The organism is Romboutsia sedimentorum (assembly GCF_030131845.1).
In the GTDB taxonomy this organism is placed as follows: Bacteria; Bacillota; Clostridia; order Peptostreptococcales; family Peptostreptococcaceae; genus Romboutsia_D; species Romboutsia_D sedimentorum.
In genome coordinates, this window is the sequence record NZ_JASKYM010000001.1 from 1 (window position 1) to 115,343 (window position 115,343).

General features: G+C 27.7%; 116 protein-coding genes, 2 pseudogenes, 1 riboswitch and 2 other annotated features. Of the genes and pseudogenes, 52 read left to right on the top strand and 66 right to left on the bottom strand.

Annotated features, from left to right (window positions below; genetic code table 11):
* Positions 1-763 (top strand): C40 family peptidase (locus QOZ84_RS00005; RefSeq protein ID WP_284130909.1); only part of this gene is annotated, 763 nt, incomplete at its 5' end.
* A 41-nt stretch (positions 764-804) separates the two neighbouring features.
* Here QOZ84_RS00005 and QOZ84_RS00010 read toward each other — a convergent pair.
* The gene (locus tag QOZ84_RS00010; RefSeq protein ID WP_284130910.1) at positions 805-1,974 is read right to left on the bottom strand and encodes a cation diffusion facilitator family transporter; all 1,170 of its coding nucleotides are present in this window, start codon (positions 1,972-1,974) and stop codon (positions 805-807) included.
* Positions 1,975-2,286: 312 nt separating this feature from the next.
* On the opposite strand from QOZ84_RS00010, the gene QOZ84_RS00015 reads away from it, so the two are divergent.
* The 12 genes from QOZ84_RS00015 (at position 2,287) to QOZ84_RS00070 (ending at position 13,356) form a co-directional block, all read left to right on the top strand.
* Positions 2,287-2,928, top strand: a complete 642-nt coding sequence (locus tag QOZ84_RS00015) for a histidine phosphatase family protein (protein WP_284130911.1) — start codon at positions 2,287-2,289, stop codon at positions 2,926-2,928.
* An 11-nt stretch (positions 2,929-2,939) separates the two neighbouring features.
* Positions 2,940-4,151 carry a BaiN/RdsA family NAD(P)/FAD-dependent oxidoreductase gene (locus tag QOZ84_RS00020; RefSeq protein ID WP_284130912.1) on the top strand — a complete coding sequence of 404 codons (1,212 nt, stop codon included), beginning with the start codon at positions 2,940-2,942 and terminating at the stop codon, positions 4,149-4,151.
* Between the two features lie 10 nt (positions 4,152-4,161).
* Entirely contained in the window at positions 4,162-4,527 is a 366-nt protein-coding gene (aroH, locus tag QOZ84_RS00025) for a chorismate mutase (RefSeq protein WP_284130913.1), read from the top strand.
* 40 nt (positions 4,528-4,567) lie between these two features.
* Complete coding sequence (cmk, locus tag QOZ84_RS00030; protein ID WP_284130914.1) at positions 4,568-5,218, top strand: (d)CMP kinase; 651 nt, start codon at positions 4,568-4,570, stop codon at positions 5,216-5,218.
* Between the two features lie 69 nt (positions 5,219-5,287).
* Complete coding sequence (locus QOZ84_RS00035) at positions 5,288-5,884, top strand: lysophospholipid acyltransferase family protein (protein WP_284130915.1); 597 nt, start codon at positions 5,288-5,290, stop codon at positions 5,882-5,884.
* 43 nt (positions 5,885-5,927) lie between these two features.
* Positions 5,928-6,764, top strand: coding sequence for a 4-hydroxy-3-methylbut-2-enyl diphosphate reductase (locus QOZ84_RS00040; RefSeq protein WP_284130916.1), 837 nt, complete (start codon positions 5,928-5,930; stop codon positions 6,762-6,764).
* A gap of 271 nt (positions 6,765-7,035) precedes the next feature.
* On the top strand, positions 7,036-8,172 hold the full coding sequence (locus tag QOZ84_RS00045; protein ID WP_284130917.1) for a putative manganese transporter: 1,137 nt from the start codon (positions 7,036-7,038) through the stop codon (positions 8,170-8,172).
* 695 nt (positions 8,173-8,867) lie between these two features.
* Complete coding sequence (locus QOZ84_RS00050) at positions 8,868-9,479, top strand: NUDIX hydrolase (RefSeq protein WP_284130918.1); 612 nt, start codon at positions 8,868-8,870, stop codon at positions 9,477-9,479.
* A gap of 127 nt (positions 9,480-9,606) precedes the next feature.
* Positions 9,607-9,807 carry a cold-shock protein gene (locus tag QOZ84_RS00055; RefSeq protein ID WP_026901164.1) on the top strand — a complete coding sequence of 67 codons (201 nt, stop codon included), beginning with the start codon at positions 9,607-9,609 and terminating at the stop codon, positions 9,805-9,807.
* 165 nt (positions 9,808-9,972) lie between these two features.
* Positions 9,973-11,301 carry an FAD-dependent oxidoreductase gene (locus QOZ84_RS00060; RefSeq protein ID WP_284130919.1) on the top strand — a complete coding sequence of 443 codons (1,329 nt, stop codon included), beginning with the start codon at positions 9,973-9,975 and terminating at the stop codon, positions 11,299-11,301.
* 154 nt (positions 11,302-11,455) lie between these two features.
* Positions 11,456-12,307, top strand: coding sequence for an alpha/beta hydrolase (locus QOZ84_RS00065; RefSeq protein WP_284130920.1), 852 nt, complete (start codon positions 11,456-11,458; stop codon positions 12,305-12,307).
* Positions 12,308-12,381: 74 nt separating this feature from the next.
* Entirely contained in the window at positions 12,382-13,356 is a 975-nt protein-coding gene (locus QOZ84_RS00070; protein ID WP_284130921.1) for an acyltransferase family protein, read from the top strand.
* A 53-nt stretch (positions 13,357-13,409) separates the two neighbouring features.
* Here the strand turns inward: QOZ84_RS00070 and QOZ84_RS00075 are convergent, their stop codons facing one another.
* On the bottom strand, positions 13,410-13,610 hold the full coding sequence (locus QOZ84_RS00075) for an ATPase (RefSeq protein ID WP_284130922.1): 201 nt from the start codon (positions 13,608-13,610) through the stop codon (positions 13,410-13,412).
* Positions 13,611-13,790: 180 nt separating this feature from the next.
* Here QOZ84_RS00075 and QOZ84_RS00080 point away from each other — a divergent pair, with 180 nt between their 5' ends.
* The 7 genes from QOZ84_RS00080 to QOZ84_RS00110 all read left to right on the top strand — a co-directional run bounded on the left by QOZ84_RS00080 (position 13,791) and on the right by QOZ84_RS00110 (position 21,259).
* On the top strand, positions 13,791-14,345 hold the full coding sequence (locus tag QOZ84_RS00080; protein ID WP_284130923.1) for an NUDIX hydrolase: 555 nt from the start codon (positions 13,791-13,793) through the stop codon (positions 14,343-14,345).
* Positions 14,346-14,534: 189 nt separating this feature from the next.
* Positions 14,535-15,494 carry a magnesium transporter CorA family protein gene (locus QOZ84_RS00085; RefSeq protein ID WP_284130924.1) on the top strand — a complete coding sequence of 320 codons (960 nt, stop codon included), beginning with the start codon at positions 14,535-14,537 and terminating at the stop codon, positions 15,492-15,494.
* A gap of 178 nt (positions 15,495-15,672) precedes the next feature.
* Positions 15,673-15,888: a binding site (T-box leader), on the top strand.
* 62 nt (positions 15,889-15,950) lie between these two features.
* A complete protein-coding gene (locus tag QOZ84_RS00090; RefSeq protein ID WP_284130925.1) occupies positions 15,951-17,036 on the top strand; it encodes a pyridoxal-phosphate-dependent aminotransferase family protein in 1,086 nt (361 codons plus the stop codon).
* 32 nt (positions 17,037-17,068) lie between these two features.
* A complete protein-coding gene (locus QOZ84_RS00095) occupies positions 17,069-17,986 on the top strand; it encodes a D-2-hydroxyacid dehydrogenase (RefSeq protein WP_284130926.1) in 918 nt (305 codons plus the stop codon).
* 28 nt (positions 17,987-18,014) lie between these two features.
* The gene (locus QOZ84_RS00100; protein WP_284130927.1) at positions 18,015-19,256 is read left to right on the top strand and encodes a DUF1015 domain-containing protein; all 1,242 of its coding nucleotides are present in this window, start codon (positions 18,015-18,017) and stop codon (positions 19,254-19,256) included.
* 256 nt (positions 19,257-19,512) lie between these two features.
* Entirely contained in the window at positions 19,513-20,712 is a 1,200-nt protein-coding gene (locus QOZ84_RS00105) for an alanyl-tRNA editing protein (protein WP_284130928.1), read from the top strand.
* 376 nt (positions 20,713-21,088) lie between these two features.
* A complete protein-coding gene (locus tag QOZ84_RS00110; RefSeq protein ID WP_284130929.1) occupies positions 21,089-21,259 on the top strand; it encodes a hypothetical protein in 171 nt (56 codons plus the stop codon).
* 233 nt (positions 21,260-21,492) lie between these two features.
* Here QOZ84_RS00110 and QOZ84_RS00115 read toward each other — a convergent pair whose 3' ends face one another.
* Positions 21,493-22,608, bottom strand: a complete 1,116-nt coding sequence (locus QOZ84_RS00115) for a tyrosine-type recombinase/integrase (protein WP_284130930.1) — start codon at positions 22,606-22,608, stop codon at positions 21,493-21,495.
* Positions 22,609-22,850: 242 nt separating this feature from the next.
* Here QOZ84_RS00115 and QOZ84_RS00120 point away from each other — a divergent pair, with 242 nt between their 5' ends.
* Positions 22,851-23,438, top strand: coding sequence for a GNAT family N-acetyltransferase (locus tag QOZ84_RS00120; protein ID WP_284130931.1), 588 nt, complete (start codon positions 22,851-22,853; stop codon positions 23,436-23,438).
* A gap of 24 nt (positions 23,439-23,462) precedes the next feature.
* Positions 23,463-24,557: a hypothetical protein gene (locus tag QOZ84_RS00125; protein ID WP_284130932.1), complete on the top strand. Its 1,095-nt coding sequence runs from the start codon at positions 23,463-23,465 to the stop codon at positions 24,555-24,557.
* 22 nt (positions 24,558-24,579) lie between these two features.
* Here the strand turns inward: QOZ84_RS00125 and QOZ84_RS00130 are convergent, their stop codons facing one another.
* On the bottom strand, positions 24,580-25,440 hold the full coding sequence (locus QOZ84_RS00130; protein ID WP_284130933.1) for a YitT family protein: 861 nt from the start codon (positions 25,438-25,440) through the stop codon (positions 24,580-24,582).
* A gap of 405 nt (positions 25,441-25,845) precedes the next feature.
* Between QOZ84_RS00130 and QOZ84_RS00135 the strand changes: the two genes are divergently transcribed.
* Both QOZ84_RS00135 and trmB read left to right on the top strand, forming a co-directional pair.
* Entirely contained in the window at positions 25,846-26,034 is a 189-nt protein-coding gene (locus QOZ84_RS00135) for a hypothetical protein (protein ID WP_284130934.1), read from the top strand.
* Between the two features lie 163 nt (positions 26,035-26,197).
* On the top strand, positions 26,198-26,839 hold the full coding sequence (gene trmB / locus QOZ84_RS00140) for a tRNA (guanosine(46)-N7)-methyltransferase TrmB (RefSeq protein WP_284130935.1): 642 nt from the start codon (positions 26,198-26,200) through the stop codon (positions 26,837-26,839).
* A 93-nt stretch (positions 26,840-26,932) separates the two neighbouring features.
* On the opposite strand, the gene QOZ84_RS00145 is transcribed toward trmB, so the two are convergent.
* Positions 26,933-27,211: a hypothetical protein gene (locus QOZ84_RS00145; RefSeq protein WP_284130936.1), complete on the bottom strand. Its 279-nt coding sequence runs from the start codon at positions 27,209-27,211 to the stop codon at positions 26,933-26,935.
* A 212-nt stretch (positions 27,212-27,423) separates the two neighbouring features.
* Between QOZ84_RS00145 and QOZ84_RS00150 the strand changes: the two genes are divergently transcribed.
* The 9 genes from QOZ84_RS00150 to lexA all read left to right on the top strand — a co-directional run bounded on the left by QOZ84_RS00150 (position 27,424) and on the right by lexA (position 35,286).
* Positions 27,424-27,615 carry a hypothetical protein gene (locus QOZ84_RS00150; RefSeq protein WP_284130937.1) on the top strand — a complete coding sequence of 64 codons (192 nt, stop codon included), beginning with the start codon at positions 27,424-27,426 and terminating at the stop codon, positions 27,613-27,615.
* Positions 27,616-27,736: 121 nt separating this feature from the next.
* Positions 27,737-28,339, top strand: a complete 603-nt coding sequence (locus QOZ84_RS00155) for a hypothetical protein (RefSeq protein ID WP_284130938.1) — start codon at positions 27,737-27,739, stop codon at positions 28,337-28,339.
* Positions 28,340-28,551: 212 nt separating this feature from the next.
* Positions 28,552-29,007, top strand: coding sequence for an acetyl-CoA carboxylase biotin carboxyl carrier protein (gene accB, locus QOZ84_RS00160; RefSeq protein WP_284130939.1), 456 nt, complete (start codon positions 28,552-28,554; stop codon positions 29,005-29,007).
* A 16-nt stretch (positions 29,008-29,023) separates the two neighbouring features.
* Positions 29,024-30,376 carry an acetyl-CoA carboxylase biotin carboxylase subunit gene (accC, locus tag QOZ84_RS00165; RefSeq protein ID WP_284130940.1) on the top strand — a complete coding sequence of 451 codons (1,353 nt, stop codon included), beginning with the start codon at positions 29,024-29,026 and terminating at the stop codon, positions 30,374-30,376.
* 60 nt (positions 30,377-30,436) lie between these two features.
* Positions 30,437-31,309: an acetyl-CoA carboxylase, carboxyltransferase subunit beta gene (gene accD / locus QOZ84_RS00170; protein WP_284130941.1), complete on the top strand. Its 873-nt coding sequence runs from the start codon at positions 30,437-30,439 to the stop codon at positions 31,307-31,309.
* 152 nt (positions 31,310-31,461) lie between these two features.
* Positions 31,462-32,409 (top strand): acetyl-CoA carboxylase carboxyltransferase subunit alpha, encoded by a 948-nt coding sequence (locus QOZ84_RS00175; protein WP_284130942.1) that lies wholly within the window; start codon positions 31,462-31,464, stop codon positions 32,407-32,409.
* Positions 32,410-32,542: 133 nt separating this feature from the next.
* A complete protein-coding gene (locus QOZ84_RS00180) occupies positions 32,543-32,728 on the top strand; it encodes a small, acid-soluble spore protein, H family (protein WP_026901182.1) in 186 nt (61 codons plus the stop codon).
* 665 nt (positions 32,729-33,393) lie between these two features.
* Positions 33,394-34,527, top strand: a complete 1,134-nt coding sequence (locus tag QOZ84_RS00185; RefSeq protein WP_416390339.1) for a tyrosine-type recombinase/integrase — start codon at positions 33,394-33,396, stop codon at positions 34,525-34,527.
* A gap of 126 nt (positions 34,528-34,653) precedes the next feature.
* Positions 34,654-35,286, top strand: a complete 633-nt coding sequence (gene lexA, locus QOZ84_RS00190) for a transcriptional repressor LexA (protein WP_284130943.1) — start codon at positions 34,654-34,656, stop codon at positions 35,284-35,286.
* A gap of 54 nt (positions 35,287-35,340) precedes the next feature.
* Here lexA and deoD read toward each other — a convergent pair whose 3' ends face one another.
* Positions 35,341-36,054 (bottom strand): purine-nucleoside phosphorylase, encoded by a 714-nt coding sequence (gene deoD, locus QOZ84_RS00195; protein ID WP_284130944.1) that lies wholly within the window; start codon positions 36,052-36,054, stop codon positions 35,341-35,343.
* A gap of 236 nt (positions 36,055-36,290) precedes the next feature.
* On the opposite strand from deoD, the gene QOZ84_RS00200 reads away from it, so the two are divergent.
* Positions 36,291-36,464, top strand: a complete 174-nt coding sequence (locus tag QOZ84_RS00200; protein WP_284130945.1) for a DUF4829 domain-containing protein — start codon at positions 36,291-36,293, stop codon at positions 36,462-36,464.
* 30 nt (positions 36,465-36,494) lie between these two features.
* On the opposite strand, the gene QOZ84_RS00205 is transcribed toward QOZ84_RS00200, so the two are convergent.
* Together QOZ84_RS00205 and QOZ84_RS00210 are read right to left on the bottom strand one after the other, a co-directional pair.
* On the bottom strand, positions 36,495-37,121 hold the full coding sequence (locus QOZ84_RS00205) for an OmpA family protein (protein WP_284130946.1): 627 nt from the start codon (positions 37,119-37,121) through the stop codon (positions 36,495-36,497).
* Positions 37,111-38,505 (bottom strand): MotA/TolQ/ExbB proton channel family protein, encoded by a 1,395-nt coding sequence (locus QOZ84_RS00210; RefSeq protein WP_284130947.1) that lies wholly within the window; start codon positions 38,503-38,505, stop codon positions 37,111-37,113. Before QOZ84_RS00210 ends, QOZ84_RS00205 begins: the two co-directional genes overlap by 11 nt.
* Positions 38,506-39,055: 550 nt before the next feature.
* On the opposite strand from QOZ84_RS00210, the gene nhaA reads away from it, so the two are divergent.
* The 3 genes from nhaA (at position 39,056) to ymfI (ending at position 41,934) form a co-directional block, all read left to right on the top strand.
* A complete protein-coding gene (nhaA, locus tag QOZ84_RS00215; RefSeq protein WP_284130948.1) occupies positions 39,056-40,255 on the top strand; it encodes a Na+/H+ antiporter NhaA in 1,200 nt (399 codons plus the stop codon).
* 209 nt (positions 40,256-40,464) lie between these two features.
* Entirely contained in the window at positions 40,465-41,163 is a 699-nt protein-coding gene (rluF, locus tag QOZ84_RS00220; RefSeq protein ID WP_284130949.1) for a 23S rRNA pseudouridine(2604) synthase RluF, read from the top strand.
* Positions 41,164-41,193: 30 nt separating this feature from the next.
* Positions 41,194-41,934, top strand: a complete 741-nt coding sequence (ymfI, locus tag QOZ84_RS00225) for an elongation factor P 5-aminopentanone reductase (protein ID WP_284130950.1) — start codon at positions 41,194-41,196, stop codon at positions 41,932-41,934.
* A 45-nt stretch (positions 41,935-41,979) separates the two neighbouring features.
* On the opposite strand, the gene QOZ84_RS00230 is transcribed toward ymfI, so the two are convergent.
* Entirely contained in the window at positions 41,980-43,098 is a 1,119-nt protein-coding gene (locus QOZ84_RS00230; RefSeq protein WP_284130951.1) for a sensor histidine kinase, read from the bottom strand.
* A gap of 323 nt (positions 43,099-43,421) precedes the next feature.
* On the opposite strand from QOZ84_RS00230, the gene QOZ84_RS00235 reads away from it, so the two are divergent.
* On the top strand, positions 43,422-43,775 hold the full coding sequence (locus QOZ84_RS00235; protein ID WP_284130952.1) for a hypothetical protein: 354 nt from the start codon (positions 43,422-43,424) through the stop codon (positions 43,773-43,775).
* Between the two features lie 83 nt (positions 43,776-43,858).
* Here QOZ84_RS00235 and QOZ84_RS00240 read toward each other — a convergent pair whose 3' ends face one another.
* The 12 genes from QOZ84_RS00240 to QOZ84_RS00295 all read right to left on the bottom strand — a co-directional run bounded on the left by QOZ84_RS00240 (position 43,859) and on the right by QOZ84_RS00295 (position 54,039).
* Positions 43,859-44,242 (bottom strand): DUF134 domain-containing protein, encoded by a 384-nt coding sequence (locus tag QOZ84_RS00240; protein WP_284130953.1) that lies wholly within the window; start codon positions 44,240-44,242, stop codon positions 43,859-43,861.
* An 83-nt stretch (positions 44,243-44,325) separates the two neighbouring features.
* Positions 44,326-45,060: a glucosaminidase domain-containing protein gene (locus tag QOZ84_RS00245; protein ID WP_284130954.1), complete on the bottom strand. Its 735-nt coding sequence runs from the start codon at positions 45,058-45,060 to the stop codon at positions 44,326-44,328.
* A 210-nt stretch (positions 45,061-45,270) separates the two neighbouring features.
* Positions 45,271-46,548, bottom strand: a complete 1,278-nt coding sequence (locus QOZ84_RS00250; RefSeq protein WP_284130955.1) for a Gfo/Idh/MocA family protein — start codon at positions 46,546-46,548, stop codon at positions 45,271-45,273.
* 96 nt (positions 46,549-46,644) lie between these two features.
* Positions 46,645-47,103 carry a VanZ family protein gene (locus QOZ84_RS00255; protein ID WP_284130956.1) on the bottom strand — a complete coding sequence of 153 codons (459 nt, stop codon included), beginning with the start codon at positions 47,101-47,103 and terminating at the stop codon, positions 46,645-46,647.
* Positions 47,104-47,167: 64 nt separating this feature from the next.
* On the bottom strand, positions 47,168-48,409 hold the full coding sequence (locus QOZ84_RS00260) for a peptidase U32 family protein (RefSeq protein ID WP_284130957.1): 1,242 nt from the start codon (positions 48,407-48,409) through the stop codon (positions 47,168-47,170).
* Between the two features lie 149 nt (positions 48,410-48,558).
* Positions 48,559-49,362 carry a pyrroline-5-carboxylate reductase gene (proC, locus tag QOZ84_RS00265; RefSeq protein WP_284130958.1) on the bottom strand — a complete coding sequence of 268 codons (804 nt, stop codon included), beginning with the start codon at positions 49,360-49,362 and terminating at the stop codon, positions 48,559-48,561.
* Between the two features lie 168 nt (positions 49,363-49,530).
* Complete coding sequence (locus QOZ84_RS00270) at positions 49,531-50,430, bottom strand: HD domain-containing protein (RefSeq protein WP_284130959.1); 900 nt, start codon at positions 50,428-50,430, stop codon at positions 49,531-49,533.
* 33 nt (positions 50,431-50,463) lie between these two features.
* A complete protein-coding gene (locus QOZ84_RS00275) occupies positions 50,464-52,404 on the bottom strand; it encodes a [FeFe] hydrogenase, group A (RefSeq protein ID WP_284130960.1) in 1,941 nt (646 codons plus the stop codon).
* A gap of 140 nt (positions 52,405-52,544) precedes the next feature.
* Positions 52,545-52,733: a hypothetical protein gene (locus tag QOZ84_RS00280; protein ID WP_284130961.1), complete on the bottom strand. Its 189-nt coding sequence runs from the start codon at positions 52,731-52,733 to the stop codon at positions 52,545-52,547.
* An 18-nt stretch (positions 52,734-52,751) separates the two neighbouring features.
* Positions 52,752-53,030 carry a hypothetical protein gene (locus QOZ84_RS00285; protein ID WP_284130962.1) on the bottom strand — a complete coding sequence of 93 codons (279 nt, stop codon included), beginning with the start codon at positions 53,028-53,030 and terminating at the stop codon, positions 52,752-52,754.
* 126 nt (positions 53,031-53,156) lie between these two features.
* Positions 53,157-53,552, bottom strand: coding sequence for a response regulator (locus tag QOZ84_RS00290; RefSeq protein ID WP_331496493.1), 396 nt, complete (start codon positions 53,550-53,552; stop codon positions 53,157-53,159).
* Positions 53,553-53,763: 211 nt separating this feature from the next.
* Positions 53,764-54,039 carry a hypothetical protein gene (locus tag QOZ84_RS00295; RefSeq protein WP_284130963.1) on the bottom strand — a complete coding sequence of 92 codons (276 nt, stop codon included), beginning with the start codon at positions 54,037-54,039 and terminating at the stop codon, positions 53,764-53,766.
* A 182-nt stretch (positions 54,040-54,221) separates the two neighbouring features.
* On the opposite strand from QOZ84_RS00295, the gene QOZ84_RS00300 reads away from it, so the two are divergent.
* Positions 54,222-54,761, top strand: a complete 540-nt coding sequence (locus tag QOZ84_RS00300; RefSeq protein WP_284130964.1) for a hypothetical protein — start codon at positions 54,222-54,224, stop codon at positions 54,759-54,761.
* Positions 54,762-54,817: 56 nt separating this feature from the next.
* Here QOZ84_RS00300 and QOZ84_RS00305 read toward each other — a convergent pair whose 3' ends face one another.
* The 7 genes from QOZ84_RS00305 to QOZ84_RS00335 all read right to left on the bottom strand — a co-directional run bounded on the left by QOZ84_RS00305 (position 54,818) and on the right by QOZ84_RS00335 (position 63,568).
* Positions 54,818-55,306, bottom strand: coding sequence for a hypothetical protein (locus QOZ84_RS00305; RefSeq protein WP_284130965.1), 489 nt, complete (start codon positions 55,304-55,306; stop codon positions 54,818-54,820).
* A gap of 9 nt (positions 55,307-55,315) precedes the next feature.
* Positions 55,316-57,880: a UvrD-helicase domain-containing protein gene (locus tag QOZ84_RS00310; protein ID WP_284130966.1), complete on the bottom strand. Its 2,565-nt coding sequence runs from the start codon at positions 57,878-57,880 to the stop codon at positions 55,316-55,318.
* Positions 57,881-57,992: 112 nt separating this feature from the next.
* Positions 57,993-58,931 carry a dipeptidase gene (locus tag QOZ84_RS00315; RefSeq protein ID WP_284130967.1) on the bottom strand — a complete coding sequence of 313 codons (939 nt, stop codon included), beginning with the start codon at positions 58,929-58,931 and terminating at the stop codon, positions 57,993-57,995.
* Positions 58,932-59,103: 172 nt separating this feature from the next.
* Positions 59,104-59,868, bottom strand: a complete 765-nt coding sequence (locus tag QOZ84_RS00320; RefSeq protein ID WP_284130968.1) for a DUF3226 domain-containing protein — start codon at positions 59,866-59,868, stop codon at positions 59,104-59,106.
* Entirely contained in the window at positions 59,868-60,869 is a 1,002-nt protein-coding gene (locus tag QOZ84_RS00325) for an AAA family ATPase (RefSeq protein ID WP_284130969.1), read from the bottom strand. The genes QOZ84_RS00320 and QOZ84_RS00325 overlap by 1 nt, the downstream gene beginning before the upstream one ends.
* Positions 60,870-61,153: 284 nt before the next feature.
* Positions 61,154-61,924: a DeoR/GlpR family DNA-binding transcription regulator gene (locus QOZ84_RS00330; RefSeq protein WP_284130970.1), complete on the bottom strand. Its 771-nt coding sequence runs from the start codon at positions 61,922-61,924 to the stop codon at positions 61,154-61,156.
* A 330-nt stretch (positions 61,925-62,254) separates the two neighbouring features.
* Positions 62,255-63,568 (bottom strand): Na+/H+ antiporter NhaC family protein, encoded by a 1,314-nt coding sequence (locus tag QOZ84_RS00335; protein WP_284130971.1) that lies wholly within the window; start codon positions 63,566-63,568, stop codon positions 62,255-62,257.
* Between the two features lie 162 nt (positions 63,569-63,730).
* Positions 63,731-63,985 (bottom strand) — a binding site (T-box leader).
* A gap of 169 nt (positions 63,986-64,154) precedes the next feature.
* On the opposite strand from QOZ84_RS00335, the gene QOZ84_RS00340 reads away from it, so the two are divergent.
* The 3 genes from QOZ84_RS00340 (at position 64,155) to QOZ84_RS00350 (ending at position 66,593) form a co-directional block, all read left to right on the top strand.
* Positions 64,155-64,955: an EcsC family protein gene (locus tag QOZ84_RS00340; protein WP_284130972.1), complete on the top strand. Its 801-nt coding sequence runs from the start codon at positions 64,155-64,157 to the stop codon at positions 64,953-64,955.
* Positions 64,956-65,116: 161 nt separating this feature from the next.
* Complete coding sequence (locus QOZ84_RS00345) at positions 65,117-65,506, top strand: GntR family transcriptional regulator (protein WP_284130973.1); 390 nt, start codon at positions 65,117-65,119, stop codon at positions 65,504-65,506.
* Complete coding sequence (locus QOZ84_RS00350; RefSeq protein WP_284130974.1) at positions 65,499-66,593, top strand: DUF5808 domain-containing protein; 1,095 nt, start codon at positions 65,499-65,501, stop codon at positions 66,591-66,593. The genes QOZ84_RS00345 and QOZ84_RS00350 overlap by 8 nt, the downstream gene beginning before the upstream one ends.
* A 137-nt stretch (positions 66,594-66,730) precedes the next feature.
* Here the strand turns inward: QOZ84_RS00350 and QOZ84_RS00355 are convergent, their stop codons facing one another.
* The 6 genes from QOZ84_RS00355 to ribD form a co-directional block, all read right to left on the bottom strand.
* Entirely contained in the window at positions 66,731-67,393 is a 663-nt protein-coding gene (locus QOZ84_RS00355) for a TrkA C-terminal domain-containing protein (protein ID WP_284130975.1), read from the bottom strand.
* Between the two features lie 145 nt (positions 67,394-67,538).
* On the bottom strand, positions 67,539-68,186 hold the full coding sequence (locus tag QOZ84_RS00360; RefSeq protein ID WP_284130976.1) for a Bax inhibitor-1 family protein: 648 nt from the start codon (positions 68,184-68,186) through the stop codon (positions 67,539-67,541).
* A gap of 120 nt (positions 68,187-68,306) precedes the next feature.
* Positions 68,307-68,771 (bottom strand): 6,7-dimethyl-8-ribityllumazine synthase, encoded by a 465-nt coding sequence (gene ribH / locus QOZ84_RS00365; RefSeq protein WP_284130977.1) that lies wholly within the window; start codon positions 68,769-68,771, stop codon positions 68,307-68,309.
* 37 nt (positions 68,772-68,808) lie between these two features.
* Entirely contained in the window at positions 68,809-70,008 is a 1,200-nt protein-coding gene (locus QOZ84_RS00370) for a bifunctional 3,4-dihydroxy-2-butanone-4-phosphate synthase/GTP cyclohydrolase II (RefSeq protein WP_284130978.1), read from the bottom strand.
* Positions 70,009-70,066: 58 nt separating this feature from the next.
* Complete coding sequence (gene ribE, locus QOZ84_RS00375) at positions 70,067-70,723, bottom strand: riboflavin synthase (RefSeq protein WP_284130979.1); 657 nt, start codon at positions 70,721-70,723, stop codon at positions 70,067-70,069.
* 6 nt (positions 70,724-70,729) lie between these two features.
* A complete protein-coding gene (ribD, locus tag QOZ84_RS00380) occupies positions 70,730-71,821 on the bottom strand; it encodes a bifunctional diaminohydroxyphosphoribosylaminopyrimidine deaminase/5-amino-6-(5-phosphoribosylamino)uracil reductase RibD (RefSeq protein ID WP_284130980.1) in 1,092 nt (363 codons plus the stop codon).
* A 200-nt stretch (positions 71,822-72,021) separates the two neighbouring features.
* A riboswitch (FMN riboswitch) is annotated at positions 72,022-72,138 on the bottom strand.
* A 239-nt stretch (positions 72,139-72,377) separates the two neighbouring features.
* Between ribD and QOZ84_RS00385 the strand changes: the two genes are divergently transcribed.
* Both QOZ84_RS00385 and QOZ84_RS00390 read left to right on the top strand, forming a co-directional pair.
* On the top strand, positions 72,378-74,300 hold the full coding sequence (locus QOZ84_RS00385; protein ID WP_284130981.1) for an OPT family oligopeptide transporter: 1,923 nt from the start codon (positions 72,378-72,380) through the stop codon (positions 74,298-74,300).
* The gene (locus QOZ84_RS00390) at positions 74,293-74,640 is read left to right on the top strand and encodes a PqqD family peptide modification chaperone (protein ID WP_284130982.1); all 348 of its coding nucleotides are present in this window, start codon (positions 74,293-74,295) and stop codon (positions 74,638-74,640) included. The genes QOZ84_RS00385 and QOZ84_RS00390 overlap by 8 nt, the downstream gene beginning before the upstream one ends.
* 459 nt (positions 74,641-75,099) lie before the next feature.
* Here QOZ84_RS00390 and QOZ84_RS00395 read toward each other — a convergent pair whose 3' ends face one another.
* From QOZ84_RS00395 to QOZ84_RS00425, 7 genes are all read right to left on the bottom strand, one after another.
* A complete protein-coding gene (locus QOZ84_RS00395; RefSeq protein ID WP_026901212.1) occupies positions 75,100-75,300 on the bottom strand; it encodes a cold-shock protein in 201 nt (66 codons plus the stop codon).
* A gap of 118 nt (positions 75,301-75,418) precedes the next feature.
* Complete coding sequence (locus tag QOZ84_RS00400; RefSeq protein WP_284130983.1) at positions 75,419-76,516, bottom strand: alanine/ornithine racemase family PLP-dependent enzyme; 1,098 nt, start codon at positions 76,514-76,516, stop codon at positions 75,419-75,421.
* A gap of 169 nt (positions 76,517-76,685) precedes the next feature.
* Positions 76,686-77,003, bottom strand: coding sequence for a GIY-YIG nuclease family protein (locus QOZ84_RS00405; protein WP_284130984.1), 318 nt, complete (start codon positions 77,001-77,003; stop codon positions 76,686-76,688).
* Positions 77,004-77,085: 82 nt separating this feature from the next.
* Positions 77,086-77,286, bottom strand: coding sequence for a cold-shock protein (locus QOZ84_RS00410; RefSeq protein WP_026901215.1), 201 nt, complete (start codon positions 77,284-77,286; stop codon positions 77,086-77,088).
* A gap of 281 nt (positions 77,287-77,567) precedes the next feature.
* A complete protein-coding gene (locus QOZ84_RS00415; protein WP_026901215.1) occupies positions 77,568-77,768 on the bottom strand; it encodes a cold-shock protein in 201 nt (66 codons plus the stop codon).
* Positions 77,769-77,978: 210 nt separating this feature from the next.
* Positions 77,979-78,749: a dimethylarginine dimethylaminohydrolase family protein gene (locus QOZ84_RS00420; protein ID WP_284130985.1), complete on the bottom strand. Its 771-nt coding sequence runs from the start codon at positions 78,747-78,749 to the stop codon at positions 77,979-77,981.
* A 209-nt stretch (positions 78,750-78,958) separates the two neighbouring features.
* The gene (locus tag QOZ84_RS00425; RefSeq protein ID WP_284130986.1) at positions 78,959-80,698 is read right to left on the bottom strand and encodes an ABC-F family ATP-binding cassette domain-containing protein; all 1,740 of its coding nucleotides are present in this window, start codon (positions 80,696-80,698) and stop codon (positions 78,959-78,961) included.
* 619 nt (positions 80,699-81,317) lie between these two features.
* Between QOZ84_RS00425 and QOZ84_RS16700 the strand changes: the two are divergent.
* Positions 81,318-81,499, top strand: a pseudogene (locus QOZ84_RS16700) (ATP-binding cassette domain-containing protein); the annotation flags it as partial.
* Between the two features lie 291 nt (positions 81,500-81,790).
* Entirely contained in the window at positions 81,791-83,389 is a 1,599-nt protein-coding gene (locus tag QOZ84_RS00435) for a peptide chain release factor 3 (protein ID WP_284130987.1), read from the top strand.
* Between the two features lie 164 nt (positions 83,390-83,553).
* On the opposite strand, the pseudogene QOZ84_RS00440 reads toward QOZ84_RS00435, so the two are convergent.
* Positions 83,554-83,922 (bottom strand): annotated as a pseudogene (locus QOZ84_RS00440) (transposase); the annotation flags it as partial.
* A 100-nt stretch (positions 83,923-84,022) separates the two neighbouring features.
* Here QOZ84_RS00440 and QOZ84_RS00445 point away from each other — a divergent pair.
* The 3 genes from QOZ84_RS00445 to QOZ84_RS00455 all read left to right on the top strand — a co-directional run bounded on the left by QOZ84_RS00445 (position 84,023) and on the right by QOZ84_RS00455 (position 86,186).
* Entirely contained in the window at positions 84,023-84,775 is a 753-nt protein-coding gene (locus tag QOZ84_RS00445) for an ABC transporter ATP-binding protein (protein WP_026901232.1), read from the top strand.
* On the top strand, positions 84,762-85,565 hold the full coding sequence (locus QOZ84_RS00450; RefSeq protein WP_284130988.1) for an ABC transporter permease: 804 nt from the start codon (positions 84,762-84,764) through the stop codon (positions 85,563-85,565). The genes QOZ84_RS00445 and QOZ84_RS00450 overlap by 14 nt, the downstream gene beginning before the upstream one ends.
* A gap of 168 nt (positions 85,566-85,733) precedes the next feature.
* Positions 85,734-86,186, top strand: a complete 453-nt coding sequence (locus QOZ84_RS00455; RefSeq protein ID WP_284130989.1) for a hypothetical protein — start codon at positions 85,734-85,736, stop codon at positions 86,184-86,186.
* A gap of 34 nt (positions 86,187-86,220) precedes the next feature.
* Here QOZ84_RS00455 and QOZ84_RS00460 read toward each other — a convergent pair whose 3' ends face one another.
* Positions 86,221-86,856 (bottom strand): hypothetical protein, encoded by a 636-nt coding sequence (locus QOZ84_RS00460; protein WP_284130990.1) that lies wholly within the window; start codon positions 86,854-86,856, stop codon positions 86,221-86,223.
* Between the two features lie 189 nt (positions 86,857-87,045).
* Between QOZ84_RS00460 and QOZ84_RS00465 the strand changes: the two genes are divergently transcribed.
* Entirely contained in the window at positions 87,046-87,546 is a 501-nt protein-coding gene (locus QOZ84_RS00465) for a cupin domain-containing protein (protein ID WP_284130991.1), read from the top strand.
* A 55-nt stretch (positions 87,547-87,601) separates the two neighbouring features.
* Here QOZ84_RS00465 and QOZ84_RS00470 read toward each other — a convergent pair whose 3' ends face one another.
* The 21 genes from QOZ84_RS00470 to QOZ84_RS00570 form a co-directional block, all read right to left on the bottom strand.
* Positions 87,602-90,244, bottom strand: a complete 2,643-nt coding sequence (locus tag QOZ84_RS00470) for a cell wall-binding repeat-containing protein (protein ID WP_284130992.1) — start codon at positions 90,242-90,244, stop codon at positions 87,602-87,604.
* A gap of 42 nt (positions 90,245-90,286) precedes the next feature.
* A complete protein-coding gene (locus tag QOZ84_RS00475; protein ID WP_284130993.1) occupies positions 90,287-93,226 on the bottom strand; it encodes a bifunctional 2',3'-cyclic-nucleotide 2'-phosphodiesterase/3'-nucleotidase in 2,940 nt (979 codons plus the stop codon).
* Between the two features lie 256 nt (positions 93,227-93,482).
* On the bottom strand, positions 93,483-94,925 hold the full coding sequence (gene nhaC, locus QOZ84_RS00480) for a Na+/H+ antiporter NhaC (RefSeq protein ID WP_284130994.1): 1,443 nt from the start codon (positions 94,923-94,925) through the stop codon (positions 93,483-93,485).
* Positions 94,926-95,009: 84 nt separating this feature from the next.
* Entirely contained in the window at positions 95,010-95,795 is a 786-nt protein-coding gene (kamE, locus tag QOZ84_RS00485; protein WP_284130995.1) for a lysine 5,6-aminomutase subunit beta, read from the bottom strand.
* Complete coding sequence (gene kamD / locus QOZ84_RS00490; protein ID WP_284130996.1) at positions 95,795-97,357, bottom strand: lysine 5,6-aminomutase subunit alpha; 1,563 nt, start codon at positions 97,355-97,357, stop codon at positions 95,795-95,797. The genes kamE and kamD overlap by 1 nt, the downstream gene beginning before the upstream one ends.
* A complete protein-coding gene (locus QOZ84_RS00495; RefSeq protein ID WP_284130997.1) occupies positions 97,350-97,778 on the bottom strand; it encodes a MutS-related protein in 429 nt (142 codons plus the stop codon). Before QOZ84_RS00495 ends, kamD begins: the two co-directional genes overlap by 8 nt.
* Before the next feature lie 116 nt (positions 97,779-97,894).
* A complete protein-coding gene (locus QOZ84_RS00500) occupies positions 97,895-98,719 on the bottom strand; it encodes a MutS2 family protein (protein WP_284130998.1) in 825 nt (274 codons plus the stop codon).
* Between the two features lie 150 nt (positions 98,720-98,869).
* On the bottom strand, positions 98,870-99,367 hold the full coding sequence (locus QOZ84_RS00505; RefSeq protein WP_284130999.1) for a hypothetical protein: 498 nt from the start codon (positions 99,365-99,367) through the stop codon (positions 98,870-98,872).
* A 24-nt stretch (positions 99,368-99,391) separates the two neighbouring features.
* Positions 99,392-99,826 (bottom strand): hypothetical protein, encoded by a 435-nt coding sequence (locus tag QOZ84_RS00510; RefSeq protein ID WP_284131000.1) that lies wholly within the window; start codon positions 99,824-99,826, stop codon positions 99,392-99,394.
* Positions 99,827-99,837: 11 nt separating this feature from the next.
* Positions 99,838-101,079, bottom strand: coding sequence for a lysine 2,3-aminomutase (gene kamA / locus QOZ84_RS00515; RefSeq protein ID WP_284131001.1), 1,242 nt, complete (start codon positions 101,077-101,079; stop codon positions 99,838-99,840).
* A gap of 13 nt (positions 101,080-101,092) precedes the next feature.
* Positions 101,093-102,124 (bottom strand): L-erythro-3,5-diaminohexanoate dehydrogenase, encoded by a 1,032-nt coding sequence (gene kdd / locus QOZ84_RS00520; protein WP_284131002.1) that lies wholly within the window; start codon positions 102,122-102,124, stop codon positions 101,093-101,095.
* Between the two features lie 40 nt (positions 102,125-102,164).
* Positions 102,165-102,815, bottom strand: coding sequence for a 3-oxoacid CoA-transferase subunit B (locus QOZ84_RS00525; RefSeq protein WP_284131003.1), 651 nt, complete (start codon positions 102,813-102,815; stop codon positions 102,165-102,167).
* A complete protein-coding gene (locus QOZ84_RS00530) occupies positions 102,816-103,469 on the bottom strand; it encodes a 3-oxoacid CoA-transferase subunit A (RefSeq protein ID WP_284131004.1) in 654 nt (217 codons plus the stop codon). It lies immediately after the preceding gene.
* 49 nt (positions 103,470-103,518) lie between these two features.
* Complete coding sequence (gene kce / locus QOZ84_RS00535; RefSeq protein ID WP_284131005.1) at positions 103,519-104,343, bottom strand: 3-keto-5-aminohexanoate cleavage enzyme; 825 nt, start codon at positions 104,341-104,343, stop codon at positions 103,519-103,521.
* Positions 104,344-104,362: 19 nt separating this feature from the next.
* Entirely contained in the window at positions 104,363-104,743 is a 381-nt protein-coding gene (kal, locus tag QOZ84_RS00540; protein ID WP_284131006.1) for a 3-aminobutyryl-CoA ammonia lyase, read from the bottom strand.
* Between the two features lie 26 nt (positions 104,744-104,769).
* Positions 104,770-105,750 (bottom strand): electron transfer flavoprotein subunit alpha/FixB family protein, encoded by a 981-nt coding sequence (locus tag QOZ84_RS00545; protein ID WP_284131007.1) that lies wholly within the window; start codon positions 105,748-105,750, stop codon positions 104,770-104,772.
* A gap of 45 nt (positions 105,751-105,795) precedes the next feature.
* Complete coding sequence (locus QOZ84_RS00550; protein WP_284131008.1) at positions 105,796-106,584, bottom strand: electron transfer flavoprotein subunit beta/FixA family protein; 789 nt, start codon at positions 106,582-106,584, stop codon at positions 105,796-105,798.
* 25 nt (positions 106,585-106,609) lie between these two features.
* Positions 106,610-107,734 (bottom strand): acyl-CoA dehydrogenase, encoded by a 1,125-nt coding sequence (locus QOZ84_RS00555; protein WP_284131009.1) that lies wholly within the window; start codon positions 107,732-107,734, stop codon positions 106,610-106,612.
* A 22-nt stretch (positions 107,735-107,756) separates the two neighbouring features.
* Complete coding sequence (locus tag QOZ84_RS00560) at positions 107,757-108,599, bottom strand: 3-hydroxybutyryl-CoA dehydrogenase (protein ID WP_284131010.1); 843 nt, start codon at positions 108,597-108,599, stop codon at positions 107,757-107,759.
* A 33-nt stretch (positions 108,600-108,632) separates the two neighbouring features.
* Positions 108,633-109,427, bottom strand: coding sequence for an enoyl-CoA hydratase-related protein (locus tag QOZ84_RS00565; protein WP_284131011.1), 795 nt, complete (start codon positions 109,425-109,427; stop codon positions 108,633-108,635).
* Positions 109,428-109,611: 184 nt separating this feature from the next.
* On the bottom strand, positions 109,612-110,655 hold the full coding sequence (locus tag QOZ84_RS00570; protein WP_284131012.1) for an ABC transporter substrate-binding protein: 1,044 nt from the start codon (positions 110,653-110,655) through the stop codon (positions 109,612-109,614).
* 227 nt (positions 110,656-110,882) lie between these two features.
* Here QOZ84_RS00570 and QOZ84_RS00575 point away from each other — a divergent pair, with 227 nt between their 5' ends.
* The gene (locus QOZ84_RS00575) at positions 110,883-111,959 is read left to right on the top strand and encodes a M24 family metallopeptidase (protein WP_284131013.1); all 1,077 of its coding nucleotides are present in this window, start codon (positions 110,883-110,885) and stop codon (positions 111,957-111,959) included.
* 122 nt (positions 111,960-112,081) lie between these two features.
* Positions 112,082-113,146 carry a 4Fe-4S dicluster domain-containing protein gene (locus QOZ84_RS00580; protein ID WP_284131014.1) on the top strand — a complete coding sequence of 355 codons (1,065 nt, stop codon included), beginning with the start codon at positions 112,082-112,084 and terminating at the stop codon, positions 113,144-113,146.
* A gap of 54 nt (positions 113,147-113,200) precedes the next feature.
* On the opposite strand, the gene QOZ84_RS00585 is transcribed toward QOZ84_RS00580, so the two are convergent.
* The gene (locus QOZ84_RS00585) at positions 113,201-114,178 is read right to left on the bottom strand and encodes a DUF2804 domain-containing protein (protein ID WP_284131015.1); all 978 of its coding nucleotides are present in this window, start codon (positions 114,176-114,178) and stop codon (positions 113,201-113,203) included.
* 171 nt (positions 114,179-114,349) lie between these two features.
* Positions 114,350-115,225 (bottom strand): kinase, encoded by an 876-nt coding sequence (locus QOZ84_RS00590; protein WP_284131016.1) that lies wholly within the window; start codon positions 115,223-115,225, stop codon positions 114,350-114,352.
* Positions 115,226-115,343 lie beyond the last annotated feature (118 nt).

A 115,343-nucleotide genomic window follows, 5' to 3' on the forward strand; every position in this document is an offset into this window, starting at 1 on the left:
CCATTCTGTAGTAGCAAAAGTTTATAAAGATGATAAAGTAGAATTACTATCAAGTTCAAATGGATGGTATAAAATAAAATTATCAAATGGACAAATAGGATGGGCTAGTGGCGATTATATAAGCAAATCTAGCAACCCCGATTCTGGTGGACAAACTGAATCTGGATATGGATTTATAACAACTAGCACTCTAAACGTAAGAAGTGGCGCAAGTACAAGCCATTCTGTAGTAGCAAAAGTTTATAAAGATGATAAAGTAGAATTACTATCAAGTTCAAATGGATGGTATAAAATAAAATTATCAAATGGACAAATAGGATGGGCTAGTGGTGATTATATAAGTAAAACTAGTGACTCTGGTTCAGGATCTGTTGAAAAACCATCAACTAATGATGCGCAAGCTGCTGTTAATTTAGCAAAACAACAAATAGGAAAACCATATGTTTGGGGTGCAGAAGGTCCAAATTCATTTGATTGCTCAGGCTTAATGTATTATGTTTATAAAAATGGAGCAGGAGTTACATTACCAAGAACATCAAGAGATCAATCAAAAGTTGGAACAACTGTAAGTAAATCTAATTTACAACCTGGAGATTTAATCTTCTCGAGTACTGACGGAAGTGGAAATGTTAGTCATGTAGCTATATATGTAGGAAACAATGAGATGATACATGCTCCTAAACCAGGAGAAAATGTTCAAAAGATAAGTATGAATTCTTCTTATTGGAATAATGCATATTTATGGTCTAAAAGAATAGTATAAAAATAAAAAAAGCAAAGTGAAAATTATTTCACTTTGCTTTTTTAAATATAGTCTTTGTCTACAGTTATTATACAATTATAATGAGGGTGAGTTTTTCTTATACACTCAGCCATATAACTTTTAAGTTCTTCATCTGGTATGGTATTTTCATAAAAAGCTACAATATCAAAAACTAAATTCTTTTTCTCTCCAGTTCCTATTATTCTAAAATCATGCATAGATTTAAGGCTAGGGTGACTTTCAATTATTTTTTGAACTTCTTCACGTGCAGTGCTAATCTCTTCGGTTTCAACACATATAGGATCCATATGAATAACTAAGTGTACATTTAATTCATCAGATATTTCTCTTTCAGCTTCATCTATGACATCGTGTATAGTCATAATATCAATATTAGAAGGTATTTCAGCATGTATAGAAGCTATGCATCTCCCGACACCATAATTATGAACTATTAAATCATGAACTCCATTTATATGATCATAAGATAAAACACGTTCACTAATACTATTAACAAGTTGTGGGGAAGGTGCTTCTCCAAGTAGTGGACTAATCGTTTCTTTTACTAATGAATAACCGGCATAAAGTATTGCTAGAGAAACTACAACACCTATGTAACCATCTATAGGTAAATCTGTAAACTTAGATGCAAAAAATGAAACTACAACACAACTTGAAGTAAAAACATCACCTAAAGCATCTACTGCAGCAGCTTTTAGTGCAGATGAGTCTATCTTATTGCCTACAACCTTATTGAATGTACTTAACCAAAATTTCACTAATATAGATATAAGTAAAAGTACAAAAGGAATTACTTGGAATTTAATTGGAACTGGATCTAAAATTCGTTCTACAGATGATTTTATAAATTGAATTCCAACAAGCATAACCATAAAAGCAACTATTAAAGCTGAGATATATTCAAGCCTTCCGTGCCCAAAAGGATGTTCCTTATCAGGCGGTATACTAGCAAGCTTAAATCCGATTATTGTAATTATAGATGAAGCCATATCCGAAAGGTTATTAAAAGCATCAGCAGTTACTGCTATACTTGCTGTTAATAACCCGACTGATATTTTAACTATAAATAATAATAAATTAGATATTATGCCTACGATTCCAGCTAAATAGCCATATTTATTTCTAACTTCTTCGTTTTGTGTATTTTCACTGTCCTTAACAAATGTCCTAATTAAAAAATTTGTAAACATATATAAATACTCCTTTCTAAAAAAATTACTAAGAATAACATATAAAAGTATATTATTAAAGTTTTAGATAATAACTATTATACATAATATAGTAAAATTTTTGTATACAATTTCCAATATATATTAAAAAGCTATTTATATATTATTATTTATTATTTTTAAAAAAGTACTCTATTAAATATATAACATTAGTGTTTAGTTTATATGTAGGTATTCGTACTTTGTTTTTAACTTTTTTAAAATATGTATTTATGGTATAATAAAATTTTGATGAAAGCTTAAAATAAATACAATATTAGGAGGGCATTTAAAGTGGCAAATACATTTTATATAGTAAGACATGGACAAACTAATTGGAATATATTGGGTAAAACTCAAGGGCATGGAAACTCTGACCTTACAGAAAGTGGAGAATCACAAGCTAGAGAATTAGCAGATTCTATGATTAATTATCCAATAGACCATATATATAGTAGTGATTTAGGAAGAGCTGTGCAAACTGCACAAATAATAGGAAAAAAAATCAATATAGAAGTTGAAGAAACTAAAAATTTAAGAGAAATGGGATTTGGTGTTTGGGAGGGTCTTTTGATAGATGAAATAAAAAAATGCCATGCTAAAACTTATGATATTTGGAGAAATGAGCCACATTTAGTAAATATAGAACAAGGCGAAAATCTTCATATAATAAAGGAAAGAATAGATAAATTTATAAAAGAAATAAATGAAAAATACGATAATAAACATATATTACTTGTAAGTCACTCTGTTACAGTAAGAGTTATGTTATTATCATTCTTAAACTCAGGAATGGAAAATATATATAGAATAAAGCAAGATAATACTGCTTTAAATATAGTAGAGTATAGAGACTATGGACCAGTAATAATAAAAATGAATGATACTACTCATTTAAAAAACAATGAAAAAATAAATAATTCAGCACTAGAATAAGGAGTACTTATATGTCTAAAGTAATAGTAGTTGGAGGAGGACCATCTGGAATGATGGCGGCTCTTGCAGCTTCAAAGAATAATCATGAAGTTATATTAATAGAGCGTAATGAAGAATTAGGAAAAAAGCTTAAAGTAACTGGTGGCGGAAGATGTAATATAACTAATAATAGAGAAATAGAAGATTTTTTTGAAAAAGTAGTAACTAATAGAAAATTTTTATATAGCAGTTTTTATACTTTTACAAACACAGACTTATTATCATATTTTGAGTCTAATAATTTAGAATATAAAATTGAAAAACATAACGATTATAAAGTATACACTAAATCGGATAAATCAGAAGAGGTAATAGATACACTTAAAAATGACTTAATAAAAAATAAAGTCAAAATACTATATAATAAAAAAGTTGTAAATCTCATAATAGAAAATAAAGCTATTAAGGGAGTAAAAATAGAAGATGGTGAAAAGATATTAGGAGATAAAGTTATAATATCTACAGGTGGTAAAAGCTATCCACACACCGGTTCTGATGGAATGATGTATGATATATTAAAAAATCATCATACATTAAATAAAATATATCCAGCACTTACTCCACTTACAGTAAAAGAAGCATGGATTAAAAATTTGCAAGGCATATCTATGCAAAATGTAGAAATATATTGTAAAATTAAAAAGAAAAAGATATCAAAAACAGGTGATATGTTATTTGCACACTTTGGATTAACAGGACCCTGTGTTTTAAAGTTATCATCACATATAACTAAATATATATCTGAAAATGAGTTAGAGTTAAATATAGACTTTTTACCAAGTAAAACTAATGAGGAAATCTCTAATATAATAAGGGGAAATCCTAATAAAAATGTAATAAATAATTTAAAAGGGCTATTACCACAAAACTTTTCAAAAGAAATATTCAACTTATTATCTTTAACTGATAAAAAAGCTAATGAGTTATCAAAAGCTGATGAGCTTAAAATAGTAGAATATATAAAATGTATGAAATTAACATGTAATGGAACTAAAGGTATAAAAACCTCTCAAGTTACATGTGGTGGTATATCGGTCAAAGAAATAGATTCGTCAACTATGGAATCTAAAATAATAAAAAATCTATTCTTTACAGGGGAAGTAATAGATATAGATGCAGAAACTGGTGGATATAATCTGCAAATAGCTTTCTCAACGGGGTATCTTGCTGGAATAAGCGTGTAGGTGATTAAATATGAAAGTATTAGCAATAAGAGGTGCTACGACGGTAGAATCTAATAATAAAGATGAAATATTAAATGAAAGTACAAAACTAGTACAAGCTATAATAATAGAAAATTCATTAGATATAGGCGATATAATAAGTATGTGTTTTACAATGACAAGTGACTTAGATAAAGTATACCCTTCTGTAGGTATTAGGACTATATTAAATATAACAGATATTCCAATGCTTAATTTTGAAGAAAAATATATACAAGGAAGTTTAAGTATGTGTATAAGAGTAATGATCTATATAAATACTGACAAATCTAAATCAAGCATAAAACATATTTACTTAAATAACTCTAAGGATTTAAGAAAAGATTTAATAAAATAAAAGATTAAGTTTATATAATATAAAATCAGGAGAAATTATTATGAATAATTTAGTAATAGCAGTAGATGGACCAGCAGGTGCTGGTAAAAGTACAATAGCCAAAATAGTAGCTGAAAAATTAAATATAAATTATATAGACACTGGCGCAATGTATAGAGCTATAACTTACAAGTGTCTTGAAAATAAAGTTGATATAAATAATGAAGAAGAAGTAAAAAAGATAGCTAAAAATACAAATATAGACTTTAAGGACAATAATATATATTTAGATGGAAAAATAATAAACGAAGAAATAAGGACTATGAAAGTTAGTAATAATGTATCTAATGTTGCTAAAATAAAAGAAGTAAGATATTTAATGGTAGACGTTCAAAGAGAGATAGGAAAAAGAAACTCTGTTATATTAGATGGAAGAGATATTGGGTCTTATGTATTCCCAAATGCCCATTATAAATTTTTCTTAATCGCAACACCTCAAGAAAGAGGAAGCAGACGTCATAGAGAGTTAATAGAAAAAGGATATGAAGTTACGATTGACGAAATAATAAATGATATAATAAAAAGAGATGAGATTGACTCAAACAGAGAATTTGCACCACTTGTTAAAGCTACTGATGCGATTGAGATAGATACTACAGGAAAGAGCATAAATGAAGTTGTAGAATTAGTAGTATCTAAAATAAACATATAAAGCTTATTATAAGTAGGTAAAGATTAATAATTCTTTACTTACTTATAGTGGTAATGAAGGGAGATAATTGTGAATTTTTATAAATTTGTAATAAAAGCATTCAAATGTTTTTCTAGTATATTTTTCAAATACAAAGTAATTGGTAGGGACAACATCCCAGATGAGGGTAATATAATAATTGCATCAAATCATAAATCAAATCTTGACCCTATATTCTTAGCTGCAGCTATAGAAAACAGAGAGGTTGCAGCAATTGCAAAAAAAGAAATCTTTAAAATAAAACCACTTGGGTTTATTTTAAAAAAATTAAATGTTATACCTATAAATAGAGAAAAGCCAGATGTATCAACTATAAAAAATATTTTAAGAGCTATAAAAGAAGGATATGTCTTAGGGATATTCCCAGAAGGCACAAGAATTAAAGAGCCTGGGTTTGGACAAGCTAAGGGAGGGCTCTCTGTATTTGCTATAAAAGGAAAGGCATTAGTTATTCCTGTATCTATAATTTCTAATTATAAATTATTTAATAGAGTTACTGTTTACATAGATAAACCAATATCTTTTGAGGAATATTATAAGCAAAAACTTACTAGTGAAGAAAATGAAAAATTAGCTCAAAATGTACTAGAAGTTATAAAAGAAAATTATTATATAAATTCAAAGTAATGTTTAATAGATATAATAATATTTTAATATAGGGAGATATAATATGAACGTTAAAATAGCTAAAGAAGCAGGGTTTTGTTTTGGTGTAAAAAGAGCTATGAAAATGGCTTGGAATGAATTAGAAACAAATGGTGATATATATGCACTAGGACCTATTATTCATAACAAACAAGCAGTTAGTAAATATGAAGAAAAAGGATTGAAAACAGTAGAGATAATAGACAGTATTCCAAACTTTAAAAATATGATAATAAGATCACATGGTGTTGGTGAAAAAGTATATAAAGATGCAAATGAAAAGCAAATCAATGTCGTAGATACAACTTGCCCATATGTGAAGAAAATACATAGAATAGTTAAAACTTATCATGATAAAGGATATGAGATAATAGTAATAGGAGATAGCAAACATCCAGAAGTTATAGGCATAAACGGGTGGTGTGGAGATTGTGCTAAAATAATAAAGACTTTAGATGATTTAGATTCTATTAAATTTGATAATTCTAAAAAACATGTTGTTGTAGCTCAAACAACTATAAATTTAGAATTATACAATGAAATAATAAGTAAGCTAGATAAGAAATTAGATAATATTAGATTTAATAACACTATTTGCTCGGCAACAAAAGTAAGACAACTATCAGCCAAAGAGTTATCTCAAGAAGTTGATTGTATGGTTGTAGTAGGTGGAAAGCATAGTTCTAATACTCAAAAATTAGTTAATATATGTAGAGAAACTGTAGAAACCTTTGCTATAGAAACAAAACAAGATTTGAATATAGATAAATTAAAAGAATATCAACTAATCGGGATTACAGCAGGAGCTTCTACTCCTGATTGGATAATAGAAGATGTAGTAGAATTTATAGAATCTATATAATAAATTAAAATACAAATGGCTATAATGAACTATTTTCATTATAGCCATTTGTATTTTAATTCACTTTATAACTAATATAATATTGACAAAATATTCATAAATGATATAATAAGAGCATCGTTGATAATCATTTTCATTTAACATTGATAGGATGTATTTAATCTATAAAAAGAGCTGTTTTTTTATAGCAAAAAGTAATTTATACAAGTATTTAAATCATAATTTAAGTATATAGTATAAAGTGCATATATTATATATAGGAGGAAAATAAATGGATATTTTTATATCATCAGCCGAAGAAGCTTTTTTACATGTAGGTTCTATGATTGGATTTTTTATATTATTATTTGGATGTATAAATTATAAAACCAACGGAAACTTTACATATGTTATATCAAAGAATAAAAAATTACAACCACTAATAGGTGGTCTAATCGGTTCTATTCCTGGGTGTGGTGGAACATTAGCTATAATGCCACTGTACATACAAAAAAAACTTAGTTTTGGTGCTATAGTAGCAAGTTTGATATCAAGTATGGGAGATGCTGCGTTTATATTAATAGCATCTAATTTTAAATTATACATATTCGTAACAGTAATAGGATTGATAACTGGTGTAATAACTGGATATATAGTAGACTTATTTAATTTAGAACTAAAATTAAATCTTAAATCTCCAAAATGCAAGACATTAGGAAGAGGAAGTTTAGCTTCAAACTCTTATAATAAATATGACGAACTAGATAGAGTAGCTCACCATCATGGGAATATAAACAAATTTGCATATATAATAACTCATGGAGTTGGATACAAATTATACATTGCTATACTTTTAATTGGTTTTGTATTTATGACTATAGCACATTCGGGTATTAGCTCGTCTATTGTAGAAAAAATACACTCTCTCGAAGAACTAATAGCAATTTTAGGAATAGTATCATCCGTTATATATATGATATGCTTTAAGAAGGTATTTAAAAACTCTAACTCAGAAGAAGAAGAAAATAAAAAAGGCTCTTTAAAAGAAGTACTTATACACTCTGTAGGAGAAATATCGTTTGTAATAACATGGATATTTATAGCGTATATTGTATATGATTTAAGTGTTATACTAATTGGAGGAGAAGAATATATATCAAACTTTGTTCTGTACACAGGGATAGGAAGTGTTTTAATAGGAGCATTATTAGGTCTTATTCCTGGATGCGGAGTACAAATAGTACTTTTATCTTTTTATCTAAAAGGAAATGTTCCTTTAGGGGCGGTAATTGCAAATTCTATATCTCAGGATGGAGATGCATTATTCCCACTTATAGCAATGGATAAAAAGTCTGCACTTTGGGCAACTATACTTACAACCATACCTGCTTTAGTAGTTGGAATGATAGTTTACATAATATCCGTATAAATAATAAGATACTAGATTTGTATATTATTATACCCTGATATTAATGAGAATTAAATTCTATATAGTGATTTGAGTAAAGTGCCAACAATGTAAAAATAAAGAAATCATTTAAAAGTAATTGGAAGTTCAACTACTTTTAAGCAGGCGAGAATTATCACAGAATTAAGTAATATCCTATTGAGACAAATAGGAACTTTATCTAGATCCGTACATTATATAAGTGATATAAAATACAAAGAGCTTAAGCTTCAAAAGGTCAATTTACATTTTTAACGCGTATTTGTGAAAATCCTGGTATAAACTTCATTAAAAGGTTATCTATATACCAAGTATGACTTTGAAAAATCTATGAAAATCATTAAAACTTTTGGATATGATATAATCTATTATAGACCTCCATGTGGAGAGCTAAATTTATTTACTTTGTATTATTTTAAAAAATATAATTTGAAATTAGTTTTATGGAGCGTTATGGTAGGGTATTGGTCTAAATACACGATATAACAAATCGTATTTTAAAACGTGTTAGAGGTGGGGATGTTATCTGTCTTCACGATGGAAGAGGATCAAACTGCGCTCCACTTAAAACTATAGAATTACTTGATACAGTAATACCTTGCTTACTTGAGAATGGATTTGAATTTATAAATATAAATGAATTTTATTAATATATATGATTAAGAGGAGCTATAATTATGATTAATCAGTTAAAAGACAAATTTAAAGACTTTAAGCCATCTATAAATGGATCACAAAATATGCAGAAAGCATCTGTTACAATACCAATAGTAAAAATAGAAGATACTTATAATATATTATTCGAGGTAAGGTCTAAAAACTTAAGAACTCAACCAAGTGAAATTTCATTTCCTGGTGGAAAACATAATTTTAATGAGGATCCCTTAAGTGCTGCTATAAGAGAAACTTGTGAAGAACTCGGAATTCACACTTCTAATATAGAACTAATTACAGAACTTGATTTATATGTAAACTATTCACAGCTTATGATACACCCATACCTTGTATATATTAAAGATTTAAGTAAAGTAGATATAAATAAAGACGAGGTAGACCATATTTTCTATGTACCTATATCTACCTTACTTAGAGAAAATCCTACTTCCTATCATAATGAAGTTCATATAATACCTAATAAAAATTTTCCTTATGATATAATACCTAATAAAGAAAACTATAAATTTAAAATTGGGTGTTATAAAACATTATTTTATAAATACGATAATTATATTATTTGGGGTATAACAGCAAATATTCTTGAAAATTTTTTAGATACAATAAAAAAATAGCATAAATACCTAACAGTATAATAATACAAATAAAAAAAGGTTGCAAATTACATTAAAAATAGTATATAATTATATTTGTAGTAAATAAAAAAGAAAGCCTTTATAAAAGGTTATGGAGAATTAACAAATGACTAACGGAACAGTAAAATGGTTTAACAATGAAAAAGGTTTTGGATTTATATCAGTAGAAGGTGGAGATGACGTATTCGCACATTTCTCAGCTATACAAACTGATGGATTCAAATCATTAGAAGAAGGACAAAGAGTAAGCTTTAATATAGTTAAAGGTGCTAGAGGACCTCAAGCAGAAAACATAACTATATTATAATATATAGATTGTTTAAGAAAAAAGACCGTATGGTCTTTTTTTATGTGTAAAAATAATTACTACGCTAAATATATATAATTTAAAATTCATAATTTTGTTTTAAAATTAACACAAGGGGTATAAATACAACATGTTAATAAATTATCATATTTGGAGGTAGTAATTATGAAAGTTATAGTAATAGGATGTACACATGCAGGAACTGCTGCGGTTACCAATATAAAAGAGAAATACCCAGAAAGTGAAGTAGTAGTTTATGAAAAAAATGATAATTTATCATTCTTATCTTGTGGGATAGCTTTAAATGTTGGTAAAGTTATAGATACAACAGAAAAATTATTTTATAGCTCTCCTGAAAACTTACAGTCTATTGGTATTAAAACTAATATGAAACATGAAGTTTTAGATATAGATTTTGATAATAAAAAGATATCAGTTAAGAACTTACTAACTTGTGAAGTATTTGAAGATACTTATGACAAATTAGTTCTTACATTAGGTTCTTGGCCAATAGTACCTAATTTTGAGGGTGGGAAACTAGATAATATAGTTTTATGTAAAAACTATGACCATGCAAAAGATATTATTAAAAGAAGTGAAAATGCTAAAAATGTAGTTGTAATAGGAGCAGGATATATTGGTGTAGAACTTGCAGAGGCATTTGAAATGCAAGGAAAAAATACAATATTAATAGATGCAGAAGAGCGAATTATGGCTAAATATTTAGATAAAGAATTTACAGATATAGCTGAGACTGAGTTTAAAAATAAAGGTGTTAAGTTAATATTAGGTCAAAAGGTTCAAAAGTTTGAAGGTAGTAATAAAGTATATAAAGTAAAAACAGACCAAGATGAATTTGAAGCTGATTTAGTAGTACTATGTATAGGGTTTGCTCCTAATACTAAACTAGTTCAAGGTAAATTAGATACATTACCTAATGGAGCTATTATAATCGATGAATATATGAGAACAAGTGCTAAGGATGTATTTGCTGCAGGAGATTGTTGCGTTGTTAAATTTAATCCAGCTAAAGATACTAGATATATACCACTTGCTACTAATGCTGTAAGAATGGGGACTTTAATTGGTAAAAACTTAGTTAATCCTACTATTAAATATATGGGAACACAAGGTACTTCAGGGATTAAGATATATGATCAATGTATAGCTTCAACTGGACTTACTGAAGAAGTAGCTAAAAATACAAGTGATTTTGATGTAGACTCTGCTATAGTTAGAGATAATTATAGACCTGAATTTATGCCAACATTTGAAGAAGCTACTTTAAAATTAATATTTGATAAAAATAGCAGAAAAATACTAGGTGGTCAAATTATTTCAAAAACAGATTTAACTCAGTATATGAATACATTATCAGTAGTTATACAAAATGAAATGACTATAGAAGAATTAGCAATGACTGATTTCTTCTTCCAACCACATTTTAATAAGCCGTGGAGTTTATTAAATTTAGCTGCTTTAAAAGCTTTATAAAAATTAAATAATCTTAGTAAATAAAATGATATTATACTATAAAAAACCAAAATAAGCATATAATATATAATAGTAAATAAAAAGACATGAGTTTCAAAGATTCATGTCTTTTTATATATAAGAAAATTATAGTTTTAAAAGAAAGGTAAATTATATGAAAAAATTTAAGTTTAGTAAACTTAAGAAAAAAATAATAAACGTTAATAGAACAATAACATATAGTTATATAAAAGATCTATCTATAAAGGGACAAAATATAAAATATGGTGATAATAAAAAACAATACTATAAAGTATATAAGCAAGAACATGAAAATAATGAAAATAAGTCTGTAATATTTTTTATTCATGGAGGTGGTTGGTGGCATGGTAGTCCTTCTTTATACAGTGGAGTCGGAAAATATTTTTATAAGATGGGATATACCACTATACTTGCAGGATATAGATTAGTTCCATTTCACAGATATCCTGCACAAATAGAAGATGTATTTCAATCTTTAAATCATTATATAAAAAATAACCAAAATGTAAAAAATATAATAGTTGCAGGATATTCTGCAGGAGGCGAATTAGCTTCTCATCTCGTATTTGATCATAAAAGACAAGATGAATATAATATAGACCATAATATTTTAAAAGGATTTATATCTATATCTGGGGTATTAGATTTTTTAAAATGTAACTCTACATATTCTAAGATACTTATTAATAATTATGTTTATAAAGGTAAAACAAATAAAGTAAATCCTATAAATTTACTTAATAAAGAAGTTGATATACCTATAATGTGTATACATGGTGATTGTGATTCTCTTATAGATGTAAATGCATCAATTTCGTTTATAGATAAAGTTAATAATCTAGATGAAAATACTATCTTAAAAATAATAAAAAAAGCAGAGCATGAAGATACAATTGATATAGTAAGAGGTGAGGGTAATAGATATTCTAGCTATATATTTGATTTTATAAAAGAAGTTAATGATTTAAAACAGATAGATATGTAATAACCGTATATTGAAAGTTTTTTCTAGTAATTTCTATAAATTTAGGTAATAATATAATTGAAAGGAGTGAATTTATGGAAAATGCAAAGCATGATTATTTTATAGATAATATAAAGTTTATACTCATATTTTTGGTTGTATTTGGACATTTAATAGAGCGATATATTGATACTAATAGTACCTTAATGGGAGTTTATATGTTTATATATATATTTCATATGCCGTTATTCATATTTGTATCAGGCTTGCTTTCTAAAAATATAAAAAAAAGTAAAACAGTATTTTTAAAAACATTACTAATACCATACATTGTACTTAATATAGTTTGGTATACATTAGCTTATTTTTATACTGGAGAAACAAATTTTCCATTACTTTATCCAGGTTGGACCTTATGGTTTTTACTTAGCTTATTTTTTTGGAGAATCTCTCTTAAATATTTAGTGAAAATAAAATATATATTACCAATAAGTTTTTTATTAGGTCTTATTGTAGGGCTAGTTTCCAATGGTTCTATATTATCTTTTTCAAGAACTATAGTATTTTTACCATTTTTCTTATTAGGATATTATACAGATATAGAAAAGCTTAAAAATATAAGTGACAAAGTTAACATATGGATTGCTATTTTAGGTGTTACTTTATTTGTTGCATTGGCTTTATTCATAGCTGATAATAAAATGATTGATTATAAGTTTTTATATGGATCGTATTCTTATTCAGAGTTAAGTATAAATATATGGCAAGGAATATTATATAGGAGTTTATTATATATAAGTAGTATTGCACTTAGTATATTTGTTTGTTCAATAACTCCTAATAGTAAGACTTTCTATACTGATATAGGAAAATCTACTATGTATATATATGCATTTCATATTTATATAGTTCTTATAATATTTTACTTAATACCTAGATGGGATATGCATATAATTACAAATTGGATAATTTTAATTAGTCCATTATTTGTAACCTATATTTTATCACTTAAGATTTTTAAAAGGGCATACAATTTATTCTTTAATTCAATATCAAAGTTAATGAAATAATAAATTATTCCATAAAAAGCTACAGCATTGTCTTGCTGTGGCTTTTATAATTTTTATAATTTTTTTATTGATATTATAGAATTCATTGGTATATAGAGATTATAGTTATTATTAGAAGATTTATCTATATATTTTCTTTGAAGAACCACTTGTAAAGGTGTTACTTCAACGATCTCTCCATATAATTTTTCTTGAGTTAAATATGTGTAAATTTCAACATAGTTATTTAAAAATGTTAAAGCATATTCGTACATATTATCAACTCCACATTAATATTTTGAAAGTCTTGTTATAATATATGGTTTTTATGAACTAATAGTACCTTATAATAAAAAAATATAAAAGGTTTGTTATTATAAAAATAGAATTGTAATGTAAGTATAAATATAATATGGTAAAATTAGTATAAATATATAAATGTGAGGTGTATAAAAATGGAGTGGATTAATTTAATAAAAGATTATAAAGTATTTAATGAGCAAGAAAGTAAAGATAAAGAAATTATATTAAAATGTATAGATATGTTTGATGATGTATTTACAAGAAAAAGTGAAATAGCTCATCTTACATCATCTACATTTGTAGTAAATAAATCTAGAGATAAAGTTCTTATGGTACATCATAATATATACAACACTTGGTCATGGATGGGTGGACATAACGATGGTGATGAAGATTTTTTGAATGTTGCTATAAAAGAACTAGAAGAAGAAACGGGTGTATGTGATATAAAAGTAATAGGAGATAAAATATTCTCATTAGATGTACTAGATGTGAAGAGTCATATGAAAAGAGGTAAATATGTAGCTCCTCATCTTCACCTATCTATAGCCTATCTTGTAGAAGCTAATGAAGAAAATGAACTAAGAGTTAAAGAAGATGAGAATAGTGGCGTTATGTGGATACCTATTAATGAAATTAACAACTACGTAAAGAATGAGCCACACATGCAAAAGCTATATGCTAAATTTATAGAAAAAATGAATTAGTAATAATTTAATAAAAAAGTACATATAAAGTTTAATATAAAAATTAAAGTAACCTCATATATTTATGACAGGAAAGTATTTATAATGGATAAAAACTTGATAATAGAACAAACAAAAGAGTTTGTAAAAAGTAAGCTATATGATGAATTTTGATATTGTTTTTGGCAAATACTAATTTAAGGTGATAAAATGAATATTTTAAATTTAGAAACTAGAAAAAAGCAACATACCTTTAAAGATGATTTTTATAATCAAGATGATTCATATCTAATTTTAAGCTCTACAGATGAGTTGAAACTTCTTAAAGACATCTTGAATATAGATGAAATTACATTTAAAGACTGTTTGAAATTTGATGAAAGTATAAAATTAGACTTATTTGAAAATTATGATTTTCTAAGTGTAAATACTTTTGAACTTATAGATAATAAAGCTCAAATTGAAGAAGTTAATATTTACTTATCTGATAACTTTATATTAGTAGTTTGTAGTGAACATCACTTCATATTTGAATTTGTAAAGGATATGATAATGAATGATATTAAGATGGAAAATACACCTAGTGTAGTTAGTCTCTTTAAAATTAATTACCTAATCTTTAAAAATATTATAATTCATGAATTTGAAAGTTTAGATAAGGTAGAAGATTTGATTTTAAAATTGGAAGATGAAATTCTAGAAGGTGTTATAGATGATCATGTACAAAAAATAAACCATATTAGAAGTATAACAAGAACTGTAGTTAAAAATACCAGACCACTTTTGTATATAGGGGATAGGATTCTTAAAGAAAATATAAGATATTTAAAATATTCAGATGTAAAAAAGTATAACCTCGATAATTTACAGGGTATAGACTTTGGGATAGAAAAGTTATATAGTTTTGCTCTTTCTACTCGTGAATTAGCTGATAAATTACTTGATATTTATTCTTCACAGGTAGCCGAGAAAACAAATAGCTTAATAACAAAACTTACTTTATTAACAGGAATAGCAGCTCCTCTTACTATAATTACAGGTATTTATGGAATGAACTTTAGAGTTATGCCAGAACTTGAATGGTATTATGGGTATCCATTAACCTTAGGGGTGATGATTTTTATGATGATAGTTGGAGTTATCATATTTAAAATTAAAAAATTACTTTAATTATAAAGAGCTTACTAAAAAGCTCTTTTTTAGATGCAAGGAATTTTAATTTCAGCTATATTTAAAAATACAATTGATTTTTAAAAATAGAAAATTTTTAGAAAAATAGCAAAATTTGAAAAAACATGTTGCATATAGTTAACAAATCGCATACAATAATTATTAAATAAAAAATAGTTAAAAAGCTAAGAAGGAAAATAGTAGAAAATAAGTTTGTATTCAGAGAGTGAGTGGTTGGTGTGAACTCATTACAATGATTTTTGAATCTATTCCGGAGCTTCTAATCAGAAGATGATAGTAAGATTAGACGTAAACCTACGTTACAGGACTAAGAGGATTATATTTTATATAATCAATTAGGGTGGCAACGCGGATAAAGACTTTCGTCCCTTTTATAAAGGGATACGAGGGTCTTTTTTTATATTATTTAATACTAAATAGAAGGAGGAAATATATATGGGTAAAAAATTATTTATACCAGGGCCTATAGATGTAAGAAAGGAAGTACTTGAAAAAATGTCCACACCTATGATAGGCCATAGAGGTGGTGATGCATCTACTCTTCAAAAGAGTATAAGTGAAAAACTACAAAAACTGTTTTACACTGACAGCACTATATTATTATCAACATCATCAGGCACAGGTCTGATGGAAGGATCAATCCGTTGTTCTACACTGAAGAAGGCAGCTATATTTTCCTCTGGAGCATTTGGAGATAGATGGTATAAAATGGCTATAGCAAATAATGTGCCTGCAGATTTATTTAAAGTTGAAGATGGTAAAGCCATAGATATAGAAATGGTTGAAAAAGTGTTGTCAACTGGTGAATACGATGTTATAACTATTACGCACAATGAAACTTCTACAGGTGTAAGGAATCCTATAGAAGAAATTGGAGACATTATAAAAAAATATGATGATATTATATATTGTGTAGATGCAGTTAGTTCAGCAGGAGGAATAAAAATAGAAGTTGATAAAATAGGTATTGATATATGTGTTACTTCAGTACAGAAAGCATTAGGGTTACCACCAGGTATGTCAATATGTACTTTTTCTCAAAGAGCTATTGAAAGAGCAAAACAAATTTCTCACAGAGGTATATATTTTGATTTATTGGCAATGTATGAGTATATTTTAAAGAAAGACTACCAATATCCTTCAACACCTTCTCTTTCTCATATGTTTGCTTTAGATTTCCAATTAGATGAAATTCTAAAGGAAGGATTAGATAATCGATTTAAAAGACATGAGGATATGGCAAATTTAGTAAGAGATTGGTCTAGAAAACATTTTGAAATATTCACAGATGAAAATCATCTATCAAATACTCTTACTGTAATAAAAAATACAAAAGGAATCAATGTATCAAATTTAAATAAAAAACTTCAAGAAAGAGGATATCAAATTGCTAATGGATATGGTGATTTAAAAGAAAAAACATTTAGAATATCTCATATGGGTGATTATACCTTAGATGATATAAACGAATTATTAGATAATATAGAAGATATATTAGGGCTTTTAAACAAGGTCTATTGATTATAAAAAATAATGTATTGGGTGGAGATAATATGTATAATATTTTAATTACAGATGGATTAGATAAAGATGCTATAAGTAAATTGAAGGAACTAAACTTTAACGCTATAGAACAATTTTATAAACCTAATGAATTAGGTGATAATCTTAATGATATTGATGTCATTATAGTACGTTCAGCTACTAAAATAACCAAGGAGATAATAGATAAAGCTTGTGAATACAATAAGCTAAAGTTAATAATAAGAGCTGGAGTTGGTTTAGATAATATTGATGTAAATTATGCAAATTCTAAAGGAATAAAAGTAACAAATACACCAAATGCAAGTAGTAAATCTGTTGCAGAGCTTGCTATTGGCCATATATTTTCACTCGCTAGATTTATAAATATTTCAAACGTAGAGATGAGAGAAGGTAAGTGGGAAAAGAAAGTCTATAAGGGAACTGAGATAAATGGAAAAATATTGGGACTTATAGGTTTTGGAAGAATTGCAAAAGAAGTGGCTAAAAAAGCTCATGCTTTAGGTATGAAGGTTATATATAATGATACTTTAGGTGAATGCGATAGTTATAATGAATATAGATTTTGTTCATTTGATGAAATAGTTCAAAAATCAGATTTTATATCATTGCATATTCCTTATAATAAACAAATAGGTGCGATTATAACTAAAAAAGAAATAAATGATATGAAAGATGGTACATACATTATAAATTGTGCAAGAGGTCCATTAGTATGTGAAAATGATTTGATTGAGGCTTTAAATAGTGGAAAAATAAGTGGTGCAGGCTTAGATGTTTTTGAAGTAGAGCCAACTAAAAATCTAGAACTATTAAATCATCCAAGAGTATCTGTTACTCCTCATATAGGAGCGTCTACAATAGAAGCACAAGAAAGAATAGGTGATGAAGTTATTAATATAATAAGAGATCACTTTAATATTAATTAAAAATAATATAAATTAGGAGGAAATATAAATGGCAACAATCAAACCATTTAAAGCTATTATGCCACGAGAAGATCTAGCAAAGCATGTTGCATCACTACCTTATGATGTAATGAATAGTGAAGAAGCTAAGACTCTAGCACAAGATAATCCTTATTCATTTTTGCATATAGATAAAGCAGAGATTGATTTAAATAAAGATATATATGAGTACGATGAAAGTGTATATATTAAAGCTAGTGAAAACTTAAATGAATTTAGAGATAATAATATTTTAATAAAAGAAGAAAAAGAATGTTTATATATCTATAAACAAGTTATGAATGGAAGAAGCCAAATAGGTATAGTTGCATGTGTATCAGTCGATGAAAGTTTAAATGGTATAATAAAAAAACATGAGTATACTAAACCAGATAAAGAATTAGATAGAACAAATCATATAAAGTATTGTAATGCACACACAGGAACAATTCTTATAACATATAAAAATAAAGAAATCATAAATAAAATAGTAAAGGACTACTCTTATAACAATAAACCTATATATGATTTTATAACTTCAGATAATATATCTCATACAATATGGAAAATAGAAGATAAAGAAACTTTAAGCTCATTAATCGAAGGATTTGAAAAAGTGCCATATCTATATATAGCAGATGGCCATCATAGAGCTGCTTCTGCTGAAAACATAGCTAAGAAAATGAGAACGCAGAATCAAGCATATACTGGTAAAGAGGAGTTTAATTATTTTTTAGCTATGATTGCACCTGATAACGAATTAATGATCCTAGATTATAATAGAGTTGTCAAACATTTAAATGGGTTAGAAGATAATGAATTTATTGATAAATTAAAGGAAAACTTTGAAATTAGAGAAATAAAAGATGATAAATATAAACCTAATGAAAAAGGAAAAATAGGTATGTATTTAAGTGGAAAATGGTATGAAATAAAGGTAAAGGAAGGTATGATACAAAATAAAGATATTATAAAATCTTTAGATGTATCTATACTTCATGATAATATAATAAATCCTATATTAGGAATAAAAAATTCTAGAGAAGATAAGAGAATTGACTTTATAGGGGGTATAAGAGGTTTAAATGAACTAGAAAATAGAGTTGATAACGACATGAAAGTAGCTTTTGCTCTTTATCCAACTAGTATAGAAGAATTAATAAAAGTTGCAGATGAGAGAAAGATAATGCCTGCAAAATCAACATGGTTTGAACCAAAAGTTAGATGTGGATTATTCTTACATGAGTTATAAATTTTAAAATTAAACAAGGAAAATAATAGGAATTCCATTATTATAAGTGAAACTTAATTATTTTAAGTCAGTCCATAGGAACAAAGTTCATTTTACTTTAAATTTTAAAGCTGAAATTCACAAAACTTAATTATATAAAACAAAAGGGTATTAGTTAATATATTCATTAATTAAGTTTTTATGTGTAATATCTTTATAATTATTCTTAAATAGTGTAAAATTACAGTTATGACTAATAATCATCATAGGAGGTAATATGGAAAAATTATATTATATAGATCAGTATATAAAAGAGTTTACTGCAGAAATAGAAGAAATACTAGAAATAGATAATAAGTTTCATGTGTTATTGAACAAAACAGCATTCTTCCCAGGTGGAGGAGGTCAGTTTTGTGACTTAGGTAAAATAGATGTACATGATGTAATAGATGTCTATGAAAAAGATGGTAAAGTCTATCATATAGTAGAAAAGAAGCCTATAAAAATACATAAAGTAAAATGTGCCATAGATTTTAAACGTAGAGAAGATGGTATGCACCAACACTTTGGACAACATGTATTATCAGGATGCTTCTATACTTTATTCAAAACAAATACAGTAGGTTTTCACTTAGGCAAAGAAATAAGTACGGTTGATATAGAAGGTATACTAACACTAGAACAAATAAGACAAGCCGAAAATTATGCAAATGGAATAATAGGCGAGAATATAGAATTAGAAACATTAACTCCTTCTAAGAAAGAACTTAAAAAGATTTGGATAAGAAGAGATTTACCAGACACAGTCGATGAAATAAGAATTGTAAAAATTGGAGATTTAGATTCTAATGCTTGTTGTGGTGTGCATCCTAAATCGACATTAGATCTTAGAATGATAAAGATAAAAAGATGGGAAAAAAATAAAGGTGCTACTAGAATAGAGTTTTTAGCAGGAAAAAGAGCCATTGATTATTCTTTAAAAAGAGATTTATGTGTAACTGATATATGTAAATACTTAAGATGTGGTGATGATGAAGCTATAAAAGGTATAAAGAATTTACATGAAAAGGTAGAAACTATATTAAGTGATAATAAAAAGTTAGAGGAAGAAGTAGCTAACTATGAAATAAGAGATTTGATAGACAGTGCATCTAAGGTAAATGATATATCTGTTGTTATTAAAACTTATAACGATGAAAACTTAAAGTATGTATCTAAGGTTGCTTCTAAAATAACAGAAGTTGAAAATACTATAGCACTAATTGGAATTAAGTATGAAGATAAGGTAAATTTAATATTTGCATCTTCTGAAGATTTAAAAAAGATTAATATGAATAGTTTATTAAAAGATGCAATGACATTAGTTGATGGTAAGGGAGGGGGGAGCTCTTCTCTTGCACAAGGTGGCGGAAAGAATAACGGTAATTTAGAAACAGCACTTGATTATGCTTTCACTAAAATAGAAAAAACAATATAAAGATAAAAAGATAGTAAATTTAAAATTTACTATCTTTTTATCTTTATATGCTACTTCAACTTCTTATTATACAACTTTCATATTATTATCAAATTTTCTATAACTAATATTAATGAAATTATATTAAAACCATCTAAAGAATACATTAAGTTTACATAATTTAATCAAAGTTAATTATTTTTGATTTAAATAAGCGATTTATCCAAAAAAACATTTAAATAGATATATAATCATTTTATTTTTTGATTTGGTATATGTATTTAAATAAAAAATATAACAGCCTTAAAACTCAATATATTGACTTGTTTTTTCTGGTATTTTTACTCAAATATAAAAGAACGAGGAACTCCTTGTATATTTATAAATGGAGGATTAGATGTTTGGAGTAAAGGTTTTGAAATTTTTTGTGGTACTTATGGAGATGATGTACCTAGGCCAAAGAGGTTATGGTCGATCAACTGGAGATGAGGATTATGCAATAGGTGTAGATTATCATAACAACTTTGAATTTATAAATATAATTAACAAGTTTGTTTTTAATTTATAAGTTAAAATAGTATAGGAAAATAAGAAAAGTTTACATAATTAAATTATTTCAAACTTAATTTTAATAATTTCATATTAATTCTAATATAGGTATTTAAATACCTATATTAGCCATCATACGCTAAAAAGGATATATTAATCATTGAATTTAAAACTAACCCATTATACAAGCTCATAAAAGATTAGTTTTTTACTATGTTTAAATTCAGCTTACAATAAAATATCCTTTCGGCTTTATCCTAATTTAAATAAAGTTTCTGAAATTTTATCACTAGCTTCAGAATCCATTTCTTTAAGTGTATGCGCATATATGTTAAGTGTTGTATTAATATTTGAATGTCCAACTCTTTCAGAAATTACCTTAATAGGTACTTTAGAGTTTATAAGTAGTGTAACATGTGAATGTCTAAGGTCATGAAATCTTATATGATCTAAGTTGTTTTCTCTTAAAAACTTATTGAACTTCTTACTAAGTACATCTTGTGCGATGAGTTTTTCGTTTTTATCAAAGAATAAAAGGTTCATTTTATTAGTGATTTCACCTTTTAATTTAGCTTCTAATTGCTTTTTTTTGTAATTTTTTAGCATTAAAATTATCTCATTTGGAGCTGAAATTGTTCTTTCTGAACTTTCAGTCTTAGGGGTTTTTAGTATAACTAAGCCTTCATTTCTTACTGTAATCTTATCTATAGTTATAGTATTTTCGTTAAAATCTATATTATCCCAAGTCAATCCTAATATTTCTGAGATTCTAAGCCCTAAACCACTAGCTAAATATATGTGTAATTCAAGGGGTGTTCCTTTGCAAATTTGAAGTAATTTAATCATATCTTGTTTATTATATATGTTATTTTTAAACTTTTTTATCCTTGGAACTTCTATACATTCTACTATATTTTCTCTAATCAATCTTAATCTATACGCTTTTTTGAGAGCTAAATTTAATATGTTTATGTGTATTTTTATAGTCTGTGGAGCTAAGATTCCTACTAAATCATCTACATAATTTTGTAAATGTATAGGTTTTAATTCTTCTAATTTATACTTTCCTAACATGGGAATTAAGTATTTTTTACAAATTCTCATATAGCAATTATAAGTTGTAATTGATAAATTGACCTTGTATTTTTCTAAAAAATCTATCAAAAATTTTTCTATAGTCATGGTATTTGGTAGCGCTAATTCATCATTATAAATACTATCTTTTAACTCGTTAAGTTTTTTAGAAGCATCTCTTTTTTTCTCGAATGAACCCATATTCTTTTGTTTTTTCTTGCCGCTTTCACTGTCTTTATATTCTAAATAAACTATGTAGTTTTTACTTCTTTTTCTTATAAATGCAAAACTCATCCATTACCTCCATTAAATAACAATTATATATTTATTATAACATAGTTTAAAAATAAAAAATAAAAATATCTGACATATAACTGACATTTTTTATATTAATATGGCTATATATGTTGAAAATACTGGTGTATATATTTTTGGCATAAAAGTATATATTTTATGTTTACTAATCACGGTTAATAGATTATTTTCATAAATTATATAGATAACATTTATGAAAATTCTTAGGGGAGGTATAAACCATGCATAATTCTAATCTATTCGAAATGAAAATTTTAGAAACTAAAAATTGTATTTTAAGACCTATTTCATTAGAAGATGCTCCCCACTTATTTGAATATTATAAGTACGATAAAGTTGTTAAGTATTTACCTTTTAAGAAGCATAAAAATATATCTGATACAGAAAATTTCATAAAAATATTTTTCCTCAAAAACTATGCCAAAGGTAAAATAGGGCACTATGCTATTGTATTAAAAAAAGAAAATAAGGTAATAGGAAATATTGGATTTAATAATATATCTTCATCTTCAAAAGAGGGCGAACTCGGTATATGTATAAACCCATTGTACTGGGGTTATAATTTATCTTCTGAACTAGCTAAAGAAATGCTTAGGTATGGATTTTATGATTTAAACTTGAAAAAAATAATTGCAGTAGCTTTTGAAGATAATAAATATTCACAGAAACCATTACAAGAATTGGGCTTCCATCATGTGAAATTTTTCAACAAAAAACTTTACGCTAAAAAATCAGGTGCTTATGTAAAATGTCATAAATATGAGATTTTTAAAAAAGACTATATGATATCAATTAAAAATAATTTTTAAATTATATAAAAAGGAATGATCGTTTTGATAAAAAATTTAAAAAGCAATTGGATAGATACTCATTTAAGGTTTGTACTAGCTAGCTTATTCAAAAAAAAACCAAGCGAAATAACGAAAGATTTTTTAAAGACATTAAAGGAGATAGATTTATCAGACTCAGGGATTATAAACTTAGAAGGAATACAGTACGCTACTAATTTAAATAGTCTAAACTTAAGTAAAAATGAAATATTTGATGCTAGTTTATTATCAGAACTAAACGAACTTAGAAATTTGGAACTTTCAGAAAATAATATAGAAGATATAACTTTTTTAAGTAAACTTAAAAATATTAAAAGTGTAGGTCTTGATAGTAATAACATTTCTTTTGTAAGTGAGATTAATAATTTAAATAATTTAGTATTAATAAATTTATCTAATAATAATATTAAAGACTTATCATTTATTAGCACATTACATTCTAAAAATGTAAAAGTCATAGCTAGCGAACAATGTGTTATTTTAAATCCAATAAGTATAAACTACGGAGATGACTATTTATTTGAAAGTCCTATTTATTGGAATAATGAAACAAAAGTATCACTAGATAACATTCAAGTTAAGGGAATATATGATTACGTAAAAACTAATAAAAGGCCTTCATTTTTATACTCTATTTCAAAGATAATCATTAAAAATATACATTCTGAATGTATATTAAAAGCAGATTTTTACCACGAAGTTTCATTTTTAAAATCAGGTATATTAAGTGGAGTATTGATACAACCTATAAACATAAAGTTTACATGTTCACAATTTAATATTTTGAAAATAAATAAGGAAAATACTCTAGGATCCATATACGGAAAGATAGAAATAGAAAGTACTACACAAGATGTATTTGAAAATGAACTTTTTCTTAAAAACAACCTTTTAACTATGATTAATGCCGATGGAGAAAAAATTTCTTGCTTAACTAATAAAAAAGGTGAATATAAATTTTCAAACTTAAAAAAAGGGAGGTATACTATATTATTTCCGTTCTTAGCTAAATTTAAATATGTGACGCCATCATTACATATTTGCAATCTAAAGGAAGGTGAAAATTTAGCTGTAAACTCAACATTGATTAAAAAATAAAAAAGCGGCTTATGCCGCTTTTTTAATTTTCTAATTTTTTAAATCCTTCCCCTAAAACTTCATGTACGTTACTAACAATTATAAAAGCACCAGGGTCTGATGATTTAACGAGTTTTTTCAGAAAAATTTCTTGATTCTTAGAAACAACTACTAACAATACTTGTTTTTGATCATCTGTATAACCACCTCTACCATCTAGAATAGTAAAACCTCTGCCTAGCTCATTAGTTATAACTTTTTTTAAATCGTCTGCTTTGTTAGAAATTATAAAAAATGCTTTAGAATAGTCAAAGCCTTCCATTATAGCATCTGCTACTTTAACAACTATATAAAGCGACATTGCTGAATAAAGTGCAATCTCTATATTTTCACTAACTATACCTGATGACATAACTATAAATGAATCTAGAACTATCATGAATTTAGTTGCTTTAATACCAGGGAATTTCTTGCTAAGTATAAGTGCTATTAAATCAGTTCCTCCTGTTGATGCATCACATCTAAACATAATTCCGATACCTATACCTACTAAAATAGCTCCATATATTGCAGATAATAATAAATCATTTGTAGCGCTTATTGCAGCTAATGGTGAAGTTACATTTAGTATTACAGAAAACAATACCGTTCCAAATAAAGTTTTGATTGAATTTTTTGTACCAAGAATTCTAAATGCAAAAATTACTAACGGAACACCTATCATTAACATTATAGTTGAAACCGGTATGTTAGTAACTTTATTTAGTACTACCGATAAACCACTAAGACCACCTGGTGCTATTGTATACGGTTTTAAAAATACATTGATTCCAATACTCATCGATAGACAACCAACTACTAATCCGATCATCTCTATTAAAGACGATACTTTCTCTTTTTTCATAATTACCCTCCTAAATCACCCTTGAATATGCTTTGGCATGATTATACATTATAACAGTATTTTTTTACATTATAAAGGATAATAAGAAGATTTACTTTTTTATATTTTATATGTGAAAATTAATATAATTAATTATATTAATAAGTTAATTTGTATATATTGAAGTATTTTTAGTATTTTTTATAATAAATGGTAAAAATAAATTGATTGTATACCTATTAAAAGTATATAATATATATATGAATTTAAGAAAAATTGAAAGGAAATGATTTTATGAAGGTTACTTTACCAGAAACAGCAGTTAACACATTAAAAGATATTTTAAAAGACAACCAAGATAGACCAAATAATATAAGAGTTTATTTTGCAGGTATTGGCTGAGGCGGGCCATCATTTGGAATTGCTTTGGATGAGCAAAAGGCTGAAGATTTAGAATATGATATTGAAGGATTACATTTTATAATGAGCAGTGATGATTTCAATAAATATGGAGACATAGTTATAGAAGATACTGGTTATGGATTTAAAGTAGGTCCTGAAAATGCACAAGATGACGGTGGTTGTGGCGGAGGATGCTCTGGTTGTGGCCAATAAAAATAAAGGGTATTAGCTTTTAGCTAATACCCTTTATTTTTTTGCTATATTAAGGTATTATAAAAGAACAACAAATTTGCATGTTTAATTTAAATAAGCATAGCTTAAAGTATTCTATATGCAAAATAGATATTAGACTTTAATTATATATAAGGAGTAAAACATGAGAAGAAGAAAAGTAAAAGGCGCAGATGAAAAATTATTAAGCTATAAGAATTATGTTCTTAGAGATGATATAAATAAGTTAAAAGGAAATTGGAATTTAAAATTCGAAAATAATAATCCTATACATGTAGAATTTGGAACTGGTCGTGGTAAGTTTATAACAACACTAGCAAAAGAAAATCCTAATATAAATTATATTGCTTTTGAAATAAAAGAAGAAGTTATAATAAAAGGAGTGGAAAAAACAGTTGAAGCTAATTTAAATAATATATTATTTGCATGGGCTGATGTTATCAATATATTGGACTATTTTGAAGAAAATGAGTTAAATAGAATTTATGTTAACTTTTGTGATCCATGGCCTAAGACAAGATGGAGTAAAAGACGATTAACTCACACTAATTTTTTAAATATGTATAGAACTTTACTTAGCCAAGATGGAGAGCTTCACTTTAAAACAGATAATGAAAAACTATTCGAGTTTAGTCTGAATGAAATATCTTCTAATAATTGGATGTTGAAAAATATATGCTTAGATTTAGCTAATAGTGAATTTGAAAATGTTACAACTGAATATGAAGATAAATTTATGTCTTATGGTATGAAAATTTTCAGATGTGAAGCTAAGAGAAATAAATAAATCAAAAAATCTATTTGAATTTATTTTCTAATATAATAAAAAGGTTGTGCTAATTTGCAACCTTTTTATTATTTAATTATATTTTAGCATTAATTAAAAAATGCCATTTTTCTGATTAGTAGTATATATTCCAAATATAACTACAAGTGAATAGATACAGTAAAGTACAACCCTTATACTTTGCATACTTATACCTATTACCTCTATATAACTATTATATTGGGGAAATACAGCTAAAATTGCACCTATTCCTATAAGCACAGGATTTATAACTATCTGTTTATCTGTTCTCAAAATCATAATTCTACCAATCCAAATAAAAGATAAAACAAAAAATACTATTTTAAGAATAAGCTCTAGAGTGTCTAACATAATAAAAATGCTCCTTTCATCAAAGTATTTTTATGTAAATTAAATTTAATTCATTAATATCAAAATACGTTAATATATTTGATATACGTATTTTAGTATTATAATACTTTTTTTTATAAAAATAAATAGGGAAAACTTAATATATAGTATAGGGTATATTAAGTACGATAAATGATTAATATATAAGTATTATGATTTTAAGGAGATATAATATGTGCATGTATACCTATAATAATAAGTTTCAAACTAACAATATTTTAAATACTGAAGAGTATGAATTAATCAATCAAATTTATAAATGTATAGAATGCGATGATACAGAGAATGTTACAAAACTCACACAAAAATTACTTTCAATCCAATCAGTTAAAGAAAATATAGATAGTATTGATTCTTTTAAATAACATACAAAAAAGCTTTATAATTTAATTATGAAGCTTTTTTGTATGTTTTTAAGTATAATTTATATATATTTAACACATAGCTTGCATATTAATTATATATATGTATTTTGGGAGTGATATTATGAATTTAAGATTTGCTAATTGGTATACTCAAGCATTAGGCGCTATTTTAGGTGGAATGGCATGTATATACTCTTATTTAAATGGTTCTATGATTATATATAGCAATATAGATACTTACTTTGATAGTTTATGGTTTGGGGGTATTATATCTAGCTATTTTTTATTACCATTATGTATAATAACTTTTTTATTAGCTATTGTAAAATCATACAATCCTAGTAAACTTTTTTTAAATATTTCAATTGAAAATATAAATATATCAATAATTGTGGTCACAGTTATAATAGGTTTCATGGGTACTAGAATATATTTTAGTATCCCTGCTGTATTTATATTATTTAATTTAATTACTTACAAAAAAACAATTCCTAAAGAAATAGTTAAAGATACTTTTAGCGATGAAACAACTATGACTTTTAACAAAACTGAATCTTTAGACATTAGTGAAAAAGAATTAAAAATCTTAACTACAAAAAGAGAAATAGCTGTAGATCTTTTATTAAAAGAGGCACAAACTCAATTTATAATGGAAATTACAGGATTATCACTAAAAGAATTAAAAAACTTAGAGGAAGAATTAAAAAGCAATGTTAGAAATTAAGTTAATTGCTGATTATGCTAAAAAAACAACTGTTTTTTATAGTAACTAAACTATATTATATAAATGAGAAAGTGTTGATAGAAAATATCGGCACTTTTTTACTTATATAAGTATTTATAATTATAGTAACAGTGTTAGTTAAAAAATATTTACAAAAATATTTTTTATGATATAATATTAGTACCAGGTAATAATACGAGGGGGTAACACAAATGAAAATAAATGAAATAAAAGAATTATTAAAAGTTATAGATCAAACTAGCTTAGAATATGTGAAGCTAGAAAGTGGTGATCTAAAACTAGAAGTTTCAAAAACAAATAATTCTATAAATACTTTATCTACAAATAACAAAGAAATTAGAAATCACTCAGATGAATTTATAATAAATGAAACTTATGATTGTACATACGAAGATAAAGAAGGTACATTCTCTACTATCGTTGCTCCTTTAATGGGAACTTTTTACTCTTCATCAAATCCTGATGAAAGTAGTTTTGTTAAAGTAGGAGATATAGTAGATAAAGGAGATACTTTATGTATTCTTGAAGCTATGAAGCTTATGAATGAAATAACAAGCGATATAACTGGTGAAATAATTGAAGTATTAGTTAAAAATGAAGAATTAGTGGAGTATAACCAACCTCTATTTAAAATAAAACCATTATAATCAGGAGGTATATAACATGATTAAAAAGATACTAATTGCAAATAGAGGAGATATCGCTGTTAGAATTATTCGAACTTGCAAAGAATTAGATATACAAACTGTAGCTATATACTCAGATGTTGATAAGGAATGTTTTCATAGATATTTAGCAGATGAGTCTATATGCATAGGACCTAATAATATAAGTAAAAGCTATAACAATATAGATAACATAATATACCTTGCTCTTAAGCTTGAATGTGATGCTATACATCCTGGATTTGGGTTTTTATCAGAAAATGCAGAATTCGCTAAAAAGTGTGAAGACAACGGAATAATATTGATAGGACCTAAAATGGAACAAATGATATTAATGGGAGATAAGTCTCGAGCTCGTGAAACTATGATAGAACTTAATATACCAGTTGTTCCAGGTTCTAAAGGTGTTTTGAAAAACAAAGAAGAAGCACTACTTTTAGCAACTGAAATTGGATATCCAGTTATTATAAAAGCCTCTAATGGTGGAGGTGGAAAGGGTATGCGAATTATAACTTGCGAAGATGAAGTTTTTTCAAGTTTTGATATAGCAAGCTCAGAAGCTTTTTCAGCATTTGGAAGCAACGAATTATATATGGAGAAATTTATAGAAAATCCTAGACACATAGAGGTTCAAGTATTTGGAGATAATTTTGGAAATGCTATTCACCTAGGTGGAAGAGATTGCTCTATGCAACGAAGAAATCAAAAAGTATTAGAAGAATCTCTTGGTTCATATTTAAACGAAGAAGAAAAAAACTATTTATATAAAACAGCAGTTGATGTAGTAAAAGGAATAGGGTACTTAGGTGCAGGGACTATAGAGTTTATAGTAGATGCTAATAAAAACATCTATTTTATAGAAATGAACACAAGAATACAAGTAGAACATCCCGTTACTGAAATGATTACAGGAATTGACCTTATTAAACTTCAAATTTCCATTGCAGATAAAAAACCGATTCCTTTTAATCAAGAAGAAATTGTATTTAGAGGTCATGCTATTGAATGTAGGATAAATGCTGAAAATCCATATAATGATTTTAGACCTTGTCCTGGTAAGATAACTTCAATAAATATACCAGGTGGATTCGGAGTTAGATTTGATACTTTTGTATATGCAGGGTATACAATTCCACCAATTTACGATTCTATGATAGGAAAGCTTATTTGTTGGGACGAAGACAGAAATCAATGTATTAAGAAAATAAATAGAGCATTAGAAGAAATTATAATAGAAGGAATTGATACAAATATTGAATTTCAAAAATTGCTTATCAATAGTGAAGCATTTTTAAATGACCGTCATTACACTAAATTTATAGAAAATGAATTTATTGTAGAAGATATATAAATATCAGTTATAGTATAAAAAATTATTCGCCCAAATGTGGCTCAAAGGGAGTAAATAATTATGATAAAAAAATTTTTATCCTCAGCTGATTCATCTAGCCGTCGCTCAAAAGAAAGTAAATACATAACAGTTTCACTTAACAATAAATTTAAAGAAAACAGTGTAGACGATAGATTTTGGATTTATTGTAAAGGATGCAAAGACCATGTATTTAAAAAGGATATAGATGAAAACTTAAATGTTTGTCCAAAATGCTTAACTCATTATAAATTTAAAACTAGAGATAGAATTAGTTTATTATCAGACGAAGGAAGCTTTAATGAATTTGAATTTAATTTGGATATTCAAGACCCTTTAAATTTTCCGAATTATATAGATAAAATAAATGCATATAAAAAAAATACCAATGAATCTGAAGCTGTTGTATGTGGTGTTTGCACTATAAATAATATTAAAACTACTTTATGCGTAATGAATCCTGATTTTATGATGGGAAGCATGGGAAGCATTGTTGGCGATAAGATTACATATTCAATAGAGTATGCAGCCGATAATAATTTACCATTAGTGATTTGTACGGCATCTGGTGGAGCTAGAATGCAAGAGGGTATGATATCTCTTATGCAAATGGCAAAAACGTCTCAAGCACTATCTAAGTTAGAAGAGAAGTCACTACCATATATATCTATACTAACAGATCCTACAACAGGAGGAGTTACTGCTAGCTTTGCTATGCTTGGAGACATTATACTATCAGAACCAAATACACTTATAGGGTTTGCAGGACCTAGAGTGATCGAACAAACTATAAATCAGAAACTTCCAGATGGGTTCCAGACTTCAGAGTTTTTATTAGAGCATGGATTTATAGACTTAATTGTAAATAGAGTAGATATGAAAGATACGATTTCTAATATATTGTCTTTACATTAAATAAAAATTACTAAACTTATAATTTCAATAGGTTAAAGATTAGATACGAATCAACGGATAAATAATAATAATTTATTCGTTGATTTTATATATAGGTAAACCAAACTTCAAATAAAAAAGTTTAATTTATCTTTAGATAAGGAGGATTTACATTGTTTACAATTGATATTCAAGAAAAAATAGAAAAATTAGAGGGCGATATAAAGAAGCTTAAGTTAATATCATCTTCAAATGAAATAGATTTAAGTGATAAAATTACAGATTTAGAAAATAAATTAAAAAAGCTTACTAGTGAGGCTTGTATAAATTTATCTCCGCATGAAAAAGTAAGTTTAAGTAGAGACATTAAAAGACCTACAACTAAAAATTATGTAAGTAAAATTTGTTCAAATTTTATAGAACTTCATGGAGATAGGCTTTACAAGGATGATCCATCTATTATAGGCGGAATAGGTAATATAGATGAATTTAGTGTTACCATAATAGGCCATCAAAAAGGTAATAATGTTCACGAAAATATAAAGAGAAATTTCGGAATGCCTCATCCAGAGGGTTATAGAAAAGCACTTAGACTTATGAAACAAGCAGAGAAGTTTAAAAGACCTATAATAACATTTATAGATACCCCGGGTGCATTTTGCGGTATAGAAGCTGAGGAACGTGGCCAAGGAGAAGCTATTGCAAAGAATTTATTTGAAATGAGTAAGTTGAAAGTTCCTATAATTTGTTTTGTAATTGGAGAAGGTGGAAGCGGAGGAGCACTAGGTATTGGAGTAGGAAATGATATCTGTATGTTAGAACACTCTGTTTATTCTGTTATATCACCAGAAGGTCTATCTAGTATCTTGTTTAAAGACCCATCTAAATCAAAAGAGGCTAGTGAAGTTATGAAACTTACTAGTCAAGACTTACAAGAATTAAAAATCATAGATAAAATTATAGAAGAGCCTTTTAAAGGTGCTCAAGCAAATGTTGAAAAAGTATCAGAAGATATAAAATCATTTATCATAGAAAGATTAAATCACTATAAAGAACTTAGTGAAGCTGAAATAATTACTCAAAGATATAATAAATTTAGAGAAATTGGTAAATGTTTATAATTTTAATAAAAACCATTAGGTGACGCTTTTATAAGCACCACCTAATGGTTTTTATTTTTAGAAATTTTATTATATAGCATATTTTACAATATAAAAGGTTAATATAAATTTAAAAGAACTTAGGAGGTTCGGTATGCAATTAAGAAGAGCAGCAGAAATAATGAATTCAAATAAAAATAATGATACAATAGTTTATTATGAAAGAAAGCCAGTAACTTTAGTTAGCGTTGATAATAACATAGGTACAGCATGTGTTAAATCAGTAGATGGAAACAGTAGATTTGAAGTTGATTTAGAACAATTAAGTGAATTAAAGTAATAATATTAAATCACCTAAGTATAACTAATTTATATTTAGGTGATTTATATAATTTATCTAACTTTAATTAGAACATTTACGTGTATTTTGTAAATTCAACTAAAATCATTTAAATCTGCATGCATATATAATTTATAAATATTTTTTAGATGTATTAAAATTTTATAAAAATACTAAATCTGCATGCAGATTTAAATATATAACAAAAAAGTAGTAGTATATAATATATATAGATACATATTTAAATAATATTTAACTAGTCTTTAAATGTATATTTTGGGTATAGTAAGCGTTTTATAAATTATAAAGTTATATTACACTGTTTTATATTATATTTTTTAGTTAACATACATAATCCTTATATAAGTTTTATCTTATTCTAATTACTATCTCTTTAATAAAGTTTTAATTTAATTTTTATTATTTATTTTTTTAATCATATGGGAATTTGTTAAATAATAAAGTCTTATTGATTTTAACACTATTTATTTAAATTAATTCTATATTTTATTAAGCTTCTTATTTTATTTCAAATATCTTAAAATACACTTTCATCTTTTCTGAAACTAAAGCTTCTTTTATATTTTTAAGGAATAGTTGAAAACAAAAAAATGTTATGTTATTTTATAATTATGTAATAACTATTTAATTGGAGGTACATTTTGATAGATAATAAAGTTTTAAAAATACATAATAAATCAGATAAGCCTGATAATATTGTCACTCGTAATAATGATTTAATTGAAAGATGTATATTAATTGAAAAAAAACTTCCAAAGTTTATGAAAGATTACTTTATTTATTTAAAAGGATCTGTTGCTGTCTCTACTCGACTTGCTTATTTGGAAGATATAAAATTTTTCTGTTCGTATTTAATAGAAACTAAAGAACTTACAAATGCTTATGAAATATCAGAAATATCATTAAAAGAATTTGAGGCTATTAAGGCAAGAGATGTTAATTTGTTTCTAGGTGATTATTGCACAAGATATTATAAGCAAAGCTCTAGCACTACTTTGATATATGAAAATAATAATCGTGCTTTAGCTAGAAAAAAATCATCAATCTCTACTCTGTTTAAATTCCTCTATAGGAACGAACAGTTAGTTGATAATATAACAGATGGGTTTAATCCTATAAAGCTTCCTAAGCCTCAGCCAGACGCTATAAAACGACTTGAGATAGATGAAGTTGCTAAAATGTTAGATTCTGTTGAAAGCGGCTATGGACTTACTGAGAAAGAAAAAGTTTATTGGAGAAAAACTAAGCTTCGTGATAAGGCTATTTTAGCTTTATTTGTCACGTATGGTCTTAGACTCAATGAACTTAGAGAGCTTAATATTTCATCATTCAATTTTTCTAGAGGAGAATTTAAGATTTATAGAAAAAGAGGTAAAGAAGTTTTGATGCCTATTAATCATACTTGTGAGTTAGTAATCAAAGATTATATTTATAATGAAAGACCTCAAAGTGAAATGTTAATAGAAGAATATAAGGATGCTCTCTTTTTATCTTTACAAAATAAACGTCTTAACCCTAAAGCTATAAGACAATTGGTTAAAAAGTATACGTCTATCTCGATGGAAACGTCCAGAGATGGTGGATATAGTCCACATAAATTACGTGCTACGGCTGCTACGTCTTTAATTCAAAATGGTTTTTCTATATATGATGTTCAAAATTTACTAGATCACGACAACGTGACAACAACTCAGCTTTATGCTGCACATAAAAAACATGTTAAACGTGATATTGTAAACAATTTCGAATGGATTGAAGATGATAGCAATTTAGATTAGACCATTTTTAGGAACAAGCGTTTGTAAAAATAGAATCATCATGCTACAATATAAATATAAAATATTATTAATAAGGTATTTATCTACTCTTATTAAACTAATTTAAGTTTAGAAAGGAGAGATTTTATGTATTTAGATTTAAGTAGTAAGCAAGTAATGATATTAGAATTTATTAAAGAACAAATTGCCTTGAAAGGATATCCACCATCAGTTAGAGAAACATGTACAGCAGTAGGTTTAAAATCTACATCTACTGTTCACTCTCATTTAAACAAACTTGAAAAGCAAGGTTATATAAGACGTGATGCAACTAAGCCTAGAGCAATAGAAGTCTTAGACTCAAATAAAATTGAAGATGCATTTGGACGTAAGCAAGAAATACTTCAATTGCCATTAGTCGGACAAATAACAGCTGGAGCACCAATACTTGCTAGACAAAATATTGAAGAATATATTCCTTTACCTGCTAACTTAGTTAAAGGATCTGATAACTTTATATTAAAAGTCAAAGGTGATAGCATGATTAATGCAGGGATTTTAAATGGAGACTATGTTATTGTAGATAGAAAACATTCTGCATCAAACTCTGAAATAGTTGTAGCTCTTATACATAAGGAATATGCTACAGTAAAAAGATTTGAACAAGATGAAGATATAGTAAGACTTAGACCAGAAAATGATTTTATGGAACCTATAGTTCTAAATGCCAAAGATGTTGAAGTTATTGGCATTGTAACGGGTGTATTTAGAGTTTTATAAATTAAATATTTAATTTAGTTAAAAAAGATATGAAACATTTCATATCTTTTTTATTTATGCTAATTCTAAAGCTATCTCCATCATTTTAGTAAAAGCAACTTGTCGGTCATGAGCCGAACATTCCTCTCCTGTAAATGGACAATCAGATATTGTAAGTATAACTAATGCATTGACGTCTGCTCTTGCTGCGTTCATATAAAGTGCTGCAGCTTCCATCTCTACACAAAGAACGCCCATCTTCTTCCACTTAGATAAATTATCAAGCCCTGCATCTGAATAAAACACATCATTTGAAAGTATATTTCCTACAGTTACTTTAATACCTTGATTATTAGCTATATCTATTGCTCTTTGCATTAACTCATAACTTGCGATTGGTGCATAAGTACCAGGTAAGTTATATTGAGAAGCATAATTCGAATCAGTACATGCTCCCATTCCAATTACGACATCATGAGGCTTTAAGCTTTCATTTATAGCACCGGCAGATCCGATTCTTATTAAATTTTTAACTCCATAAAAGTGTATAAGTTCATATGAATATATTCCTATTGATGGTATTCCCATTCCACTTCCCTGAACAGATATCCTCTTCCCTTTATAATACCCTGTATACCCAAACATTCCTCTTACTGTATTGTATTGTATAACATCTTCTAAATATGTATCTGCTATAAACTTAGCTCTTAGTGGATCCCCTGGTAATAAAACAGTATCTGCTATCTCTCCTATTTTTGCATTGTTGTGTGGCGTTGGTATATTACTCATTATGCTACCTCCTAAATTTTTTACTTATAATTCATTTTTTACTTAGTTGATAGTATACTATAAATAAGGATATATTTTCTAGTCATAAAAATTTAATATATGAATTATAAACTAGATCATTATATTTGTTTGGAGGTGTTTTTTTATAAAAAGTAATCAAGTAGTAGCATTTTTAATACTGATGCCTATGCTTATTTTTACGTTTTTTATAACAATCAAATTTGAACCAGTGTAAGATGGAGAACAAATCTATAGAAAATGAAAATCTTAAAGTATATAAAGTTAACTACGAAGTTTCATATAATAACAACTCTTCTGAAGATAAATACAAAGACGGTGTTTATGAATTATGGCTTTTCTTAAATCGAAAAAATTCTTATTCTAAATGGTCTATAGATAAATGTAAATAAATAAAGAAGGTGGTAATTAAACCGCCTTCTTTATTTATTTACATTTATCTCATATTTCATTTCTACCCTTCTTGAAGAATCTCTATTTATACTACCTTCAGAACTTTTTATAAGTTCAGCTTCAGAACGACCTATAGCTTCTATATTCTTTAGTACTTTATCTTTATATTTATAATCTCCTATTTCATTTCCAACAATAAACTCTGCAACACTAAATGCTCTCCTTTGTGATAAATCTAAATTGTATAAATAACTTCCTACATCATCTGTATGCCCTTTTATTACTATTTTAGATATATTATCACCATAATCCTTATAAATGCTTTCTACATATTTAGGAATAAGTATTTTTAGCATTTCTTTAGCTTCGGGTTTTAATATTGAACTGTCTACATCAAACATAGTTTTCTCTCCAAAAGTTACTTGGCCTGTATTTTGATCTATAATAAATGGAAGTCCACTTTCTTTTAACGTTTGATTAACAGATACATCTATATTTTTAGCTAAGTCTTTTTCTACAGAACCTGTAATAGACTCGGAACTAAATAGCATAAGCATAACAACCATTAAAACTGTAGATATCATATCCGTAAAAGTAGGCCAAAAACTACTTTTTTCAAATTCTTTATTTACAGTTCTTCTATATTTATTTATCATTATTCTCATCTCCAAGCAAAGATTTTAATGATGTATTTTTAAATTTTTTTTTATGATTATTATATTTTTTTCGTGGAACTATCATTTCTTTAGATGATTTAGTCATTTCATTTAGATTTTTTTCATATTTTAATATTTCATCATACCTATCCATGTCGTATATTTCTTCCTCTGCTCTTTTTTGATAATTATCATCTTGCATTGCAGCCATTGTAGCAGCTTCTTTATATATATCTATGTAATCAAATATCAAGTTAAGTTTTTGTTCTATGTCTTGAGATGATATTGCAATAACAGAAGCTAAATGCTTTACAGTTGTATCTAAGTTAATTTGTTCATCATTTAAATTTGCTTGTGTATCTGTTATTTTATTTTCATGTTCTATTAGCTTGCATAATAAATCTTTAGCACTTCTTTCATATAAACCAAAGCTAGCTGACAAATTTCTTAGATAATTTTTTATTCTATATTGATTTTCAGTTGATTCAAAGATAGTTTTAGAAGTTTCTTTTATGTCTATTAGAATTTCTTTGTTTATATCTTCTTGATTATCATATTTATCAAATAATTTTGTGAATTTTATATTCATTATGCTGAATTGATTATCTAGTTTTCTAATATTTTGAGTGAATGTGTTTATCGAATCTTTAGAACCTAACAGTAAATTTTTAAGAACTTCTATTCCACTTATAAATTCGTTATTAAATTCATGTAAATCTTTGGATATTTGATCAAATTTCTCTATTGATTCAATAGATTTACTTATCTGATTTATTGTATCTTTAACATCTTCTATCTTAGAATCTATGTCTTGTGATTTTTCATGTGTTATCTCTGCTGTAAGTAAATTTTCTAATTTTAACATCAGTTGAATTAAAGCTTGCTCACAATCATTATGTCCAAGTAATATATTTATCATTATAGAACATACAATTCCGCAGATACTTGTTATAAAAGCCGTTTGCATTGAACTTATAGTAGCTGGGAGCGAATTAATTATATCACTAGTGTTAATAGTTAAAAGCATCAAAGAAAGCCCTACAAAGGTTCCTAAAACGCCTAGTAATATGCATGTTGATGATGAATTTTTTATTGATTTGATTTTTTCTAGTATAGGTTTATTTTTAAATGTAAAACCTGTGCAGATCTCCTCTATAAAAGAAGTTATGCTTATTTGAGCATAAGGATTTTTAGTTAAATATGTATTATATTTAACTTTTATATTATTGTACAATATAGTTCTTTGATAATCTTCAGTTAAACTTATATAATCAATATTTATTTGTTTGTATAAGCTTTTATTTATTACTATATTTATTATTGAATATATAATAGTAATTGTTAAAAAAACACCTGTTATACAATTTATAACTAAGCTATTCAATTTATCTCCTCCTCTAGCCATTTTGGCAATTTATTCGTATATTCAATTTATATGTGAGGCAATTAATTATAATACAAAAATAATAAAGTAGCTTGAGATTTCAAGCTACTTTACAAACTATTTTATTAGCCTACATTTAATTTTTAATTATTGGATTTATCTGTAAATTTATAATATAACTTTTATATTTAAAGTTATTGTAGGGAATATTTAATAGTATTAATAAATAATATGATATTAGAACATAAATTGTTACTTAAAATCGCCATTTCTTTACTTAATGATAAATATTCGTAAAATAACGTACATTTTATCGTTTACTAAAAGTCTAACCCCCGTATTTTATTGCATTTTAACGAACTATATATGTGTTATTAATTAAAATTTACGTATAATTTTAAAATAGTTCTACTAGGTTTCAATAAACTTAATTATATATTGAAAAATGATTTAATATCTTTATACATATTTCAATATATAACCTCATAAACTTAATTAAATGTTTATCTAAAAAATATTTACGAATAAATTTTAGTTAGTTGGTGATATATTGAAATTTTTAAGAACATATAGAAAATCGATTAAATTAGAACTATTGACAAGTATACTTCTTGTAATTTCTACTATTTCTGCTCTATTTATGTATAATAGCTATTTAAAAGATACTTATGTATATATATTTGAAAAAATTTATATTAAAGAAGGTTTCTCTTTACATATGTTTATAAATGATTTTTTAATGTCAATATTTTTTTTAGTTGCAGCATTAGAGATAAAACATGAGATCCTTCATGGAAATTTATCTTCTTTAAAAAAAGCTTCTTTTCCTTTTATAGCCTCTTTAGGTGGGGTTATTATTCCAGCTTTAATATTTATACTTATTAATAAAAATACTCCTTTTTTAAGCGGATTTTGTATTCCTATATCTACGGACATTGCTTTTGCAATAGGTGTATTTTTAATTTTCGCAAAAAAAATGAATCCATCACTTAAAATCTTTTTGCTTTCTTTAGCAGTTATAGATGATTTAGTATCTATACTCGCAATAGGAATCGTTTATTCCCTAGATGTAAATATAATTTACTTATCAATTGCATTTTTAATTACATTTATACTTATTGTAGCTAATAAAATATTCAAGATCAATAGCACTACATACTACTTATTAGCTGGAATTTGTTTATGGTATTTTATATATTTAAGCGGGGTTCATTGTACTATAAGTGGTATACTATTAGCCATAACTATTCCTACATCAAAATCAAATGGAATGAGTACGCTTGAAAGGCTTCAAAAAATGTTAGTACCTTTTAACAGTTTAGTTATCATCCCCTTATTTGCATTTGCGAATACAGGTATATCAATTATATATAATGTAGATACAGTAGGTGCAAATACTTTGATTTATGGGATTATTTTGGGACTCTGTGTGGGAAAACCTTTAGGTATTATGCTCTTTAGCTTCATTGCATGTAAACTTAAAATAACTGAAAAACCAAAGAATATAAGTTGGGCTGCCGTATTTTTAGTTTCTTTAATTGCAGGAATAGGATTTACTATGTCTATATTTGTGTCAGAAATAGCTTTTTCAGATAATATTACTTTTATTAACATTGCTAAAATGTCTATTTTATTATCATCTTGCCTCTCAATAATATCTAGTGTAATTGTGATTACTTTATTTGATATTGGCTTAAGATTAAAAAGACATAATAAAACTTCTATTATTAATAAATACTATATATCTTAAATTTTAATATAAAGATAATAAATACAAATTAATGCTAAATTTGTATTTATTATCTTTATAGGTGCTATATCCTATTGAATTAATACAAATTCTGAATTATTATTCTCCTAACCTATATAGTTACAAAACACTAAGTTATACCTTGATTAACATATGTAACTATAATATACTTAAAAGTGTTCATTAAGATGTAGAAAAAGGAGACAAAAATGAGACTAAACAACTATATTAGCTCAACTGGAATATGTTCTAGAAGAGAAGCTGATAAGTTAATTCAGCAAAAAAAAGTATTGATAAATGGTAAGATGGCTCAAGTTGGTCAAACAGTAGAACCTGGAGATATTGTTAAGGTTAATGGTAAAAAATTAATACAAAAGAAAAATGACGTGTACATAGCTTTAAATAAACCGGTTGGAATTACTTGCACAACAGAGCGTCACATAAAAGGTAATATTATTGATTATATAAATTACCCTGAGCGTATATTCCCTGTTGGTAGATTAGACAAGCCATCTGAAGGTTTAATTATACTTACTAATGATGGGACTATTGTAAATAAAATATTAAGATCTGAAAACAATCATGAAAAAGAGTATGTTGTTACTGTTAATAAAAACATTACTCAACAATTTATAGATAATATGGGCAATGGTGTTAGAATATTTAACCCTGTAACTAATAAGCATGTAGTAACTAATAAGTGTAAAATTACTAAGGTTAATAATACTACGTTTAAAATAATTTTATCACAAGGATTTAATAGACAAATACGTAGAATGTGTGAAGTTTTTGGGTATGAAGTTAAAAAGCTTCAAAGAATTAGAATAATGGACTTAACACTTAAAGGTATTGCCCCTGGCAAATGGAGAAAGTTAACACCTGATGAAGTAGAGAGTCTTTTAAAATAAATTATAAAATTAAGGTGAAAGGATAAATACATGAATAATAAAACAGCTTTAATAACAGGTTCATCTCGCGGTATTGGTCGTGCAACCGCAAAACTACTTGCCAATAACGGCTATAATGTATTAATAAATTATAACAAATCTGAAAAAGAGGCTATGAATCTCTATAATGAATTAAAGTCTCAAGGGTGCTCTGTAAGTATTTATAAAGCAGATGTCTCTAATGTAAATGAAGTTAATTCAATGGTGAAATTTTGTATTGGACAATTTGGACGTATAGACGTTTTAGTTAATAACGCTGGTATTGCTAAAGATCAGCTGTTTACAGATATAACAAATGAAGATTGGAATGAAATTATGAGCGTTAATTTAAATAGTGTTTTCTATACTACTCAAATAGCTCTTAAATATATGATACCTGAACATAGCGGTAAAATAATAAATATTTCATCTATATGGGGACTTGTCGGCGGATCTTACGAAGTTCATTACTCAACATCAAAAGCTGCTATAATAGGTATGTCAAAAGCACTTGCTAAAGAGCTAGGACCATCTAATATTCAAGTTAACTGTATAGCGCCTGGTGCTATACAGACAGATATGCTAAGTAATGTCAGTAATGAAATATTAGAAAATCTTAAGGATGAGACTCCTCTAATGAGATTAGGAACCCCTGAAGATATTGCCAATTGTGTATTATTTTTAGCTAGTGATAATTCTAATTTTATAACAGGACAAGTAATAAGCCCAAATGGAGGATTTGTAATTATATAATATTAAAGCTCTGGTTAAGATATCCAGAGCTTTAATATTATATAGTTAGACGTTATATACATCTGAAAATTCAACATTACATTTTTCAATTCTTAGATGTTCTTTATCTTTTTTTATGTACTTAATATCTTTTTCCTCAACTAACCTAATAGGAATTTCAAATATAAATTCTGAACCAATACCTAATTTACTTTTAGCATATATTTTACCTTGGTGCATTTCTACTAGAGATTTTACTAGTGACAAACCTATTCCACTGCCTTCAGATCTTTTGCTATATTGACTATCATCTTGTACGTATCGTTCAAATATAGATGGTAATTTTTTTTGACTAATTCCACTTCCACTATCTTTTATAGATACAACTATTTTAGAATCACAAGTTTTTATATAAACATTTATTTCTCCGCCTAAATCTGTGTATTTAATTGCATTTGAAAGTAAGTTCAGAACAATTCTTTCTATTTTATCTGGATCACATGCTAATATTGTTTCTTCTGAGTCTGTATCAAAAATTAGTTTTATTCCTTTTTCTTCCATATAACTAGATACTGATAAAGTTATTTCTTCTATTATATTTATAATGTCGTGATTACCAAGTTGCAATTCATAATATCCTGTATCTATCCTAGTCATATCTATAAGATTATTTGATAATCTAAGTAGTCTATATGAATTTTGCTTTATACATTTAGTGTGCCTATTTAAGTCTATTTCACTTTTTGATATTATATTATCATCTAAGATATTCCTTTCTAATAGCTGCATAGTTCCAAGTATTATATTTAGAGGTGTCTTAAATTCATGAGATATATTAGCAAAAAATTCATTTTTTATGTTTTCTATTTGTGAAATTTCCTCTGTGTTTTTAGATATGATAAATATAGATTGTTCTCCGTTAAAACATTTTCTAACTATCTTACTATTTAGTGATACACAATTTTTGTCTTTATTGTAAAAATTCAAATCCATATTATATTCTGTGTCTATATTTTTAATAAGATCAAAATCTTTGTTAAATAATATATTATTTATATTTATATTGTCTAATTCATTATTTTTGTAGTTTAATTTATTCAATAGTGTTTTATTGCAAAACTTGGTAACTCCATTTTCGCCAATGACTATTATATAGTCATTAATTGCATTTAAAATATCTATCATTAGTATTACTCCCCCTAATACACTTACAATAAATTCTTTTCGTATATTATATAGTATAGCATGTTATTTTGTTAAAAAGGGTGCTAAATGTTATTTTTTGTTAACAACATATCTTTTTCTGTGAATAAGTTAACCTTTTTTGTTGATAAATGTTATTATACAGTTAATATTTTATCGATTTTTGTTAGTAATTTTATTTTTATAGATTATTTCCAGAGATTTTTTCTAGCATTTAATATAACTTTTTTTATATTATTAAGACTATTTATTCATTTTATGATAATATTAATAAATGAAAATTATAGAAAGATATAGGTGATTTAATGGACTTATTACAATTTACAAATCCAAATTTATTTAAAAGTATATGTTTGGACCAAGAAACTTTAATAATAGAAAGCAAAGATTCTAAGTATACATTTCATATAAACTTTAAAGATGAAATTAAAGGAGTAGATTTTTATGAGTTAGCTATTGCAACTCAAACTTCTTCTGGTTACATAAATAAATCTGGAACTGCTAAAGTTATACAAAATTTTATAATTGAAACACTTAGCAATCAAAATGTACCTATACCTAAAGAAGACGACATTAAAAGCAGTAAACCTAGTTCTAAAAAAATTATAAGTAAATCTAATAGTTCTAGTAAAAAATTTTATCAGAATATAAAACGTTAATTGTAATATAATTATTTTATATTTTAATTAGAATAGTTATAAAAAATAGCATATATATTAATTTATATGTTATTTTTTATAAACTACATATTACAAAACCCAGCTTCTTTATTTGTCATTATTTCCTTAGAAAAACAAAGTGGGCAAATTATTTCATTTTTAGTATAGTCTATATTATATATTTCACCACAAACTGCACACCTAAATTTACATAACGTTTTAATAGGTTGTTCTTCAATAATTCTAATAACCCTACCCTCAGTTAAAGCTCTACCTATTTTTTTTCTGGCATTAATTATTATATATTGAAGCTCATTTACTGATAATTTCATTTTTTTAGCACATTTTTTATATTTTAATCCTTCCACGTCTACAAAATTTATAGCTTTTATCTCTTCTAACGTTACTTCTATTTCTTCTACGGTTTCATCCTCTCTTTGTTGTGGAACGAAACAATTTAAATTCATGCCTAACTACCCCCTTACAATAAATATATATGAAATAGTTACGATTATATTATCAGTTAAAACTATAAAATGTTTAAAGTATTTTATAAAGCATATAAGTGTTTATAGGTTCTAAGGAAATCAGATGCTAATTTGTCTACTTTCCCATTCCAATTTTTACCCTCTCCCTCATCAGGACAGTAACTTAATTGTACATCATCTACAGACACGCCCTTATAATATAATCCATTTTCTGTTAAATAATTTTTTGATAAATGTTTAGCTGTTTGTAAAATAGATTCAGATTGAGTTTTAAATAATTTTCCTTTTGAATCCTTACTATAAACTTCATATCCAGTAAGGTTATTATCCTCTACAGCTCTTCTAGACGTTGCAAATCCACTTTCAAGCGCAACTATAGCGGCCATAGTAAAAGCATTAACTCCATGTTCTTTTTCTGCATCTACAAATGCCTTTGACAAGTGGGACATAGTAGATGCACCTTTATAATTTCTAAATACATTATTTAACTCTTCTTCTGTTATGCCACTAACTAAGGTCATATCATCCCTATTATATGTTACTTTTAGTTTTCTTTGTTTTTCTGATTTAACTTTTTCTACATGCTGAATTTTTAGTTTTTCAGCTTCTATAACTTTTTTATCTTTATCCTTAGATACTTTTTGGATATTAATACTTTTAATTGAATGTGAATTATTAATATTTTTCATTGAGCTTAAATTTGAATTATCCAGTATGTTTATCTTTGATGATGAATCAATCCGTAACATCATACATGATAAACATATTAAGCTAACTGTTATTTTACTCAACCTCATATTATTTATCTCCTTGCTTTTTAAATAGCTATTTTTCACCTTTTATATAGTTCAATATCCTATTTTATATCTCCTTTATACATTTTTCTGTAGATATATTTTAAAAAAGCATTTTTTTACATAATAAACTAACTTCCGATTCAAAATATCACTTACTCTCAATATATACTATTCTTTTATTGTTTTATTTATGTCGTATTCTGTTTTTTATTATCGTGAAATTTTTTTATTATTTTTAGCATCTTGATAAAAATTATCAACATTAACTACTTTATAGTTTAATCTTGAATACTCTGCTGCAAAAGCCATTATATGACTTTCTATGGACTGTGTGGCAGAAGTTGTCATTTCTTTATTGTTAGAAGCTACCAAAGATATAAAATCTTTTATAAGAGCGTAATCTCCACCTCCGTGGCCACTTTTGTTTACTATCGGATGTATTACAGTATGAAAATCATCTGAAAATTTATGTATATCTATAATATTTTTAATATGATTACCACCAATTTCTCCATGTGTAAACATAAGTTTTATAGTCCTAGTACAGTTTTCTGTAAATGCAGACAAATTAAAAGTAGCTGTGACTTTATTCTCAAATTCTAAGATACTTACCATATGATCAACTACATTGTTATCACACTTATAAACACATCTTCCATATGGACCATCTATTATAGCCTTTTGTAGATTTTCTTTAGTTGGATTATGATGAACTGCGTTTAATGATCTAACTATTTTATCATCTTCTAGATATATCTTTATAGATGAATAAGGGCATTCTTTTTCATTTAAACAGTTTACACATTGATATGCCATATCTTCCTTAAAATTGTCTTCTCTCATATGGGTCAAATTTCCAAATGATGATATGTATTTACATTTGCTCCCCGTTAGCCATAATAGTATATCTAAATCATGGCAACTTTTCGACAGTATAAGAGGACTTGTCTCGTTGCTATTTCTCCAATTTCCCCTTGTATAGCTATGTGCAAAATGCCAATATCCTATATTTTCATTATGTTGAATACTTACTAATTCACCCAATTCTTTACTATCTATTATTTCTTTTAATTTATTAAAAAATGGAGTATATCTCAACACATGACATACCATAAATATTTGATTATTGTATTTTTTAGCTAACTCACCTAATTTTATTATTTTATCTAAATTATTAGACATAGGCTTTTCTAAAAGAACATGATATCCTTTTTCTAAAGCTAATTTTGCTGGTTCAAAGTGCGACCCATCGTTATTAGCTATTATTAAGGCATCTGCTATTTTTTCTTTTGATAATAAATCTTCCCACGTATCAAATGTATTTTTATTACTTATATTATACATAGTTTTAAACAGTTCTCTTTTTTCTTTAATAGGTTCTGCTATTGCTATAACTTCTCCTACGTTTGGGTTTTCTAATAAATATGGTGTATATGCATACATCCCCCTGCATCCTGCACCTATTACTGCTATAGTTATTTTTTTCATACTATCACCTCTTCATGTATACTTACCTACTTTATATAAGTAGTATTTATTTTTTAAAAATATGCAAAAAAATAAAGCACAAGCACAATTTAGTACTTACACCTTATTCATTGTAAATTTATATAGTATAGATATTAACGTTAATCCTATTAACATACCTATACAGTCAATTAATACATCTTGTAGCATACATGCTCTTCCAGGTACAAAGTATTGGTGTATCTCATCACTTACTGCATAAAGCAAACTTATAGCAAATGCGTATTTAAAAGAAGCACTTATATATTTTCTGTGAGAGTATATTGCAATAAATAGCAGAGAAGCTAATAATCCATAAGATATCATATGAGCTGATTTTCTTATTATAAAAGATGCACCTTTTGAATCATATAACTTGTTTACTATATCTTTCATTACTCTATTGTCCTTTACCATAATGTTTATAGTGTTTATTACTCTATCTGATTGAGTTGTTGAAATCGTTGCTGGCTGGTTTGAAAAATAAAATATCGTACTCATCCACAACAAAACTAATACTATAGAAATTTTTTTCATGATAATCTCCTATGTCAAATTAATGTATTGACTATTATAACATAGATTATGAATATACTCATTATTAAATTGTATTTATAGTTACTATTGGCTTTCTCAACATATAGTCTACATCTACTTCTATATCTAGCTTCATTTTTACTATTTGTCTAGCATGAGGGGCTGACTCTATAGTCTCATCATTTTCATTATACATTTCAATTATAGTAGCCTTCATAGTATTTTTAAATGGCCCTATAACCTCTATTTTGTCTCCTACGTTCATTTTGTTTCTTTGTTCTACAATAACAAGATTTTTTTTCAAATCATGTCCTCTCACTATCCCTATAAAATCATAATTTCTAATGTATGAAGCTGATTCATAGTTATGGGCATTAGAGTTTGGTTTATTTAAATAAAACCCTGTATTATAATCTCTATGACTTCCTTTTTTAAGTTCATTCAACCACATAGGATTAAACTTCCAATGTTCTGGGTTTTTATAATATTCATCTAGTGCCATTCTATATGCTCTTACAGTTGTAGCTACATAATAAGCTGTTTTCATTCTTCCTTCTATTTTTAAGCTTGTTATTCCACTTTTAATTATTTGAGGTATATGTTCTATCATACATAAATCTTTTGAATTAAAAAAGAATGAGGCATCTATTCCTTCCACTACTGGTTCAAATTTTCCTTTACTTACTTCATCAACTAAAGTATATTTCCATCTACAAGGTTGAGCACATGCACCTCTATTAGCATCTCTACCCGTTGTATAGTTGCTTATTACACATTTTCCAGAATATGACATACACATAGCACCGTGCACGAATGCTTCTATATCCATATCATCTGGACAATTATCTTTTAATTCTTTAATTTCTTTAAATGATAATTCTCTAGCCATTACTACTCTTTTAGCCCCTTGGCTATACCAAAAATTAGCAGCAGATGCATTGGTTGTACTAGCTTGTGTACTTATATGTATTTCCATATTTGGTAATGTTTCCTTAACAAACGCAAACACACCTGGATCACTCACTATAACTGCATCTACACCTATTTCATCTAAATCTAATAAGTAACTCTTTAGTTGTTCAAATTCTTCATTTCTAGGTATTATGTTTATAGTTATAAATACTTGCTTTCCTCTTTCATGTGCAAAATTTACACCTTCTGTCATATCTTCTTTCGTGAAGTTTTTAGCGGCAGATCTCATACCAAATATTTCTCCACCTATATAGACTGCATCTGCTCCGTAAGTAAAAGCTATCTTTAATCTTTCTAGATCGCCTGCTGGTGCTAATAATTCTACTTTATTCATATTGTCTCCTTTGCTTATCTATATATAATTCAGTTCTTTTATTATTTTTATTTTTAACTAAACAATTATACATAAAATCTTATATAACCTATACATTATACATTATATTATTACTTTTATAAAGTTTTATATAAATTACAAGCAGTTTATTAATTCATTTCTTTTGATTTTGCTATGCATGCTTCTATACCTTTTATAACTGAATTTCTTAAACCTTCAGCTTCTAATGTTTTTACCGCTTCTATAGTAGTACCTCCAGGTGAGCAAACCATATCTTTAAGCTCTCCTGGATGTTTTCCGCTTTCAAGTACCATTTTAGCGGAACCCATTACAGCTTGAGATGCAAATTTATAAGCTTGAGATCTTGGCATTCCTGCAGCAACTGCGGCATCTGCCATAGCTTCTATAAACATAAATACATATGCAGGAGCAGATCCACTTACTCCTATTACCGCATCTATTAAGTATTCTAATACTACTTCACTTTTTCCAAATGAATCAAAAATAGTTTTAATGGTATTTAATTCCTGATCTGTTATATTTTTATTTTTGCAAATAGCACTCATTCCTTCGTTTACAAGTGCAGGTGTATTAGGCATAGTTCTTACTATCTTTTTATCATTACCTATAATATTTTCTACCGAAGCTATAGTTTTACCAGCTGCGATTGTAACTATGATTTTTTTATTGTCTATAAGATCTTTTACTGAATTCAGTACTGAATCATATATATTAGGCTTTACTGCTACTATTATTATATCTGATTTTTGTATTACTTCTCTTGAATCTTTAGTAGTATTTATATTAAATTCATTTTTAACATTTTGTAGCGTATTATCACTTAAAGCGGATGCAATTATATTATTTGATGATACTAATTTTGACTTTATCATTCCGCCTATGATTGCTTTTGCCATATTCCCACAGCCTATAAATCCTATTTTTTTATCCATATTTTTTCTCCTTATGTATTTATAAATTATTTAATATCTTAACTTTAAAATACTATATCCATATAATTTTGTCTATATAGGTTTATTAAAAAATAGGTATATGTAAAATAATACTAATAAATAATCATATGAAAAGTGGTTATTTACTAGTATTATTTATACAAATTACTATAAGTAAAGCTTAGTATCTATTGCTTTATCGTAATCAGACCAATTATTATAGTCAGTATTTTTCTTAAGTTTAGTAATTTTATTCATAACAGCATCAACAGTATCTGCATAATTTAATATAAAAGACTCTTCCATATTAGTAGCTTTTGGCGAACCATATTCAACTTTTCCATGATGCTGTACTATGCACCCTTTTATTCTTCTTACAAAATCTTCACTAAAAGAATAATTTATATTATTTAAAGCTCTATCTATTAGTTGAATACCTATAACTATATGCCCTTCTAGTTCGCCTTGTAATGTGTATTTAAATGGACCACTATAATCAAGTTCATATATTTTTCCAATATCATGTAGTTTAGCGCTTAAGACTGCTATTTCTATTCTTCTACAGTCATATCTTTCGCAAAATACTTTTGTTAGATACATTACATTAAGAGTATGTTCTGCTAAACCACCTATATAATTATGGTGCATTGCAATGCCTCCTATAGATTGTTTAAACTTTTTTAAAAACTCATCATCTTTAAAAAAATAATCATTTAGTTTTTGACCTTCCTCAGATGTAATACATTGTTGAGATATCGTTTCTATTTCATTCATTATATCCTCTATAGGCTTACTCGAAGTAGGAAGATAATCTTGTATATTATAATTTAACACTGTTTTAAAATTTGAAACATCTAGTATTTTATTTTTTTTACAGTCAATATTTATTACCAACCCGGTTTCTATTTTTTTATTTGTAGGTAATTTAGCTTTTATTTGTCCGCTTTTATCACTAAGGATACATAAATACTTGTCTCCATCTTTATATAAACGTTTCATTATCATAAGAGATGTTTTTAAATTCTCATTTTCTTTTATATCTTGTAGAAAGATTTTTTTATCATTCATATAATCACACTCATTTCTTTTATCTTTAATTTCCTATTTATCTTTCTTTACCCTAACAAAATATTTTGTGTGTAAAAGTTCATGTGCTTTATGGCTTAGAGGAAAATCTAAATACTTATCATATATAGCTAAAACAGCAGGATTTTCATATGATCTTCTAATTGTTAATGACTTATCTATTGAATTTAAGCCTTCAGCCCTTTTTTGTAGTGTTGCCATTCTATTTTTTGCTTTAGGTTGTCCCCCTCCTCCGACACAACCGCATGTACATGCCATAATCTCTATAGCATGAAAAAATTCTTCTCCACTTTTTATTTTATCAAGCATTTTTGCTGCTTCTTTTAGTCCATATGTTATTCCTATCCTAAGCTCAATATCTCCAACTTTAAGTTCACAAACTCTAAATGAATCCCAACCTCTTAATGCTTCAAACTCTATAATGTCAACTCTTTGTCCTGTCATTTTTTCAACCGCTGTTCTTGTAGCAGCCTCTATGACTCCACCGGTTCTACCAAAGATAATTCCTGCACCAGTATATTCACCCATTACTGCATCTATTGGCTCATCTTTTATTTCATTTAAATTGATTCCTGAGTCTTCGAATATTTTTATTAACTCTCTAGTCGTTATTACATAGTCTACATCATAATTAAGACCTCTCGAAAATTCAGGTCTTGATGCCTCGTATTTTTTAGCAATACATGGCATAATTGCTACTGATGTAATTTGATCTCTTTCAAGGCCATGTTCTCTACCCCATAAGTCTTTTGCTACAGTTGCAAACATCTGCATAGGTGATTTAGAAGTTGATGGTACATCTAACATATCGCTATAATTCTGTTCTATAAATTTAACCCATGCAGGGCAACAAGAAGTAAGTATAGGCAATTTGACATCTTTATCACCTTTAAGATATTTTTCTACTCTTTCTTGTAGTTCAGCTGCTTCTTCCATTATTGTTAAATCTGCTGCCCAAGTAGTATCAAACACATACTCTACTCCTAATTTTCGAAGAGCTGCTGCAATTTTATTTTCTAGGTTAATTCCAGGTTCAAATCCAAAAGCTTCTCCTATAGCAACCCTTACAGCCGGAGCCATTTGGGTTATCACAACTTTATTTGGAGTAGCTAAATCTCTAAGGAATCTAAATGTATTATCACCAGCAGTGATAGCGTTAACCGGACATGCTGCTATACATTGCCCGCAATGGGTACATCTAGTATAGTCGATTTCATGATGTTGCTTTTGCTCTCCATTTATACAATCTACAGGACATGCCCTTTTGCAAGCTCCACATCCTATACATTTTGATGTTATTGTTAGTTTTACAAGGTGATTACATTGTGATGTAGAACATATATGTTCTTCTATATGTTCTTCAATTTCTCCATAAAATTTATCTATGATTTCTTCCATTATATTATGAGTTTGATTAACTTTTTCTTTTACTGTAGCTGTAAGTCTTCTCAATAAATAAACATCACGCATATTAGCTCTACCTTTACTTATTTTATCTAGAAGCTTGCATATCCTAATTATTTCTTTTCTTGCAACTTCATATTGCTCAATTGCTCCTTCGTGCATCTTACCAATTAAATAATCCACATAAAATTTAGCGTATTGTATTATACAATCTTCTTGAGATAGTATAATTATATTTCTACTAGTTCCTTTGTCAAACAAACTAAAATCTAACTCTTTGGATAGGCTATTTTCTGTTAAAAATCCTCCAAATGGTATTCCAAGTTGGGCTGCTTTAAATCCACTATCGTTTAATAATCCTCCTGCAAGCGTTATAACATCGGCTAATGTAGCTCCACCTGGAACGTCAATTATTCCAGGATTGTTTATTTTACCAGAAATTGCTATATTTCTGGTTTCTTTATCTGTTATTTTTTTTAGTTCTTCTTCACTAAAAACAGAAAATACAGATCCTAGTGAACTTTGTATTATTGCTTGTTTTTTATTTTGCATTTTGGCACTCCTTATATATAATGCTTACTATTTTATTTTAAATTTTTCATTTATTCTTTAATTTTTCCATATATACATAATTTTATACTTTTCTTTAAATGCATAAAAGCTATAGGTTAATTAACCTATAGCTTTTATGTTTATGAATTTTTTATTATATTTTTATATCCAGTATAAGTCGCATAAAAATATCCTATATAAACTACTATGAATATCAACACTGTTATAAGTGATGAAGTTTCTATGTCTGGATTACCATACATCTTTATAAATTCATTCACTACATCAATACCAATTATAGCATGTATAAATGCTAACTCTAAGGGCAATGTAAAGTATATCAAGGTTTAAACGAATATAGTTTTATTTATCATTTTGTCATTTGCACCAATTCGCTTTAATGACTTATATCTTTCAATGCTATCACTAGCTTCTGATAGTTGCTGAAGAGATAACACTGCCATGCTTGATATTAAAAATACAATACCTAGGTATATACCTATAAATAATGTGGTAGTCGTCATTCCTTTATTCTCTGTATATATTTTATTTTTAGTTTCTACCCCTATATGCCCACCTTTATCATAATCAATCTTTCCATCCTTATAATCTCTATCTAATTTCAAAAGCTTTTCTTCAGATTTAGAAGCATTAATATTATTTTTATTAAAATTAACATTAATGTATGAAGTTTCTATTTTTATATTGTTTGTTAGTTCATTTATTTCTAGATATTATTGTTTCTTTATTTTTCATAAGATATGCCCAAATGCTTCTATACTACCTTTAGATAAATTAAGTTTTAAATCTTTATATGTAAGTATGTCCATATTGTCCATATCATTATATGTTCTTTTTAATACAGAACTTATTCTAGCTAAAAGTATTTGAGTATTATATGGCTTAGTTACAAAATCGTCTGCTCCTAAATTTATACTCATAAGTTCATCCATATCGCTATTTCTACTTGTTACTATGATTATAGGTATACTTAATGTCTTTCGTAGTTCTCGACATATATAAAAGCCATCAAATACTGGTAAATTTATGTCTAACAGTATTAAGTGTGGTTTTTCTGATTTAACATAATCCAATATATTTTCAAATTCCTCTGGTGCTCTAACTTCATATCCATATTTAGTTAACAAAATTTAGTTAACAAAGAATCTAGTTCATCTCTTATTACCTTAGAATCTTCTATTATCATTATTTTCTCCTTTTGCTATTGACTTACTATTATTTAAAATAAATTCAATATAACACATATCTAATATAACTATTATGCATTATTATTTTTTAAATATGTGTTATATTTTATTACTTAACTTCTATTACTTAACTTCTATTACTTAACTTCTATTACTTAACTTCTATTATATAAGCTACTGATTGTGGTGGTATACTCATAGTCATTATGTTTGAGTGATATACAAAAACAAAATCTCCAATGTTTAAATCATCTACTGATATTTCATTGTATTCGCAATTTAGTATTATAGTTTCTTTAGAATACACCAATCTTATAAATGTGTAAATATCATTAATATCTTTAGCTATGGTTATATATTTATAATCAGAATTTGAGCTATTTGATATTTCTACTATGACGCCATTTTTGTAACTACAACATTTCATACTTTATTCCTCCTAAAAAGATATATTATTAGTTTATTCATAAATACATTTTTAGTGTAGGTACTATTTTTAAAATGTATTGAAATATGACCCAAATAGTAACCTATATTCTAAATTATCCATAGGTTACTATGTGGTTATTTATTTTATTGATGTAACTATTATTAATGGGAGGTATTGTTGTGAGAGATGTAGATTTAAAGTTTATAGAACCAGAAGATGTTTTTCAAACTATAGAAAAATGTGATAATAAGAAGCTTAAAATAAGTTATTGCTCACTAACATTAAATGGAAAGTGTATGAATAGTAAAAATGCAATTATCAAAATAAATAAAATCCATAGAAATTGTGGATTTGTAGAAGGCGTGATTCTAAAAGATAATGAACCACTTGAAAATATAATATTAAAGTCTAGCCAAATATTAAGTCTAGAATGTGTTAAAGGTAGTCAAAAGCCTGACAAACCATCTATTTTTGAAATCATAAAAAATTGCAATGGACTAATTCGCATAACGCAATGTACAAAATTGGAAAAGGGTATATGTAAAGATAGTAAAACATTTAACTTTATGGTTACTCAGATTGATGAAAAAAATAAAAATATAAAAGGATATAGAATAAAGAGCAATGGCCAACCTGAGTATATGGTTCTTGATAGTAGCACAATATTAAAAGTAGAATGTTTATCCCCTAGAGAGGCTTTTAACATGTCTTTTAAATAAAGCCTATAAAAGTAAAACGCTCTTATTTAGTAATTGCGTTTTACTTTTATATATTTTTAATTTTTATTCTCTTGTTCTGATAATTCATCTGACTTATATTTTTTTTCTAAACTTAGCGATAATATATCCTTCATAGATAAAATTAAGTCTTTTTTGAATTTTTCATTTTCATCTTGTCTATTTTTTCTTTCTAACTTTATTTCATGCTTAATGCTTATTAAGTTTTCATCAACACTAATTAAATGCATTTTTAAATTTTGTAAATCTTGTTTTATATCTTCTCTATATAATTTCAAATTAATAAATTTATTATATTCATCATTTACATCTTTTTGAACTTTATTTAAATTATTTATACTCTCTACCAAGCATACTGATTTTCGTGTTAAATCTTCAACTTTAGTTAACTCATAGACTTCTGACATTGATATATCTAATTTTTCTAAAACACTTTCAAGCCCCATTAGGGCACTAGTTAACTTTTCTGTTTCTTCTAAACTTTTCTCAAATCGACTTATTAAATTTACTATATTATTTTCATTCATATTCATCACCTAATTTTCATATCTTTTCTTTAAAATTTTTAGTGTCTCATTTATATAATCTATATTTTGCTTATTCTTATTTATTTTAGTTTCTATATGATTTTCGTATAAGTGGTAAAACTGTTTAGTCCATAACTCCTTAGTGTCTTTTTGAAATGCTATTTGCACCGGATCTACTCCTAGTTCTTTAAATTCACTTATTATTAATTCATATGGTTTATTGCTAAGTACATAGCATTTAAGTAGTTTTGTATAGTTTTCAACTTCTATATAACATTCACTAGCAAGAATATATTCTTTTAACTTTAATAACTTAGCACCTGCCTCAGAGTATTTGCCCTTTTCTTTTAATAATAGTGCTTCACACCTTTTTATGCAGTGACTTATATTTTTAGATTTAGATTTTTTATATTGAAATATTGCTTGTTCATATTTTTCTTTAGACTCTAAATATTGACCCTCTTTAAAATAATCATCATCATCTGATACATAATCAAACTTTAGTTCATTTTCATTAAATGTATTTATGTTTTGTATATGTTCTTTTATTTCTTCATATAAAGTTAAATCATCTTCGTCTTCATAAAAGCAAATATATTCTCTAGCTCTAGTCACAGCAACATATAGCATATTAAAATAGTATCTATATAAAGAATGATTATCATATATTATACCATTAAAAATGTCATTCCATTTTTCTTTATACTTAGATACTATATTTAAACATATAATATAATCTTTTTCTATTCCTTTAATTTCACTTAATGTAAATACCGACTCTTCTATACCATATTCATGTTTCAATTGTACTTTATCTCCCTCATCACAAACTAATATTGCAACGTAGTGCCTATCTTTTACCATTTCTAAAAGTTTCCTTTTACTATATTCACATTGATTTAATAGAAATGGCTTACTAGTACTTTCCCTTATTGATTTTTCTATACAATCGTTTCTTTTATTTTTATAAAGCTTTTCTATTCTTAAGTTTGCAATCTTATTGGATAAATCAACTATATCACTACAGCTTCTATAATTAATCTCTAGTACCTTTTTATAAAATTTATCGTAAGCATTGCTAAAGAATAAGCTTTCTATACGAGTAGTATTAAAAAATGTAGGATTTATAGTTTGATTGAAATCTCCACTAAATAAAATATTCAAAGGATTATTTACTAACTTATACATAAGGTATATTTGTATTTCTGTTAAGTCTTGAATTTCATCGATCAAAATAAAATCATATTTTTTTATTTTGCTATCTTTTAAACTTTTCAATACAATTCTAGTTACATCATTTTCGTCGTATAAGTTATTTTTAGCTAGCCACTCTTGATATTTAAAAGCTATATCATAAATAATAGTTCTATCACCTTTGCTATAAATAGAGTATTCATTTGGTAAATTTAAGTAAATATTCTTGTCTATTAGTTTTTGGCTTATTATTTCTTCTTCTATTTTTATTTGCATTTTCTCTAAATCATAAAAAATGTTAAGCTTATTTTCTATTTTATTATCTTTCAAAATTTTCTTAATTATATCTACATTAGTATTTAAGCTAAATACGTGATTATTAAATGTTGCAAATTCTTTATTTTGTAAGTACTCTAAAGTATCTATACAATATTCAGTTTTTTTAAATTCAATATACGGCATCCAATTTATTCCTACTAATCCTTTTATGATACCTCTTATTTCTTTATATATATCAAAAACATCTATAGATAATTGCTTTACTTTACTATTTCTATTTGCACTATCATAGAACCAATTCTTAAAGTCCGAGAATTTTATTGGTCTTATTTTATTAGAACTATTATATAAATATTTACTTAAATAATTAAAATTTACATCGCTATTAAAATCAGATTTACCATTTTGTGAGCATATGTATTCAAACATTAATTTTATTTCATTCATCAAAAGTTTAGAATATGTAAAGTATCCAATATTAATAGTTTGACCTTTATATAAAGAATAGATTTTATTTACACCCACTGTAGTTTTACCACTACCTGCACTTCCAAATAAAAATAGTGGATTTAAATTTGGTCTTAAACATTCTTCTTGCTCTTCATTAAGATAATAAATAGCATTTTTTTCATCTTCTTTTATAAGCTTTAATAATGTTTTATTATCTACTATACGAGTTATAACTTCATTTGGACTATAGGAATAAGTTTTGTAATTTTTATCTATTAGCTCTTCAAATATTTCATCTTTATCTATGTTAAAATAGCTTACATTTATTTTTAGATGCTTCGCTCTCTTTATTTGATTATCATGATTGCAGTAATCAAGTATTATTAATGAATTTTCAACTTTAAACGAGTCTCTAATATTAACTACTTTAGATGCAAAAGTAAAAAGAACTCTATTAGATATATCTACTCTAAATTTAAATATTTTATCGTTTCCTTTTATTTTTCTTACTGAATAGCTATTTGGTATATTTTTAATTTCATTATTATTTTTTTGTAATTCATTTATAAATGAATCTACCTTTTCTAGTATAATTCCTTTTTTTTCTTTAGGTAAATTTTTCATAAAAATTTCTGTTATAAGTATTTTCATATTTTTATTCTTTAGAAGATAAGATTTTATATAATAAATAAGTATTAGTATATATGTTAATAATCATATCTTTTTCTCCTTTGCCTGTGCTCTATACATTGATATTATTTATCTATAATACATCTTTTATAACCCTTAATGCATTTTTGTACATAATCTTTTCTATATCGTCTTCTTTAAACCCATTTTTATAAAGAACATCTTGAAGCTTATATATTTGACCTATATTTTCTATTTCTACCTTATTAGAAATTCCATCAAAATCAGAACCTATAGATACAATATCTATACCACCAATGTTAACTATATGTTTAATATGAGTTACTATATCTTGTACTGTTGGTATATCGTTATTGCCTAAGAAAAAATTACAAAAATTCAAGCCCATAACGCCTCCACTGTTTGCTAAAATTTTTATCATATCATCAGTTAAATTTCTACTAACATCCTTTATACTCCTCGCATTTGAATGTGAAGCTATAAAAGGCTTTTTAGAAATTTTAGCTATATTATAAAAACCACCATCATTTAAATGAGATACATCTATTAACATACCTAATTCATTCATATATCGTACAACTTCCAAACCAAAAGGTTTTAATTTATTAATTTCACATCCCTTTTGATTATGAGAATACCCTATTTCATTCTCATAATTCCACGTCAAAGTTATTAACCTTACTCCTTTTTCATACACTTTATATAGGTTTTCAATACTTCCATTAAGTGCCCCACCTTCTTCTATTGAAAGAATTGCTGATACTTTATTTTGTTTAGTATTTAAAAGTATTTCTTCATAATTTCTAGCTAGAGCGATTTTATCTTTGTTATTATTTAGTTCATCAAAAAACTTATTTGCCATAGTTTCAAATCTATTGAATGGATCTTTTTTATAGTTATTTAAGTCAAAATATAGAGCAAATATTTGCGCTATAGAATTAGCTTTTTGTAATTTTTGTATATCTATCGAAAAATCATTATTGTATAAATTTGATTTAGGTTTATTCATTAGTAAATCAATTGTATCGCAATGTAAATCTATTAGTTGCATTTTAACATCTCCTTTTATTAAAATTATATCATATATTGTATTTTTACTTGTTGTATTGATTTTTGTTTACTTAATTATTTTGTATTTTTGATAAGTGTTTTATTCCTACTGGGTAATAATTGTTTTTAGTAAAAAAAGTAGTGTAGAATGCTTTTTTTACTAAAAACAATTATTATATAATATCTATGATAAAATCATAAAATTTCTTTATAGCAGGACTATATTCCATACTTTCTTCACTAATCCAATTGTCGTATCTTATAGATGTCTGGTTAGCTCCACCAGGCTGAAATACATTAGCTATGCATCCCACTTTCACCTTATTTTCACTAGACCTACTCCAATTGTATTTATATCTATCATCTATCTTTTGCATATATTCATCTACATTCTTTAGTAAATCACTGTAAACTATGTTTGCACCTTCAAGTAAAAGATTTTCTAAAGTACCTTTAGATTTATTATTTGGAAAAAAATAATTATGCAAAGGTATAATTTCACCCCTTACTCTACAATGTCCTATTAGAAAATCCTTTTTATTAACAATCCTGTCTTTATTATATTTTTTAAATTTTTCATCAAAAGCTTCTTTAAATTCATATTCATCTGCATCAAATATTGCACAAATCCCATTTATTTGCTTCAGCTCAATTTTATTCATATTGCTTAAATACAGATCAATATCCGTCAATATGTTTGTAGCTCCATTTGATGATACTATTACTATACATAAGTCATTTTTCAAAAAATATGCTGGTATATGTATATGCCTATCTAGTCTGTCATTTATAAAAGGATAATTTCTTGGCACTCTTATTTTCCATATTTCTGGCAACTGGTTTATATTTTTAGCTTCTATATACTTATTAAGTAGCAATACTCTAGCTACACAATTTACATCATGGATACCTTCTACAAAGAATATAAAACTTTTCACTATCTCACATCCTGACCTAGTAAAGTTCTTATCTCTTTCAACTTGTTACCTGAAAATTTGGTTCCATATACTTTTTCTTCATAGAGTTCTACTCTAAAACAAGATAGTATGTCTATTTCATCCTCTAAAGCTATTATCATACCGTCTATTGCTTCTAAACTATGTGTTGTACATATAAGTTGAACCTCAAATTCCTCACATGCATCTATAAACCATTTAAAAACTTCATTTATCATATTTTTGTGTATTGCAGTTTCTATCTCGTCAACTAAAAGTATTCCTCCTTTAGCACTAATAACAGCTGATGCTAATGTCAAAACCTTTTTTATGCTATCTCCAAAACTAAATAAAGGCATAAACCCGTATCTCTTATGGTTTATATATGTAGTCTGAGGATTCTCTTTGTTATTAGTATATAAAACTTTAAAGTCTAATATATTAGAATCAAACATTTGTAATAAATTCATTATTTTATCTTTATCACTTTCTCTTATATTTTCTATAGTTTTATTAATAAGACCATCTTTAAAATGATCATATGGAGTTATATATATAATTTTTATAATATCATAACTACTACTATCTCTAATAACTTGACTTTGTTTAAAAACCATATCTTTTTTTATTAATTTTTCATCGTCTAACTTTATACTTAAATTACCTTTAAATATTTCTTTGTCTAATTTTCCATCTATCTTTAATTGTCTATTTAATCCGTTAATAGTTGAATTTATTTGTATACTCTTTGAAACCTCTTGTTCTTTTGGAAATATTTCTAGAAATAATTCAAATCTTGTTGGGTAGGTAGTGTCTCTTCTTGATATGTGCTTTAGCATAGTTTTCATGCTATCTTGGCTTTGAAGTAATGATATTGCTTCTAACAATGAGGTTTTTCCACTGTTGTTATTTCCTACTATTATATTTATATTTGATAAATCTTTTAGCTCTAAATTTTCTATTCCTTTAAAATGTTTTATATTTAAATAACTTAAGTAATTCATACCACCACTTCTTTCATTTATTATATATTTAAGTATATAATTTAAAAGTAATTAATATAACTTTTCTTTAATTATTTACTTTTTTATAACTTAGATTGTACATGTGATAATGGAAAAGAATTTTCTAAGTTTAAGCAGATAGAGGAGGTAATAAAAATACAAATGTTATTCTTAGACAGTACTTTGCAAAAGGGTTAATTTTACAATTCAAGTAAAAACAAGGACATATTGATAATTTCGTCAATATGGTCCTTGTTTAATTTTAACTACGTATGTATCCTTTGTTATTTAGATATAATTAATTCTAAGTCATACTCTCTTAATTTGTTCAATATATTACTATCAGAGATTTCACTTGTAACTATACCTGTAAAATCTCCTATTTCTGAAAATTTATAATTCCCATCTCTGTTAAATTTATTAATTTCATTTAGTATATAACAACTTTTACTCGACTTTAATACAGTCATTTTAGTAATACCATCTTCTACTCCACATGTGGATACACTATTTTCATATACATCTATACCAACGACCCCTAAAAACGCAATATCAAATTTAAATCTATTTATTAAATCTATAGAAAATGCTCCTATAAACCCATCTTTACATTTACTAAATGTACCTCCTATAAATATTAATTTTATATTACAATCAGTTGCAAATATTTGCATAATCTCTATCATATTTGTAACTACAGTTATAGATAAATTCTTTTTTAAAATAACCTTTGCTAATTCAATATTTATAGTTGATATCCCTAAAAAAACTGTATAGTTATCTTTTATAAGTGGCTCTGCATTTTTAGCTATCTTTTTCTTTTCTTCTAAATCTACACTTTTTCTATAATCTATATGTACATTATGAACATTTTGTCTAATTAGAACAGCTCCTCCATATGTACGTTTTAATAAACCTTTTTTTTCAAGAGAAGTTAAATCTTTTCGTATGCAATCTTCTGTTACATTAAAATCCTCGCTTAAAGTCTTAACCCTTACTTTCCCATATTGATTTATTTTTAAAATTATTCTTTCATGCCTTTCTTCAACAAACATAACACCCTCCTTATATTGCAATTGATCTTTACTTACTATTACATGAAGTAAATTATTATTATTATTAGATATTATCATATAATTAATCAGCTGTAATAATATTATTATTATTTATTATTGTTTTAATCATTTTCTCTATTTATTTTTATTGTTTTTTATTGATTATTATTGATTTTATTCCTAATTAATAATATAATAATGTTAAAATATATAAAATAGCGTTATAAGGTAATGCTTAGCGTTATGTTTTATATATTTTAACATTATTAAAATTTTAACTTCATAAAAAAAGGCAGGTATCTCAACCTGTCTTTTGTTTATGAAATTATGCTAAGCTACATTATGTGACTTAACTTTGTCAATTATAGGTTTTGAAAAAGCTATTGATAAAATACCACATACAAACATTAAACCAGGATAGTAAAGGTATGGTAATATTTCAACTGGAGATATTCCAGCTACTCCTGCTGCTGTTAAAAGTTGTGCCCCATAAGGTATTACACCTTGCCAACAAGATGAAAATATATCTAATATACTAGCTGTTTTTCTTGGGTCTATATCATATTTTGTAGCTATATCTTTTGCTAAAGGTCCAGCTGCCACTATTGCTACTGTATTATTAGCTGTACATAAATCTATAACACTAACTAATGCTGCTATTCCAAACTCTGCTCCCTTTTTACTATTTATCTTACTAGTTACAAAATAAAGTACATAATCTATGCCTCCATTAAACTTTATAAGCCCTACAACTCCTCCAACAACTATAGATAGAAGACTTAATTCATACATCCCACCTATTCCACCAGATACAGCTTCTATAAATCCTAATAAATCAAATGATTTTGTTGCAATTCCTATGATTCCTGCAAATAAAACACCACTTCCAAGTAATGCAAATACATTTACTCCACATAAAGCACCTACTAAAACTAAAATATATGGCAAAACTTTTATTAGTTCATACTCATAGCTTTGGTTAGGTATTGCTATATATCCTGACGTTATTACTGCTAATAATATTACAGTTATTATAGCTGCTGGTAAAACTATTAAAAAGTTAACTTTAAACTTATCTTTCAACTCGCATCCTTGAGTTCTTACAGCTGCTATTGTTGTATCTGATATCATAGATAAATTATCTCCAAACATTGCACCACCTACAACTGCACCTATTACTAATGATACTGGAATACCAGTCTTTTGTGCAATCCCAAGTCCTATAGGAGCAAGTGCTGCTATTGTACCAACTGATGTTCCCATAGAAACTGATATAAAGCATGCTATAATAAACAAACCTGGCACTAAAAGATTCGATGGAAGTATTGATAGACTTAAGTTTACTGTTGAGTCTACTCCTCCCATTGTTTTAGCTACGTTTGAAAAAGCTCCTGCTAATAAAAATATTATAACCATTAAGATAATATTAGTATCTCCTGCACCTTTACAAAATACATTCATCTTTTCTTCTAAATTTACTTTTCTATTAAATAATAATGCCACACCTCCTGCTATTAAAAACGCTACTATTGATGGCATTTTATAAAAATCCCCAGTTATAATTCCACTGCCTACAAACAATACTAAAAATACACCTAATGGCAATAAAGCAAACGGATTTCCTTTTTTGATTTCATTTTTCATTTTTATATCTCCTTTTCATAATCATATTTTTGATTTATGTTATTTTTGATAAATTTCAATTTTATTTCTAAGTTTCTTAATTATATTTATAAAGAATCTAGCCCGCGCGTAGCTAAACTGCTTTATTAAACATAAAAAAACTCTCGACCCTAAGAACTTAATCCTAGGAACGAGAGTTGACACTTCGTGTTACCATCCTAATTTGTTTGTACTTCACAATACAAACCTCATCAAGTACGCCAAAATTTTGGTTATACTTTATCACTGTAACGGGTGAACCCGTTGTAGCCTAAATCTAAAAGATCTCGGTACACCGCTCCAAGGCCATTTTCATTTTAATATCCTTTGCTCTCTCTCACCAATAAGAACTCTCTGTATAAGTATTTTTAAAATTACTTTCCTTTTCATCGCATTTATTTTTGATTTATTTATATAATACAGTGCTCAATCTTCTTTGTCAATTATTTTTTTTAAAATAATATATTTCTAATATATAACTACTATGTTATACTCTATTTTGCAGCTTTACTTATCATGATCTAAATAGTATTATAGTACTATAAAAAATTTAAAATAGGTGATAAATATGAATTGTTATGATTATACAAAGTTACAAGAATTGCAAAATTGGAAATCTAAAATGAGAAAAAAACCTTCTATTATTAATAAAGCCTCAAAAGCAACTCAAAATAAATTCAACAATATGTTACCAGATAATTATCATAATATACTTACTTCTGCTATTAAAAATATGACAAAAATAGTTTTATTTGGATCTAAATATATTACTAAACAACCTATGTATAACCTTTCTTTAGAGTCAAGAGATCTTTTAGCTTTAGAAAAAATAAAAAACTATAAAAATACTGCTATGATTGAAGGTGCTGGTACAGGTGCCGGTGGTCTACTTATTGGTTTTACTGATTTACCTCTTTTACTTAGTATAAAAATAAAGCTTCTTTATGAGCTTGCTAGTATTTACGGCTTTGATATTAATGATTATCGAGAAAGAATCTATATATTAAATATATTTCAACTTGCTTTCTCAAGTCAGGAACATGCCAATAAGGTATTTAATAAGATGGAAATTTGGGATAGTTATAAAAATACTTTATCTAATGATATAAATGATTTTGATTGGAAAGAGTTTCAACAAGAATATAGAGATTACATTGATTTAGCTAAATTACTTCAATTAGTTCCAGGTATCGGTGCTTTTGTAGGTGCTTACGTTAATAATAAGTTAGTTGATAAGCTTGGTGAATATGCTATGTACTGTTACCAAATGAGAATTTTAGATGATAATGAAATTAATATTAAAGATAAAAATAATGATACAGGGTTTTTTAGCAAATATAAAAATTTTGTATTTACTAAAAATAAATAGCTATATATTTAACTAGGATTAAATAATCCTAGTTTTTTTATTGTATTTTTAAAAAACGCTTGTAATATTAATACTGTTTGTTATATTATATATATAACAAAGTTTTCATCTAAAACTAAGCTAGATAGAAACTATTAATTTTATATTGGGAGGTGTTTTATATGATTTTAAATTTGGACTTTAATAGTGATATACCTATATATACACAAATCAGAGAAGAAATTATTAAATCTATTGCAAATGGTGATTTAAAAATCAATGAATCTTTGCCTTCTGTTCGAAATATGGCACAAGAAATTGGTGTTAATCTTCATACTGTTAATAAGTCTTATAATTTACTTAAAGATGAGGGTTATATAAACATTGATAGAAGAAAAGGTGGGATTGTAAATAATTTGCCATTACCTAATAACAAATTGTCAGATGACAAAATAAAGTCTATGTTAGACATTTTAGTAGCACAAAGTTACCTTACTGGTATGTCTCGTGAAGATTTTATAGACTACAGTAATAAATTATTTAATAAATACGAGGTGAAAGATTATGAATAATACAGTTGCTTTACTTATCAATTTACCAATTTTATTTTTAGTTTATTTGATGATTTATTTCACTCAAAACTTAAGTGGTGAAAGACATTTTTATGGGATTAGTTTAAATAATAATTATTTTAATAAATATGAATTTAAAGTTTTAGATAAGCGCTTTAAGCTTTTGATTACACTTGGATTTATAGTTTTTGCTATAATTACTTTAGTTTTAATTTATATATTTAATTCTTATATATTTGCATCTATTTTACCTATACTAGGGTTTTGTCTATATCAATTTTTTATATATGTATATATTCACAACAATGTAAAAGCTTTAAAAAATGAATTAGCCTTAAACATTTCTGATTTGGATATAGAAAAAACTAATGTTGTATTTGATACAGAATTTATGAATGAAAAAAATAGAATTATAAAGAAATTTTCTATTTGGTTTATGATTCCTACTATAGTAGTAGTTTTAATTGGTACTTATGTTATAAGCCAATATAATTCTATCCCAGATATTATTCCTACTCATTGGGGAATTAGTGGTAAAGCAGATGCTTTTAATGATAAGACTTTCATAAGCATTTTATCTCAAGTTCTTATGATGGTCGGACTAGGGGGTATTATATATATATCTTCCGTTGGTTCACTAAAAAGTAGAGCTAAGCTTTCTATTGATGATATTAACAAAAGTAAAAAATCTCATTTGCATTATTTAAATATGCTTGGATTTACTTTTTTAATTTTAATAATAGGGTGCCAGGTAATGCTTATACATATACTAATTTCTATGTACAATGCTAGTGATGTAAGCCCAATGATTCTATGGCCATGTATTATTGTTATTATATTAGCTGCTATTTATCAAACTTATTTATATTATAAATCTCCTAGCAAGAGTAAAGACGCAGTTTATTCTGTGGATGATGAAGATTGTGTATGGATTTTCGGTTGTATTTATAATAATAATAATGACCCCTCGTTGTTTGTTGAAAAGAGATTTGGTGTTGGCTGGACTGTTAACATTGGTACTACTGCGGGTAAGTTACTATTTATATTACCGTTTGCAATTCTTTTAATCATTCTTCTACTTATATAAAAAATTAATACTTTAAAATACGAAGTATCTCTAAATATATTTATTTACAGAGATACTTCGCATTTTAAATCACATCGTATATAATTTTCATCTCAAAACTATCTACAAACATAAATTATAAAACATAATGTTTTTTACTAATGAAATTTATGTTTTATATTATGCAGATTTCCATATACCGTAAGCTTGTCATTATCTCTAAAAATATAGTCTGGCATGGGAAAATTTATAAGTTCATGCCCTTGGTCTATACTAAGTACTTTAATTTCTATATTTAATAAATTGCTATCCCTTATACTACTTCCTATTAAGTCACAGTTTTCACTTAAATATACTTCACATATACAATACCCTTTATGTTTTGTTATAAAATTTATATATCTTGAATTTAATTTTCTCCATAGGCGTGACTCTTCTACTATATGTTCTATTATATTTTCTATGCTTTCAAGTAATTGGCTTTTTAAAAATATAACTGCTAATATTATAAATATTAATATAGCAGCTATAGACTTTACATTTATCAAACTTTTTGATAACAGATTTACTAAAAAAGATATAAATGTTAAGGTACTAACATAACTTATTATCATTAGCGCACTTGCCAATTTTCGTCTTGTTGGATGTTGAGCTATTAGTTCACTTTCTTTTGTTGTATATCCAGTACTAGTTAGAAGCGATATTACTTGAAATCTAGCTTTTTCTATACTCAATCCTGTTAGTTTAAACATTATTGCAAATATACCAATTACTATCATAAATATTATTAAACATATTATAAAAGTTGCTACTGTTCTCATCATTACCCCCATTATTTTGCTAATAACATATATTTACTTCTCTTATTATTTTTATGTAATGTTGTGAATATAGGTGATTGTAAAGAACATAATCTTCGTTAATATTATAAAATCCCCTTATTATGTTTTGATAAGGGGATTTTTGTTAATCATTATTTCTATTTATTATAGATAATAGTCTCAATAAATCAAGTAATAAATTTAAGAAACTTATAAATATAGAATAAGAAAGTTGTACTACTTCTTCCTCTGATAGTTTTCCATATCTACATCTTGATTGAACTGACTTCATTATAATAACCGCATATACTGAGTAAATAATTATACCGCCAGTAGATAATAATAAATCAAACGTTCCAAATTTAAAGAAAAATATATTTATAAACTCAAGGATTAGTAAAGCAATCATACCTGCGAAAATCATAGATGATAATTTAAATACTTTTTCCTCTGAAGAGTTTTTAGCAATTATATATGCTAGCCCAAATACTAATAGTACTCCAAATATAGCTGATATAAATACTTGTTCACCTAATGTTACAAAATAATATACATAAGTAGATCCTGTTAATACACCTAAAATAAATGCATATATATACATGCTCGGTTTATTTTTAATAAACCCACCTTTCCTTGAAAATAATGAAAACAATACAACTATGAAAAATGCAATATTCATCATATATCTAACTGAAGGTGGTATAAAATACACCCCAATAATACTTCCTAAAACTAAAAATACTATAGCCATAAAGAAGGTCTTCATTATAGCTAGATAATTTTCTCTTTGCATAAATTTCACTCCACATCTAATTGAATTTAACTGTATTTATAATATAACTATAATAGAATCATATTATACCAATTAATATCATTATATATTTATATAAGTGAACTTTATATCTTTTTACATCTAGCTAAAATTTTCTAATAAATTCACCATTTCTATACATGTTACAGCTGCATCATAGCCTTTATTTCCTGATTTAGTTCCTGCTCTTTCTATAGCTTGCTCTATTGTATCTGTAGTTAATACTCCAAACACAACTGGTAACTCTTCACTTAATGATACTGATGATATGCCTTTAGAAACCTCTGCACATACATAATCAAAATGTGGAGTTGACCCTTTAATTACTGCACCTAAACATATAATAGAATCATATTTTTTACTTTTAGCCATTTTTTTAGCTATTAGTGGAATCTCAAACGCCCCTGGTACCCACGCAATTTCTATATTTGTTTCTAGTACTCCATGCCTTTTTAAACCGTCCAACGCTCCACCTAGTAATTTTGAAACTATAAATTCATTAAATCGTCCTACCACTATACCTACTTTAATATCTTTAGCTACTAAGCTACCTTCCATTATTCTCATTTTAATATCTCCTTATTTTTATCTATATTTTATATTTTTAGTAAGATAATATATGATCTAGCTTTTCTTGTTTAGTTTTTAAATAAAATTTATTTACTTCATTATAATTCATTTGAATAGGTACCCTATTCACTATTTCAATGTCATAAGCTTCTAGTCCATTAATTTTTCTTGGATTATTTGTCATAAGATTAAGTTTTTTTGCTCCTAAGTCTTTAAGTATCTGCGCCGCTACAAAGTAATCTCTCGTATCAGCTTCAAATCCTAACTTAAGATTTGCTTCTACTGTATCTAAACCTTGATCTTGAAGTGCATATGCTTTTAGTTTATTAATTAGACCTATACCTCTTCCTTCCTGTCTCATATATAAAAGTATACCTTTACCTTGCTTTGCTATCTTTTTCATTGCTAAATCATATTGTTCCCCACAGTCACATCTTTTAGATCCTAATACATCTCCCGTTAAGCACTCTGAGTGAACTCTAGTTAATACAGTTTCACTTTCACATATATCGCCTATTACTAAAGCTACATGGTGTTCACCATTTAATTTGTCAATAAATCCGTACATCTTAAAATCTCCATATTTTGTTGGCATATTTACTTTTACAACTCTTTCAACAAGCTTTTCAGTTTTCTTTCTATATGTTATTAAATCTTTTATAGTTATAATTTTCAAATTATGTATTTTTGCAAATTCTATTAGCTCTGGAGTCCTAGACATCTCACCTTTGTCATTCATAATTTCACAAATAACTCCACCTGGCTTTAATCCTGCTAGTTCCGATAAATCTACACTTGCTTCAGTATGTCCTTTTCTAATTAATACTCCACCTTCTTTTGCTTTTAGTGGAAATATATGCCCTGGTCTTCTAAAGTGTCCTGGTTTTGCATCATCACTTAAAGCTTTTTGTATAGTTAAAGATCGTTCATGAGCTGATATCCCAGTAGTAGTATCTATATAATCAATGCTTACTGTAAAAGCTGTTTCATGATTATCGGTGTTGTTTTGTACCATTTGCTCTAAACTTAATTTAGTTAAAGTTTCTTCTTTTAGTGGCATGCATATAAGTCCTCTTCCATACTTAGTCATAAAATTTATAGCCTGTGGTGTTACTTTCTCAGCTGCTATTAGCAAATCACCTTCATTCTCTCTACCTGGATCATCTACTACTATAATCATTTTTCCTTCTCTTATATCTCCAATCGCTTCTTCAATGGTATTAAATTCAAACATAATTATTTCTCCCTTTTAATTATATATTCATTATTCTATGATTTATAAATATCTTAAATTAGAAAAATCCATTCTCCTTAAGAAAATCTTCGTTTATGTAACTGTTTTTCTTATTTTGAGTTTGATTATCTAATGCTAAAAATTTTTCTATATATTTACCAATCATATCGCATTCAAGATTTACAGTTTCTCCGACTATTTTTTTTAGTAAAATTGTCTTTTCCAATGTATGAGGAATTATAGATACTTTAAACATTTTATTGTCTACATAGCCTACTGTTAAACTTATACCATCTATTGATATAGATCCTTTATAAATGATATATTTAAGCACTTCCTGTGAAGTTTTTATACTTATCCACAGTCCATTATCTTCTTTTTCTAAATCTATTATTTCACCTATTCCATCAATATGCCCACTTACTATATGACCTCCTAGACGAGTTTGTAAACTTATCGCTCTTTCTAAATTAACAATACTTCCAATTTTTAATTTTTGTAAATTACTTTTTCTAAGAGTTTCAGGCATTACCTCAGCTTCAAAGCTATTTTTAGCTATATTAGTTATAGTTAAGCAAACTCCATTAGTGCAAATACTATCCCCTAATTTAGTTTGATTTAAAATCTTATTACATCTAACTATAAGCTTTGATGATTTTTCTCCTTTTTTTATACCTTCAATCTCACCTATTTCTTCAACTATTCCTGTAAACAAATTTTTTTATCTCCTCTCAACATAACCTTGTATTAAAACATCTTCTCCTATACTTTCAAATGTCATATCTTTAACCTTAAAAACATTTTTTAACATTTCTATCCCAGATCCTCCGATTGGAGTTTTTGAAGTCTCACCACCAATTAACTTTGGAGCAATATAAACTTGTATCTTATCTACTAAATTTTTTGAAAGTGCTGAAAAATTCAAACTAGATCCACCTTCTAATAAAATACTATCTATTTTTAATTTTCCTAATTTTATCATCATATCTTCTAAATCTACTCTATTATCTTTTAATTTAGATATTATTACTTTTACACCCTTATTTTCTAAACTATTTATCTTATCTTTATTAGCTTTTGTCGTAGTTACAATAATAGTCTTTGATTTATTTATTTGGTTCACTACTTTTGAATTTATAGGGATTCTAAGAGAACTATCTACTACTATTCTTATTGGATTTTTACTATTTTTTAACCTACAAGTCAACTCTGGGTCATCTTTAATTATTGTATTTACACCAACTAAAATCGCCATAACCTCATTTCTTAATTTGTGAACATTTTTTCTTGATTCTTCACTACTTATCCATTTAGATTCTCCACCATATGTTGCTATTTTTCCATCTAATGACATTGCACTTTTCATAATTATAAAAGGTTTTTTTAATTTTATGTACTTCATAAATACTTCATTTAGTTTCTTATTCTCCTTATCTAATATTCCTACTATTACTTCAACACCTGCTTCTATTAGTTTTTTAATTCCATTCCCAGAAACTAAAGGATTAGGATCTTTAGATGCTATAACAACTTTAGATATTTTACTTTCTATTATCTTGTCTACACATGGAGGTGTTTTCCCATAATGGCAACAAGGTTCTAATGTTACATACAATGTTGCACCCTCTACGTCTTCTATGCTATTATTTAAAGCATTTATTTCTGCATGATTTTTTCCATATTCTTCATGATACCCTTGACCTATTACTTTATTATTCTTTACAATTACTGCTCCTACCATAGGATTTGGATTCACTTTACCTTTTCCTTTTTTCGCTAATTCTAACGCCAAACTCATATAATTTAACTTCACTTTAAAGCCTCCCTTCTAATAATTTCTTTGTATTATAAAAAGCCCTAAGTTAAATAGCTCAGGACTTTTATGGATAAATATATTTAAGTAAACTTAATAAATCTATTTAACTAAAAAAGCTCTGAAATATAAAATATTCCAGAGCATATTAATCAAATAAATATAGATATATTATGTAAACTTATATCACTATATTTTTATATTATCTTCTTTCATCCAGACTGTACTGTCGGCTTCGGAATCTAACCGAATCATGCCTATTAAGGCTCGCGGGCTTTACCGCCGGTAGGGAATTTCACCCTGCCCTGAAGATTATTAAGTTTTGTAATTACATATTATCTCCTTTTATTGTGTATGTCAATAAATTTTATTTTTAAATTCATCTTTTTATTGTATTAATATACTATTTTGTATCCTTAATAAAGGCATTATTTAATGCTAACTCAATCTATTAAAGTTAATTATCGCAATTTATTGTTTAAACAAAATTTCCCAATTTTTTTAATTAATATGTGCTATAATTTGCTTAAGCAAATAAAAAAAAGGGGGATTTCAAATGAATAAGAAATTATCTAAAGAAGCATATGGAGGGATATCTGGAAAAGATTATATTCCTTACATAACAGACAAATCTAAATCAGGTGGAAATGTTGCAGTATTAATTATAGGTCTTGTCCTAGCGATTGTTTTCGCAGCTTCTACAACATACTCTGGTATGAAAGCTGGTCTTACCGTTGCTGCAGGAATTCCTGGTTCTATAATAGGTTCCGCATTTGTTGGCGCATTTGCTCGTCAAAAAGGAATTCTTGGTAAAAACCTAATTCAAGGTATGTCAAGCGGTGGAGAATCAGTAGCTAGCGGTATGATTTTCGTATTCCCAGCTGTTATTTTAATTGGTAGTCAAATATCATTTTTTGAAGGTATGGCTGTTGGTGTTGGTGGAGTATTATTTGGTATTGGATGTGCATCACTTGTCCATAATTACTTAATTATTGAAGAACATGGTAAACTTATGTATCCAGAATCTATGGCTATTTCAGAGACGCTTGTAGCTTCAGATACTGGCGGGGACTCAATAAAGTATATGGGTATTGGATTTGGAATAGGTGGTGTGCTTACAGTGTTAACAGGTTCATTTTTAAATCTAACTAACAATGTAATAACTTTTATTGGTAGTAAGTTTTATAAATGGAAATTTAGTGTTGAAGTGAATCCTCTTCTTTTAGGGATTGGTTTTATAGTAGGACTTGAAGTATCTTTAACAATGTTTGCTGGATCTATTTTATCAAGCTTCGGTATTGCACCTTTAATAGGTTACTTTACTGATTTAGCAGCTGATGGGGTTACAGTGTGGAATAATAGTTCAATGGCTCTTAATCAAATGGATGTTAATGCAATTTCTAGTAGTTATGTAAAATATATAGGTGCTGGTATGATGCTTTGTGGTGGTATGATTGGTGCGATTAAACTTATCCCAACTATTATAGCTTCTGTTAAAGAAACTATGAATGCTAAAGCTTCTGCTTCAAATGGAGATGATGGTTCATCTATTCAAATTTTAATTTTATTTGGTGGTATTGTAGTTGGATTTATAGCAGCATTTTTAATTTCTGGAAATATTACAATGGCAATTGTAGGTGCAATTATTTCACTTTTATTATCTTTATTATTTGTTATAGTAGCTGGTCGTTTAACAGGTACTATAGGTACATCTAACTTACCAGTATCAGGTATGACAATAGCATCTTTAGTTATTGTAACATTGATATTTGTTTCAATGGGATGGACTAGTCAAGAAGATAATAAATCATTACTTTTATTTGGTACATTTATAGTTGTTGCAATATCTATGGCTGGTGGTTACAGCCAATCTCAAAAAGTAACTTATATTATTGGTGGTAATAAAAATGAAATGCAACGTTACTTCGCAATCGCTAGTATTGTTGGTGTTGTTACAGTTGTTGGTACAATTTTATTACTTGCTGATCAACTTAAAGTAGTTGGAGATAGTGCTCAATTTGCATTACCACAAGCTAACTTAATGTCTACACTTACTTCTGGAATCATGTCTGGTAAATTACCTTGGGTTATGATTATTGTTGGTGTATTTATGGCAATTGTTTTCTACTTCTTAAAATTACCAATTATGACTGTTGCTATAGGTTTCTACTTACCAATTGCAACAACTTCTATAATTTTAATTGGTGCACTAATCCGTGTGCTTGTTGAAAAAATGGCTAAATCTGATAACGAAAAAGAAGTCAAAGTTTCAAACGGTATAAGCTTATCTTCAGGTCTTGTTGCTGGTGGTTCTATTATAGGATTAATTGGTATTATATTACAAGTAACAGGAGTTATAAATGTAGGTGCTCCAACTGGATTTGCAGCTGGAAATGGTATGGCAATTCTTTTACTAGTAGTCTTGGTTGTCCTTACTACATTACCTATAATATCATCTAAGGTAAAACATAATGAGTAATAATGATGAAATTTTAAATATGATTTTTAAAATTTCTAGTAAAATTGATTACGAAGTAAATAAAGATGAAACGGTTACTATACTTGAAAAACAAGATCATTGGATACAAAATTTGTTTAGAAAGCTAAAATTTAAAATACCTATGTACAAAAAAATCACATTAGATAAATATGGTAGCTATATATTTTTACAAATTGATGGTAAAAAAACTGTCAAAGAAATAGGTGAAATTTTAGAATTTAAGTATGGAAAAGAGTCTCATCCTCTTTATGAACGATTACTATTATTCTTAAATCATATAGAAGCAAACTGTAATTATATAAACAAATTGAATGCATAATAAAAAGCTAGTTTAAAGGTTTCTTTTAACCTTTAAACTAGCTTTTTTATAATTGTTTAATATCTCTACACTAATATTTTCATTAGTAAATTTTATCGCATTTGATAATAAATTAAGTATGGCACGTTCTATCATATCTGAATCACACTTTATTACATGTTCTTCAATTTCAGTATCAAATACTATGTTTATTTCTTTAGGGCCTGCATAATTTATAACAGACAGTGTTATATCTTCAACTAATTTAACTATATCGCAGTTTGTGAACTTCGCCTTAGTAAACTCTACATCTATTTTAGTTATTTCAACAATATTATTTTGAAGTCTTAATTTTTACCCTTACTCTTTACATCTAATAGTTGTATTGTTGAATAAATTTAATATTTATCTTTATTTATGTCAGATTTATTTCCATAACTAAAAAAAGACCCTAAGGTCTTTTTTTAAACAATCTATATATTATAATACAGTTATGTTTTCTGCTTGAGGTCCTCTAGCACCTTTAACTATATTAAAACTTACTTTTTGTCCTTCTTCTAATGATTTGAATCCATCAGTTTGTATAGCTGAGAAATGTGCGAATACATCATCTCCACCTTCTACTGATATAAATCCAAAACCTTTTTCATTGTTAAACCATTTTACTGTTCCATTAGTCATTTTAAAATTCTCCATAACCTCTTGCAAGGCTTTCTTTTTATTGTGTATTACATATACTATTATACACTATATTTTAAATAATATATACTATTATTTTGAATAATGCTATTCTTTTTATTTAAAAAACGTATTCTTTATTAACAGAATCAGATGCAGTTAAAAAAAGTACATTAGGATAAAACATTCCAAAATTTACAATATCTCCTATTTCAATTTTTTTAGCCGCGTTTTCTATATCTATTATAAGGTGATCGCTACTGCTTCCTACTATTTCTATACCTTCCTCTAATGGTATTAAACTATCAGGAAAAACAAAGTCTTGCTTACCTATAGCTAATATAGCTCTTTTTCTTATACCTCTATCTTCATAAACAGGCTTATTACCAAAAGCATCTATAAACATTTCACCTATAGGGTAAGATGGTTTATTTTTTAATTCTATTACCTCTGCTTTTAATACTATCGTATCTTTATGGATTTGCTTTATATCATATCCCCAATAATCTGCTAAATCACGCCCTACTAATATCCCTTCACCTATTCTTAAATTATTTATTTTCTTAGGTATATTATTATCTAATACCAATGGTAATGTAGTTGTTGCTCCCCCTGATATTATATCTAATTCTCTATCTATTTTATTTTCAATCTTTATAGCTGCATTGCATAGTTTATTCAAATTTCCATAAGTAGGTTTTATAGATCCATAGCAACTTAAATTAGTTCCTATTCCATATAATTTAACATATTGAAAATTATTTTCTATATATAAAGCTGTATTTATAAATTCTTCTTCATCCAATATACCTTCTCTTAAATCACCTAAATCCATCATTAGAATTATTTTATGCTTCTTATTTTGATTTTTGCATTCCTCTTCTATTTTGTTTATAGTTTCTAACTCTGAATTCAAGCTAATATCAACATATTTGACTATTTCTTCTATTTCTCCAATCATAGGCATTCGAATTAACATGTTTTCACTTTTGAGACCTTTTTTTTGAAGATTTATTAATTGTTCCAACCTAGAACTAGCAATATACCTACAACCTCCCTCTAGCATTATTTCGCCTACTTCTAATGGTGCGTTTACACCTTTTACTACTCCTGCTATGTTTATTCCTAGATTTCCACACAAATCAACTATGTAATTTGTATTCTCATATATTTTTTTTAAGTTTATTTCTAAAATCGGATATTTTTCTTTGTATTTCATAACCTATTCCCCCCTCTTATTTTTACCTATTAACTCATGCACTATTATATCCTTATTGATTTTACTATCCTAATTTTTAAAATTCACAGCAAACTTTATTATCTAATAGTAGCATATTTTAAATCATTTAACATTATAATAAACAATTTTAGAAATCAATTTTTAATGTCTATATTATTCCATAAACGTCTTCCATATTTCCAACTCTATAATCATCCTTATTTTCTAATTCATTTATAAATATTTCCCCATTTTGTATAGCCCATATTTTTTTAGTTCTAGAAAGCTTTTTTATATAACTCTCTAACTTCATAGCTTTACTTTTGCTATTACTAGTAAAGTAGATTTCTAGTTTTTTGAAACCCCTTACTTTTGTATATTTACAATTTATACCTGTCTCATGTTCTTTCATCCTTCTTCTTATATCTGTTGTGTATCCAGTATATAATGAATCGTCTTTACACCTTATAATATATGTGAAATTCATATTACATCCCCTTTTGAATTTATACTTTTTATAATTTAAGCACAAAAAAAGACCCGAAGGTCTTTTTAGAACAATCTATATATTATAATACAGTTATGTTTTCTGCTTGAGGTCCTCTAGCACCTTTAACTATATTAAAGCTTACTCTTTGTCCTTCTTCTAATGATTTGAATCCATCAGTTTGTATAGCTGAGAAATGTGCGAATACGTCATCTCCACCTTCTACTGATATAAATCCAAAACCTTTTTCGTTGTTAAACCATTTTACTGTTCCGTTAGTCATTTGTTAATTCTCCATCACCTTTTATAAGGCTTTTCTTTTTATTGTTTACTACTTCTATTATTATACACTATATTTTTAATAATAGATACATTTTTTTAATTTTATTTAATAATATATTTCAAAAGATTATTTTAATGTTATTGGTTTTGTTTTTAATATTTAAGTGCTTATTCCTACTAGGAACTTTATATTCATTATTATTTCTTTATTTAAATAAACTTAAACTTTTATAATTTAAATACAAAAAAAGACCCGAAGGTCTTTTTAGAACAATCTATATATTATAATACAGTTATGTTTTCTGCTTGAGGTCCTCTAGCACCTTTAACTATATTAAAGCTTACTCTTTGTCCTTCTTCTAATGATTTGAATCCATCAGTTTGTATAGCTGAGAAATGTGCGAATACGTCATCTCCACCTTCTACTGATATAAATCCAAAACCTTTTTCGTTGTTAAACCATTTTACTGTTCCGTTAGTCATTTGTTAATTCTCCATCACCTTTTATAAAGGCTTTTCTTTTTATTGTTTACTACTTCTATAAGTATACACTATATCTTTGATAATAGATACTCTTTTTTAATTTTATTTATAAATAATAAAAATACTGACCCAAATTCTCTTCCAACTTAAATAAAATAACAGTATAAATAAAAGCAATTAAAATCTTGTCTACATAAAATCCTACTATTTTCAAAATCTAAGGGATAAACAACTTAATCCCCCATCAAGCTTTCTATATTCAGAAGTGTCAGCTTCTATAACCCTATATCCTTTCTCTTCTATTGCTTTTTTAGCTTTCTCGTATCCAAATGGAACTAACACAGTATCATTAACCCATATGCAGTTAGCAGAATAACTTTCATCTTCACTTATAATTATTCTATTAAAATCTTTAAATACATCTTTGTCAACAAACTCGCCTGCTACTAATAAATTATTATTTTCTAAATATGCTAAACCTGTTTTTAAGTGTAATACTTGCTCTAATTCAACTACAGAACCTGTGTATCCATACTTTTCTAACTTTTCTATGAATTGTCTGCATCCTTCTTTATTTGTTCTAGCAGATTCACCTACATAAAAATGATTTCCAACCATCATAACATCTCCACCTTCCAAAGTTCCTGGTGCTGTTATGTACTCTATTTTATCTTCTGTAAAAAATTGTTTTATAGTTTCTATCATGTCCTCTGTCTCTTTATTTCTAGACTTTGCTCCTGGATTGCTTATTATTGCACAATTTTTAGTTATTACTGCAGTATCTTCTACAAAGCATGAATCTGGAAATCTTTCATCTGCATCTAAAATCGTTACATTTACATTACAAGCCTTTAAAGCTTCTATATACTTATCGTGTTGTTTTAGTGCTAATTCATAATCTGGTTTTCCTAGTTTTGGTTGTGATGTTATGCCCTCTACCATTGATTTTGATGGTCTTTTTACAATTACATTTTTAAACATATTAAATTTTCCTCCAAATTTTTATTTTATAGTTTCTTTATAAAATATATGTTAGGAGCAAAATAAATATTTCCTTAATAAAAGTGGTTGTAATTAATTATGAGACAGTCTTTTGAACATAAAAGAACCTCCTTAAAGTTGGCAGACTTTGTGATTTAATCTGCCAATTTCAAGGGGGTTCTAACTTATTATTTTAAGTAATACACGATTTAAAGTAACTTAATTAGCTCTTCTAACTCTTCAGATAAAGTTTTTGCAAGTTCAAAATCACTATCTATTAAAGCCAATGCTATTTTCGATTCAACTGATTTTTTCTTTTGTTCAATTTCTAAATAGTCTTTATCAAAATAAGTAGCATAAATCATTTTTCTAAATTTTCTCATACTCATTTTTCTGATTGTCTTATCTTCAATCATTAAAACATAATCCATACAGTTAATTATAAAATGATAATCATGAGAAATCATTAAAATCCCACCATTATAATTTTCTATGGCTTTTTCAAGTGCTATTTGTGAATATGTGTCTAAATGACTTGTAGGTTCATCAAGAAGCAACATATTTGCTTTACTAGATGAAACTTTAGCTAATTGAAGTATATTCTTTTCTCCACCAGATAAAGATCCTATCTTTTGATTAATGATTTCTTCCTCAAAACCATATTTTGAAATATATGATCTAATTTCTCGATAAGTTTCAAATCCTGCATCGAAGAACTCTTCAAGTATTGTATTAGACTCATTTAATATTTCTCCTTGCATCTGAGATAAATACGCAACTTGAATGTCATTGTTTATTTCAACACATTCATGATTATTCTTAAAGATCTCTCTCATTAAAGTCGTTTTTCCCATGCCGTTTGAACCTATAAGAGCTACTTTATCAGTAGATTTAATCTCAAAGTTAACATTTTCTAAAAGCATCTCATCAAATGCAACCCTATAATCATTAACCTTCAAAGCAACCGTTTCTTCTATTTCATTATCAGTAGCTAAATTTATATTCGGTTGTTTAATGTCTACAAATGGCGCTTTAATTCTACGTGCTTCTAGTCTTTCTTGTATTTTAACTCTAGCTTTTAAAGCTCTACCATTAGAAGCTTCAGCATTATAAGTTGCTCTCTCTCTTAATTTATCGATTAAAATTTCATTTCTCTCAATTTCTTCATCATCAGCTATAGCTAGTTCTTGTAACTCAATTTTAGTTTGAAGTAATGATAAGTTGTAATCAATATATCTTCCATCAAATTCTTGGAGTTCCGTGTTTTCAAGATGAATAATTTTGTTAAAACAATGATTCAATAGATATCTGTTGTGCGTAATAATTAGCATTGTTTTTTTGTGAGAATTAATTAGACTTTTAAGAGAATTAAGGTTTTCAAAATCTAAGAACACATCTGGCTCGTCCATAATCATTAAGTCTGGCTTATTAAGCATTTCTTTAATTACTTGAATAAGTTTAAATTCCCCACCACTAAGTTCAGATATCATTCTATCTTTATGCTTGCTTAGGTTTGCAAGATTTAGTTTCTTATTAATGTTACTTTCAAAATCATCCCCGTCTATTGCATCAAATGCGTCTAAGGATTCTTGGTACTTTTCTAATAAAGTATCAATATCAGAAGATGTTTCCATTTCTGTGCAAATAGATGTTATTTCATTTTGTAGCTTAATAAATTCCTCTGCTATATATTCGAAAACTGTAGTTTCTTTTGTTTTATCTAGTTGTGAGAACTGGCTTACATATCCAATTCTACAGTTTGAGTCCATTTCTAGCTTGCCATCAAACATATATCTTTCTGGATCCATAATTATATCTATCAGTGTACTTTTCCCGCTACCGCTTGCTCCTATAAAAGCGCAGTGTTGACCTTCTTCTAATGTAAATGAAATCTTATTATATAGATCTTTTTTCGGAAATGAGTAGGACAAGTTATCAATTTTTATCATATTATTACCTCTCTTTATCATTTAAAAAGAGCTTATAAAAATAAGCTCTTCAATATATAATCAATTCCAATTTTACAATTGATTATATATCTAGTAACGACATTCTTTTTAGATTTACTTTTGATAGCATAACATTTTTTACGACTAATTTCAATCATTTTGTATTAAAGCTTTTCGTGACTATCAGTCAATTCTAATAGAAGAAGAGTAGAAACTACCTTCAGAGAAATTGGATACTTTTTATTGAAACCAATCTACCAAATAAAGTAAATTAGTTTCAACTATCACAACCAGTTAATTATCTAATATGTATCTGATATTTTAAGTAGCTTACACTTATATTCTACCCTTTATACCTCAAATATTCTTTATATAATAGTTCTTCAAAATCAACATTATAACCTACTTTCGCAATTAGGACCAAATAGCTGTTAAAAGTTCAATATCAATAATGTTTTCACACCTATCTTGAATGCCTATAAGTCTTTTCAAAAACACTATTTCCTTTTCTGCCAACTCTAGCTCATCATGCCCTGGTTTTTATTTTATATTATTTTTTATAAAAGAAGAATTATAAAAGAAGAATAATGTAAATGAATGAGCAAGTGGCAAAATGCGCCTAACACTACTTGTTTCAAGTGGCTCTGGTAAATCAACTATACTAAATATCTTAACTAAACTTTTAAAACCAACTAGTGGTGATGTAAACATAAACGGTAAGATATGATATATGTTTCAAAAGACAATCTATTGCAATGGCGAAATATAATGGATAATATAATGATAGGTCTTGAAATTCAAAATATCGAAAATAATTTACACACCGAAAGCATTACAGTATGTAGCATTAGGACTTTTCCACAGGAAGTGCTCCTCACTTATAAGCCTGTCCTTGTAATTAATCCTCTCCTCTGTGCCTTCTTACTATAATTTAGTTAGTTTCTATATTGACAGTTTTGCAATAAAGTTATAATATCAATAGGATTGTAGGTTTTTATAATACATAGAAAATTATGTTCATTTTAAAACTGTTAATAAATATAATTTTTTATATTTAGGTAATCATAAAATTAGAATAAAGGATGATAAAAAATGACAGAACAAAATTTAAACTTGATTGATGAGGTTAAAAGAAGAAGAACCTTTGCAATCATTTCCCATCCCGATGCAGGAAAAACTACATTAACTGAAAAGTTTCTATTATATGGTGGTGCCATTCGTGAAGCAGGCTCGGTTAAATCAAGAAGATCTCAAAAACATGCAGTATCTGACTGGATGGAAATTGAAAAACAAAGAGGTATATCTGTTGCATCAAGTGTTCTTCAATTTGAATATAATAATTTTTGCATAAATATTCTTGACACTCCAGGGCATCAAGATTTCAGTGAGGACACTTATAGAACTCTTATGGCAGCAGACAGTGCAGTAATGGTTATTGACTCTGCTAAAGGTGTTGAGGATCAGACAAAGAAATTATTTCAAGTTTGTAAAATGAGAGGAATACCAATTTTCACTTTTATCAATAAAATGGACCGTCAAGGAAAAGATCCATTTGAGCTACTTGAAGATATTGAAAATGTTTTAGGAATTCGCTCTTGTCCAGTAAACTGGCCAATTGGTTCTGGTAAAGAGTTCAAAGGTGTGTTTAACCGTCATAAAAATCAAGTTGAACTATTTGATGATGGTAACCATGGACAATCTATTGCTAAGTCTACAACTGGAAATATATCTGATGAAAAATTCAATACTTTATTAGGTGATGCTCTTCATGAAAAACTACTAGAGGATATTGAACTTTTAGATATTGCTGGAGATAATTTTGATTTAGACGGAATATTAAATGGTGAATTAACACCTGTATTCTTCGGAAGTGCCCTTACTAACTTTGGTGTAGAGCCATTTTTAGAATCATTCCTAGAAATAACACCACCGCCAAATCCTCGTAGTAGTAATTTAGGTGATATTGACCCTGATTCTAATAATTTCTCAGGATTTATATTTAAAATTCAAGCTAATATGGATAAATCTCATAGAGATAGAATTGCATTTTTAAGAATTTGCTCTGGTAAGTTTGAAAAAGGTATGACAGTAACTCATGTACAAAGAAACAAAAAGGTTAAACTTTCACAACCTCAACAGTTTGTAGCACAAGACCGTGTTATGATAGATTCAGCTTACCCAGGGGACATTATAGGGATACATGATTCAGGAATATTTAATATTGGTGATACATTAAGTGAAAAACAATCAAATTTACAATACACTGGTATACCACAATTTGCTCCCGAACATTTTGCAAAAATATCTACAAAGAATGCTCTTAAAAGAAAACAGTTCTTAAAGGGTCTTACGCAATTATCAGAAGAAGGTGCTATACAGATATACAAACAACCTAATTTTGGTATGGAAGAACTTATTGTAGGAGTAGTTGGAGTTCTTCAGTTTGAAGTTTTAGAATATCGTCTAAAACAAGAATATGGTGTTGATATGATAATGAGCACACTACCTTACCGCCATATACGTTGGATTGAAGCTGATACTTTCAAATCGGATAAGCTTTCAATGCCAATGGATACAATACTAGTTGAAGATAAAAATAGAAATCCAGTATTGTTATTCCAAAATGAATGGGCTATTAGACATCTACTTGAGAGAAATGAAAATTTAGCTTTAAGAGAAACTTCTTTATAAAAAATAAAGAGACTGTGAAAGCTTTTCTTTAAATAGCTTTCTATTATAATTTTGTTGAGGTGTAGATATAATAAATATTGTCTATGCCTTAACTTAATATAAAAATTTATTTAGTTGTATACCAAATACACCTTACGAAAATGCGTTTTTTGAGCATATATTTATTATAGCCTTCCTTCATATATTATAGACAATTCTCCATAAACTTTACCCCAATTTCGAAGAGATAGATTCCACTTTTTAGTTGCCTCAAATGTAGCTAAGTATAAAGCTTTTAGTAAAGATACATCGCTTGGAAATACACTACGTTGCCTGTTTAGTCGTTGATAGCTACTATTTAAGCTCTCTATAGCATTTGTTGTGTATATAACCTTTCTAACTTCTGATGAAAATTTTAAAATTGAACATATAGCATCCCAGTTAACTGACCAACTTTTCATACCATTATGGTAATGACTCTGCCATTTTTCTGTAACTTCAAGCATTATTGAATGACCTTGTTCTTCATTTGATGCATTATAAATTGATTTTAAATATCGTTAATCGAGTTAACATATATAGCTCAAAATGGTACAAAACACACCCAAATTTAATACTATAAACTATACAAGTAAAATCTACGGGGGTGACACCATGAAAACAATACTAGAAGTAAAAGACCTCTACAAAAACTTCTACAACAAAGAAGGAGAAATAGAAGTCCTAAAAAATATTAATTTCACTTTAAAAGAAGGAGAAATTCTAACACTCCTTGGACCATCAGGAAGTGGAAAATCAACTATATTAAACATATTAACAAAACTTTTACAACCTACTTCAGGTGAAGTAAATCTCAAAGGCAATATAGGATATATGTTTCAAAAGGATCATCTATTAGAGTGGCGAACTATAATGGATAACATAACTATAGGACTAGAAATACAGAAAAAGAAAACACCCGAAAATATATCTAGAGTTGAAAAACTCTTAAAAACTTATGACTTATGGGATTTTAGAAATATGTATCCTAAAGAACTATCCGGTGGTATGAGACAAAGAGTTGCTCTTATTCGTACCCTATCTGTTAATCCTGATATACTACTCCTTGATGAACCATTCTCTGCACTTGATTATCAGACAAGATTATTGATTTCAGATGATGTTTACAAAATCATTAGAAATGAAGGTAAGTCTGCAATTCTCGTAACGCACGATTTATCGGAAGCTATATCAATGTCTGATAGTGTAGTAGTTCTTTCAAAGAGACCTGCAACTGTAAAAAGCACGTACGATATCAACCTTAGACAAAATGAAAATTTAACACCTCTTCAAACTCGTAAAGTTCCAGATTTTCAAAATTACTTTGACACATTGTGGAAGGAGTTAGATTCCTATGAGACTAAGTAAAAATTCTGAAGGGTACACTAACTATATAAAAAATGTAAAAAAAGACAAAAGAAAAGTTCTTATATATCAAATTCTGTTACTAGTAGGTTTTATAATTCTGTGGGAGGTTCTAGCTGACTTTAAAATAATAAATACCTTCTTATTTAGCAAACCTAGTGATATATATCTACTGTTTATTGACTATCTTAAAAACGGAGAACTTTTAAAACACGTTGGTATATCTGTTTATGAAACACTTTTAGGGCTTATAATTGGTACTGTACTTGGTATTTTAGTTGCCATATCTCTATGGTGGTCTGATGGATTATCAAAAATACTCGATCCATTTTTAGTAGTTTTAAATGCACTTCCAAAAACTGCACTAGCTCCTATCATTATAGTGTGGGCTGGAGCTGGTATAATAGGCATTGTTGTTACTGCTGTGACTATTTCTGTAGTTGTAACTATATTATCAGCCTATAATTACTTTACCAATGTAGATGAAGAAAAAATGAAAATGTTAAAAAGCTTTGGGGCTACTAAAGGTCAAATTTTGTGTAAATTAATAATTCCCTCAAATATTGGAAACTTAATAAATCTTACAAAAATTAATATAGGTATGGCTTGGGTTGGAGTTATTGTCGGTGAATTCTTAGTTTCAAGAGCTGGTATTGGATATTTGATAGTTTATGGAAGCCAAGTTTTCAAACTAGACTTAGTTATGATGGGAGTATTTGTTTTAGCATTTTGTGCATGGATTATGTATGAAATTTTAAATATCATTGAAAAAATATATAACTCAAGAAGATAAAAATATAATTTTTTTAATATTGTAAAAGGTCTAGTAAAATTTGTTAGGCTTTTTATAATTTAGAGTTAAAGTTATGCTTATTTTTTATTCAATTAATTACAAGCCATATTTTGTATATATAATTTACTCATCTTATGCTAATACTATTTATGTTAAGGTGGTGAATTTATGATTTTCAAAAAAATAAGTATTATATTTTCAATAATTTTAATTATATTTGCAAATAGTAGTAATGTTTCTTTTGCTGCTACTTCTGTAAATATAGCAGACGTAACTAATGAATATATTAAATCATTAGAAATCATAGATAATTATATGCACGTATTAATGAAATCTATTTCTACAGCAAATTTCAATGAAGCTCAAATTAACAAAGATATTAAATTTGTAGAAACATTAATTAATGATTTAAATTCCAAAACTTCAAAACTTACCGAAAGTGATAATGATGTAATTTTAGCTATGCAAGTTATATTGAATTACTATAAAATATCTATAATAAATACGAAAAATTTCTTAAATACCAAAGATGCTGATTCATTAATAAGTGCTATTAGTTCTTTTTCATTAGGTTATGACTCTTCCTCTAGTTTAAGAACAATCATAGGAAAAGTGAGATAGCTTGTTCTCACCTTTCCTATATTTTAAATTCGCATTATTTTTTTCTTCTTTTTTTTAATATTAAAATTAAAATTATACCTATTGCTAAAATTCCAAATAAACAAGCAACAACAAGTTGTATAATATTAGAACTTTTAGCTTCACTTTTACCTTCTTTTAATATTTTATCTATTTCTGTTTTTGTGTAACCTTTTTTCTCTAATTCTCTTACTAAATCTTGTTCAGTTATATCATCATCGTCATCAAAGACTTCATCTAACATATAATAAGTAAGCAAACTTCTATTAACTGAAAAATTATATAATAAGTTCCTATTATACGACTTATAATATTTAGGTTTATACGCTATCTGAGATTTCATTTTATTTACCTTAATACTGAAGCTGTCATTTTTTGTTTTTACATCACTTTTAGAGTCCTTTTTTAAATCTAATTTGCTACTTTTTTTCTTGCTACTTTCTTTACTTGAAGCCTTATTAGTAGCATCATTTTTTAATGTTGATTTGTTTGTGCTATCACTCTTGGCTTTTGATTTAACAGTTATAGGTTTACTAATCTTTACACTAGAACTTGATTTAAAACTACTATGGCTTCTTGACCTTGCATCTATCATACTTGGTACTAATAATGTAGCACAAAGTATAAGACTTGTTATAATCTTCTTATTCATATCAATTTCCTCTTTATAATATATTTTTATTCTATTAGTTGCATAATTATTTTATCATAATTTGTAAAATTTTACATTTATATCTTAGTTTTAAGTTTATAATTGATAAATTGTTTAATTTTATTTATAATAGAATCATTGTATACAAAAGTCTACTTAAAATATAATTTAATATAGGGGGAAATATATATGTATTCAGCAGAGTATTTCATAAAACAGTTAAACTTAGAGCCACATGTTGAAGGTGGTTATTTTAAAGCTAATTTCGCTTCAAGCGAAAATATTACATCAAGTGACTTAAGAACTAAATTTGAAGGTGAAAGAATATTATGGACTAGTATTTATTTTTTACTTAGAGATGGAGAGGTATCTAATTTTCATAGATTAAAATCAGACGAAATGTGGTATTATCACGCTGGTTCTCCTCTAACTATTTATATGATAAGTCCAGAAGGTGAACTTACTACACATGAACTTGGATTAAACATTGAAAATGGTGAAGTACCACAAGTTTTAGTTCCTAAAAATTACATATTTGGTTCTGCAATGAACAATGAAGGATTTTCACTAGTTGGGTGTATGGTCTCGCCTGGGTTTGAATTTAAAGATTTTGAACTTTTTAAAAGACAATATCTACTAGATTTATATCCTCAATATAAAGAAGTTATAGTTAAATTAACAAGAGAATAATATATTAAAAAGAGCACATAAAATCAATTCGATTTTGTGTGCTCTTTTATTTAAACTATCTTTTTAATATACTCTTTATTTTAGCAAAAACGCCTTCATTTCCATTTCCACCAACTTGTGTTAACATCTTTGTTTTCTTAGATGATAAAACTTGTGATTGCTTTTCATTTAAGTTGTCTGAACCTATAACTACTGGAGCATTATCCTTAGCTGCAACAACTCCTACTGCTAATGCATCTATAAGGTCACTACTATTCTTAGACCCATCTTTAGCTACAAATATATTATTTAATTGTTCATCTTTATAGAATGTATCTATTACAATAGCATTAGTTTCATTTCTATCAACGCCACCAAGTCTTTCTACATTCGGTAATTTATTTGCAACATTCTCTGATATAGCTGATTCTTTTCCCATAACATAAGATTTATTTATTTTTTTATCTTTTATATATTTGTCAACCACTTTTGTTCCTTCACTTGGTGATGAGAATAATATAGGCATATTTTTATTGGCTGCAACAGGAGCTATACTTACCGCATCAGATAATCCTGTTACACCATTAACTAGTGCTATTTGTGATATATCACCCAATTTTTTTGAAACTTCTAAAGCTGTTTCATATCTATCATCACCACTTATTCTTTCAACTTTTAAATTCATTGCTTTTAATTCTTTAACTACAGATTCTTCTATTACAGCATTTCCACCTACTAAATAAATGTTTTTTGCTTGTAATCTTTTTATTTCTTCTTTAGTTTTAGAATCTAGCGCTTTATTATTTGTTAAAAGTATAGGAGCATTTTTAAGCTTTGCAAAAGGAGTTGCAGCTAGTGCATCTGCTTGGCCTTGTGAGTTTACTATAACTACGTTATCTGATTTATCAAACGAACTTTGACTTACTTTAGTTGCTGTTTCATATCTATCAGCGCCTGTAAGCTTCTTTGTATTTATAGCATAAGTATTTATTATGTTTGGATTTTTATCTACATCAATTTTATTTAATCCTAAAGTTCCATTTTTATTAGCATCTTCTTTTGAGAATTTTTCTGTATATTTTTCAAAAGCTTCTAAATCTCCCATTACAACTTCATATTTTACTTCTTTAAATGTATCAAATCCGTCTCCACCTTGAGCCAAGAATATATTTGCTACCGTATTTATGCTGCTGTCATCTTTTATTTGTGTTTTGTTAGCATTGTTTAAATTCATGCTATCTACTTTAACTACCCACTTATTATCTTTCTTTTCTGGATGCCATTTATATGTAAATCCATCTATTTGTAACATTCTTGGTCTGTTGTATTTTCCTTCTTCTTGTCCTACTATCCAATCATGTATTTCTTGTTTTTCTAGTATTTGCTTTAATTGAGCTCCATTTAATGTTAACTTAGTCAAATCATTGCTAAATGGTTGTATTGTATATACATCCTCATAGGTAATATCTCCTGATTTTAAGTCAGCTCTAACTCCACCTATATTCATAAGAGATATATCAATTTTTTCACCTTTGTCTTTAACTGCCCAAAGTTGAGCCTCAGCTATCATTCTTCCAAGTTCTGCTTCTCCGTTATCATTACTTATAGATCTAGAAATTTCTTCTTCTGCAAATCCAACTTTTCTTTCAAGCATTGGCTTTACTTCTTTTTTAGCATGATTAACTATTTTAGTAACGTTAGGATCTGGAATTATTTTCTTTGGATCCACTGATATTACATTTCCCTTACTATTTACAACATCACCAGTAGTCTTATCTATAGTTAGGTCTATCTCCCCTATATTTTGTCCCTTAGAGTAAGCTTGAGTCACAACTATATTGTCTTTCCCTTCTCTCTTTACAACAGAGTTTGCGTAATCGTGGTTGTCAGCAGCTATTATAGCATCAACTTCTCCATTAACTTTTTTAGATATATCATATATGTCACTAGATCCAGATAAATCAATTAGTTGTTTAGTATCCTTATCTGTTTTAGCTGGAACATGTGATAATACAACTATAGTTTTAACACCTTGTGATTTTAACTCTTCACTATATTTATCTATTGCTTGTACTTCATCAATGAAATCTATGTCTTTTATTCCATTTGGAACAACTTTATTTACAGTATCAGCTGTAACTACACCTATAACTCCAACTTTCACTCCATCAAATTCTTTTACTACATATGGGTTTAATATAGGGTCGCCTTTTTTAACACTTTTATTTCCAAATTTCATATCTTTATTTGCTACAACATTTGATGTTATCCACCCCAATTTATCTGATCCTGACCACTCAAGTCCCGACTTATGAGTTCCTCCTTGGATAAGTCTTGCTAATTCATCTGTTCCTTCATCATATTCATGATTCCCACTTGTTACTATATCAACATTCATTTCTTTTAATATTTCTAGAGTTGGTTGGTCTTGTTTTAACGCTGTAACAGCCGGGCTACCTCCAACTGCATCTCCTGCTGACATTGTAAGTGTATTTTTATTTTCTATTTGTAATTTTTTTAAATAAGATGATAGATTATCTATTCCTCCACCATATTTAGGGTCAGCATCAAATTGTCCATGCAAATCATTAAATGATAGTAATTTCACGTCTACAGTATTTGCTTGTGCTGATGCTTTTATTGGCTGAATCCCTGGTATTATTAATCCTGCTGAAAGCGCTATTACTGCTAATCTTTTACTCCCTCTTTTGTAACTCATCTTTAGTTCCCCCTACAATTATATCTTTTATTTTTAGTTGAATTATTTTTTCAATACATTCTTTAATTTATTAAAAATGCCTTCATTTCCATTGCCACCAACTTGAGTTAACATCTTTGTTTTTTTATTTGATAAAACTTGAGTCTGTTTATCGTCTACGTTCTTACCACCTATTACAACAGGTGCATTTTCCTTAGCTGCAACAACTCCTACTGTTAAAGCATCTATTAAATCGTCTTGCTTTTTCATACCATCTTTAGCTACAAATATATTTTTCAGTTCTTCTTCTTTATAGAAATTGTCTATTATTATAGCATTAGTTTCATTTCTATTTTTACCACCAAGTCTTTGAGCATTTGGCAACTTACTTTCTAAATCTTTTGATATAACAGATTCTCCACCTATAACATATGATTTATTTATTTTTTCATCTTTTATAAATTTATTTATATCTTGTGATTTATTGTCATTTGAAGAAAGTAATATAGGCATATTTTTATTTCCTGCAACAGGTGCTATACTTACTGCATCAGCCAATCCTGCATTCCCATTTACTAATGCTACTTCTGATACATCTCCTAGTCTCTTTGCTACTTCTAGAGAAGTTTTATATCTGTCATTTCCACTTATTCTATCTACAGATAACTTCATAGATTTCAATTCATTTGCTACAGATTCATTTACAGCACTACTTCCACCTATTATATAAACATTTTTAGCACCTAGTCTTTTTATTTCTTCTTTTGTCTTGTCATCTAATTTATTGTCATCTGTCAAAAGAATCGGAGCATTTTTTTGCTTTGCAAGAGGTGTTGCACAAAGGCCATCAGATATTGCTTTTGAATTGACTATTACTACATTTTCAGCTGTCTTAAATGCACTTTGACTTATCTTAGCTGCTGTCTCATATCTTGAATTTCCTATTAATTTTTTCTCTGGTATCGAACTAGTTACATAGTTTAGATCATATGAATATTTAACTAAATTTTCCCCTGTTGTTCCTTGTACATCTATATATGGATGTTGAGATAAATAATTTTTCCCATTTTCATGAGAATTAAATACTACTTTAGCCTCACTATCTACTGTTTTTATTTTCCAATTATCATCATGACTCGGGTTTATTGTCCCTTGTGATTTTATATAGTCTACTATAGCTTCTCTATTTTCATAAACACTTGAATGTATCACTTTAGCATCTCTAACACCTGGGAAAGTTCCTGTAGCTCTATAGTTATTAGTTGCAACCAAAAATTGTTGATTTAAATCTATATTTTTTCCATTTAATTTCAAATTACTTATTCTTGATGAATTAGCATTTATAGTTTTTCCACTACCATCATACTTAGCTGGCTTTGTTACATCTATTTCATAAGTTAATCCTTCTATACTATCAAAATTGTATGATCTATAACTTGAATTTAATAATTCTTGTTGAGTTTTAGAGTTAGCATCTATAGTATTGAACATTCCGGCACACATTTCTAACCATTCTTTAACTTGTGCTCCATTCATTTTTAATACATTTAATGTATTATCATATATATATAAGCTAGATAAATCTTTTATTTTCAAATCTCCAGCTTTTATATCAACAAAACTTGTTGCATCATTAAAGTCTCTTCCACCTGCTTTAAATGGTGCTGCTGCTGATAGTATTTGTAAATTTTTATCTGCTGCTAAGTCTGGTTCTCCTTCTTTTATAATCTTTTCAACATACCATTTTTGAGCATTAGCAACTAATTCAACAGAAGAATCATCTGCCACTAACGAGAAGAAGCTATTTAAATCTTTTGTACTTGTTCCAACACCTGAGTTAACATATTGTACAGTTTTTTCATGAGCTGCTTTTAGTGATTTGTTTTCTGATATTATAGGATTATTTACAGCAGGTGATTCAGTTCTTATTGGATTCTTACCTTCCCCATAAATTTTTCCATCCACACTTCTTCTTTCAACAGAGCTTTTATTGTCTTGTACCGACCATTTTCCATTTTTTTGAATTAACTCTAAATTAATTATTCCTAGCTCTTTACCCCAGTTAGTTGGCTGCACAATTTGCACACCATTTTTTTGTGTTGCTGTGTTTGAATGAGAATGACCTGCAACTATTGCATCTATTCCATTTACTTTAGTTAATTGATAAGCTGCATTTTCTGACCCAGCTACATATGTATCATCTTCTCCTGTACCACTATGTGCTAATGCAACAACTATATCAACACCTTCTTTTTCTTTTAGTGTTTTAGTTACTTTGTCTGCTGCAGTTTTTATATCTTCAACTTTAACTTTACCTTCTAAATTTTGCTTGTCCCAGTTTAATATTTGAGATGGAACGAATCCTGTTATACCTATTTTTATATTTTGCTTATTTCCATTGGAGTCAATAACTTCTTCATTGATTACTTTATATGGATTAAATTTATAGCTTCCATCTATATTTAAAACATTTGCATTTAATACATCCGTTTTCATAACAGACTTATCTGTTATCTGTTTTAAAAAATCAAGGCCGTAGTTAAACTCATGATTTCCTAATGTTGTTGCATCATATTCTAGTATATCTAAAGCTTCATACGATGGATATTTTTCCCCTGGCTTTGTCTGTGTCTCTTTATTCATAGCATATACACTAGCTAGCGGATTTCCCTGTATTGTATCTCCATTATCAACTAGTATTGAGTTATCTATTTTATCAGCTATATTTTTATTTTTATCAATTTCTTTTTTTGATTTTTCTATAAGATTTGCAACCTTTGATAGACCCAAGTTTTGATTAGGCTTGTCTGTATAATAGTCATGGTCCATTATATTTGCATGTAAATCAGTTGTTGCCATTATGCGAAAATCTACGCTTGGTGATTGGTTTGCTTGTACTTCTTGATTTATTCTTTTTTCAGCTGCTATTACTGGCATTACAGCTTGCCCCGTTATTGCTGTTGCCATAGCTATTGTAGCTATGGTTTTCCCCTTATTTTTCATAAAATCCCTCCAACATATATTAATTCAAATTAAATAGTGTTTCTATATATAATATAGTCAATCAATACAGCATTGTAAATATATTTTTATACTTTGACTCGACTTATCGCTACATAATCATTAGCTTTAACTTTATTTCTTACCTTTTAACCCATATTTCACAGATTAAATCATACAAAAAACACCTTTGATAACTATTTATTTATCAAAGGTGTTTTTTAAGTTTAACTATTATAAAGTGTTATTTGTATTATTTCTATAATACGCCTTCTTCTATTTCTTTTTTGACTAATTCCATTTCTTCAGGCGGCAATTTTTCCATTGTTATACCTGTTGCAGCATATAAAAGTGAAACAAGAGGATTTATTAAATTTAAAAATGCAAATGGTAAATATGCAAATGGATGAACTCCAAGAGTTACCCACATGTATGCCCCACATGTATTCCATGGAATAAGTGGAGATAATAGTGTTCCACTATCCTCTAGAGCTCTTGATAAGTTTTTAGGGTGTAGCCCTCTTTTTCTATACTCATTTTTATACATTCTTCCTGGTAAAACAAGTGACAAGTATTGCTCACCTGTTGCTAAGTTAACACCTAAACAAGATACTATAGTTGCAAGTACTAAACCAAAAGTTCCTTTTGAAAAACTAAGTAGTGCGTTAGCTAAAGCTTCAAGCATTCCTGTTTTTTCAAGTATACCACCAAGAGTTAATGCGCACAATATAAGTGAAACTGTCCACATCATACCATCAAGTCCTCCACGACTTAATAGTTCATCAATTGCTGCAACCCCAGTATCTGATACATATCCAAAATGAGCTGCATCTATTATAGATGATAAATCAGCTCCCTGGAATACACCTGCAAATACTGCACCTAATAAAGAACCTATTACAAGCCCAGGTATTGCCGGCATCTTAAATACAACCATAAGTATAACAACTACTGGTGGTATTAAAAGAATTGGAGACAATGTATTAAATGAACCTTCTAAAGTACTTCTCATAAGCTCTATTTGAGTTATGTCTAATTCTTTACCTGCATATTTCATTCCTATTATTCCATATAATACAAGAGCTATTAAAAGTGATGGCCCTGTTGTATAAACCATATGTTTTATATGTTCAAATAATGTTGTCCCTGCCATGGCAGGTGCTAAGTTTGTAGTATCTGAAAGTGGTGACATTTTATCTCCAAAATACGCTCCAGATATTATAGCCCCAGCTACAAGTGGTAGAGGCATCCCTAACCCTTGACCTATTCCTATAAGTGCAATACCAACAGTTCCTGCTGTAGTCCACGAAGAACCTGTTGCAAGAGATACTATTGAACATATTAATGTTGTTGCTGGTAAGAATATTGCTGGTGATACTATTTTAAGCCCCCAATAAATCATAGATGGAACTGTACCGCTTAATATCCATGTTCCAATTAAAGTTCCTACTACCATAAGTATAAGTATTGCCTGCATAGCCATTCTTATTGTATCTAGTACTCCATCCTCTAGCTCTTTCCATGTAAACCCTAATTTAAATAGCCCCATAGCTGCTGCTACAAAGGCTCCTAATATTAATGGTATGTGTGGGTCGGCATCTAGTTTAACTAATGAATAAGCTAATACTGCTATTAAAAATAATATTGGAATTACTGCTTCCCCTACGGTTGCCTTTCTACTTACTTTCGGCTTTTTTTCCAAAATTTTTCCCCCTCTGGATTTTGTAATATTTATTAAGTATGTTAATTTTTTTAACATATTAAATAATATTAAATTTTCTGAAAATTATACCATTTTTCTATTTATCATTTCTACTACTGCAAAACTAGCTACATCTTGAGCAAACTTCCCAGGTCCAAATCCTGCATCATATCCTAATTCTTTTGCAAGTTCATGGCTAATCCTTGGCCCTCCACAAATAAGCACTACCTTATCACGAAGACCTTCACCCTCTAGTAATTCTACTAAATTTATTAAGTTTTCAATGTGAATATTTTTCTGAGTTACAGTTTGAGAAACTAAAAGTACATCAGCTTTAACTTCTACTGCTTTTTTAATAAATTCTTCGTTTGAAACTTGGCTACCAAGGTTGTAAGCTTCTATTCCTGTATATCTCTCTAGACCATAATTTCCTGCATAACCTTTCATATTCATTATAGCGTCTATTCCAACAGTATGAGCATCGGTTCCTGTACTTGCTCCAACTACCACTATATCTCTTTTTATATTTTCTTTTATATATTCTTCAACTTGATGTTTATCCATAATTTCCTCTTGTGCTACCTCTACACTAATATCCTCATAATTTACACCAACATCTAAATTTCCATATACTACATAAAAAGTAAATTCCTTATCTAGCATTTTATGATGAGCAACATTAATGTCGTTAAGTCCCATATTTTTTGCAATAAGTTTCGCAGCTTCTATACCTTGTTCATCATCTTTTACTGGTAATGTAAAACTAACTTGTACTTTCCCATCATTCATTGTATCCCCATAAGGCTTTACATTTTTTAAATCTAAATTTTTATCAAATTCTTTTGCATCCATAGAATATAGTCCACTCATTAAAAACCACCTCCTAGCATAAGTTCTATAAATGGATTAAAGTAATTAGCTTCTTTCATAACTACTCCATCAAGCCCTTTACCTCCGTCTATAGGTCTTTTTATTCCTGCAAATTTACCTTGTTCTAAAGTTTTAAATAGTCCTTCTTTTTCTATTTCAGAAAGTAAACTACAAGCCTTATTTAAAACTTCATCAACCCTTTTGCACATTATTCCGTCCTTTTTAAATTCTATTTCCTCTCCAAAGTCTTTCATTGTGCTAAAGATGTATTTTGCATTTTCTATTGATATTGCTCTATCTGATATAAAAGGTGTATGTATAGCTTCTGTTAGCATACCAAGTAAATGTAGTTTTTGATTTGTCATAATGGTTACCATATTAAATAGTGCATCTTGTACTTGACCTTTAAATATATCACCTGTCATAAACTTTGTAGGTGGCATATATTTTAAAGGCGCTTTAGGGAATATTTCTCTAGCCATTTGTGCTTGTGACAATTCATATAAAAATCCATTTTCAACATCAGGGCTTATTTCAAAAGCATGACCTAACCCCATTTGTTCTTCTGGAAGTCCTGCAATTAATGCAAATTGCTCGTTTATAAATTGGGATGCTAATACTGTATGAGCTTCTTCTACTGCATCTGATGTTGTTAAGTAATTATCCTCTCCAGTATTTATAATAACACCTGCAAATCCATTGATTATTCTTGAGAAATATTGATCAATCATAGTTCTTTTCATGTTTATATCTCTAAATAATATTCCATATAGTGCATCATTTAGCATAACATCTAATCTTTCATTTGCTCCAAGTGCTGCTATTTCTGGCATACATAATCCTGAACAATAATTACAAAGTCTTATATATCTTCCTAGTTCTTCTCCAACTTCATCAAGTGCACTTCTCATTAATCTAAAGTTTTCACCAGTTGCATAAGTTCCACCAAATCCTTCTGTTGTAGCACCATATGGAACGTAATCTAGCAAACTTTGTCCAGTAGTTCTAATAACAGCTATAATATCTGCTCCTTGCTTAGCAGCAGCCTTTGCTTGGACTATATCTTCATAAATATTTCCTGTTGCAACTATTACATACAAATATGGTCCACTTTTATCACCATATTGGCTAAGATAACTTTCTCTTTTATTTCTGTTTTCTTTTATTTTTGCTACACTTTCTTTAGCTATTTCATATATTTTAACCTTAACTTCAAATATATCGTGCTCTTTAAGTGAACATAAATCTAATTCCCCCTTAGAAACCTTAACAGCTATTTCTTGCGGTGTAAGGTTTGTATTAATCATTGCATTACCTATATAATACGACACTCCCATCCCTAATCCTTCAGAATTTTGTGAATTTTTAATTTTTTCTACTACAATATTAGGTAAAGGTACATTAAATTCATCAACACCATCTATTCCAAGAAGTCTTAAAACAGTTCTCTCAACAGCTACTGTAGTATGTTTGTTTATAAATTCTTGTGTATCTAGCGCTATATTTTGTGCGCATTTACGAGCCTTTTCAACAACCTCAAAATCTAAATTTAATTTACTCATATTCATCCCCCTTGTAATTATTTTCACTAAGTTTATCTGCTATTTCTATTATTTCATTATCAACCCCAAGCAACTTACAAATGTTTATTGCATCTTTTGGGACTTTTGTCTCTTTATTTACTTTCTCTAATATATAACCCATATTTTCTTGAAGTATATCTATACTTTTTTTAGATGTGCTTTGTGAATTTTTCAGATCTATTTGCATTTTCAAATTATTAAAATTTATATTTTTAAGACCCACAACCTGATAATAATCAACATCTTCTAATAAAATTTCATCATAATGAGTAGATATAAGACTAATAGAGTTAAATTTTTTTAAATATGTACATACTGCTTTTAAAAGCAATTTTCCCTCTATAGGATTTGTCCCTCTTGCAAATTCATCTAACGCAATAAATCCATCTTGAAGCTTCATAAGTTACTTATTTCTTTTAATTTAATTATCTCAGCTCCAAATGTACTAAGTCCTTTATTTATATCTTGCATATCATTGCTTATCAAATATATAAAATCAAGTACGCATAAATCAGCTTATTTTGCAAAAACATAGAAACCACATTGAAATAGATATAAATTAAGTTCTATATTTTTCATGCTTACACTTTTCCCACCCATATTAGCACCACTTATTAAAGTTATTTTTTTATTTATATCCATACTTATAGGCATGTATGTTTTATTTTCTTTTAATAGTAGCTCTACCATACTTGGATTTATAACATCTTTAAAATATATTTGATTTTTTGTATTTATATGTGGCTTTATCCCACCATATTTTTGTGCTAAATTTACTTTCGCTATTAAAAAATCTAACTTTCCTATAACTTTTATATCTTGATTTATATCATCTATATAATTAAATAATTCGTCACTTATATTTTTTCTAATTTGTAGACTTTCCTTTTCTTCTTTTACTACAATTTCTAATCTCTCAGCTTTTAATTGTTGGATTTTTTTCTCATTACTTTCTTTGAAAATTTCATTCTCTATAGTAGACTTAATTGTCCTAATCTTTTTTAATTCATTACTATAAGAATCATATATTTGGAAGGTAGGTAACTTTAAATTATCTGGATCTAATAAAGTTATTATTTTATCTAAATCTCTAAATTTTATATAATCTATATTTAAATTTAGTCTTTTATAATTTTTAAATATCTCATTATTTTGTATTGCAAAGTTTTTAATTTCAAATAATTCTATTTCATCTAATATTCCTTTATTTTGTATTCTTTTCAAAGTATTTTTTATATCTTTTATTTTGCAAAATGTATACTGTATTTCATCGAAAATAAATTTATTTTCTAATATACTTAATTTTATTAATTCTATGTAATCTAGTTCTTTTCCTAGCATGTCTACATTCTTTTTTTAAACATCTTTATATTTCTTTTTTCTTCATTACCAAATGCTGTAAACGCGTTTAATTCATCATTTATAAAAGCTTTAATAATATCACCTTCTTACTTTTAAAACCTTTGCTGTTAAATTTCATACTTCATAACATTAAATACATTTAATGTTATTTATAACTTTTATACATCCGTTAAGCTTTATAAACTTATCATAAATCTCTTTATCTAAAAATATTTTTGTACTATCTATAATCAAGATAGTTACATTTTTATATTTATTTCCACTTCTTATAAGATTTTCTATAAAGTTATTCGTGAGTATTCCATTCATAACTACATACTTAGTGTTGTCATTTAGGGAATCGTAAACTTCTTTATAGTAATTTAGAGTTGTACTTATATTAAGAATTTCATATGTATAATCATTGTTAACTAAACTAATTTTGTATTCTTTTATTTTTTGATAAATTTCTAAAAATTCAGCTTTTTCTATATTGCTAGTATTTAATATATTAGCTTCATATACAATTTGTTCTATAGATTTACTCATATCCTTATTTAAAATTGCTCCACTACAAAATATTGTACCTTCTGTAATGGATGGTGAACCTAATGTTTTCCTACTTAAAACTCCATCTACTATACTCAAAATAGCTCCGTAACTTTTTAATCTTTAACATATATATTTAATTTGGCTGTTTATAGATGGACCTGCTAACTCTATGTATCCATCACTTAGTGATCTAAATATAATCACATTGCCTAGAGGTGTATTTATATCACTTACCTCTAATATTTCCTTACTTATATCACTACTTATCGCACAACTTTTAGCTGTAGCTATTAATGTACCTCTACTAACATAAATTCTAGGCTTTTTAGTCTTTGTAACAATAGCATTACTTTCTCCATCTACTCCTATAGAAGTAAGACCAAGGGTTATATAACCCCTAGTCTTATTAACTACCTCTTTAGTGCATATTTGATAAGTATTATGTTTTAAAATTGCTTTTAATATATAATTTAGAGTTGTAGTTTTTCCTACATTTTTATAATTTCCTATAATAGATATACTATTATATTTTAAAACTTCTTTTAATATATCCATATAACTAACCTTTACTTTTCTAATTCTCTTTTTCTTCTATCTAGATCTATTGGCTCAATTACCATTTTTTCATTATTTAATAATCCTGCTACACCAACTTTATGAACAGATTTTTCTCCTCTACAAACTTCACACTCACATGCTGGTTCATAGTGCTCAGGTTCTGTATAAGTTGTTATAACACCTTCAAAGTTTCTAAGTATTACTTTGTTGTGACTTTGTGATATAACGTAGTTTGGCATAACTGGCGTTTTACCACCACCACCTGGTGCATCTACAACAAATGTTGGTACACAATACCCTGAAGTATGACCTCTTAATCCTTCTATTATTTCTATTCCCTTAGATACTGGAGTTCTAAAGTGTTCTATTCCATTAGATAAATCACATTGATATATATAATATGGTCTGACTCTTATTTTAACTAAATCATTAACTAATTTTTTCATAACATGCACGCAATCATTTACACCACGTAAAAGAACACTTTGATTTCCTAGCGGTATACCTGCATTTGCCATTTTTTCGCATGCCTCTTTTGACTCTTGTGTTATTTCATTTGGATGGTTAAAATGAGTATTTATCCATATTGGATGGTATTTTTTAATCATATTAACAAGATTATCAGTTATCCTTTGTGGCATAACTACAGGAACTCTACTTCCTATTCTTATTATCTCAACATGAGGTATTTGTCTTAATTTACTTATAATGTATTCTAAATTTTCATCACTCATAAGTAAAGCATCTCCACCTGATAACAATACATCTCTTATTACAGGAGTATTTTTTATATATTCTATTGCATTATCTATTTGACTAAAAGGAAGAGCTCCATCTTTTTGACCTGCGAATCTTCTTCTTGTACAATGTCTACAATACATTGAACATTGGTCTGTTACTAAAAGTAATGCTCTATCTGGATATCTATGAGTAAGTCCAGGTACTGGTGAATCTCCATCTTCATGTAGCGGATCATCTAGATCTGCATCTGATCTAGCAAGTTCATTTGCTGTTGGAATTGCTTGTTTTCTTATTGGGTCATTAGGGTTATTTACATCTATTAATGATAAATAGTAAGGCGTTATACTCATTCTAAGGTTTTCTAAACACTTTGTAATTCCTTCTTCTTCACTGTCTGTAAGTGGTATGTATTTTTTTAAGTCTTTTACTGTTGTAATTCTATTTTTAACTTGCCAATTCCAATCATTCCAATCTCTTTCTATAACATCTGTAAATATTTTCCTATTCATAAGCGTCTCCTGTTTATACATATAAATTTTTAAATATAGTTCTCAAAGTTTCACTTTCTTTTAGTGCATTTATAGTAACATCTGAATGACCTTTAGTGTATCCATTTCCTATTATCATATTTATATCTTTTCCTACACCCTCAGCCCCTAGAGCTGCTTTTGTAAATGCTGTTGCCATTGAGAAAAAGTATACTACTCCATTATCCTTAACAGGAAGTATTGAACTCATCTCAGTATTGCAAACGTTTACACAATTTATACATAAATCTATTTCTTGGTTATTATTCGCTTTTAATACTTTTTGAAGTACTTCATTAGGATTTTGAGCATTTCCTACTATAGCTGTATCAACAAGTCTGTTTTCTATTAAAAATTGAGCTTGCTTATCACTTATAACTAATCCCATTACTCTACCTTTTTTACCTACTTTTTTCTTAGCTTCATAGCAGCAAAGCATTCCTGATTTACCTGCTGCACCCAGTACAAGTACGGTATCATTTTCTTTAACTAGTTTTTGAGTTTGTGCTGGAGCACCTGCCACATCAAGTGCTGCTAATGCTAAATTTTCTTCCATGTCTTTTGGTAGTTTTGCATATATTCCACTTTCAAATAATATAGCTTTTCCTTTTATTTCAACCCTATCTATGTCTGGTTTTATATCTATTATCTCTTCTATCTGTAGTGGTGTTAAAGATAGTGAAACTAAAGTAGCTATTTTATCACCTACTTCTAAGTCTATTTTTCCTTTTAGGTCGCATCCTATTTCTTCAATAGTTCCAATAAGCATTCCACCAGATCCTGTAACTGGATTTTGCATTTTTCCTTTTTCTCTAACTATTTCTATTATTCTATCTTTTATTTTTTCTATATCATGACTACATTCTTCTTCTATTTGAGTAAAACTAGCTGAATCTATATTTAAGGCACTAACATTTATTAAAATTTCATTATCATAAATATCCATATTATTATCAACCTTAAGAGCTGGTTGTGGTAATACACTTTCATTTATAACTCTGTGAGTTCCGTATTTGCACCCCTTCATAGCTAATCCCCCTTAAATAACGAATTTTTGGTTTTTATTTTTACACTTTCATATATACTAGATTTTCAGGTATTATAAGCTTTGCATCTGTCATGTCTTGTAATTCTTTAACGCTTATACTTTCACTTATTTCTTTTACTAACAAACCTTCCTTAGTTACTTCCATAACAGCAAGTTCAGTTATTATCATATCAACTACCCCTTTAGCAGTTAATGGAAGAACACAGTCTTTAAGTATTTTGGATTTGCCTTTTACAGTGTGGAGCATGGCAACTATAACTTTTTTAGCTCCAACTACTAAATCCATAGCTCCTCCCATTCCAGGAACCATCTTTCCTGGAACTATCCAGTTAGCTAAGTTACCATGTTGGTCTACTTCAAGTGCTCCAAGTACAGTTACATCAACATGGCCTCCTCTTATAAGGCCAAAAGACATCGATGTATCAAAGAAAGCACCCTCATCTCCTATAGTTACAAACTGACCACCTGCATTAGTTATATCTGTTTTTATTTCATCATCTACTGCTAATTTACCCATCCCAACCATTCCATTTTCTGATTGAAAAGTAACTTTTATATCTTTATCTATATAATTTGCAGTTAATGTTGGAAGACCTATTCCTAAGTTTACTAACTGATTGTTTTCAAACTCTTTAGCCACTCTTTTAGCTATAATTTCTTTAGGGTTCATCTATTTGCCCTCCCTAACTATATAATCTACTACTACTCCAGGAGTCATTATCATATCTTTATTTAAAGTTCCTGCTTCTACCAATGTTTGTGATCCTACTATTACTATATCGCTTGCCATTGCAATCATTGGATTAAAGTTTTTAGTAGTGCCTTTGTAAATTGTATTTCCAAAGTCGTCAACTACACTACCTTTTATAAGAGCTATATTTGCTCTTAAAGGTAATTCTAATAAATACTCTACACCCTCTACAGTTATTTTTTCTTTATTTTCCTCAACTAAAGTTCCAACACCTGTAGGTGTTAATATCCCGCCTAACCCAAATCCACCTGCTCTTACTCTCTCTATTAAGGTTCCTTGTGGAGATAATTCAACCTCTAACTTACCTTCATTCATCAATCTTCCAGTTTCTGCATTTGTTCCTATATGAGATGCGATAACCTTTTTTACTTGATTATTAACTATAAGTCTTCCTATTCCCTTGTCTACAAAAGATGTATCATTCCCTATTATTGTTAAATTTTTAGCACCCGATTCTATAAGTGTATCTATAAGAGCTTCTCCTGTTCCACACCCTAAAAATCCGCCTATCATAATAGTCATATCATCTTTAAAAAGACCCTTTACTTTATTTAAAGAAACAACTTTACTCATCTAATTCCCCCTAAAACCTACTATTTAACCTTATAATTAATTCAATTTATTAAAAATCACCTAGACCTAATATTTGACGAGCTTCTTTAGGTGATGCAATTTCTCTTTGAAGAGAATTAGCTATTTTTACAACTCTTGCTACTAGTTGCCCATTTGAAATTGCAGGCATGCCTTTTTCCATATAAACGTTATCTTCAAACCCAACTCTTGCATGACCACCTAATAATATACTTAAAGCTACCATCTCAAATTGAACTTTTCCTATTCCACTTACCGTAAAAGTTGAGCTCTGTGGTATACTTTCTTTCATAAATATCAAATCTCTATAAGTTGCATTTATTCCACCATTTACACCCATAACAAAGTTAAAATGCATATTGTCTTTTATATAACCCTTTTTGTTTAGTCTTAAAGCCATATCTATCATGCCTTTATCAAATACTTCAATTTCTGGTTTAACTCCTAGTTCTATCATTTTTTGGCCAAACTCTTTTATAGTATTTTCAGTATTTACAAATATATCATCTCCTCCAAAATTGCAAGTTCCGCAATCAAGGGTTGCCATTTCAGGGGATAAATTAACAGGTTGGATTCTTTCTAAATTGCTCATTCCAACAGCCCCACCTGTTGATGGTTGAATTATTACATCTGGACAAGCTAACTTTATAGCGTCCATACATTCCCTAAATCTATTTATATCTTGAGTGGGAGCACCATTGTCATCTCTTACATGGAGGTGTATTATTGATGCACCATTTTCATAAGCACCTTTTGCTTCTCTTACTATTTCCTCAACAGTATATGGAACGCTTGGATTATGCTCTTTAGTTACCTCTGCTCCACAAATAGCTGCACTTATTATCAACTTTTCCATATTAAAATCCCCCAATATGCTATAATCTTTGCTTATCCTTTGGTACTACACAAGTTCCACTAGCCTTACATACTACTATCGGCTTTGCTAAAAATTCTGCTGCAGATTCATTTATGTCACCTCTTGGAACTATAACTTTTCTAGCTTCAAATACCATTTGTCTTGAAGTATTTCCAAATCCAACTATTTCACCAACTGCTTCTATATAATCTCCAGCATAAACTGGAGCTAAAAATTCTATATTATCATAAGCCTTAAATAGCCCTTCATCACCATCATTTTTTATTAATAACTCAGTAGCTACATCACCAAACAATTTCAGCATTTTAGCGCCATCTACTAAATCCCCTCCGTAGTGTGCATCATTGCTTCCCATTCTAAGCCTTATTGTAGACTTCATCATATCCCCCCACCCTAATTTTTATTTTATCTGTTTTTTAGTTCTTCTATTAATCCTTTTATAACCTTATTTACATCTCCAACTATACCTACATCAGCCACTTCAAATATAGGAGCTTCACTGTTTTTATTAATAGCAACTATAAATTCAGACTCCTCCATACCCGCTAAATGTTGTATAGCACCTGATATCCCACAAGCAAGATAAAGATCTGGCCTTACAGTTTTACCAGTTTGCCCTACTTGTCTATTTTTATCTACCCATCCACAATCAACAAGTGCACGAGATGAACTAACTTCAGCACCTAATAAATCTGCCAATTCATATAACAACTTCATATTTTCTTTTGATCCAATACCACGACCCGCTGATATTAGTATTTTTGCATCTTCTATATTAACTTTTTTAATATTTTCACTTACATATTTTAAAACTTCTACAGTTTTATCTTTTTCTTCAAACTCTACATAAAATTTTTCTATTTTTCCTTTTAAAGAAATATCTTTTTCTATTTTTTGCATAACACCAGGTCTTACAGTACTCATTTGTGGTCTATGATCAGGGCATACTATAGTGGCCATTATATTTCCACCAAAAGCAGGTCTTGTCATTAAAAGCCCCTTACTTTCTTCATCTATTTCTAAAGATGTACAATCTGCTGTAAGTCCTGTATGAATCTTAGCACTAACCCTCGGCGCTAAATCTCTACCTATTGTAGTAGCTCCAATTAATACTATTTGAGGATCTTTTTTATTTATAACCTCTGAAAGTGCTTTAGCATATGTACTATTTATATACATTTCTAAATTTTCATTATCAACAACTATAACTTCATCCGCACCAAAATGAATAAGTTCATTGCATAAATGTTCTACCTTATATCCTAATAAAACAGCACTTACTTCATCATTTAATTTATTTGCTAACTCTTTTCCTTTTCCCAACAATTCTAAAGAAACTTTTTCAATAGATGCATTTCTTTGTTCTATAAAAACCATTACACTCATTTTTATCTCCTCCTTATACTACCTTTTAAGCAATATATTTTAGAATTACTTAGTTATTATAAATTTTTCTTCAAGAGCACTTAATATTATAGATGCACCTTGATTTTCATCTACATCATGAATTTTCCCAGCACTTTTAGCTCCCTTAGTGAATGATTTCTTAACCTTAGTTGGAGAACCCTTAAGTCCTATATCATCTAAACAAACTTCTATATCATCTAAATTCCAAGTTTGTATATTCTCTTCATTAAAACTATCATAGATTCCAGAAACTCTCATATATCTTGGAGTATTCATTTCTTTTAATGTAGTTATAAGAAGTGGCATTTTTGCTTTTAGTACTGCATATCCATCTTCAAAAGCTCTATTTACAATTAAACTATCGCCTTCAATTTCTAACTTTTCTACATAAGTTATTGAAGGTATGTCTAGGTGTTGTGCTATTTGAGGCCCAACTTGAGCTGTATCTCCATCTATGGCTTGTCTTCCTGCTATTATTAAATCATAGTCTATTTTTTTAATAGCACCTGCAAGAGTTGAAGATGTAGCTAATGTGTCTGCACCTGCAAAAGCTCTATCAGTAAGAAGTATTCCTTTATCAGCTCCCATAGCTAAAGCTTCTTTTAAAGCATTTTTAGCTTGAGGTGGTCCCATAGTAAGTACTGTAACATTAGCATTAAATTTATCTTTTAAATTTAATGCTTCTTCTAAACCTGCTTTATCATCTGGGTTTATAATACTTGGTACCCCATCTCTTATTAATGTTCCAGTCTTAGGATCTAACTTTACTTCTGTAGTATCTGGAACTTGTTTTATACAAACTAAAATATTCATATTCTTTCTCCTCCAATCTTTAATACTATTTAAGTAAATCTGCACTTATAACCATTCTTTGTACTTCACTTGTTCCTTCATATATTTCAGTAATTTTTGCATCTCTCATCATTCTTTCAACATCATACTCACGAGTATATCCATATCCTCCATGAAGTTGAACAGCTTTAGTTGTAACTTCCATAGCAACTTCTGCCGCATAAAGTTTTGCCATAGCCGCCTCTACTGAAAAGTTCTTGCCTTCATCTTTTTTATTTGCTGCTTGATATACTAAAAGTCTTGCAGCTTCTATTTTTGTTTTCATATTAGCAAGTTCAAATTGAGTATTTTGAAAAGCTGATATACTTCTTCCAAATTGTTTTCTTTCCTTAACATAACTAACAGTAGCATCCAATGCTCCTTCAGCTATTCCTAGTGCCTGTGCAGCTATTCCTATACGTCCACCATCTAAAGTTTTCATAGCTATTTTGAAACCTTGACCTATTTTACCAAGCAAGTTTTCCTTAGGTATCCTGCAGTTTTCAAATATAAGTTCACAAGTAGATGAACCTCTTATTCCAAGTTTCTTTTCTTTTTTACCTATACTAAACCCAGGTGTATCTTTTTCAACTATGAAAGCAGATATTCCACGAGTTCCTTTAGACTTATCAGTCATAGCCATAACTATATAAATATCAGCAACACCTGCATTAGTTATAAATATCTTAGTTCCATTTAATACATACTCATCACCATCTAATATTGCTGTAGTTTGTTGTGATGATGCATCTGTTCCTGCATTAGGCTCAGTCAAACCAAATGCACCTAATTTATCACCTTTTGCAAGTGGTACTAAAAATTTTTGTTTTTGTTTTTCATTTCCAAATTCATAAATAGGTGCAGCTCCTAGTGAAGTATGTGCAGATAAAATTACTCCAGTAGTAGCACATGCTTTAGAAAGTTCTTCAACTGCCAAAGTGTAACCTAAATAATCTCCACCTTCTCCACCATACTCTTTGGGAAATGGAATCCCAAACATTCCACATTCAGCCATCTTATCAACATTTGCATATGGAAATTTTTCTTCTTCATCTATTTCATGAGCTATAGGAGCTACCTCGTTTACAGTAAACTCTCTATACATTTGTTTTAATAATTCATATTTATCCATAAATATCGCCCTCCTTAATTAACTACTTATAATCATAAAATCCTTTTTTAGTTTTTCTTCCTAAAAGTCCACCTCTAACCATTTTTCTAAGCAATGGATGAGGTCTATATTTAGAATCGCCAAACTCACTATAAAGTACTTCCATAATGTTTAAGCAAACATCTAACCCTATTAAATCTCCTAGAGCTAGCGGTCCTATTGGATGATTTGCACCTAATTTCATAGCTTCATCAATATCTTTTGCACTTGCTATATTTTCTGAAAGTATTGATATTGCTTCATTTATCATAGGTACTAATATTCTATTAACTATAAATCCTGGCGCTTCTTTAACACTTACTGGAGTCTTTCCTAGTTCACTTGATAAATTATAAATCTCATCGTGAGTTTCTTTAGATGTGAGCATACCATCAATTACTTCTATTAATTTCATGAGTGGTGCTGGATTGAAAAAATGCATTCCAATCACTTTATCAGGTCTATTTGTGCTTAAAGATATCTCTGTTATTGATAAAGATGATGTATTTGTAGCAAGTATTGTTTCTTTTTTACATATATAGTCTAATTCTTTAAATAAGCTTTTTTTAACCTCTATATTTTCAACTATAGCCTCTATTACTAAATCGCAGTCTCTAGCTTCTTTCAAATCTGTAGTTGCAGAAAGTCTTTTTAGCATTTCATTTTTTTCTATCTCTTTTAATTTTTCCTTTAATACTAATTTTTCTAAGTTTTTAGTTATACCTAGAACTCCTTTTTCTATGTTTTCATTGTTTATGTCTCTAAGTATTACTTTATGCCCACTACTTACAAGCACTTGAGCAATTCCACTTCCCATAGTTCCACTACCTATTACCATTACTTTCATAAAAATCCTCCTTGTAATACAATCTCTAGCTTTTTATTTGTTTGTTATATCTTCATGTATGTTAAACTTAGCATCTCTTTTTTCTAAAAAAGCACTCATTCCTTCTTTTTGATCATGGCTTGCAAAGCATAATCCGAATAAATGACTTTCTAAATTAACAGCATTGTCAATATCAATTTCATAACCTTTATTTATAGCACATTTTGCATATCTTATTGCAAATTGGCCTTTTGAAGCTATTTTATTAGCCATATTTAAGCACTCTTGCATTAACAAACTAGGTTCAACAACTTTATTTACTAAACTTATATTTAATGCCTCATCAGCTTTTATAATATCTGCACTATATACAAGTTCCTTAGCTTTTCCTAATCCAACTATTCTAGCTAATCTTTGAGTACCACCAAATCCAGGAAGTATTCCAAGATTAACTTCTACTTGGCCAAATTTTGCTTTGCTTGAAGCAATCCTAATATCACAACTCATAGCAAGCTCTAAACCTCCGCCTAAGCAAAAACCATTTATTCCTGCTATTATCGGCTTATCACTATTTTCTATTTTTCTAAATATGCTATTTCCCATTTTAGAAAATCTTCTAGCTTCTTCAAAATTCATATCCTTCATAGCATCTATATCAGCTCCAGCTACAAAAGCTTTGCCTTGTCCACTTATTATCCCAACATAAATATCTTCATCATTATTTAAAATATCAATTGCACTATCTAACTCTTTTAATACTTCTTCATTTAATGAATTTAGATATTTTTCTCTATTTATGGTGATTGTGTATATATGTTCTTGTTTTTTACAAATTAAATTTTTAAACACATTAACTACCTCCCTTGTGCTATATAGTAAAGTATATGAAAGAATTTTATAGATATGATATAAATTCATATAAGTTGTTTTATATGAGTTTTGTAATATTTTTAAATAATAAAAAGCCATATAAGATATAAATTTTATCTCACATGGCTTTTTACAAAGTCTCGATTTGTTTTTATTTAATAAACTACTTTACATTTTTTATTGCATTATTTGCAAAATTAGTATTAACTATATCTTTATAAGGAGGCTCTTTGTCAAGTTCCTTAGCTTCCTTCATAACTTCCATCAACTTGTTTAAACTATCTTCTTTAAGAACAGGATCTTGACTCCAAACATCTACTTTTTTATATCTATTTACAACTGACACTAAATCATCTTGCGATATATCCGTAAAAAATGGTTGCATTGCTTTAGCCACTTCTTCATCTGAAGCAGTTTGAATCCATAATTGTCCTTTATATACTGCATTAGTAAATCTTTGAAGTAAATCTTTGTTTTCAGCCATGAATTTTTTAGTAGTAGAATATGAAGTATATGGAATTTCTCCAGAATCTTTACCAATAGATGCTACTATATGTCCATTGCCATCTTTTTCTAAAGCTGTTCCTGTAGGCTCAAAAGCAGTTGTAAAATCTGCTTCTCCACCAACAAAAGCTCCTGTCATTACTCCAAACTGAACATCTGATCGAATATTCACTTCTCCAGCAGCTGTATTTTCACCGATTGTAAGACCATTTTGTTTTAATACATATTCAAAAGTCATTAAAGGCACTCCACCTTTTCTTCCACCTAATATTTCTTTACCTTTTAAATCTTCATATTTAAAATTAGGCATCTCTTCTCTAGATATCAAAAAACTTCCATCTCTTTTTGTAAGTTGAGCAAAGTTTACTGCATAGTTTTCGTTTCCTTGATTATAAACATAAATAGATGCTTCTGGTCCCATAAGCCCTACCTGTGCTTCACCTGAAATAAGCGCAGCCATAGTCTTATCTGCACCATTAGTGTTTATTATATCTATATCTATTCCTTCTTCTTCAAAGAAGCCTTGAGTTATAGCAGCATATTGTGGCGCATAAAATACTGAATGTGTAACTTCTGCTATTGTTACTTTTTCTGTTTTTTTGTCTTCAGTTTGGTTTGTATCACTTGATGTAGGTCCACACCCTGTAATACAAAGCGCACTTAATGCTAGCGAACTTGCTAGCGCTATAATCTTTTTAAACATAACATATCCTCCTGTTAATTTATTGTTGTGATAAAATTAGCTTGATAGTATATTCTATTACTTGGATATGCTGTTTGTTACCTTATTCTTCTTACAACATGTGTATAATGTATAGATATTCCCTTACTTATTTGCCAATATATGTAATATAATCAATATTTATGATATAATTAACCTAATTATATTATTTAGATATACATATAAATTTAATACAAGGAGAAAACACTATGAAATTAAACAGATTAGACAAAGTTATAACTGCTATGAAGGAAAACAATATCCCTCAAATGTTAGTTACTGATAAACTATCTATATTTTACTTAACAGGTAAAATGATAAACCCAGGAGCAAGGCTAATGGCTCTTTATTTAAATGCTAATGGAGAACATAAATTATTCTTAAATGAACTGTTCCCAGTTCATGAAGATTTAGGTGTTGAAAAAGTTTGGTTTAATGATACTCAAAATGCTATAGAAATAGTATCAAATTACATAGACAAAACTTCTACAATAGGAATTGATAAAAACTGGTCAGCAAGATTCTTATTATCTCTAATGGATCTTTGCCCTAATTGCAAATACATAAACTCATCATTTATAATAGATTCTCTAAGAATGTGTAAAGATGATGAAGAAAGAGAGCTAATGAGAAAAGCTTCTCAAATAAATGATACAGCTATGGTTAAACTTCAAGAAACTCTACTTCAAGATTTAACTGAAAAAGAAGTAGCTTCAAAATTAGCTACAATATATGAAGAATTAGGAGCAGATGGTTTCTCATTCTCTCCAATAGTAGGTTATGGTGCAAATGGTGCAGACCCTCATGCAACTCCATCAAACAACAAGTTACAAATAGGTGATGCTGTAATTTTAGATATGGGATGTATCAAAGATAGTTACTGCTCTGATATGACTAGAACAGTATTTTATAAAGAAGCTCCTGAGAAAGCTTGTGAAGTATTTGAAATAGTACTTGAAGCTAATAAAAGAGCAATCGCATTAGTTAAGCCAGGAATGAGATTCTGTGATATAGATAATGCTGCGAGAGGTTATATAACTGAAAAAGGTTATGGTAAGTACTTCACTCATAGAACTGGGCATTCTATTGGTCTTGAGACTCATGATATTGGTGATGTTTCTGCTATAAATGAAGATTTATTAAAGCCTGGAATGATATTCTCAGTAGAACCAGGCATATACTTACCCGGCGAATTTGGTGTTAGAATTGAAGATCTAGTATTAGTTACAGAAGATGGTCATGAAATATTAAACAAAATTACTAAAGAATTAAATATAATAAAATAATTTTTACAATAAAAGGCTCGGATAATTTTTTCCTAGCCTTTTTACTTTTACAATACTTTAATAGAATGCTTTTTTATTATATAATTATACTATATACATCAAAGGTATTAAGGGGGATACATATGAAAAGAATAGACGAAAGAGATATTATATTTTCTAGAGCAAATTACCAAAGAGGTAGCAAATGTTATGAGGATTACTATTTAAGAAATCCAGAAAAAAAAGAACTTGATGACAGTTTAAGAAGCCGTCCAGATTTATGTGAAGAAGGTACTATGACCTATAATGAAATAAATTCAAAGATGGCTAACTGTGCTTTTGAATTTTTATCAGATATAGACCATTTATGTGAAAAAGATGTAGTTAGTGAAAAAATAAAAGTAGATTCTAAAACTATAACTAAAAGATTAAAGGGTTTAGCCAAACAGTATGGGGTATCTGTTGTTGGTGTAACTAAACTAAAAGAATCTCATAAATATACGCATAGAGGTCGTAAGGAATCGTCTTATGGTGATGAAGTAAATTTAAACCATAAGTATGCAATAGTGTTTGGTTGTGAAATGGATAAAGAAATGATAAATCGTTCACCTATGGTTTCTGAAGTAATCGAAACTACTAAGTGCTATGTAGATGTGTCAATAGTTGGTATGATACTTAGCTATTTTATAAGAAGTCTAGGATATGATGCTAGAAATCATATGAATGCAAATTACTTAGTAATGCCAGTATTGTTAGCTCAAGATGCTGGGCTTGGTGAAATCGGTAGAAATACAATATTAACTAATAAAGACTATGGTTCTCGTTTAAGACTTGGAGTTGTTACTACTGATTTAGAACTTGAACTTGATGAACCTGCTGATTTTGGGCTAGAAGATTTTTGTAATATGTGTAAAAAATGTTCTTTTAACTGCCCTTCTCACTCACTTAGCAATGAAACAAAAACAAGTTCAGATGGAACTTATAATTGGGGAATTGACGTAGATTCTTGTTATACAAAATGGAGATACCTAGGAACCGACTGTGGAATGTGTATATCAGCATGCCCATTTAGTCAAAATTTAGAAACCATAAAAAATGCTACTACTTTTAAGGATAATCCTGAGCTTATACAAAGAGCTCTAGATGAATTCAAGAAAAAATTCGGAAGCAGGGTATTTGTTCCTGGGAATCCTTCGTGGCTAAGATAAATTACATAAAAACAAAATGGATTAACTAAAATTAGCTAATCCATTTTTTATTTTTTACCACTTTGCATAATGATCTTCTAACCAGCAAAGCACTTCTTTAAATTCGATTTCTTTATCATCTGCTTTAACAATTCCACTTATATACCCTATGTGTTGCTTTAAGCTAGACTTAATTATTAATTTATTGTTTACTTTATCATTTACAGTAGATATATTAAATATCAAATCAATATCTTCACAGTTAGTAGACTTTATGCTCCAATTATTTTCATCTATTTTTTCAAAATCGACATCACAATATAATTTGTATAACATTCCATCTATTTTAATTCCATTTTCATTAACTCCAGTATTATCTGTCCACTTTGCACCTAAATTTAAACCTACTTTATTATCCTCATTTTCAAATCCACAAGTTAGCCAATACCAATATTTTTCTCGCTCCCATATACCTCTACCGTAGTCAATAAATGAAATAGAATCGTTTAGTTCAAACTTTTCATAATCTTCATCTCCTACATTTATATACCCACTAGACTTTAGAGGAAATTGCTTCGATGTGTAATGGAATTTTTTTTCACTCCATGGTACTAATACATTCAAAGATTCTTTTTCTAAAAAAATATTTGCATCTATGTCAACTTCACCCCATTTGACCATAGCATGCAATTTATCATTCGTCCTTATTATATTTAAATACATTTCTTTATTTTGAAAATGTGCATATGAACCTATAGAATTATGCAATATTATACCGTTACATAAAGGTATTGTAATACTTTTATGTATTTTTTTATTTTCTTTTAAATCATAAAAGTCTATAAATATAAGCCCTGCATAGTCTAATTTTACTATCGCAAGTGCACAAACAAAATCTTTATTCATCCACATATAATGATTCCATATTTTTTTTCTAAAATAGCCCCTATCTATACTGCAGTTTGAAAAAACTTTTTTACCCCAACCTATACATTCTTGATTTACTTTACCATCTTTTGAACATATAGAATTTTTCTTTTTTAACTCTTTCACTTAATCCCCCATTTCACTTTTATTAAATATATTTTTTAATAAATACTTCTTTAAATTAATAGTATTCTTTTTTGTTTTAAAATGCAAATTAAATACACCATGGCTATTTATTATAATTTTTCAAAATAAAAAACTCCTATATAATCTTATAGAAGCTTTTTATTTCAACTTTTATGCATTTTCAAATGTATATATAGCATCTATTCTAGATAAATACTTAGAACAATTACTGCATCCTATGTATTTTCCATATTTACTTACTTTCTCTTGAACTATTTCAACATCGCAGATATCCTCTTTTAATAGTTCCTCTATATAGCTATTCATTAAAGCAGATTTGTAATCCCTTATGTTGTACCCTAAATACTTAGTTATCTTTTCAATTTCTTTACTAAAATCTCCATCTTCTTTTATCAAAAATTTATATACATCTTCTCTATATGGATCTAATTTTATTATTTGTTTAACAACCCTGCACTCGTCTGGTCTAGTTATAAAACCATCTTTATAATTATTAAAAAGTGCACTGGCCTTTTGTTTACTATCCTCATCTATAGATGAGCTTATCGTAGTTATATTATTTTCTATAAGAGCATCTATTACAGCATAGTGTATATTAAAACAATCATCATATATATATGAACTTAATTGTTTTATAATGGATTTGACATCATAGAATTTTAAATAATTATTTTTTTTATTTTTATTGTTTATAAGTTTATCTTTGTTCAAATTATTAAATAGTCTGTCATAGTTTAAATATTTATCACAATAATTATTTTTAAACATTTCTATATCTATTGTTATAATGTCAAAACTAACCATAGTTTCAATGGCTTTTTTCAAACCACCTTCAATATATTCATTACCTATATCTAAACATTTGTCTGATACTTGTTTTATATTTTGCATATTAGTCATACAATCTACTTCAAAACTTTTACTTGCTCTTTTTGCATATAATTTAAATAATGTCCTTACAGTATTATAATTATCCATTTTCTCATCAAACTCTACAATAGCTCCATTTATATCAAATGTAATCATAAATCATTCCCCCTATTTTAAACCAAATTTCTCTTTTCATACTATTTATATATTTGATTATTATGTCTATTCTCCTTCTAAATGAGGAATTTGTCTAAAGTTTTTTATCCTATTGGTA

Excerpts from the sequence above, each read along its gene's own strand:
- QOZ84_RS00340 (WP_284130972.1), top strand. The coding sequence starts at position 64,155 with ATGAATTGTTATGATTATACAAAGTTACAAGAATTGCAAAATTGGAAA.
- QOZ84_RS00460 (WP_284130990.1), bottom strand. The coding sequence starts at position 86,856 with ATGAATAAGAAGATTATAACAAGTCTTATACTTTGTGCTACATTATTA.
- QOZ84_RS00130 (WP_284130933.1), bottom strand. The coding sequence starts at position 25,440 with ATGAAAAAAGAGAAAGTATCGTCTTTAATAGAGATGATCGGATTAGTA.
- QOZ84_RS00390 (WP_284130982.1), top strand. The coding sequence starts at position 74,293 with ATGAGTAATAATGATGAAATTTTAAATATGATTTTTAAAATTTCTAGT.
- QOZ84_RS00470 (WP_284130992.1), bottom strand. The coding sequence starts at position 90,244 with ATGAGTTACAAAAGAGGGAGTAAAAGATTAGCAGTAATAGCGCTTTCA.
- QOZ84_RS00550 (WP_284131008.1), bottom strand. The coding sequence starts at position 106,584 with ATGAATATTTTAGTTTGTATAAAACAAGTTCCAGATACTACAGAAGTA.
- QOZ84_RS00070 (WP_284130921.1), top strand. The coding sequence starts at position 12,382 with ATGGAAAATGCAAAGCATGATTATTTTATAGATAATATAAAGTTTATA.
- QOZ84_RS00235 (WP_284130952.1), top strand. The coding sequence starts at position 43,422 with ATGGACTTATTACAATTTACAAATCCAAATTTATTTAAAAGTATATGT.
- QOZ84_RS00325 (WP_284130969.1), bottom strand. The coding sequence starts at position 60,869 with ATGAATTACTTAAGTTATTTAAATATAAAACATTTTAAAGGAATAGAA.
- QOZ84_RS00060 (WP_284130919.1), top strand. The coding sequence starts at position 9,973 with ATGAAAGTTATAGTAATAGGATGTACACATGCAGGAACTGCTGCGGTT.
- kamD (WP_284130996.1), bottom strand. The coding sequence starts at position 97,357 with ATGAGTAAATTAAATTTAGATTTTGAGGTTGTTGAAAAGGCTCGTAAA.
- QOZ84_RS00445 (WP_026901232.1), top strand. The coding sequence starts at position 84,023 with ATGAAAACAATACTAGAAGTAAAAGACCTCTACAAAAACTTCTACAAC.
- QOZ84_RS00465 (WP_284130991.1), top strand. The coding sequence starts at position 87,046 with ATGTATTCAGCAGAGTATTTCATAAAACAGTTAAACTTAGAGCCACAT.
- QOZ84_RS00415 (WP_026901215.1), bottom strand. The coding sequence starts at position 77,768 with ATGACTAACGGAACAGTAAAATGGTTTAACAACGAAAAAGGTTTTGGA.
- QOZ84_RS00240 (WP_284130953.1), bottom strand. The coding sequence starts at position 44,242 with ATGAATTTAAATTGTTTCGTTCCACAACAAAGAGAGGATGAAACCGTA.
- QOZ84_RS00095 (WP_284130926.1), top strand. The coding sequence starts at position 17,069 with ATGTATAATATTTTAATTACAGATGGATTAGATAAAGATGCTATAAGT.
- QOZ84_RS00370 (WP_284130978.1), bottom strand. The coding sequence starts at position 70,008 with ATGTTTGAATTTAATACCATTGAAGAAGCGATTGGAGATATAAGAGAA.
- QOZ84_RS00205 (WP_284130946.1), bottom strand. The coding sequence starts at position 37,121 with ATGATAAATAAATATAGAAGAACTGTAAATAAAGAATTTGAAAAAAGT.
- QOZ84_RS00420 (WP_284130985.1), bottom strand. The coding sequence starts at position 78,749 with ATGTTTAAAAATGTAATTGTAAAAAGACCATCAAAATCAATGGTAGAG.
- QOZ84_RS00580 (WP_284131014.1), top strand. The coding sequence starts at position 112,082 with ATGAAAAGAATAGACGAAAGAGATATTATATTTTCTAGAGCAAATTAC.
- QOZ84_RS00040 (WP_284130916.1), top strand. The coding sequence starts at position 5,928 with ATGAACGTTAAAATAGCTAAAGAAGCAGGGTTTTGTTTTGGTGTAAAA.
- QOZ84_RS00450 (WP_284130988.1), top strand. The coding sequence starts at position 84,762 with ATGAGACTAAGTAAAAATTCTGAAGGGTACACTAACTATATAAAAAAT.
- QOZ84_RS00110 (WP_284130929.1), top strand. The coding sequence starts at position 21,089 with ATGTTTGGAGTAAAGGTTTTGAAATTTTTTGTGGTACTTATGGAGATG.
- QOZ84_RS00045 (WP_284130917.1), top strand. The coding sequence starts at position 7,036 with ATGGATATTTTTATATCATCAGCCGAAGAAGCTTTTTTACATGTAGGT.
- QOZ84_RS00275 (WP_284130960.1), bottom strand. The coding sequence starts at position 52,404 with ATGCAAAATAAAAAACAAGCAATAATACAAAGTTCACTAGGATCTGTA.
- QOZ84_RS00355 (WP_284130975.1), bottom strand. The coding sequence starts at position 67,393 with ATGAGAACAGTAGCAACTTTTATAATATGTTTAATAATATTTATGATA.
- QOZ84_RS00145 (WP_284130936.1), bottom strand. The coding sequence starts at position 27,211 with ATGTTAGACACTCTAGAGCTTATTCTTAAAATAGTATTTTTTGTTTTA.
- QOZ84_RS00150 (WP_284130937.1), top strand. The coding sequence starts at position 27,424 with ATGTGCATGTATACCTATAATAATAAGTTTCAAACTAACAATATTTTA.
- QOZ84_RS00575 (WP_284131013.1), top strand. The coding sequence starts at position 110,883 with ATGAAATTAAACAGATTAGACAAAGTTATAACTGCTATGAAGGAAAAC.
- QOZ84_RS00495 (WP_284130997.1), bottom strand. The coding sequence starts at position 97,778 with ATGAAGCTTCAAGATGGATTTATTGCGTTAGATGAATTTGCAAGAGGG.
- QOZ84_RS00385 (WP_284130981.1), top strand. The coding sequence starts at position 72,378 with ATGAATAAGAAATTATCTAAAGAAGCATATGGAGGGATATCTGGAAAA.
- lexA (WP_284130943.1), top strand. The coding sequence starts at position 34,654 with ATGTATTTAGATTTAAGTAGTAAGCAAGTAATGATATTAGAATTTATT.
- QOZ84_RS00400 (WP_284130983.1), bottom strand. The coding sequence starts at position 76,516 with ATGAAATACAAAGAAAAATATCCGATTTTAGAAATAAACTTAAAAAAA.
- accB (WP_284130939.1), top strand. The coding sequence starts at position 28,552 with ATGAAAATAAATGAAATAAAAGAATTATTAAAAGTTATAGATCAAACT.
- QOZ84_RS00055 (WP_026901164.1), top strand. The coding sequence starts at position 9,607 with ATGACTAACGGAACAGTAAAATGGTTTAACAATGAAAAAGGTTTTGGA.
- QOZ84_RS00020 (WP_284130912.1), top strand. The coding sequence starts at position 2,940 with ATGTCTAAAGTAATAGTAGTTGGAGGAGGACCATCTGGAATGATGGCG.
- QOZ84_RS00560 (WP_284131010.1), bottom strand. The coding sequence starts at position 108,599 with ATGAAAGTAATGGTAATAGGTAGTGGAACTATGGGAAGTGGAATTGCT.
- QOZ84_RS00545 (WP_284131007.1), bottom strand. The coding sequence starts at position 105,750 with ATGAGTGTAATGGTTTTTATAGAACAAAGAAATGCATCTATTGAAAAA.
- QOZ84_RS00510 (WP_284131000.1), bottom strand. The coding sequence starts at position 99,826 with ATGGATATATTAAAAGAAGTTTTAAAATATAATAGTATATCTATTATA.
- QOZ84_RS00310 (WP_284130966.1), bottom strand. The coding sequence starts at position 57,880 with ATGAAAATACTTATAACAGAAATTTTTATGAAAAATTTACCTAAAGAA.
- QOZ84_RS00180 (WP_026901182.1), top strand. The coding sequence starts at position 32,543 with ATGCAATTAAGAAGAGCAGCAGAAATAATGAATTCAAATAAAAATAAT.
- QOZ84_RS00555 (WP_284131009.1), bottom strand. The coding sequence starts at position 107,734 with ATGGATAAATATGAATTATTAAAACAAATGTATAGAGAGTTTACTGTA.
- QOZ84_RS00455 (WP_284130989.1), top strand. The coding sequence starts at position 85,734 with ATGATTTTCAAAAAAATAAGTATTATATTTTCAATAATTTTAATTATA.
- QOZ84_RS00350 (WP_284130974.1), top strand. The coding sequence starts at position 65,499 with ATGAATAATACAGTTGCTTTACTTATCAATTTACCAATTTTATTTTTA.
- QOZ84_RS00050 (WP_284130918.1), top strand. The coding sequence starts at position 8,868 with ATGATTAATCAGTTAAAAGACAAATTTAAAGACTTTAAGCCATCTATA.
- QOZ84_RS00410 (WP_026901215.1), bottom strand. The coding sequence starts at position 77,286 with ATGACTAACGGAACAGTAAAATGGTTTAACAACGAAAAAGGTTTTGGA.
- QOZ84_RS00255 (WP_284130956.1), bottom strand. The coding sequence starts at position 47,103 with ATGAAAAAAATTTCTATAGTATTAGTTTTGTTGTGGATGAGTACGATA.
- QOZ84_RS00200 (WP_284130945.1), top strand. The coding sequence starts at position 36,291 with ATGGAGAACAAATCTATAGAAAATGAAAATCTTAAAGTATATAAAGTT.
- proC (WP_284130958.1), bottom strand. The coding sequence starts at position 49,362 with ATGGATAAAAAAATAGGATTTATAGGCTGTGGGAATATGGCAAAAGCA.
- deoD (WP_284130944.1), bottom strand. The coding sequence starts at position 36,054 with ATGAGTAATATACCAACGCCACACAACAATGCAAAAATAGGAGAGATA.
- trmB (WP_284130935.1), top strand. The coding sequence starts at position 26,198 with ATGAGAAGAAGAAAAGTAAAAGGCGCAGATGAAAAATTATTAAGCTAT.
- QOZ84_RS00570 (WP_284131012.1), bottom strand. The coding sequence starts at position 110,655 with ATGTTTAAAAAGATTATAGCGCTAGCAAGTTCGCTAGCATTAAGTGCG.
- kal (WP_284131006.1), bottom strand. The coding sequence starts at position 104,743 with ATGAAGTCTACAATAAGGCTTAGAATGGGAAGCAATGATGCACACTAC.
- aroH (WP_284130913.1), top strand. The coding sequence starts at position 4,162 with ATGAAAGTATTAGCAATAAGAGGTGCTACGACGGTAGAATCTAATAAT.
- QOZ84_RS00315 (WP_284130967.1), bottom strand. The coding sequence starts at position 58,931 with ATGCAACTAATAGATTTACATTGCGATACAATTGATTTACTAATGAAT.
- QOZ84_RS00105 (WP_284130928.1), top strand. The coding sequence starts at position 19,513 with ATGGAAAAATTATATTATATAGATCAGTATATAAAAGAGTTTACTGCA.
- kamA (WP_284131001.1), bottom strand. The coding sequence starts at position 101,079 with ATGAATAGGAAAATATTTACAGATGTTATAGAAAGAGATTGGAATGAT.
- QOZ84_RS00230 (WP_284130951.1), bottom strand. The coding sequence starts at position 43,098 with ATGATAGATATTTTAAATGCAATTAATGACTATATAATAGTCATTGGC.
- accD (WP_284130941.1), top strand. The coding sequence starts at position 30,437 with ATGATAAAAAAATTTTTATCCTCAGCTGATTCATCTAGCCGTCGCTCA.
- rluF (WP_284130949.1), top strand. The coding sequence starts at position 40,465 with ATGAGACTAAACAACTATATTAGCTCAACTGGAATATGTTCTAGAAGA.
- QOZ84_RS00530 (WP_284131004.1), bottom strand. The coding sequence starts at position 103,469 with ATGAGTAAAGTTGTTTCTTTAAATAAAGTAAAGGGTCTTTTTAAAGAT.
- accC (WP_284130940.1), top strand. The coding sequence starts at position 29,024 with ATGATTAAAAAGATACTAATTGCAAATAGAGGAGATATCGCTGTTAGA.
- QOZ84_RS00090 (WP_284130925.1), top strand. The coding sequence starts at position 15,951 with ATGGGTAAAAAATTATTTATACCAGGGCCTATAGATGTAAGAAAGGAA.
- QOZ84_RS00360 (WP_284130976.1), bottom strand. The coding sequence starts at position 68,186 with ATGCAAAGAGAAAATTATCTAGCTATAATGAAGACCTTCTTTATGGCT.
- kdd (WP_284131002.1), bottom strand. The coding sequence starts at position 102,124 with ATGAAGGGGTGCAAATACGGAACTCACAGAGTTATAAATGAAAGTGTA.
- QOZ84_RS00435 (WP_284130987.1), top strand. The coding sequence starts at position 81,791 with ATGACAGAACAAAATTTAAACTTGATTGATGAGGTTAAAAGAAGAAGA.
- kce (WP_284131005.1), bottom strand. The coding sequence starts at position 104,343 with ATGGAAAAGTTGATAATAAGTGCAGCTATTTGTGGAGCAGAGGTAACT.
- QOZ84_RS00305 (WP_284130965.1), bottom strand. The coding sequence starts at position 55,306 with ATGAATGAAAATAATATAGTAAATTTAATAAGTCGATTTGAGAAAAGT.
- QOZ84_RS00155 (WP_284130938.1), top strand. The coding sequence starts at position 27,737 with ATGAATTTAAGATTTGCTAATTGGTATACTCAAGCATTAGGCGCTATT.
- QOZ84_RS00085 (WP_284130924.1), top strand. The coding sequence starts at position 14,535 with ATGAATATTTTAAATTTAGAAACTAGAAAAAAGCAACATACCTTTAAA.
- QOZ84_RS00120 (WP_284130931.1), top strand. The coding sequence starts at position 22,851 with ATGCATAATTCTAATCTATTCGAAATGAAAATTTTAGAAACTAAAAAT.
- QOZ84_RS00295 (WP_284130963.1), bottom strand. The coding sequence starts at position 54,039 with ATGAAATGTTGTAGTTACAAAAATGGCGTCATAGTAGAAATATCAAAT.
- QOZ84_RS00525 (WP_284131003.1), bottom strand. The coding sequence starts at position 102,815 with ATGAACCCTAAAGAAATTATAGCTAAAAGAGTGGCTAAAGAGTTTGAA.
- QOZ84_RS00500 (WP_284130998.1), bottom strand. The coding sequence starts at position 98,719 with ATGCTAGGAAAAGAACTAGATTACATAGAATTAATAAAATTAAGTATA.
- QOZ84_RS00475 (WP_284130993.1), bottom strand. The coding sequence starts at position 93,226 with ATGAAAAATAAGGGGAAAACCATAGCTACAATAGCTATGGCAACAGCA.
- ymfI (WP_284130950.1), top strand. The coding sequence starts at position 41,194 with ATGAATAATAAAACAGCTTTAATAACAGGTTCATCTCGCGGTATTGGT.
- QOZ84_RS00250 (WP_284130955.1), bottom strand. The coding sequence starts at position 46,548 with ATGAAAAAAATAACTATAGCAGTAATAGGTGCAGGATGCAGGGGGATG.
- QOZ84_RS00395 (WP_026901212.1), bottom strand. The coding sequence starts at position 75,300 with ATGACTAATGGAACAGTAAAATGGTTTAACAATGAAAAAGGTTTTGGA.
- QOZ84_RS00330 (WP_284130970.1), bottom strand. The coding sequence starts at position 61,924 with ATGTTTGTTGAAGAAAGGCATGAAAGAATAATTTTAAAAATAAATCAA.
- QOZ84_RS00335 (WP_284130971.1), bottom strand. The coding sequence starts at position 63,568 with ATGAAAAATGAAATCAAAAAAGGAAATCCGTTTGCTTTATTGCCATTA.
- ribH (WP_284130977.1), bottom strand. The coding sequence starts at position 68,771 with ATGAGAATAATGGAAGGTAGCTTAGTAGCTAAAGATATTAAAGTAGGT.
- QOZ84_RS00010 (WP_284130910.1), bottom strand. The coding sequence starts at position 1,974 with ATGTTTACAAATTTTTTAATTAGGACATTTGTTAAGGACAGTGAAAAT.
- QOZ84_RS00345 (WP_284130973.1), top strand. The coding sequence starts at position 65,117 with ATGATTTTAAATTTGGACTTTAATAGTGATATACCTATATATACACAA.
- QOZ84_RS00100 (WP_284130927.1), top strand. The coding sequence starts at position 18,015 with ATGGCAACAATCAAACCATTTAAAGCTATTATGCCACGAGAAGATCTA.
- kamE (WP_284130995.1), bottom strand. The coding sequence starts at position 95,795 with ATGAGTGGACTATATTCTATGGATGCAAAAGAATTTGATAAAAATTTA.
- QOZ84_RS00075 (WP_284130922.1), bottom strand. The coding sequence starts at position 13,610 with ATGTACGAATATGCTTTAACATTTTTAAATAACTATGTTGAAATTTAC.
- QOZ84_RS00115 (WP_284130930.1), bottom strand. The coding sequence starts at position 22,608 with ATGAGTTTTGCATTTATAAGAAAAAGAAGTAAAAACTACATAGTTTAT.
- QOZ84_RS00405 (WP_284130984.1), bottom strand. The coding sequence starts at position 77,003 with ATGAATTTCACATATATTATAAGGTGTAAAGACGATTCATTATATACT.
- QOZ84_RS00245 (WP_284130954.1), bottom strand. The coding sequence starts at position 45,060 with ATGAGGTTGAGTAAAATAACAGTTAGCTTAATATGTTTATCATGTATG.
- QOZ84_RS00590 (WP_284131016.1), bottom strand. The coding sequence starts at position 115,225 with ATGATTACATTTGATATAAATGGAGCTATTGTAGAGTTTGATGAGAAA.
- QOZ84_RS00065 (WP_284130920.1), top strand. The coding sequence starts at position 11,456 with ATGAAAAAATTTAAGTTTAGTAAACTTAAGAAAAAAATAATAAACGTT.
- cmk (WP_284130914.1), top strand. The coding sequence starts at position 4,568 with ATGAATAATTTAGTAATAGCAGTAGATGGACCAGCAGGTGCTGGTAAA.
- QOZ84_RS00425 (WP_284130986.1), bottom strand. The coding sequence starts at position 80,698 with ATGATAAAAATTGATAACTTGTCCTACTCATTTCCGAAAAAAGATCTA.
- QOZ84_RS00260 (WP_284130957.1), bottom strand. The coding sequence starts at position 48,409 with ATGAATAAAGTAGAATTATTAGCACCAGCAGGCGATCTAGAAAGATTA.
- QOZ84_RS00080 (WP_284130923.1), top strand. The coding sequence starts at position 13,791 with ATGGAGTGGATTAATTTAATAAAAGATTATAAAGTATTTAATGAGCAA.
- QOZ84_RS00270 (WP_284130959.1), bottom strand. The coding sequence starts at position 50,430 with ATGAATGATAAAAAAATCTTTCTACAAGATATAAAAGAAAATGAGAAT.